The sequence below is a fragment of the Pseudoxanthomonas sp. genome (assembly GCF_002863005.1).
Lineage (GTDB): Bacteria > Pseudomonadota > Gammaproteobacteria > Xanthomonadales > Xanthomonadaceae > Pseudoxanthomonas_A.
Map to the genome: position 1 here is coordinate 56243 of NZ_PKDG01000018.1, position 110397 is coordinate 166639.

The window sequence follows — 110397 nt, forward strand, 5'->3', positions numbered from 1 at the left end:
AGCGCGATGCTCGCCAGGTAGACCAGGGCGATGCCGCCGGTCGCGGCCACCACGCCCAGCTTGAAGTTTTCGGTGGCCTTGATCAGGCCGCTGCGGTAGGCGAACAGCAGCGCGAACAGGATGCCGAACGTCAGCATCACCGCCTGCATCACGATGCCGCCGAACTGCGCGTTATAGACCGCGGAGATCGCACCCAGGAAGAACCCTTCGACCAGCGCGTACAGCGGCGCGGTGACGGGCGCCCAGGTCTTCTTGAAGACGGTGATCAGCGCCAGCACCAGGCCGCCGATGGCGCCGCCCCACATGTACACCGCGAAACCGGGGGCGGGCAGGCCGTCCGTACCGAGCGCCTGGTTCCAGGAGAACGCCGCCGTCAGCACGGTCAGCAACAGCAGGATGCCCGTCTTGTTGATAGTGCCGTTGAGCGTCATCGCCTCGCCGTCGCGCGAGACGACCGCACCACTGCCGAGATCGAGGAAGGTGGATTCCTTCAAAGCCGGATTGCCGCTGCGCATCGTCGTTCCCTCTATGGTTGCCGGACATCTGTCCCCAGCGGCCGAGCATATCGCAAGCGGAAGACCTTCAGGTTTCGTTTGACAGCAAGGCCACAGGTTCCGACAATACGCGACCTCGTTGGCGTCCAGGCGCCATGCCGGGACCCTCGTCGGGGTATAGCGCAGTCTGGTAGCGCATCTGCTTTGGGAGCAGAGGGTCGGGGGTTCGAATCCCTCTACCCCGACCAGCCCGACGCGGTGTCGTTGTGTTCCGGCAGGGTGAGGGATGCGACAATCCGGACAGAGCGCCCGTAGCTCAACCGGATAGAGCACCGGCCTTCTAAGCCGGCGGTTACAGGTTCGAGTCCTGTCGGGCGCGCCATGGCGGTGCGAACCGTCAGGGTGCAGGTTTCAGTGGTGGCTGTAGCTCAGCTGGTTAGAGTACTGGATTGTGATTCCAGATGTCGGGGGTTCGAGTCCCCTCAGCCACCCCACTGATTGCAGGACGTCCGCGTCGCGGGGGTTCACAGAAAAAAACGATGCGGTTACACTACGCGTCTGATGTTTCGGGGCCGTTAGCTCAGTTGGTAGAGCAGTTGACTCTTAATCAATAGGTCCAAGGTTCGAATCCTTGACGGCCCACCAAACCCGAAACGCCCGGCCGCAAGCCGGGCGTTTTTTTATTGCCGGTCGCGCCATGCCGGCCGCTACAATGCGACGCGTACTGCGAAAGTGGCGGAATTGGTAGACGCACTGGATTTAGGTTCCAGCGGGTAACCCCCGTGAGGGTTCGAGTCCCTCCTTTCGCACCACGCTCCATCCGTTGAAGGCAGGGCGACCCGACGGCCGGTCCCCCGAGCCTTCTTCCGACCTCCCGGGTGCGCGCCCGGGTTGCGTCTCCTGCCGCGCGGCGCCCGTCACCGCTGGCAGCCTGTCCCGGAATCGGCGAAACTAGCAAGTTCCGCCGGGAAGGGCTTCGTGCCCTGGGCCCAGGCGTCCCGGATTATCAACATCGCCCCGGCTTAGTCGTGGCTGCAGGAGTCAGTGAGTATGCAAGTTTCGGTCGAATCGGTCGGCAACCTCGAGCGCCGCATGAGCTTCAGCCTGCCGGCGGAGCGCCTGGACACCCATATCGGTGGCCGCCTGCGCGAGCTGTCGCGCACGGCGCGCATCAAGGGTTTCCGCCCAGGCAAGGTGCCGGCCAAGGTCATCGAGCAGCGTTACGGCGACCAGGTGCGTGCAGAAGCCCTCGACGGTCTGCTGCGCGAGACCTTCAACAATGCCGTGCGCGAGCAGGACCTGCAGCTCGCCGGCAACCCGCGCATCGAAAAGCAGGGGGACGGTGAGCTGGATTTCGTCGCCACGTTCGAAGTGGTGCCGGAGTTCGGCGACATCGACGTCACCACCCTCAAGGTCGTGCGCAATACGGCCGAAGTGACCGATGCCGACATCGACCAGATGGTGGACAACCTGCGCATGCAGCGTCGCACCTTCCAGGCCGTAGAGCGCGGCGCGAAAGAGGGCGACCGCGTGGCACTGGAAACTTGGTCCCAGGCAGGCGACGAGCGCATGCCGGCGGAAGGCGCTGAAAAGGGCGCCACCCTGATCGGTTCGGGCGTGATGTTCGGCGAGATCGAGCAGGCGCTGGTGGGACTCACGAAGGGTGAGGAAAAGACCGTGTCCGTGACGTTCCCGGCCGACTGGCGCGTGCCGCAGCTGGCCGGCCGTCAGGTCGATGTGCACGTCAAGGTCACCGACGTGGCCGAGTCGGTGCTGCCTGAAGTCGACCGCGAGTTCATCCGCAGCTTCGGCGTGAAGGGTGGGGACGTGGAGCAGTTCCGCGCCGACATCCGCAGCAACCTGGAGCGCGAGCTGAAGGGCGCCCTGATGACCCGCCTGCGTCGCGAGGTCGGCGAGCAGCTGATCGCCGCCTATTCGCACGTCGAGATGCCGCCGCGCCTGGTCGAGAACGAAGCGCGCGTGATGGTCCAGCAGGCCGCCGAGCAGGCGCGCCGCCAGGGCCAGCAGGTGCAGATTCCCGAGAATGCCCATGAGGGCTTCACGGACGCCGCCCGCAAGCGCGTCCTGGTCGGCCTGCTGGTGGGCGAGGTGGCACGCCGCAACCAGCTGCGCCTGGATCCGAAGCGCCTGAACGAAACGCTGCGCCTGATCGCCTCGACCTACGAGGAGCCGGAGCAGGTCATTGAGTTGTACCGCAACGATCCCCAACTGATGAACAGTCTGCAGGGTCGTGTGATGGAAGAGCAGGTGATCGACTGGATCGCCGAGCGCGCCCAGCACACCGAGCAGGCGCTTTCCTTCCAGGAAGCCATCCGCAACTGATCCGGGCGCCCGCCCGGCCAGGAGGTCCGGCTATCCTAGGCCGGACCTTCCCTTGAACGACAGGCGCGAGAACCGATGAGCATTCAAACCCAAGCCCTCAACCTGGTGCCGATGGTGGTCGAGCAGACCAGCCGCGGCGAGCGCGCCTACGACATCTATTCCCGCCTGCTCAAGGAGCGCGTGATTTTCCTGGTCGGCGGCGTGGACGACCACGTGGCGAACGTCATCGTGGCGCAGATGCTGTTCCTCGAGGCCGAAAACCCCGAGAAGGACATCAGCCTGTACATCAATTCGCCCGGTGGCGTGGTCACGGCGGGCATGGCGATCTACGACACCATGCAGTACATCAAGCCCGACGTGAGCACCATCTGCGTGGGCCAGGCAGCCAGCATGGGCGCGCTGTTGCTGGCGGCCGGCGCGAAGGGCAAGCGTTATGCCCTGCCGAACTCCCGCGTGATGATCCACCAGCCGCTGGGCGGCTTCCAGGGCCAGGCGACGGATATCGACATCCACGCCCGTGAAATCCTGACGTTGCGCGCGAAGCTGAACGCCATCCTGTCCCATCACACGGGTCAGTCGCTGGAAACCATCGAGCGCGATACCGAGCGCGACAATTTCAAGAGCGCGGCGGATTCGCAGGCTTATGGCCTCGTCGACCAGGTGCTCGAGCGTCGCCCGGAAGATTCCATCCAGTCGGCCTGATCGACGAATTGCGGGTTTTCAGGCGTAAATACCCCTGTTCACGGTCCCGGCTGACAAGCCGGGACCGTGTGCTATTCTCCGACCGCAAGCCCCTCCGGGCAGGTTGAGCGACCGAGTAATACCAGCATGAGCGAAGATCGTCAGGGCCGTTCCGGCGACAGCACCAAAATCCTGTACTGCTCGTTCTGCGGCAAGAGCCAGCACGAGGTCCGCAAGCTGATCGCGGGCCCGAGCGTGTTCATCTGCGATGAATGCGTGGAACTCTGCAACGACATCATCCGCGAAGAGCTGGAAGAGAAGGCGCAGTCCGCGCGCAGCCACCTGCCCAAGCCCCGCGAGATCCTCGAGGTCCTCGATCAGTACGTGATCGGCCAGAACCGCGCCAAGCGCACGCTGGCCGTGGCCGTCTACAACCATTACAAGCGCATCGAGAGCCGCAGCAAGAACGACGACGTCGAACTGGCCAAGTCCAACATCCTGCTTGCCGGTCCGACCGGCTCCGGCAAGACCCTGCTGGCCGAGACGCTGGCGCGCCTGCTCAATGTGCCGTTCACGATTGCCGACGCCACAACGCTGACCGAAGCCGGTTACGTGGGCGAGGATGTGGAGAACATCATCCAGAAGCTGCTGCAGAAGTGCGACTACGACGTCGACAAGGCGCAGCAGGGCATCGTCTACATCGACGAGATCGACAAGATCTCGCGCAAGAGCGAAAACCCGTCGATCACCCGTGACGTGTCCGGCGAAGGCGTGCAGCAGGCGCTGCTGAAGCTGATCGAGGGCACCGTCGCCAGCGTGCCGCCGCAGGGCGGCCGCAAGCATCCCCAGCAGGAATTCCTGCAGGTCGACACCAAGAACATCCTCTTCATCTGCGGCGGTGCGTTCGCCGGCCTGGACAAGATCATCCAGCAGCGCAGCACCGAGGCCGGCGGCATCGGCTTCGGCGCCAAGGTCAAGAGCTCGGAGAAGAAGTCCGAGGTGGGCAAGGTTCTGTCGGAAGTCGAGCCGGAAGACCTGATCAAGTTCGGCCTGATTCCCGAGTTCGTCGGCCGCCTGCCGGTCGTCGCCACGCTGGAAGAACTGGACGAGGCGGCGCTGGTCAAGATCCTCACCGAGCCGAAGAACGCCATCACCAAGCAGTTCAAGAAGCTGTTCGAGATGGAAGGCGTGGAGATCGAGTTCCGCCCGGATGCGCTGTCGGCGATCGCCCGCAAGGCGCTCAAGCGCAAGACCGGCGCGCGAGGCCTGCGCACCATCGTCGAGTCGGTGCTTCTGGATACGATGTACGAGTTGCCCTCGCTGGAGAACGTCAGCAAGGTGGTGGTGGACGAGTCGGTGATCGAACACAAGTCCGAGCCGTACCTCATCTACCAGAATCCCCCGGCGCAGAAGGTCGCATCCGCGGAGTGATCCGGCGTTCGTGCAAGCCCTGACAGGCGCCCTTGTGGCGCCTGTTCAGTTTTTGGCCTCGCTCTCCAAGCCGCTGGTTTCCCTCGGGTTTTGGCGACGCTCTTGCATCCCTCAGGCGATGGCCCCATAACGGGCCCATTGGTGCCTTCGCACCCCTGCATTCCGCACCTCGCTGGAGCCCCCATGCCCCGTCGTTCCCCCTCCGAAATCCTCGACCTGCCGGTCCTGCCATTACGCGACGTCGTGGTGTTTCCGCATATGGTCATCCCGCTGTTCGTCGGTCGCGACAAGTCCATGCGTGCGCTCGAGCAGGCCATGGAAGCCGACAAGCGGATCATCCTGCTGGCGCAGAAGTCCGCCGAAACCGATGACCCGGCCGCCGCTGACCTCTACACGGTCGGCACGCTCGCGCAGGTGCTCCAACTGTTGAAGCTGCCGGATGGCACCATCAAGGTGCTGGTCGAGGGCACCGCGCGCGTCAGCGTGTCGAACGTCGTCGAGCGCGATGGTTCGTTGTACGGACAGGGCGAAGAGATCGATTCCACCGACGCCCGTGAGCCGCGCGAGATCGAGGCCGTGGCGCGATCACTGATGGGCCTGTTCGAGCAGTACGTCAAGACCAACCGCAAGCTGCCGCCCGAACTGCTGCAGACGCTGGCGGGCATCGATGAGCCCAGTCGCCTGGCCGATACCATCTCGGCGCACCTCGGTGTGCGCTTGAGCGACAAGCAGCGCCTGCTCGAAACGGTCGAGGTGGGCGAGCGGCTGGAGCTGCTGGTCGGGTTCGTCGATGGCGAGATCGATGTTCAGCAGCTGGAGAAGCGCATCCGCGGCCGCGTGAAGTCGCAGATGGAGAAGAGCCAGCGCGAGTACTACCTCAACGAGCAGATGAAGGCCATCCAGAAGGAATTGGGCGAGCTCGACGAGGCGCCCAACGAGCTGGAGGAACTGGCTCGCAAGATCGCGGAAGCGGGCATGCCCAAGCCCGTCGAGACGAAGGCGCGCAACGAGCTCAACAAGCTCAAGCAGATGTCGCCGATGTCGGCCGAAGCCGCCGTGGTCCGCAACTACCTGGACTGGCTGCTTGGCGTGCCGTGGAACAAGCGCACCAAGGTCCGCAAGGACCTCAAGGTCGCGCAGGATACGCTGGACGCCGATCACTACGGCTTGGAGAAGGTCAAGGAACGCATCCTCGAGTACCTCGCGGTGCAGTCGCGCGTGAAGAAGCTGCGCGGTCCGATCCTGTGCCTGGTTGGACCGCCCGGCGTCGGCAAGACGTCGCTGGGCCAGAGCATCGCCAAGGCGACGAACCGCAAATTCGTCCGCATGTCGCTGGGCGGCGTGCGCGACGAAGCCGAAATCCGGGGCCATCGTCGTACCTATGTCGGCTCGATGCCGGGCCGCATCGTGCAGAACCTCAACAAGACCGGCAGCAAGAACCCGCTGTTCGTGCTCGACGAAATCGACAAGATGTCGATGGACTTCCGCGGCGATCCGTCTTCCGCCCTGCTCGAGGTACTGGATCCGGAGCAGAACAACGCCTTCAACGACCACTATCTCGAAGTGGACCTGGACCTGTCCGAAGTGATGTTCGTCGCGACGTCGAATTCGCTGAACATCCCGGGGCCGTTGCTGGATCGCATGGAGGTTATCCGCATCCCCGGTTACACCGAGGACGAAAAGGTCAACATCGCACAGCGTTACCTGGTGCCCAAGCAGCTGAAGGCGAACGGGCTGAAGGCCGAGGAACTGAAGATCGCCGAGGGCGCGATCCGCGACCTGGTGCGTTACTACACGCGCGAGTCCGGCGTGCGCAACCTCGAGCGCGAAGTCGCGAAGATCTGCCGCAAGGTCGTCAAGGAGCTCGCGCTTGCGGGCCCCAGGCCGGCCACGTCCAAGAAGAAGCCTGCCGCGATGCAGGTCACTGCGAAGAACCTGGACAAGTACGCCGGCGTGCGCCGCTACGACTTCGGGCGCGCCGAGGAGCAGAACGAGATCGGCCTGGTGACGGGCCTCGCGTGGACCGAAGTCGGTGGCGATCTGCTGCAGATCGAAGTCGCGCTGGTTCCGGGCAAGGGCGGCATGTTGCTGACCGGCCAGCTGGGGGACGTCATGAAGGAATCCGGTTCCGCCGCGATGTCCGTGGTGCGCGGGCGCGCGGTGAGCCTGGGCGTGGATGCGGAATTCCTGCAGAAGCACGACGTGCACCTGCACGTACCGGACGGTGCGACACCCAAGGACGGTCCGAGCGCGGGCATCGCGATGGTGACCGCACTGGTGTCCGCGTTGACGCGCAATCCCGTTCGCGCCGACGTGGCGATGACCGGTGAGATCACGCTGCGCGGACGCGTCACCGCGATCGGCGGGTTGAAGGAAAAGCTGCTCGCGGCCCTGCGTGGCGGCATCACCACCGTCATCATTCCCGACGAGAACAAGAAGGACCTGGCCGACATCCCCGCGAACGTCACCGACGGCCTGAAGATCGTGCCGGTGAAGTGGATCGACGAAGTGCTCGATCTGGCGCTCGAGCGACCGTTGGCACCCGTGCCCGCCACCGGCAACGACGGTGGAGGAAGGGCGGTGGCGACAACGGGCAAGGGCAAGGGCAAAGGCTCGCCGCAACCCGGCGTGAAGCATTGACCAAGGCGACGGGCGGTGCGTGTCATCGCCCCGAAACCCGCGTCATTGCTGGGTTTTCGGCTTGCGTGCCATTTTTCGCGCTGGTATAACGACGACACCCGCATGCACGAGGCGACGCCTCGATGCGCGTGGACATCACGACCGGCTCCCGCGAGACAAGCGAAGGCCCACGTTCCGGGTTCCGGTCACTCATTCCGCGGTTGTGCCGCACAGGGAGTTACTCAATGAACAAAACCGAATTGATCGATGCCGTCGCCGACGAAGCCGAAGTGTCCAAGGCCGAAGCCGGCCGTGCCGTCGACGCCGTCATCTCCAGCATCACCAAGGCCCTGAAGAAGGGCGACAGCGTGACGCTGGTCGGCTTCGGCACCTTCCAGGTCCGCAAGCGCGCCGCTCGTACGGGCCGCAACCCGAAGACGGGCGACACCATCAAGATCAAGGCGTCCAAGAACCCCGCGTTCAAGGCTGGCAAAGCCCTGAAGGATGCCGTAAACTAATCGACTCGCTGCCGATGGCAGGGTGCGATCACCCGGGTGCTTAGCTCAGCGGTAGAGCGTCTCCCTTACACGGAGAGGGTCGGGGGTTCGAAACCCTCAGCACCCACCACATCGGGGCGATGCAGGATCAAAAAAATTGTCGGACGGTCTAGCGGAAGTCGCGCAAATCGTCTTACAATGTTCGTCTCAGCGCGGAGTGGTAGTTCAGTCGGTTAGAATGCTGGCCTGTCACGCCGGAGGTCGCGGGTTCGAGTCCCGTCCACTCCGCCATTTCACCCAAAAAGCCCGCGAAAGCGGGCTTTTTGCTTTCCGGCTGTCGCACTGTGTTCCCCCCGTGCGATTCGATGCCCTGAGAGCGCGGCGAGTCCGCCGGACGGCGAGACGCGCGTGCGACGGCACGGTAAACTGCGCGGCTGAACGAATTCGGATCCCGTGCGCACATGCTGCAGAAACTCCGCGACAAAACCTCTGGCTGGGTCGCCAGCCTGATCCTGGGGCTGCTGATCATTCCGTTCGCCTTCGTGGGCGTGAACGAGTACATGACGGGCGGGACCGCCAGCGACGTGGCCCTCGTCGAGGCGCCGCCGACATGGTGGGAGTCCGCGCCGCAGTGGTGGCCTGTGTCGATGGTCTGGCAGCGCGAGGAAGTGACCCAGGACGATTTCCGCGAGGCGTTCGAGCAGGCACGCCAGCAGCAGCGCCAGACGCAGGGCGAGGCCTTCGATCCGCGCGAGTTCGAAAGCGCGGACAACAAGCGCAAGGTGCTCGAGCAGCTGATCGACCAGAAAGTGCTTGCACTGGGCGCCAAGCGCGCCGGCATCGTCGTGGGCGACGCGGCGGTGCAGAAGATGATCATGAGCGAGCCGGCGTTCCAGGTCGACGGCAAGTTCAGTCCCGAGCAGTACCAGATGTTGCTGTCGTCGCAGGTGCCTGCGATCTCGCCGGTGCAGTTCCAGGAACAGCAGCGCGAGCGGCTGCGCATGATGTTGTTGCCGCAGGCCATCGGCGAGTCCGACTTCACCACCGAAGGCGAGCAGGCGCGCATGTGGAAGTTGCTGGGCGAGACCCGCGATATCGGCATCGCGCTGCTGCCGCCGGTGGCGGAGGACAGCGCCGAGGTGACCGACGCACAGATCAAGGCGTGGTACGACGGCCACAAGAGCGATTTCAAGCAGCCTGAGCAGGTGTCGCTCGAGTACGTGGAGATCAACGGCGCGACGCTGCCTGTCGCCGCGACCGCCGACGAAGCCGCGCTGCGCAAGCGCTACGAGGCGGAGAAATCGCGCTTCATGTCGCCGGAGCAGCGCGTGGTCGCCCATATCCTGATCGCGGTCGATGCGGGCGCCGACGCCGCCACGCAGAAGAAGGCCGAAGAGAAGGCTGCGGCGCTGGCCAAGCAGGCCCGCGAGGGCGCGGATTTCGCGGCCTTGGCGCGCGCCAATTCGGACGATCCGGGGTCGAAGGACGCGGGCGGCGAACTACCGCCGTTCGCGAAGGACGGCTCGATGGTCAAGCCGTTCGAGGATGCGGCGTTCGCCATGCAGGCCGGCGAGATCCGCGGCCCGGTGAAGAGCGATTTCGGTTACCACGTGCTGCAGCTGAAGCAGGTCAATCCCGGCGCAGGCCGTAGCTTCGAAGACGTGCGTGGCGAGCTGGCCGCGGAAGAAGCCAGCGGTGAACGCGACCGTGCCTACAACGACCTCGCGGGTCGCGTGGTCAACGAAACGTTGAAGAATCCGACGGCGCTGGCGCCCGCAGCTGCGGCGACCGGGCTGCCGCTGCAGAAGGTGGGTCCGTTCTCCCGCAACGACCCCCAGGGCATCGCGACGGTGCCTGCCGTGCTGCGCGCCGCGTTCTCCGACACGCTGGTGCAGGACGGCACCATCAGCGATCCGATCGAGATCGCCCCCAACCACAGTGTCATCATCCGCGTCGCCCAGCACACGCCCGAGCAGGCGCTGCCGCTGGACAAGGCGCGCGATGCGGTGGTGTTCGCCATCCGCCAGGACCGTCGCGAGAAAGCCGCGCGCGCCGCCGCCGATGCCCTGCTCGCACGCGTGAAGAAGGGCGAGTCGCTCGCCACCATCGCCGCTGCGGAAGGCCTGCGCTTCAACGAACTGCCGGGCCTGCGTCGCGGCATGCCGATGCCGACGGCCGAAGCCAACGAGGCGATCTTCGCCGCCGGACGGCCGGCGGAGGGGAAGGTGGTCGCCGGCCAGGTGGCCCTGGGCCAGGGCGCCTATGCCGTCTTCACCGTGAACAAGGTTACTGATGGCGCCATCGCGGACATGCCGGCGGAAGAGCGCGCGACCATGCAGCAGCAACTGATGCAGCTCAATGGCGGCATCGCGACGCAGGCGTACGTGGACGCGTTGCGCAAGCGTTTCAAGGTCAAGGTCTTCGAAGAGCGGCTCTGAGCCCGACCGATGTTGGATCCGAATCCCGCCGACCGGCGGGATTCTTCTTTGTGGCGAGCCTCGTCGCTACTCTGCGGCGCTGTCCAGCTTCAGCACCATGCCAGGACGCAGCACGGCATTTGCCTTCAGGTCATTCAGCTGTAGAAGCCGCTCGGGCGTAAGTCCGTGGCGACGTGCGATGGTCCACGCCGAGTCGCCACGCTGTACCGTGTGCGTGCGTGCGCCCGTGGCGACGCTTCCGGTGGCGCGCGCGTCGTCGGTGGCGAGGGCCAATGGCGCCGGCGCGGCGGTCTCGTCCGCGCTCGCGTACGTCGGGGCCAGCAGCCGGATCGGCTTGGTGCCACGGCTGAATCGACCGGAGAGCGCGGGATTGAGGCGCGTCAGCAAGGCGAGTGGTTGATGGTGCCGGGTGGCCCAGGCCTCGAGCGTGGCGTCGCCTGGCAGCACATGGACCGCCAGGCGCGGCACCGGGCGATCCATCTGTTTGAGCCACGCATCGCGATCGTCGGCCTGCTGGAAGATGCAGGCCAGCGCGTGCAGCTTCTCCACGTAGGCGTAGGTGATGCCGGACAGGCCGGGCAACTCCGCGGGACGCGCATTGCGGGCGTTCATGCCGGCACGGCGCATGGATTGCAGGACGCGGTATTCGCCGGCGTTGTAGGCCATCACGGCCAATCGCCAGTCGCCGCCGAACATGCCGTGCAGGGTCTTGAGATAACGGACGGCGGCCTGGGTGGAATCCACGGGCGACAGCCGGCCGTCGTAACCCTCGCGCATCGGGACTCCATGGTTGCGCGCGGTGATGCCGATGAACTGCCACAACCCCGCCGGGCCTTGGGGATTGCGCGCGCCGGGCTTGTACCCGCTTTCCACGAACGGAATGAGCGCGAACTCGGTCGGCAGCTGCGCTTCGCGCAATGCGTCGACCACGTAGCCGAACAGCGGCAGCACGTCGTCTTCCGCGCGCGCGAGTTGTCCGGGCGCATGGCTGAAATGCTTCTTCCAGCGCCCCTGGGTCGCCGCGCTGTCGCACGTCGGATCGGCCAGCCCGTCGCGGAAGCGCTGGTAGATGTCCAGGCCGCTGCGTTGATCGCCGGCGGCGAGCGGGGAGGGGTCGACGGGAAGTACGTCGAGCGTCGCCGGTGCGTTCTCCGCCGTCGCTGGATCCGCGGCAACGACGGTCTGAGATGCCATCGCGAGGCCGGTCGCCAGCAGTCCGGCAAGGGGCAGGGCACGGGGATGTTTCATGCGCGGAAGTCGTTCTTCCACTGCCGCAGGGTCGCGAAGGTCTCGACCCGATCGACCGGCGGCCGGCCGAGGCGGTGGGAGATGGCGGCCTGGACCGCGGCGCTGTCCACGCGCAGGAAGGGATTGGTCGCGCATTCGCTGGCCAGCGTCACCGGCAGGCTGGGACGGCCCGCCTGGCGCATGGTGCGGACGTCTTCGATGCGTTGCCGCAGGGCCGGGTTGAGCGGGTCCACGGCAATCGCGAACGCGCCGTTGGCCAGGGTGTATTCGTGGCCGCAACAGACCAGCGATGTACCGGGCAGGGCGGACAGGCGATCCAGCGATGCGAGCATCTGCGACGGCGTGCCCTCGAACAGGCGACCGCAGCCCAAGCTGAACAACGTATCCCCGCAGAACAGGTGCGGCGGACCGTCGCCGCCGCCGCCATGGAAGGCGATGTGGGTGCGCGTGTGTCCCGGCACGGCGAGCACCGACAGCACCCAGTGCTTCACCCGTACGACATCGCCTTCGCCGACGCGTTCGGTAGCGTCGGGAATGCGGTCGTCGGCGGGCGCGAACACGGGCAGCGTCGGCCATCGGGCGCGCAACGCGGCGACGCCCCCGGCATGGTCGGCGTGATGGTGGGTGATCAGCACCGCCGCCGGCCACAACCCGTTGCCGGTCGCGGCCAGGACGGGCGCGGCATCGCCGGGATCGATCACCAGCGCGTCGCCCTCGTCGTCGACCAGCGCCCAGATGTAGTTGTCCTCGAAAGCAGGCAGGGCAAGCAGGCGCATCGTGGAACGGCTCCGGGCGGGACGGACGCCCAGGGGCGGCGTCCTCTACAATCCGAACATGCCTGCGTTCGCGTTTACCCGTCAACCCGATCCCCTGGCGTGGTTCGGGACCGGCCACGGCGGACCCTTGCTGGCGTCGGAACATGCGCGGGTGAGCCAGGCGCTCACCAGCCGGACGCCGCAGCCCTGGCTCTGGATAGCCCCAGACGGGAGCGACCCGTCGCCGGTCGCCGCGCCGGCCACCCGAGGGCTCCGTCTGCGGGCCCGTGCCGGCTCCCATCGGCTGGCGGGGCAGGTCCAGTGCGGCCTGCCGCTGCCGCTGCCGACCGAGGCGATGGGGGTGATCGTGCTGCAACACGTGCTGGATGCGGGCGACCCGCAGCCGCTCCTGCAGGAGTGCTCCCGGATCCTCGAGCCGGGCGGTCGCCTCTGGCTCTTCGTGCTGAACCCCTGGAGCCCATACCGATTGCGCTGGCGCGGCGCCGGCCTCGTGCCGCGCGCGCTGGGCCAGTGGCGCCTGCAACTGGCGGCGGCCGGCCTGGTCGTGTCGGAGCATGTGCTGCACTACGGTCCAGTCTGGAAAGGCCTCGCCGATGCCCCCGGACACGGACCTGCGCCGTTCCGCGCCGCGCGCCTGCTGCAGGCTGAAAAGCGCGTGGCCGGCCTTATTCCCCCTGCGCCCGTAGCACGCGCGTGGCGTGCCGCGCCCGCCGCCTGACCCCTTACCCCGAGAACCCATGAAACACGTCAGCATCCATACCGATGGCTCCTGCCTGGGCAATCCCGGTCCCGGTGGCTGGGCGGCGCTCCTGCGCTACGGCGAAAAGGAGCGCGAGGTCGTGGGGGGCGAGGCCCAGACCACCAACAACCGCATGGAACTGATGGCCGCCATCGCGGCACTGGAGGTGCTGACGGAGGGCTGCCAGGTCACGCTGCACATCGATTCGCAGTACGTCCGGCAAGGCATCACCGAATGGATGCCGGGCTGGGTGCGGCGCGGGTGGAAGACTGCCGGCGGCGATCCGGTGAAGAACCGCGACCTCTGGGAACGCCTGCATGCCGCCACGGCCCGCCACCGGATCGACTGGAAATGGGTCAAGGGCCACAACGGCGACCCCGACAACGAACGTGTCGATGCGCTGGCCCGCACCGCCGCCGAGCGTTTCCGCCGGGGAGCCGTGGCGTGAGCCCGACGTTGCATCCCGGGCAGGTCGTCGTGGAGACGGCGCGCCTGCGCCTGCATGCGATGTCGGACGCGGACGATGACGACGCGGCGCTCATGCTCGCGTTGCTCAACGATGCCGCTTTCATACGCCACATCGCCGATCGCGGCGTAAGGACCCTTGACCAGGCGCGTGCGTACCTGCGTACCGGCGCACTGCGCAGTTATTCGGAAAACGGCTTCGGCATGTATGCGGTCCGCCGCAAGGACACCGGCGCACTGATCGGCAACTGTGGCCTGGTCCTCCGCGAGGGGCTGGAAGGCCCCGATCTCGGTTACGCACTTCTGCCCTCGCACGCAGGCCAGGGGTTCGCGCGGGAGGCCGCGAACGCCGTCATCGCCGACGCCGCCCGCCGCCTCGGCCTCGTCCGCCTGCATGCCATCGTCAATCCCGACAACGTGGCCTCGATCGGCCTGTTGCAGAAACTGGGATTCGCATTCGACAGAATGATCGTGCTGCCCCCGATCGAACATCCGGTGGACCTGTTCCACCTGTCCCTCTCCAAGGAAGCCGCCTGATGCGCCAGATCATCCTCGACACCGAAACCACCGGCCTGGAGTGGAAGAAAGGCAACCGCGTCGTCGAGATCGGCTGCGTGGAGCTGCTGGAGCGCCGGCCGACCGGACGCACCTACCACCAGTACATCAATCCGCAGCGCGAGTTCGAGCAGGGCGCGGCCGAAGTCACCGGCCTGAGCCTCGAATTCCTGTCCGACAAACCGGTGTTCGCGGCGATCGCCGACGAGTTCCTGGCCTTCATCGACGGGGCCGAGCTTGTGATCCACAACGCAGCCTTCGACGTCGGCTTCCTGGACTACGAACTTTCCCGGCTCGGCGAACAGTACGGGCGCCTGTCCGACCGCGTCACCGTCGAAGACTCGCTGCTGCTGGCGCGCCAACGCTTCCCCGGCCAGCGCAATTCGCTGGATGCGCTCTGCAAGCGGCTCGGCGTGGACAACACGCACCGGCAATTGCACGGCGCCCTGCTCGATGCCCAGCTGCTGTGCGATGTCTACCTCAACCTGACGGCCGGCCAGCGCGAGATCGGCTTCGGCGGCGCGGAAGAGACGGCGTCGGCCGCGACCGCGGCGGTGGTCCAGTTCGACCCCGCGATCGCGGGCGCCCGCCCGCGGGTAGCGGTCTCGGCCGAGGAACTCGCCGCACACGATGCCCGGCTGGCGACGTTGAGGAAGAAGGCCGGCGGCCGCTGCCTGTGGGATCCTCCGGTGCTGGACGCCACTGCCTGAGTCGCGGCCGCCGCACCCCTTCACCCTGCGCCGGCCTTGCGGTAGCGTGCCTGCGGGGACATCGACAGGGGACGTGCATGGCGGGCAGGCAGGGAGGACGCAGGCGCTCTTGCGCCTTTGTGGTGGCGATGTTCGGGATCGTGGCGGGGATGGCCGAGGGCGGGGCGACGCCTGCGCCGCCCTTCCCCATGGAGGCGCCCGTGGCCTACACGGCCGCGCTGCAGGAAGCGATCGTGGCGCGCTGGGACGTGCCGGCGAGCGTACGCGCCGGGCAGATGTGTCCCGTACGGCTCACGCTGCTGCCCGGCGGCGAGGTCCTCACCGCCACTGCGGAGCCGGCATGCCGGTTCGATGCGAAGGGACGCGACTCGCTGCTGGCTGCCGTGCGGCAGGCGTCGCCGCTGCCTTATCGCGGCCACGAACGCGTGTTCCAGCGGACCACGGTGGTGCGGTTCGTACGGCCGGAGTCGGACGTGGCGAAGGCGCCTCCCGCGCCACCTGCCGCATTCCAGGACCATCTGGCCCGGGTGCGCGCGGTCGAGGCGCAGGCGCTCGACCCTGAAGCGCGTTGCCTCGCCTACCCGGACCTGCCCGGCAATGCCTGGCCGGCGAATGCGGGGGCGTCGCGTTGCCTCCTGTTGCGGGCGCCAATCCTGTCGCTGGACGAGATCGACCGGCAACTCGATCAACCGCAGGGAGCCCGCGCCCTGGACCGTCGTTTCGATGCGTTGCTGCGGGCGCACTACGCGGACGCGACCCAGCGCGATCAGATCTTCATCGCTTACTCGATCTTCGATGCCGATCCCGAGGCCGAGCGTGTTGCCCGACGCTGGCTGGAACAGTCGCCGGACAGCGCCTTCGCGAAAATGGCGCTGGGGGATGTTTACGCGCGCCAGGGTTGGCGGGCACGCGGCACCCAGTGGGCGTCGGAAACGCCGGGCCAGCAGCTGGAGCGGATGGGCGCGTTGTTCCAGCGTGCGGTGCCGCTGCTGGCCGAGGCGTTCCAGGAGGAGAAGCGGCTGTCTCCGGCGTGCGAACAACTGGCGGCGATCGGCCGGATGAGTTCCAACGAGTTGCAGCGCTGGGCGACCGCGGAGTGCCTCAGGATCGATCCGCAGTCCTACTTTGTTCTGGAAGAGGTCATCACGCAGGCCGAACCGCGCTGGGGCGGTTCGGAGGAGGCGATGCGCGCGGCTGCGGGGCTGATCGCCGCGCGTGTCGCGCAGAACCCTGCGCTGCTGACGCTGACGGCCATACCGATCGGCTATGAGGCGGATCTCGCCGACGCCTGGCCCGAGATCATGCCGGGTACGGTTGCCGCGTCGCTGCAGGCCCCCAATGCTGGCTACATGGCGCGTGCGGGACGCGGCATGTATGCGCAAGGCGATCGCTGGCGCGCGCTGAGCTGGGTGTCGCAGTCGCTGCGCTTCCAGCCGCGGGACGACAGCCACCTCGCGTTGCGTGCGGAGATCCTGATGGAACTGGACGATGGCGAGTGGGCATTGCGCGATGCGCGCCGTGCGGTCGAGGCGGCGCCCGCCAGCGCACGACGCCAGTACCTGCTGGCCCGTGCCACCCGGCGCGCGCTCGGCGAGCATGCGGCCCGCGGCCCGTTGTTGAAGACCATGGAGGACGCGGACATGCGGGAGCAAGCGTACGAGTTGTACTGCCAGACCTACGCGATGAGCGGTGAACTGGCGGCCGGCGAGGCATGCGTCGGGGCACTGGTCAGGGAGTTTCCGCGCAATGGCGAAGGCTGGCGCATGTTGGCCTGGCTCCGTGGCGTGCAGGACGATCCGGCCCAGGTGGAGGCGATCAACCAGTTCGTCAAATACCACGACCTCGAGCGCTGGCCGCACCATGCCGCGACGATCGAACGCATCCGTCGGGCGAGGGCGCAGCGATGAGGCCGGTGTTCCCGGGTCTTGTCGTGCCATGGGTGCTGTTGTTGGCCATCGCAGGCACCCGCGCCGAGGACCGCGCCGCGCCCGTCGTGCCATTGCCGCTCGATGCCAAGGTCGACGGCAAGGGGTATCCGGAATGGACGGCGGCGTGGTGGCAGTGGGCGGAAGCGCTGGATGGCCTGCCGTATCGCGACCGGGATGGCCGTGCCTGCGCCGTGGCACAGGATGGACCGGTCTGGTTTCTCGCGGGGACAACCGGCGGATTCAATGCGCGCCGCGAATGCACGGTTCCCGTTGGCAAGCACCTGCTCATGCCGGTGATCAACATGATCCACTACACGCCGGGCGACGCGTTGCGTGGCGATCGTGTCCCCAGCTGCCGCCAGTTGCAGGCCTGGGCTGCGGTCAACAACGACCGGCTGTCGAGTGCGGTGGTCCTGCTGGACGGCGTACCGGTCGCGGAGGTCGCGCGCTATCGCGTACGCAGCAACGGCTGCTTTCCGCTGTATCCCGATGTTCCACCTCCCCCGGGCCACCTGGCGCAGGTGGCGGCGAGCGACGGGTATTGGCTGTTGCTGCCGCCGCTGTCGCCGGGGCGGCATACCGTGAGCGTCGGCGCCAACTACGACGCCGATGGCAGTGGCTATGGGCGCATGGTGCAGAGCTTCGAGTACGTGCTCTGGATCGGGGGCGAAGGCGTCGCGGCCCGCTGACCCGCCCGTCCGTGCTCAGTGGCAGCGGACCAGGATCGCGGTCACGTTGTCCGAGCCGCCGCCGTCCAAAGCCGCCGCGATCAGCGTGTCGACGCATTCCTGTGCGCTGCAGTCGTCGTGCTTGAGGGTGGCGGCGATGCTGGGATCGTCGACCTCTTCGGTCAGCCCATCGCTGCACAACAACAGTTGCATGCCCGGGCGAAGTTCGCCGGTCATGGTTTCGACGTTGAGGTGGTTGGGGTCGGTGACCCCCAGCGCCTGGGTGACGACGTTGCGATGCGGGTGGGTGCGCGCCTGTTCGCTGGTCAGGGCACCCTGGGCGATCAGTTCCTGCACGTAGCTGTGGTCCTGGCTCAGCTGGGCCAGCTGCCCCTCGCGCCACAGGTAGGCCCGGCTGTCGCCGACCCAGGCCACTTCGAAGCAGTTGCCCTGGATGCGGGCCGCCACCACGGTGGTGCCCATCGGCAAGGTGTCGTTGCGGCGGCGGGAGGTACGGATGATCTCCTCGTCGGCGATCCGGATCGCCTGCGCCAGCGGCGTGCCATCGCGGATCTCGCGCACGATGGTCTCCCGCGCCAGGGCACTGGCCACTTCGCCGCAGGCGTGGCCGCCCATGCCATCGGCCACCAGCCACAGGCCCAGCTCGCTGTCGCCGTAGTAGGTGTCTTCGTTCAGCTCGCGACGGAGGCCGACGTGGGAGATGTGGCCGAATTCGATCATGGTGCCCTGGTCTGTGCGGACGGCGTTTTCCTATCCGCTCATACGCAATGATCCGTGCGGACAGGACATCGGACAAGATTCGGGGCTTTCCAAACCCAACCGGGGTTCACCGAGGTGCAGGTCGGGTGATGCGCCCCGCCGTCTTCGGGATCGGTCGGCTTGTCCCGATGCGGCGCGCCACGTATGATTCACGCCCCCGGGACAGCCCGGGCCACCGGAGAGGTGGCAGAGTGGTTGAATGTACCTGACTCGAAATCAGGCATACGTTAATAGCGTATCGAGGGTTCGAATCCCTCCCTCTCCGCCAGTTTCAAGAAAGCCCCCGCAAGGGGGCTTTTGCGTTTCCGTCACCGTGATGGGCGCGGATCGCCGTTGGGGACGGGCGTAGAATGGCCTTTTGCGCCGGAGCCCTCCATGTCCGAGATCCTCGTCCCCGTGTCCTTCGGTGAGCTGTTGGACAAGATCGCCATCCTGCAGATCAAGTCGGAACGCATGAGCGACCCGGCCAAACTGGCGCACGTGCGCGACGAACTGGCGGCGCTGGAGAAGACCTGGATGGCCCATCCCGTGGCCGGCCACGACATCGTCGAACTGCGCGCCCAGCTGAAAGCCGTGAACGAGCGCCTCTGGGTGGTCGAGGACGAGGTACGGCTGAAGGAAAAGGCGCAGGCCTTCGACGACGACTTCGTCCGCCTCGCCCGCAGCGTCTATTTCGAGAACGACGAGCGCGCCCGCATCAAGAAGGCGATCAACCTGGCCCTGGGCTCGAGCTACGTGGAAGAGAAGTCCTACCAGGACTACCGGACCGCGGGCGCGCCCTGACGGCGATCAGCCTGCGAGATCGTGCCGGCGTCGCTCGAAGGCGGCGATGCCATCGTCCACGGTGATCAGGGCCATGACGCCGTCGTGCTCGATCTTCGTGCCCCACGCGAGTTCGGCGGCTGGCCTGCCCTTGTAGCGGCGTGCGGCGTCATCGTAGCGGTCCACGCAGTAACGCACCGTGGAGTATGGGCCGCTGCGGCGGGGATTGCTGGCCGCGTGCAGGCCCAGCACGGCGGCGCCCATGGCGTTGGCGATGTGCATGGGGCCGGAGTCGGGCGTCATCACTAGGTCCGCGCGCGCCAGCAGGGCCGGCAACTGCTTCAGGGTGTCCTTGCCGACCAGGTCCAGCGCAGGTGACCGCATCGCGGCGATGATGCCGTCCGCTGTCCGCCGTTCCAATTCGCTGCGCCCCCCGCACACCACCACGCGCCATCCCTGCGAGGCAGCGTGGTCGGCGACGGCGGCGTAGCGGTCCGCATACCAGTTGCGACGTTCGTGGCTGGAACACGGCGAGATCACCAGCGTCCGCCGGCCGTCCTCGGGCCACTGCGCACGCGCCCATGCGTGCGCGTCGGCCGGTACCGGCAGGTCCCAGCGCACCTCGGTCTGGTGCAGGCCCAGCGGTTCGCAGAAACTGCCGATCGCATCGAGCACGTGGATGCCGGGCCTGTCGGGAATGCGTTCGTTGATCACCAGGCCATGCAGGTCCTTGGAACGACGGCGGTCGTAGCCGATCCTTCGCCGGGCCCGGATGAAGGCCGACAGCAGGTTCGCGCGCAACGCCACCTGCATCTGCAGCAGCGCGTCGAAGCGTTCCTCCGGCAGTTCCCGGCGCAAGGCGCGCATGCCGGCCAGTCCTGTCTTCTTGTCGTAGGTGTGGAAGGTCACGCCTTCCAGCCCTTCGAGCAGCTTGAATCCGCCCTTGTCGATTACCCAGTGCAGCGGCAGTTGCGGCCACTGCCGCTGCAGCGTGCGCACGAGGGGCACGACGTGGGTCACGTCGCCGAGTGCGGAGAGTCGGAGCAGGCAGAGCGATGAGGGAATCATGGGATAACTATTGTTAGACTCGCTGGATGGTCGGATTTGACGCCTCGGAATCCCTGACGCCGTTCCGCGAAGGCAGCGGATATGGCGCGATTCTGTTCGACCGCAAACACCTGCGGCAAGCGGATCCCGACTGGTTCCAGCCCGAGAAGTGGGGCGAACGCGCCCGCCCGGTGGACAGTGGAGGGCGCGGCAGCGCCTGGTTCATCGATGCCCCGTCCAGCCAGTGCGTGCTGCGTCATTATCGCCGGGGCGGCCTGGCGGCGCGTTTCAGCCGGGACCGCTATCTCTGGCATGGGCCGGACAAGACCCGCAGTTTCGCCGAGTTCCGGCTGACGCGTGCCCTGCTGGCGCGCGGCCTGCCGGTGCCAAGGCCGGTGGCGGCCAGCTACGTGCGCGACGGGATGTTCTACCGTGCGTCGATCCTGCTGGAGCGCCTGATGGAGGTGCGCACGCTGGCCGACATCGCCGACCAGACCGAGGGCCATGCGCCATGGGAGAGCACGGGCCGCCTGGTGGCGCGCTTCCATCGTGCGGGCCTGGACCATGCCGACCTCAATGCGCAGAACATCCTGTTCGATGCGGGCGGTCATGGCTGGCTGATCGATTTCGACCGGGGCCGGCTGCGCATTCCCGCCACCGCGTGGCGCGAACAGAACCTCGCACGGCTCAAGCGTTCCCTGCTCAAGTTGCGCGGTGCGCGCAGCGAGGATGAAGTAGGCGTCGACTTCGCGCACCTCCGCCGCGCCTACGACCATGCCTGGTCGCGGGGGTACTGACGTGGCGTGGATGCTGCGGTTCCTGGGCGTGGGCAACGCCGGTGCCGTCGAGCTCGGCTCGGCGATGGCGACGCTGGAGCGCGACGGCCGACCATGGCTGACGATCGACTGCGGCGGCGAAGGGTTGACCGCATACCAGTCGCGCCATGGAGGCATGCCCGAGGCGCTCTTCATCACCCATGTGCACCTCGATCACGTCGCGGGCATGGAAAGGTTGTTCGTCGCCAGCTATTTCGACGCTGCACGGCGCGGGAAGGTCCGCCTGTACGTGCCGGCGCCCCTGGTGCCGCTGCTCCACCAGCGCATCGCCAGCTATCCCAACGTCCTGGCAGAGGGCGGCGCGAACTTCTGGGACGCGTTCCAGCTGATCCCGGTCGGTGACGCGTTCTGGCATGACGGCTTGCGACTGGACGTGTTCCCGGTGCGCCACCATTGGCCGGAAACGGCGTTCGGCCTGCGCCTGCGGGGCAGCGTGGTGTGGACCGGCGATACGCGGCCCATCCCCGAAATGCTGGCGCGCCATGCGAACGCGGGCGAACTGATCGCCCATGATTGCGCATTGCACGGCAACCCGTCGCACAGCGGCATCGACGATCTGGAACGCGAGTATCCGTCCGCGCTGCTGGCCCGCTGCGTGCTGTACCACTATGCGAGCGAAGCGGACGCGCACGCCCTTCGCGCACGCGGCCACCGTGTCGCCGTGGCGGGCGAGGGATTCGCGCTGGCGGACCCGCTGCCGACCGTGCTGCCTTGAACGCCATCCCGCTCCCGCGCGATCTGCTGGGCCGTCCCCTGCATGACCTGCGGCTTTCCGTCATCGATGCCTGCAATTTCCGCTGCGGCTACTGCATGCCGGCCGATCGCGTGCCCGAGGACTACGGGACCGATGCCTCGCAACGCCTGTCTTTCGACGAGATCGACACGCTGGTCCGCGCCTTCGTGCGGCTGGGCATGCGCAAGCTGCGATTGACCGGGGGCGAGCCGCTGCTGCGCAAGCGCCTGCCCGATCTCGTCCACCGCCTTTCGGCCATTCCGGGATTGGAGGACATCGCCCTCACGACGAACGGCATGTTGCTGGCGCACCAGGCGCAGGCGCTGCACGACGCCGGCTTGCGGCGCATCACCGTCAGCCTGGACGCGCTGGATGCCGATCTCTTCGCCGAGATGTCGGGGCGGCGGGGGAAGGTAAGCGACGTGCTTGCGGGTATCGACGCCGCCGTGAGAGCCGGATTCTCGCGGCTCAAGATCAATGCCGTCGTGCAGCGCGGGCTCAACGAGAATCAGGTGGTGCCGTTGGTCGAGCATTTCCGCGGCACGGGCCATGTCGTGCGGTTCATCGAATTCATGGATGTGGGAGACAGCAACGACTGGCGGCTCGACCGGATGGTGCCGTCGGCCGCGTTGCGCGACCGCATCGCCGAGCGCTGGCCGCTGCATCCGCTGCAGGCGGACTATCGGGGCGAGGTGGCGGAGCGGTACGGGTTCGACGACGGCGGTGGCGAAGTCGGTTTCGTCAGCTCGGTCAGTACGCCGTTCTGCGGCGACTGCCACCGTGCGCGCGTGTCGGCCGACGGGCGCCTTTTCACCTGCCTGTTCGCGTCGGAGGGCGCCGACCTGCGTGCGGTCCTTGCGCAAGGCGAAGATGCGCTGGCGACGCACGTGGCAGGCCTGTGGTCGGCGCGCGGCGACCGCTACAGCGAGTTGCGTGGCCGTCCCGAAGTGCGGGATCGGCGACGCGTCGAGATGTATCTTATCGGTGGTTGAACCACGCAGGATCCTCATGCCACGTAACGCCCTGACCCATCTCGACGCCGACGGTCGCCCGGCCATGGTCGACGTTTCCGGCAAGGCGGCGACGGCGCGCGAAGCGCTCGCCACCTGCCGCGTGCGGTTTCCGGCGGAGATCGCGCGGCAGCTGAAGCGCAACGGCTTGCGCAGTGCGAAGGGCGGCATCGTCGATACGGCGATCATCGCCGGGACGATGGCGGTCAAGCGCACGCATGAACTGATCCCTTTCTGCCATCCGCTGCCGATCGACGGATGCCGCGTGGCGGTGGACTGGGATGGCGAAGCCACGCTGCGCATCGATTGCCAGGTACGCACCGTGCATCGCACGGGGGTGGAAATGGAGGCGCTCACCGGAGCCACGGTGGCCGCCCTTACGGTCTACGACATGTGCAAGGCGCTGTCGCACGCGATCGTGCTCGGACCGGCGAAACTCGTCGGCAAGCGCGGCGGCAAGCGCGACGTGGGGCAGCTCTGATGCCCACGGTGACGCTGCTCTATTTCGCCAGCCTGCGCGAGCGTGCCGGCATCGCCAGCGAAACCCTCTCCACCCAGGCCCCGGACCTGGCGAGGGTCTACGACGACGTACAGGCGCGGCATGGATTCACCTGGCCGCGCGAGCACCTGCGCGTCGCGGTGAACGGCGAGTTCGCGCGCTGGGGAGACGCGCCGTCTGCGGACAGCGAGATCGCCTTTATTCCGCCCGTCAGCGGGGGTTGAGCCATGGCCGACTTCGCCCTCTCGGAGACGCCGCCCGACCTGGACGCATGGCGCGCACGCGTGCTCGATCCGCGCGCGGGCGGCTACGCCAGCTTCGAAGGCTGGGTACGCGACCATCACGCGGGTCGCTCCGTGGGTGGCTTGGATTACGAAGCGTATGCAGCGCTCGCCGAGCGCGAAGGCGAACGCATCCTTGCGGAAGCGAAGGCGCGCTTCGACATCATCGCTGCGTGCTGCGTGCATCGCGTGGGAACGCTGGCCATCGGCGACCTGGCGGTGTGGGTGGGCGTAAGCGCCGCGCACCGCGGTGCGGCGTTCGATGCCTGCCGCTACATCATCGATGAGGTGAAGCGTCGCGTGCCGATCTGGAAGCGCGAGCATTACCGCGAAGGCGATGCCGACTGGCTGCACCCGATGGCGGAGGGTGCATGACGCCGAGGACAGTGCGTCCCCTCGTGCTGGCTTTGGCGGTCGGGCTGCTCGCTGCGCCGGCGGCAACGCGTGCGGCAGAGCTGCTGGTGGGCAACAAGTCGGCGGATACGGTCTGGCGCCTGTCGTTGCGCGACGGCCGAAGGATCGGCGAGTTCCGCACCGGCGAAGCACCGCACGAGATCGCGGTTGCGCCCGACGGGCGCATCGCCGTGGTGACGAACTACGGCGATGCGAAATCCGGCAGCTCGCTTTCGGTCCTGGACTTGGTGGGCGGCACGCCGACACGGACCATCGACCTGGGCCAGCACGGTGCGCCGCACGGTTTGCGCTTCCTGCCCGATGGCCGTCGCGTACTGGTGACGACGGAAGCCTCGGCCAGCCTGCTGGTCGTGGAGGTGGCCTCGGGCAGCATCGAGCGCGTGATCGATGTCGGTGGGGGCACGGGCCACATGGTCGCCGTGTCGACCGACGGAAAGGTCGCGTACCTGACCAAGATCCAGTCCGGTACGCTGAGCCGCATCGATCTGCAGTCCGGCATGAAGACGATGGAGCGCGCCGCCGGCAAGGGTGCGGAAGGCGTGGCGGTGCGACCGGATGGCCAGGAGGTGTGGGTGACCAATCGCGAGGACGGCACCGTCACCGTGCACGACCCGCGCACGCTGGCGGTCAAGCGTCGCATGAGCAGCAAGGGGTTTCCGATCCGGGTGGTGTTTTCCGCGGACGGCTCGCGGGCGTTCGTGACCAATGCGCGCGCCGCGACGCTCTCCGTCTTCAATGCCCGCACCAAGGTGCCAGTGGCTACCGTCTCGCTGTCGCGCGAAGACATGACCTACCAGCCCACGATGCTCGGCAACGCTGCATTGCCGATCGGCGTAGCGTTGGCAGCCGATCGGCCGCGCGCGTACGTGGCCATCAGTGGAGGCGACAGGATCGCCGTGATCGACACCGAACGCTGGCAGGTGATCGATTACTGGGTCACCGGACGCGAACCGGACGCGCTGGGGATCGTGGCCGAATGAACGACGCTCAAGAGGCGTCCGCCGCGATGGCGATGATGCCGTCGCGACGGCAGGAGACAGTGACGAGACGATGCCTCGAAAGGCGGTAGCCCCGCCGGCTGACCTCGGCGCCCGCATCGATCGATACCGTTGCTGCCTTCCGGCCCTGGCGGGATTTTCGACCTAGCGTCGCGAGGGGCCGACGGAGCCACCATAGACACGAAACCGCGCCTGGGCGCGGTCCGTCGTCAACCCGCCGAAGCGGGTTGCGATGAAACTGGCGGAGAGAGGGGGATTCGAACCCCCGAAGCGCGGTTTAGACGCTTACACACTTTCCAGGCGTGCTCCTTCAACCACTCGGACACCTCTCCGGGACCTGAATGCAGCCATAGGCTGCTTTCAGGGGCGTGAATTCTAGCCTTGGCAGGGGGGGCGCCACAAGCGAAGCCGTGGAATCGTCGCGGGGGCGGAGGGGCGGCTGGCGGAGCGTGGCACAATGTCGGCATGTCCTACCTCGTCCTCGCCCGCAAGTGGCGTCCCAAGCGTTTCGCCGAGTTGGTGGGCCAGGAGCACGTGGTCCGCGCGTTGACCAATGCACTGGACAGCGGCCGCGTCCACCACGCGTTCCTGTTCACCGGTACGCGCGGCGTGGGCAAGACCACCATTGCCCGCATCTTCGCCAAATCGCTGAACTGCGAGAAGGGCACCAGCGCCGATCCGTGCGGCCAGTGCCCGGCCTGCCTGGACATCGACGCCGGCCGCTACATCGACCTGCTGGAGATCGACGCCGCGTCCAACACCGGCGTGGACGACGTGCGCGAAGTGATCGAGAACGCGCAGTACATGCCGTCGCGTGGCAAGTTCAAGGTGTACCTGATCGACGAAGTCCACATGCTTTCGAAGGCCGCGTTCAATGCGCTGCTGAAGACGCTGGAGGAGCCGCCCGGGCATGTGAAGTTCCTGCTGGCCACCACGGATCCGCAGAAACTGCCGGTCACCGTGCTGTCGCGCTGCCTGCAGTTCAACCTCAAGCGCCTGGACGAGGAGCAGATCCGCGGGCAGATGACCAGGATCCTCAGCGCCGAGGCGATCGACGCCGATGCGAGCGCCATCGCCCAACTCGCGCGCGCAGCCGATGGCTCGCTGCGCGATGGTCTGTCGCTGCTGGACCAGGCCATCGCCTATGCCGGCGGTGCCCTGCGCGACGACGGCGTGCGCACCATGCTGGGCACGGTGGATCGCACCCAGGTGAATGCCATGCTGGCGGCACTCGCGCAGGGCGATGGCGAAACCCTGTTGCAGGTGGTGGCGCGGCTGGCGGAATTTTCGCCGGATTGGGCCGGCGTGCTGGATGCGGTGGCGGAAGCCTTGCACCGCATCCAGGTGAGGCAGTTGGTGCCCTCGGCCAGTGTGGAGGCGGAAGGGATCGACGTCGATGCCTTCGCAGGCCAGCTGCGTCCGGAGGTCGTGCAGTTGTGGTACCAGATGGCCATCAACGGTCGCCGCGACCTGCATGTGGCACCCAGCGGTCGGGCCGGATTCGAAATGAGCCTCCTGCGCATGCTGGCGTTCCGCCCGGCGCAGGCGGGCGAAATGCGAGGTGAGGCGCGCGCACCGGTGGTGCAGGCGCCCATCCCGAATGCGCCGCCGCCCGCCGCCAGTCCTTCGCCCGCGATGCGCACGGCGCCCGCGACGCCGGAGCCGGTCATGCCACCGCAGCAGATGGCCCGTGAAGAGCGTCCCGCGCCTCCCAGCCCGAGCCCGGCACGCGCCATGGTGGACGACGCGCCGCCCTGGCGTGTCGCCGACGAACCTGCGGCAGCAGCACCTGTCGCATCGACGATGCCGGCCGGCATCGGCATCACCGACGCGGAGACCTGGCTGCATTTCGCCAGCACCTGCGGCCTGAAGGGCGTGGGCAAGCAACTGGTCGACAATGTCGCCTTCGCCGGATATGCGGACGGTACGCTGACCCTCGCGCTCGACAGCGGCTTCGACTACCTGCGATCGGAACGCACACTCGGCGAACTCGGTGAGGCCATCGCCAGCCGCTATGGGGTGGCGCCGCGGCTGGCATTCGCGGCGGCCGCGCCGGCAGGCGAGACGCTGAAGCAGCGCAGCCACCGGCAGCGCGACGAACGCCAGAACGTCGCCGAATCGACCTTCATGAACCATCCGGACGTGCGCCAGCTGATGCAGCAGCATGGCGCCCGGCTCGTTCCGGACTCCATCCGACCTTACGAAGAGTGATCACGACATGCGTGGAAACATCGCCCAACTGATGCAGCAGGCGCAGAAGATGCAGGAGAACCTGCAGCGCGCCCAGGAAGAACTCGCCAAGCTGGAAGTCACCGGCAATGCCGGGGGCGGCATGGTCAGCGTGACGCTGACCGGCGCCAAGGAATGCCGCAAGGTCCGCATCGATCCGTCGCTGATGTCGGACGCGGAAATGCTGGAGGACCTGATCGCCGCCGCCTTCAACGATGCGTCCAACAAGGTCGACGCGGAATCGAAGTCGCGCATGGGCGCCGCCACGGCCGGCATGCCGCTGCCGCCCGGCATGAAGATGCCGTTCTGACCGCGATCCCGATCGGTTGACGGCGGCGCGCCTGCGCTGCCCCGGAACGACATGTCCAGCCCGCTGCTCGAACAGCTCATCGAAGCGTTGCGCGTCCTGCCCGGTGTCGGGCAGAAGACCGCGCAGCGCATGGCGTACCACCTGCTCGACCGGGAGCGGGACGGTGGCCGGCGCCTGGCCGGCGTGCTGGCCGAAGCGCTCGACCAGATCGGCCATTGCGAGCAGTGCCGCGATTTCACCGAGGGTGCGATCTGCACGCTCTGCGCGAGCGGCAGCCGCGACCGCCACCAGCTATGCATCGTGGAATCGCCATCCGATCGCCTCGCCATCGAGCAGGCCACCGGCTATCGCGGGGTGTACTTCGTCCTGCACGGGCGTCTGTCGCCGCTGGATGGTGTCGGACCGCGCGAGCTTGGGCTGGATGCGCTGTCCGCGCGCCTCGCAGCAGGGGAGGTGAGCGAACTGATCATCGCCACCAACCCGACCGTCGAAGGCGAAGCGACCGCCCACTACCTTGCGCAGCTGGCGCGGCAGCAGGGCGTGCGTCCCAGTCGCCTGGCCCATGGCGTGCCGCTGGGGGGGGAACTGGAGTACGTCGACCGCGGCACGCTGGCTCATGCGTTCGGCGGCCGCAGCGAGATGACCTGATTTCACGCACGGAGATCCGTACCGCCATGACCGACACCATCTTCGCCAAGATCATCCGCCGCGAGATTCCGGCCACCATCGTCTATGAAGACGACGAGGTGCTGGGTTTCAAGGACATCGGGCCGCAGGCGCCGGTGCACGTGCTTTTCATTCCGAAGAACGAAGCGATACCCACGCTGGACGACCTGCGCCCGGAACAGGCGCACCTGATGGGCAAGCTCGCGATGGCTGCCGCGGATTACGCGCGCAGCGAGGGATTTGCGCAGGATGGCTACCGCATCGTGATGAACTGCCGCGAAAACGCCGGACAGACCGTGTTCCACATCCATCTGCACCTGCTGGCGGGAGCGCCGCTGGGACGATTCGGAACGCCCGCCTGAGCGCTTGCGCATACAGGCCCCATGAAAAAAGCCGCTCGATGAGCGGCTTTTTTGCGTGGATCGCGCCAGGTCTCGCTTACCACCAACCCCAGCGGCCCCAGCGTGGGCCCCAGAACGGATCGTAGTAGGGATAGGGGCGGACAACCTCGACTTCGCGCACTTCCGGCCACAGGTAGACCACGTCGGCGGCCACGCGGGGCAACTGGTAGTCGTAGTCGCCGATGCGGGTGCTTTCGTAGCCCTCGATCTTGCCGACGAAGGTCACTTCGCGGCCTTCGGCAAACACAGCGGGGTCGTAGAACCCGGCACGGCAGGCGATGAAGCGGCCATCGGTGGCGTCGGGCGCCGTCGACATCGGGCGGCCCGTGGCGTTGAGCGGCCTGGAGACGAGCTGGAAGCAGGTCGAATTCTGTCCGGGCGTCGTGCTGATGATCCGGCCGCCCCATCGGACCGGGGCGCCGACCTGCGGCGCGCCCACGGAATCGCGCGGATTGACCGGGGTGAAGCTGCCCTGCAGCGGCTTGGGTGCGGTGGCGCACGCGGAAAGCAGCGCGGTGGCTGCGACGACGACGGCGAAACGAAGGTTCATGGCCAGTCTCCAGCGGGTTATGGGCGGTGCCGGCGCAGGTCTTCGATCAATGCCCGGTGGTCTCCCTGCTCCGGAGCGTAGCGCGCTGCAGCGAAACGCTGGCTGAGTGAAAGCAGCCGATTCGCCGTGCGGGGGCGACCGGCGGCCGCACGGCGGGCCCACGCCGCAGGACTTTCATGAGGCTCTCGTCCCAGCCCAAGGCGCGCGTAGCGTCGGCTGAGCGCATGCCAGGCGCGCAACAAGGGATCCCGTTGCCGCTCGCCCCGGGCCAGCAGCCAGCCCATCCAGGCCATGGCCGCCATTGCGAAAACCCCGAAAAGCGCCGTCAACTCACTGCTGCCCAGTTGCTTGGCGCCGAGACGCTCAAGCAGGCGTGATTGCCGCTTGGCGTCGAAACCCAGCACCAGGTCGTTCCAGCCCCGGCGCAACCAGTCGCCGACCTGGCCGAGGTCCTCGATGCCGATCAGGTTGCCCATGGCGCCGCCGGCCCCCAGTCGGTCTTCGATCGTGTCATAGATGCGCTCGGGCGCAACGGCGGCGGTGGGATCTACCCTCACCCAGCCTCGCCCGGGCATCCACACTTCTGCCCACGCGTGGGCATCCAGGTTGCGGACGATCCAGTACTTTCCCAATGCGTTGTACTTGCCGCCCGCATAGCCGGTGACTACGCGCGCTGGGATGCCCGCCGACCGCATCAGGAACACGAACGACGAACTGAAGTGCTCGCAGAACCCTTGCTGTTGGTCGAAGAGGAATTCGTCGACGGTGTCGCGGCCGGGAAATGGCGTGTCCAGCGTGTAGGCGAAGTCGGACCGTATCCACTGGAGCGCGCGCGCGACGATCGCTGCATCGTTGGCGCCCGCATCGCGGCGCCATTGCGCACCCAGTGCGCGGGTGCGCGGATTGAAGCCCGGCGGCAGCTGCAGGGCCTGGGCGCGTCGCGATACCGACAGGTCGGCTTCGAACCGCGTCGGAAGTGATGACTGCAGGCGCCACCGTGTCAGCGAGCTGAGCGGCGTGCGCGTCGCCATGCTGTAGTCGCGGGCCATCCACGCGCCATCGGGTGTCGCGTTCGGAAGGTCGAGCGCCACCAGGTCGCGACGGTCGCTGGGCTCCACGTCCATCTGGTAATCCCAGTTGAGTGCGGCGCGCGCCGTATCGGCCGGCGGCAGGGCAGGGGGCGCATCGCGACGCGTCCAGGTGCGGCCATCGAAGTCCGTCAGCACCGGGCCACGCCAGTACATCTGGCTCGTGGGAGGCGTGGCGCCGAAGAACTGCACGCGCAGCGCGGGCGCCTCGTCGGCGATGAGGTCCAGGTAGCTGCCGGGCGACATGTCGTCGCTGAGGCCCGGCTTCGACAGGGCCCGCTCAGGTACGCCCCACAATGGCGACGGAAAGCGCGGGAACAACCAGAAGGCCGCCATCACCAGCGGCACGCCGATGGCGACCAGTTTTCCGATTTCGCGAACCTGGTGCAGCGGGCGCGACAAACCGGCCAGCGATACGGCCTCGGCATCGGCGAGTCGATGCAGCGCGACCAGGGCACCCAACACGCTGGCCAGGCCCAGCGCCATGCTCAATGGTCCCTGGTCGAGGAGGAACGCGGCGAACGGTGCGAACAGCGCAAAGCCCAGCAGGCTGCGGTTGTCGCGCAGCGTGCGGGTCTCGGTAGGCTTGAGCGCCAGCATGCCGGCGAGCAGGGCGCACCCGGTATCGCGTCCGAACTGCATGCCGGTCACCGACATCACCGCCGCGAACAACGCCAGCGCCATCAATGCCCTCAACAGGCCATGCAGGGGGCGACGCCATGACGCCAGCGCCAGCACGACACCCGTGGCCCCGATACCGAACGCCAGCGTCGTCGGCAGCTGGACAAGCAATGGCAGCAGGCAGGCACCCGCGGCGGCCAGCGTCCACTGGCGACTGAGTGCATCCAGCGTGGGGGCGTCAGCGGGCTTCATGCGGAAGCAGCGCCAGGGCGCGCAGGCAGGCGTGGCGGTGCGCGGGACCGTCCGCCGGGCCCAGCGCAGGTTGGCCGGGCAGCCGCAGGCGGTAGCGGAGGCCCTCGCGTTCGGCGCATTCGACCCAGTGCGCGAGTCGCTGGATGCGCATTTCGTGTCCAAGCATCGTCAACGCGTCCCAGTCGAGTTCCACGGCGCGCCCCAGTGGCCGTTCGTAGTCGCGAACGAGCAACTGGTCGCGGCGCGCGGAGGGCTTCCACGCAATGGCACGCCGGGCATCGCCCGCGCGATAGTTGCGCAACTGGTGCACGTCCTCACCCGCCAGATCCAGCCTGGCCTTGGTGCCGCCCTTGTCCGCAGGCGGTAGCGGCGGCCCTTGTACTTCCGCGGCGGGATACACCAGCAACGGCGAGTCGGGCCATACCCATGCCCACGCCCTGGCGAGACCCAGCGGCTGCGTGGTGGAGATGCGCACGCGGTCGACATCGAACCAGCCGCGTCGTTCCGTCGGAAGTACCACTTCGACCACGGTGCCGTCGGACGCTGGCAACGACGTGAACGCAGGGATGCCGCACGCATCGATGCGTAACCCGTGGCGCACACGCGCGTCGCGTGATGCGAGCGCGACGTGCAGGCGCAGGGGCGTGCCGACCGGGACAGGATCCGCCGACAAGGCATCGATGTGCAGGCCGGCGAGTTGAAGGTGGGCGAAGATCAGGCTGGCCATCGCGGTGGCAGCGAGCAGCAATGCGAGCAGCAGTGCCGGGTTGTTGTTGTAATTCAGCGCACCCAGGATCATCGCGCTCACCAGGGTGGCGAAGAACAGTCCGAACGGCGTGGGAAGCACGTAGATGCGCCTGCGCTCGAGCACGACGGGCAACGACTCCGGTCGCCGTGGCCGCGCCAGACGCGCGAATCGACGGATCAGGGAGAGCGCCATGCTCAATCCACCGGCACCGCGTGCAGGATCGCCTTGGCCAGTGCACCCGCCGATGCCGCTTCCGCCTCGGGTACCAGGCGATGCGCTGCGACCGCGGCGAACAGGGCCTGCACATCGTCCGGCAACACGTGCATGCGTCCGAGCAGCAGCGCGTACGCGCGCGCCGCGCGCAGCAGCGCGATGCCGGCGCGGGGCGACAGGCCTACGCGTACCCCCGGATGCTGGCGGCTGCGCGTGAGCAGCGCCTGCACGTAGTCGATCAGGGCGTCACTGGCATGTACGTCCGCAACGGCCCGGCGCAGCGCCATCACGTCGTCCGAGGACAGCAGGGGCATCGCCTGTGCGATCAGCATGCGGCGGTCGCTGCCGGCCAGCAGCGCGCGTTCCGACTCTGCGCTGGGATAGCCCAGCGCCAGCCGCAGCAGGAAACGGTCCAGCTGCGAATCCGGCAAGGGATACGTGCCGGAGAGGTCGACCGGGTTCTGCGTGGCGATCACGAAAAAGGGTGCAGGCAGCGCATGCGTCACGCCGTCCAGCGTGACCTGATGCTCGGCCATCGCCTCGAGCAGGGCGCTCTGCGTGCGGGGCGGTGCGCGATTGATCTCGTCCGCCAGCAGCACGTTGGTGAAGACGGGCCCCGGATGGAAGCTGAAGGCGCGTGCCTGCGCGTCGTACACCGACACGCCCAGTACATCGGCCGGCAACAGATCCGACGTGAACTGCACCCGCTGGAAAGCCAGCCCGAGCGTGGCCGCCAGTGCATGGGCCAGCGTGGTCTTGCCTAGGCCCGGCAGGTCTTCGATCAGCAGGTGGCCGTCCGACAGCAAGGCCACGAAGGCGAGCCGTACTTCGTGCGACTTGCCGAGCACCAGCGAGTTGACCTGGGCCTGCGCGCGGGTGAGGGCGTCGGCGAGGCCTTCGGATAGCATAGGGCGGGTGCTGGGGATGGCGGACATCGCGCTCTCGGTTTCCGATCGTGGGTTGAGGGCAGTGTAGCGAGATGGACGAAGAACAACGCGCGCGCCGATGGTTCCTTGCCGTGTGGGCAATCGTGACGGTCGTCAAGGTCGCGATCGCCGCGCGCCTGCCGCTGTTCGTCGATGAGGCGTTCTACTGGCAGGAAGGGCGGCACCTCGCGGCGGCCTATTCCGATCTGCCCGGGTTGACGGCATGGCTGACGCGACTGGGTACGGAACTGGGAGGCCACCACGTGCTCGCCGTGCGCGCCCCCTTCCTGCTGATCGCAGCCTTGGTCCCCTGGTGGGTGGCCCGCACTGCGGCGCCCTGGTTCGGGCCGGCCATCGGCTGGCAGGCGGCAACCCTGACGGTGCTGATGCCGCTCTCCGCCACGCTGGGGCTGCTCGCGTTGCCGGATGTGCCGATGGCGCTCGCAACGGTGCTTTGCGCGGATGCCGGCGCGCGCCTGCTGCGCCAGGTCGATGCGATGTCGGCGACCGAGCTGGCGCTCGGCCTGATGCTGGGGGCGCTCAGTCATTACCGGTTCGTCGGCGTGATAGGCGTGGGTCTGCTCGCGCTGCTCTGGTTGCCGGAAGGACGCAAGGTACTGCGCGATGCACGGGTGTGGGTTGCGCTTGCGGCGGGCGTGATCGCTTGGGCGCCACTGCTGGCCTGGAATCTCGAGTATGCCGACGCCGGCCTGCGCTTCCAGTTGCTCGACCGTCATCCATGGCGCTTCCACGGCGACGGGTTCCGTTTCCTCCTCGTGCAGGCCGCGATGGCCACGCCGTTGCTGTTCTGCGCCATGCTCGTGGTTTGCCTGCGGGGCGTCCGCGGTGGGGCAGGCGCCGGCACGGCGTGGCGCTACTTCGCGCTGCTGGGTGCGGTGTCGACGCTGGGATTCTTCGTGCTGGGTTTCTTCGCCGACAACGAGCGGGTCAGCTTCCATTGGCCGTTGCCGGGCTACCTGGCGCTGCTTGTCGTGGTGCCGCTGTTATTGCAGGAGTGGACGCCGGCGTGGCGGCGTGCGACGTGGAGCATCACGGCGCTCGGCACCCTGTCGATGATGGCTTACTACCTCGCAGTCTCGTTGCCCGGGGTGCGCGTAGAGTCCGCCGGCAGCAAGTACTACCCGGAGAACTTCGCGGGTTGGGACCGCCTGGCCGCGGAGGTGCGCGCCACGCGCGCAAGGATGCCCGAGGGCACCGTGCTGCTCGCCGACAATTTCAAGACCGGGGCAGCGCTGGGTTTCGCGCTGGACGACGCGGACATCCCGGTGCTCGACCATCCGTTGAACCGCAAGCATGGTCGAGCGCCGCAACTCCAGCTCTGGGGCCTGCAGCATGACGGGTCACGCGAAGCGCCGACTCTGCTGGTCGTCGGCGCGACGGACGTCAAGTTCAGCGCCCTGCTCGCGCATTACCAGTATCTCTGCGGGGTCGTCGGTCCCTTGCCGGCGCCGCAGGGGGTGAACATCGACCACGGCGCACGCCGGTTCCTGTTGTTCGCGCTGCCTGCGGTACGTAAGCAGGGCGAATGCATCACGCCCGTGGTCGCCAACATCGATGTCCCTTCGGCCGGCGAGCGTGTCGGGCGTCGATTCGCCGTGGGTGGCTGGGCGGTGAAGGATGTGGTCGGTGTCGCGAAGGTGGAAGTGCTGCTGGATGGTCGCGCGGTCGCCGAGACCACGCAGGCGGGCGCGAATGATTGGTTGCGCACGTTCCTCAAGGGGGCGTCGCGTGACCCGAGAATGCCGGTGGTCCAGTTCAGGGCCGATGTCGATGCCGGCGACATGCCGGCGGGCCGGCATTGGTTGGGGTTGCGGGTGACCGGCGGCGACGGCAGCGTCGAAACCTGGGCAGAGCAACCGCTCGATATCCGCTGACGGTCGGCCGGATCAGGGCAGGTCGAAGCCGGCCTCGCGCAGCATCCGTGAAAGGGCGATCAGCGGCAGGCCGACCAGCGCCGTGGGATCGGTCGATTCGATGGCCTCGAACAGGGTGATCCCCAGCCCCTCCGACTTGAAGCTGCCGGCGCAGTCGAACGGCTGCTCGACATCCACGTACCGCTCGATTTCCGATTCGGCGAGGTCGCGGAAGCGGACCGTGGTGATGTCCTGGGCCTCCAGGACGTGGTCGTCGCGCACCAGGCAGACGGCGGTGTGAAAGCGCACCTGACGCCCCGACATGGCCGTCAGCTGGGCGATGGCGGCCTCCCGGTGGCCCGGCTTTCCCAGGGGGTGTCCATCCAGCTCCGCCGCCTGGTCGGCGCCGATGACCCAGCTGCCGGGGTGCTGTCGGGCGATGGCATCCGCCTTGGCGCGGGCCAGGCGGGCGGCCATCGCGGGCACGGATTCCGTCGCCCCGGGCGTCTCGTCCACCTCCGGCCGCGCGATGTGCAGGGGCAGGCGCAGTCGTTCCAGCAGTTCGCGCCGGTAGCGGGAGGTGGAGGCGAGCAGCAGTGGCATGGGGCACCGGCAGGGGGACGGGGCGGGGAGTCTGCCCGCCGGCATGGCCGGCGGCAAGCCATCCTCGCCACCAGGGGTGGTTTGACAGTTCGGTATTCGATCCTTAACATTCAGCGGCTTATGTCCGCGAATATGCCCGAGCTGCTCGATGCGTGGCGCATGGTCGCGAACCGGCGCAGCTTCGAAGGCCGCCTGCCGTTGTCCGCCATGACGCGCCTGCAAGGCCTGTTGGCCGACACCGAGGGCGACGTTCGCTACACGGTGGAATTCGACCACGACGCATTGCGGGTCCCGTACCTGGAATTGCAGATCGAGGCCGGCCTTCCGCTGGTGTGCCAGCGTAGCCTGCAGCGCTTCGTGCTGCCGGTGTCGCTGAAGCAGCGGTTGGGTCTGGTGCGCAGCGAAGAGGAAGAAGCCGCGCTGCCGCCCGACTACGAAGCGCTGCTGGTGCCCGAAGACGGCATGCTGCGCCCCGCCGACCTGGTGGAGGACGAACTGGTCCTCGCCGTGCCGGTGGTGGCGGTGGATCCTGCGTCCGACGCGGTGGAGCGTGAGTGGGCGGCGGACGAAGAAGAGGTGGCGAGGGTCAGCCCGTTCGCGGCGCTGGCCTCGCTGAAGAAAGACTAGCCGCTACCGCGGTCTGGCGACACGAACCATACGGTTCACCAACAGATACAAGAGCTGGAGCAATCCCATGGCTGTGCAGAAATCCCGCGTCACCCCGTCCCGTCGTGGCCAGCGTCGTTCGCACGACGCGCTGACCGCCAAGCAGCTGTCGACCGACCCGACCACGGGCGAGATCCACCTGCGCCACCACGTGACCGCCGACGGCTACTACCGCGGCAAGAAGGTCATCGCCACCAAGACCTCGGCGGTCGAGGAAGATTGATCCGTGCGGCGCGCCCTCACGCAGGGCGCGCGTTCCGCATGATCGATGACTACCAGGGCCCGCATCCGGGCCGGCAATGGGGGCGTGCATGAGCGAGCCGGGCAACAAGGGGCGCATTTACGCGCGCATCGCCGGAACGGGCAGCTATCTGCCTGAAAAGGTGCTGACCAACGAGGACCTCTCGAAACTGGTCGATACCAGCGACGAGTGGATCCAGTCCCGCACCGGCATCCGCGAGCGGCACATCGCCGCCGAAGGCGAGACGGCCGGCGACCTGGGTTACCAGGCTGCGCTGCGCGCGCTCGAAGCCGCGGGCGTGGATGCCTCCGAGGTCGACCTGATCGTCGTCGGCACCACCACCCCCGACCTCATATTCCCGTCCACCGCCTGCCTGATCCAGGCGCGCCTTGGCGCGACCGGCTGCGCCGCGATGGATGTCAATGCCGCGTGCTCCGGCTTCATCTACGCGTTGAGCGTGGCGGAGAAGTTCATCCGCTGCGGCGATGCGAAGACCGCGCTCGTCATCGGCACCGAAACACTCAGCCGCATCGTCGACTGGACCGAGCGCACCACCTGCGTGCTGTTCGGCGACGGCGCCGGTGCGGCCGTGCTCAAGGCCGATGGCGAAACCGGCATCCTCAGCACCCACCTGCATGCGGATGGCAGCAAGAAGGAATTGCTGTGGAATCCGGTCGGTGTGTCGACCGGTTTCAAGGCCGACGAGCCGAACAACGGCGTCCGCATCGAGATGAAGGGCAACGACGTGTTCAAGTACGCCGTCAAGGCGCTGGACAGCGTGGTCGACGAAACGCTCGATGCCAATGGGCTGGACAAGCACGACCTAGACTGGCTTATTCCCCACCAGGCCAATCTGCGCATCATCGAAGCCACGGCCAAGCGCCTGGACATGTCGATGGACCAGGTGATCGTGACCGTCGACAAGCATGGCAACACGTCCTCCGGGTCGGTGCCGCTGGCGCTGGATACGGCAGTGCGTTCCGGTCGCGTGCAGCGCGGACAACTGCTGTTGCTGGAGGCCTTCGGCGGCGGTTTCACCTGGGGTTCGGTGCTGTTGCGCTACTGACGCGCACACCCTGGCCGCAGGCGAAGGCGACGCCGCAGGGCATCGCCTTCTTCGTTTCCGGCATCGCGTTTCCTGCTGCATGCGATGTTCATGCATGCGTCACGTCGTCGCATGCGCATACGCCCCGGTACAGACAATCCGAAGCGTTCGCCCGTATCATCGCGGCCTGATTTTCATGCAGGATGTCCGAGTGACTTCCCCCCAACTCGCTTTCGTATTCCCGGGCCAGGGCTCGCAGTCGGTCGGCATGCTGGCGGAGTTGTCCGAGCTGCATCCGATCGTGCGCGAGACGTTCGCCGAAGCGTCGGAAGGTGCGGGCGTGGACCTCTGGGCGTTGTCCCAGGGCGGTCCCGAGGAAATGCTCAATCGCACCGAATACACGCAGCCCGCGCTGCTCGCCGCCGGCATCGCGGTGTGGCGTGCGTGGCAGCAACAGGGTGGCGCGCAGCCCGCGCACCTGGCGGGCCACAGCCTGGGCGAATACACGGCGCTGGTCGCCGCAGGCGCACTGTCGTTGAAGGATGGCGCCCATTTGGTCCGCCTTCGTGGCCAGCTGATGCAGGACGCCGCGCCGGCGGGCGTCGGCGCGATGGCGGCGGTGCTGGGCGCGGAAGATACCCTGGTGGCCGAAGTCTGCGCGTTGGCATCGGACAGCAAAGTGGTCGTGCCCGCGAACTACAACTCGCCCGGCCAGATCGTGATCGGCGGCGACAGCGATGCGGTGGAGCGTGCGATCGCGCTGCTCACCGAGCGCGGCATCCGCAAGGTCGTGAAGCTGGCCGTCAGCGTGCCCTCGCATACGCCGCTGATGCGCGAAGCCGCGAATCGCCTGGCCGAGGTGATGGCGGGCCTGTCGTGGCATGCGCCGTCGCTGCCGGTGGTGCAGAACGTGGACGCGACGGTGCACGACGGGGTTGATGCGATCCGCGACGCACTGGTGCGCCAGCTCTACCTACCGGTGCGCTGGACCGACTGCGTGCAGGCGCTGGCATCCGAGGGTGTCACGCGCATCGCCGAATGCGGCCCGGGCAAAGTGCTGGCCGGCCTGGTCAAGCGCGTCGACAAGAGCCTCGACGCGCGCGCCATCGGTGGCGTCGGCGATTTCCAGGGTGCGTTGGCCGACTGGCAATCCTGATACGCAGCGACACGCGTTCCCTTATCCTGTCCGCCGCTATCGCGCGGACCCGTCCCGAGGACCTCCATCATGAGCAAACCCCTGCAGGGTGAAATCGCGCTGGTCACCGGCGCCAGCCGCGGCATCGGCGCGGCCATCGCAGACGCGCTGGCTGCGCAGGGCGCGACCGTCATCGGTACCGCCACCAGTACAGCGGGCGCGCAGGCCATCGGTGAGCGCTTGGCAAACGCAGGCGGCCATGGCCGCGAGCTCAACGTGACCGATGCCGGCGCCGTGGATGCGCTGATCGACGCCATCGCCAAGGAATTCGGCGGCATCTCCATCCTCGTCAACAACGCCGGCATCACGCGCGACAACCTGCTGATGCGGATGAAGGACGAGGACTGGCAGGCCATCCTCGACACCAACCTCACCAGCGTCTATCGCACATCGAAGGCGGTGATGCGCGGCATGATGAAGGCACGCAAGGGCCGCATCATCAACATCGCCTCGGTAATCGGCGTGACGGGCAATGCGGGCCAGGCGAACTATGCGGCGGCCAAGGCCGGCATCATCGCGTTCTCGAAGTCGCTGGCGAAGGAGATCGGCAGCCGCGGCGTGACCGTGAACGTGGTCGCTCCCGGCTTCATCGCCACCGACATGACCAAGGATCTGCCCGAAGAGACCAAGACCGCGCTCGCCGGCCAGATCGCGCTGGGTCGCCTGGGCGAGCCGGCCGACATCGCCAATGCGGTCGCGTTCCTCGCAGGGCCGGCCGCGGGCTACATCACGGGCGAGACCCTGCACGTCAACGGCGGCATGTACATGCCGTAAGAATTAGCTGTAAGTGGTTGATTCGGGTGCGTTTGGCGATACCTGCCCGGCGTCCCCGGTTTCCACTACACTATCCCCGGTTTGCCTTCGCCCCGCGTCGGCAGAATCCAACAAGTCACCCATCTCCGTCTGGAGCGAATCCATGAGCAGCATCGAAGAACGCGTCAAGAAAATCGTCGTCGAACAACTCGGCGTGAAGGAAGAAGAAGTCACCACCAGCGCATCGTTCGTCGATGACCTGGGCGCCGACTCGCTGGACACCGTTGAACTGGTGATGGCGCTGGAAGAAGAGTTCGAATGCGAGATTCCGGACGAGGAAGCCGAGAAGATCACTTCGGTGCAGCAGGCCATCGACTACGTCAAGGCGCACGTCAAGGCGTAAGTCGGGCGATCGCAGCAAACCGTGTCGGGGCCGCGCATGCGGCCCCGCGCGTATCCGGCCCCCCATGCGCCCGCGTAGGGCGCGGCCGCCAAGAGTCATGAGGAATCCGATATGAGCCAGCGTCGTCGCGTCGTCGTCACCGGCATGGGCCTGGTGTCCCCCCTGGGCAATGACATGGCCACCAGCTGGGACGGCATCGTCAACGGGCGTTCGGGCCTGGGCCCGATCACCACCTTCGATACCGAGGGCTACAGTACGAAGATCGCGGGCGAGATCCGCGGTTTCGATCCCACGTCCTTCGTTCCGCCGAAGGATGTGAAGAAGATGGACTCGTTCATCCACTACGGCCTGGCCGCATCGCTGATGGCGATGGACGACGCCGGGCTGGAAGTGACCGAAGCCAATGCCGAGCGCATCGGCGCGATCATCGGCGCCGGCATCGGCGGCATCCTCGGCATCGAGGAAACCGCGGTGAAGCTGCACGAAGGCGGCCCGCGCAAGATTTCCCCGTTCTACATCCCCAGCACCATCATCAACATGCTGCCGGGCCACCTCAGCATCATGAAGGGGTTGAAGGGCCCGGGCTATTCGGCGGTCTCCGCCTGCGCCACCTCCAACCATTCCATCGGCATCGCCATGCGCACCATCCAGTACGGCGATGCCGACGTGATGGTCGCCGGCGGTGCCGAGCGCGGCTCGTCCCCGACCTCGGTGGGCGGCTTCTGCGCGATGAAGGCCATGTCCACCCGCAACGACGATCCGACCCGGGCGTCGCGTCCGTGGGACAAGGATCGCGATGGCTTCGTGCTGGGCGACGGTGCCGGCATCCTGGTGCTGGAGGAGTACGAACACGCCAGGGCACGCGGTGCGCGCATCTACTGCGAGCTGGCCGGCTTCGGTGCCTCGCAGGATGCGTTCCACATGACCGCGCCCAGCGAGAACGGCGAAGGTCCGTCGCGCTGCATGCTGTCGGCGTTGAAGGACGCCGGACTGAATGCGGACCAGGTCGAATACCTCAACGCGCACGGCACCTCCACGCCGCTGGGCGACCTGGCCGAGACGCTGGCGATGAAGCGCGCGCTGGGCGACCACGCGTACAAGATCATGGTCAGCTCCACGAAGTCGATGACCGGCCACCTGCTGGGTGCGGCGGGCGGCGCGGAAGCCATCTTCTCCGTGCTGGCCATCCATCACGGCATCATCCCGCCGACCATCAACCTGGACGAGCCGGGCGAAGGCTGCGATCTCGACTACGTGCCCAACACCGCCCGCGATAAGAAGATCGATGTCGCGGTGTCGAACGGTTTCGGTTTCGGCGGCACCAACGGCACGCTGGTGTTCAAGCGGATCTGATGACTCTCGCTTCTCCCTTCGGGAGAAGGTGGCGCGTAGCGCCGGATGAGGGTACGGCGGAACCATCGACCGTTGAACCGTCGCCTTTTCTCCGTACCCTCACCCCAACCCCCCTCCCGATGGGAGAGGGGCCAGGACCACGATGATCGAAACCCGCGCACTTCCCGCCACCATCGACCTGCTGGCCCTGCATCGCCTCGATCCGCAGCGCTATCCGGTCCTGCTGGAATCAGTGGCGTCCGGCACCGCGCAGGGGCGGTGGGATTTCCTGCTGGTCGCGGATGGCAACGGGTTGCAACTGGCGGCCGATGGCATCACCCGCACCCTGCAGGGCGAGGTGGAAGCCGGCGATTTCCTCACCGTGCTCGACCGCCATTGGCAGGCGCAGCGCACGCCGCGCGAGGAGCCGCGCTGGCCGTTCCGTGGCGGCTGGGCGTTGCTGCTGGCATACGAACTGGCGCAGCAGGTCGAACCCGTCCTCCACCTGCCGCAGGCACCTGCGAAGCAGCCTGTCGCGCTCGCGTTGCGCTGTCCCGCCGCCGTCCTGCGCGACCGCAGTGCCGGCGACTGCGTGGTGGTGGCCGAAGCGGGGCAGGGCACGTTGATCGCCCGCACGCTGGAGGACATCGTCGCGGCCACCGGCTTGCCCGCGCTACCCGCGTGGCAGCCGCCGTCCCGCATCGACGAAGACGCGCCCTCGGCCTTCACCGACGGCGTGCAGCGCATCCTCGAGTACCTGCGCGCCGGCGACATCTTCCAGGTCAACCTCTCGCGGGCGTGGCAGGCGCGTTTCGATGCGCCGCTGGATCCGGCAACGCTTTACGCCCGGCTGCGCACCGCCAATCCCGCGCCGTTCGCCGGCCTGTTCGCCACGCCGCACTGGACGGTCGTCAGCTCCTCGCCGGAACGCCTCGTGTCGGTGCGTGGCGACGTGGTCGAAACCCGGCCCATCGCGGGCACGCGCCCGCGTTTCGAAGGCGACGATGATGCGGCACGCATCCGCGAACTCGTCGGCCACCCGAAGGAACGCGCCGAGCACGTGATGCTGATCGACCTCGAGCGCAACGACCTGGGCCGCGTCTGCACGCCCGGCAGCGTGCAGGTGGACGAACTGATGACGGTGGAAAGCTACGCGCACGTGCACCACATCGTCAGCAACGTGCGCGGCCACCTCCGCGACGACGCCACGCCCGGCGACGTCATCCGCGCCACGTTCCCCGGCGGCACCATCACCGGCTGCCCCAAGGTGCGCTGCATGCAGATCATCGCCGAGCTGGAACAGGTGCCGCGCGGCGCCTACACCGGCGCGTTCGGCTGGCTCAACCGCGATGGCGACCTGGACCTGAACATCCTGATCCGCAGCGCCGAAGTCGTCGCCGATGGCAGCGGCAGCGTGGCCCGGTTCCGCACCGGCGCCGGCATCGTGGCCGATTCGGTCCCGGACAGGGAGCTGGACGAAACCCGCGCCAAGGCCCGCGGGGTGCTGCGGGCGCTGGAAGGCTGACCGCGCGCCTACAGCCTGAGACGGCGACCGGGTATCCTGCACGGCCTGCTTCATACCCCGAGGATTGCGTGGCGTCAGCACTCAAGCGCGGTTGCCGCTTCATCGTCATTGCCTTCGCCCTGCTGCTGCTCCTGGCGGCGGGGGCGGCGTTCTGGCTGTGGCAGGGCCATCGCGGTTTCGCGGACGCGCCGATCGGCGGCGTGGCGGCCGACACCACCGTCGAGGTGGCGCGTGGCGATGCCTTCCCGACCGTCTTGCGCAAGTTGCGCGAAAAAGGGGTTTCCCACGGCACCGACCTGCAGTGGCGGTTGCTGGCCCGCCGGACCGATACGGCCAGCCAGCTCAAGGTGGGCGAGTACGCGCTGGATCCGTCCCTGACTCCGCGCGAACTGCTGCAGCGCATGCGCGAAGGCCGCACGCTGCAATACCGTTTCACCATCGTCGAAGGCTGGAACATCCGCCAGCTCCGCGCCGCGCTGCGCAACGCCACGCCGCTGCAGCAGAAGACGGCGCAGATGAGCGATGCCGAACTGATGGCGGCGCTCGGCCATGCCGGACAGCATCCGGAAGGCCGCTTCCTGCCCGAGACCTATGTCTACACCCGCAGCGAATCCGACCTCGAAGTGCTCAAGCGCGCCTATGCCGCGATGGAGAAGGCGCTGGCCGCGGCATGGGACGCCCGTGCGCAGGACATCCCCCTGCAGTCGGCGGAAGAGGCACTGATCCTGGCGTCGATCATCGAGAAGGAAACCGGCATCGCCGAAGAGCGTCCGGCCATCGCCGGCGTCTTCGCGCGCCGGTTGAAGATCGGCATGCCGTTGCAGACCGATCCCACCGTCATCTACGGCATCGGCAGCAGTTACGACGGCAACATCCGCCGCCGCGACCTGACCACCGATACGCCGTACAACACGTACACGCGTCGCGGCCTGACGCCGACGCCCATCGCCATGCCGGGTGTCGACGCATTGAAGGCGGCGGTGAATCCTGCCGAGGGCACCACGCTGTACTTCGTCGCGGTCGGCGATGGCAGCGGACGCCACATCTTTTCGACCACGCTCGCCGAGCACAACGCGGCGGTGGCGCGCTACCTGGTGACGCGCCGCGAAACCCTCCGCAAGGCGGAAGCGCCATGAGCGAGGCCCTGCTGTCGCAGCCGCGGCTGATCACGCTGGAAGGCGGCGAGGGTGCAGGCAAGACCAGCGCCATCGCCGCGATCCGCGACCGACTGCAGGCCGCCGGCCATGACGTGGTGCTGACGCGCGAACCGGGTGGAACGCCACTGGCCGAGCGGATCCGCGAGCTGCTGCTGGGAGCGCAGGACGAGCCGCTTGCGGCTGAGACCGAACTGCTGCTGATGTTCGCCTCGCGCGCGCAACACGTGCGCCAGATCGTGCGTCCGGCGCTGCGGCGCGGTGCGTTCGTCATCAGCGACCGCTTCACCGATTCGAGCTACGCCTACCAGGGCGCTGGACGAGGCCTGGATCCGGAGTGGATCGCTGCGCTGGAACGTCGTGCCGTCGGCCTGAAGCCGGGCCTGACCCTGCTGCTCGACCTCGACGTGCGCGAAGGTCGCGCGCGGACGGCGGGCCGCGACCTGTGGCCGGACCGCATCGAAAGCGAGCAGGATGATTTCTTCGAACGGGTGCGCGCCGGCTTCCGGGCGCGCGCAGTGGCCGAACCGCACCGTTTCCGCGTGATCGATGCCGCACAGCCGCCCGCCGGCGTCGGCGCTGCCGTCGAGGCCGCCATCGGTGCCTACCTGCGCACGCTGACCGACAGCGATCTGGCATGAGCGTCGCGTTCTCGCCCTGGCAGCAGCGCGCCTACGACCACGCCGTCGCGGCGTTGGCGTCCGGTCGCCTTGGCCATGGGTTGCTGGTGTGCGGCCCGGCGGGTCTGGGCAAGCGCGCCGTGCTGGACCGCCTGGCGCGACGCGTCCTGGCCCAGCAGCGGGACGCGGACGGCGAGCCCGCGCCGGGCGACCGCAGCACCCGCCTGATCGACGCGGGCACGCATCCCGACCTGCACATCGTCTCGTTCGTCGCCACGAAGGATGGCAGCAAGCTGCGCACCGAGATCGTCATCGACCAGATCCGCGAGGTGTCGCAGAAGCTGGCGCTCACGCCCCAGTACGGCGGTGCGCAGGTAGCGCTTATCGATCCGGCCGATGCCATCAACCGGTCGGCGTGCAACGCGCTGCTGAAGACGCTGGAAGAGCCCGCCCCGAACCGCTACCTCTGGCTGGTCAGCGCACAGCCCGCACGCCTGCCGGCGACCATCCGCAGCCGCTGCCAGCGCATCGAGTTCCGCCTGCCGCCCCGCGACGAGGCATTGGCCTGGCTGCAGGCACAGGGCCATGCGCCTGCAGACGTCGTTCGCGCCCTGGACGCGGCACGCGGCCACCCCGGTCTTGCCGACGATTGGCTGCGCCACGATGGCCTGGCGCTGCGCGAAGCGGTGGCACGTGATTTGCAGCGGCTGGAGAGGGGCGAGATCGGCGTGGTGGAGACCGCGCAGCGCTGGGCCAACGACGAGCTGGCCGATGCGCGACTGCGCCATGCGGCGGATCTCGCGCTGGAACAGGCGGGCACCGTCGGCTTGACCGATCCTGCCCGATTGAACAAGCTGGCCACCTGGTTCGACGCCGCCAACCGCACCCGTGATCTCCTGCGGACCACGGTGCGCGGCGATCTTGCCATGGTGGAACTGCTGCTGGCCTGGGCCGGTGGCGATCGCGGACGCGCTGTCGGGGCGCGCCGCTGACCGAAACACGGAGACGTCGATGAATGCAGCAGGTGGACGGCAGGGCATCCTGTCACTGGCAGTGAAGGACAAGGCCGCGCTGTACAACGCCTACATGCCGTTCGTGAAGGGCGGCGGGATCTTCGTGCCCACGCCCAAGCGCTACTTCCTCGGTGACGAGGTGTTCCTGCTGCTGACCCTGCCCGAATCCAGTGATCGCCTGCCGGTGGCCGGCAAGGTGGTCTGGGTGACGCCCGTCGGCGCGCAGGGCAACCGCGCTTCCGGCATCGGCGTGCAATTCGCCGAGAACAGCGAAGGCGAAGCCATCAAGAACCGCATCGAAACGATGCTGGCCGGCAGCCTTAACGGCGAGAAGCCCACCCATACGATGTGATGCGCAGGCGGGCTGCATGCTCGCCCTTCCTGTGCACTCTCTCCTGCGTCAGGCCCGCGCGCGCCGCAGGTAGCGGATCGCGGCCCGTTCCCATTGCCGGGGTCCGCTCGCATGGCGGGCGGCGCGCTGGAGTGCGCCGTCCTCCCAGCCCGCGAATACGCGCGGATCCACGTAGTTCTTCTCGCAGATGCGCGGCGTGTTCCCCAGCAGGTCGGCGGCGCCACGCAGCACGGCCATCCTGACCTGTGCGCGCTGCACATCGTCGCCGGGCGTGGGCGGGTCCTGCATCGCCAACGCGCGGAATGCGAACAGCGTCGCGCCCAGGGTACGGAAGTCCTTGGCGGTGTAGTGGCCCTGCAACTGCGCCTGCAGATAGTCGTTCACATCCCCGGAGGTGATGCGATGGACACGGCCTTCCTCGCGGTATTGGAACAGCGCCTGTCCCGGCAGTTGCCGGCACTGCCGTACGAGCCTCACCAGCCGCGCATCGGACACGCGTGATTCGAGGGGCTTACCGCCTTTGCCACGGAACGCGAACCGCACATGGCCTGCGGCGATGAACTGCGCATGCGCATTGCGCAGCGTGGTAAGTCCATACGAACCGTTTTCCCGTGCATAGCTCGCGTTGCCGACGCGGAGCAGCGTGTGGCCGAGCAGGGCGACCACCAGCGCGACCACTTTCCGCCGCGGCAGCCCAGGCAGGGACAGGTCGGCACGGACCTGACGGCGCAGGCGAGGCAGGGCGTCGGCGAATGCGATCAGTCGGTCGTACTTGCGGGCGCCGCGTTCGGCCTGCCATGCCGTGTGGTAGCGGTACTGCTTGCGTCCGCGCGCGTCACGACCGGTCGCCTGCAGGTGGCCTCGCGCATCCGGGCAGATCCACACGTCGGTATAGGCAGGTGGAATGGCCAGTTGGCGGATGCGCGCGAGTGTGGCGTCGTCGCTCACGGGACGCCCACGCGGATCCACGTACGCGAACCCGCGCCCGCGGCGTTGCCGGCGCAGGCCGGGCATGGCATCCGAGGTATAGCGCAGTCCGGCCAAGCGGGGTCAGAACTCGTCCACGTACTCGAGTACCAGCCCATACTGCTCGCCGATGTCGTCCGCAGTGGCGCGTACGCGGTCGGCATGCGACGACGTGGCTTCCACTTCGACGGCATGCACGTCGTCGCCGGGCATGCCGTCCGAAAGGCCGGCGGAACTGGAATCATCGTCGTCCATGTGCGGCATCAGGTCGGCGAGTTCCTCCACCCGCTCGACACCGTCCACGCCATGCAAGGCGGCCAGCAGGGCATCGAAGCCGGTGCGCGGGCCCGTCGCCCGCAATCTGATCATGGTCATGGTGGTCCTCGTTGCGGGGCGCATGTGTGTTGCCGGCGAACTTAGGGGCGGCGAAGTCACGTCTCCGTGAAGTCCGGCGAGGCAGCGCATGATGCGTTCAGGATGCGGTGGCGCGAGCGAACCCGCGCAGGGTCTCGCCTGATCCGCGCTCCCGTCGCACGGCATGCTCAGCGGCCGTGCGGCCCGGATGTCGTCGTCGAGACCGCGGACAGTGTGGTACCGCCATTGAGCCACCTGGCGATCACCGTGTGCCGCACGAGCAGTTGGTAGCTCGCGAACGACAGCAGGAACGTGGCGGCCAGCGACGCCGCGAACTCGAGCGTCCAGTGCCACGGCACGTCCAGTAGCCGGTACTGGATGGCCAGAAGCACGGGCAGATGGATCAGGTAGACCCAGTACGCGCTGTCGGCGAGCCAGCGCAGGGCGGTGCTGCGCGAATCCAGCCATCGCTTGGACGCCAGCAGGCACCAGAGCGTCATCCAGCTTCCCACACATGCTTCCAGCAGCGCGCGCACGCCGTGTACCCAGGCAGAGGCGTGTTCGGTCTCGAAGCCGTCGGTCCATCGAAAAAGCCAGGCGTAGGCGGCGAGCGCGCCGGCCAACAGGAACGACGAAAGGGGACGAAGGCGATCGAGCAGCCCGTCATGGCGGCACAGTTGGTAGCCGAACGCGAAATACAGCCCGAAGAACACCAGCGCCCACAGCGCGGGCACGAAAAATTCCGGCGCCGGCCATGGTGCGCCGACCATCATCAGTGCCGGTGCCGTCAGCACAGGGCCCGCCACGACCCAGGAGAGTGCAGGCATCCCGAAAAGCCGGGTGCCGATGCGTCCAAGGCCAAGGGCCGAGGCGACCCAGACCAGCAGCGTGAACAGCATCAGATAGAACAGGAACCACAGGTGCGCCCACCCCGGCATCGCGGGCATGGCGCCGTGCTGATCGATGAAGGCACGGATCCATGCCAGTGCCGGCGGTGGATTCGACGCCGTTTCAGCGGCGTGTTGCGTCAGCCGGGTCATGCCGGCGAGGAGGGGAGGCGTCAGCACGAGCAACGGCAGCAGGATGCGCCTGCATCGATGGCGGAACAACGCCGCCATCGAGCCGCGTGTCACCAGCCGTGCCGAAAAGTAGCCTGCGATGGCGAAGAACAGCGGCATGCGGAACAGGTGCACGAACCACGCGACTGCGTCGACGACCGACGAATTCCCCCGATCCGCGGCCGGCCATACCGGATGCATGAGCGGGCTGTAGGCCAGCGCTGCATGGAAGACCACGCCGGCCAGCATCGCCAGCGCGCGCAGGTTGTCCATGGCGTGGAGGCGATCCCCGGGCGGCATGGTGGCGCTGCTCAGAGGAACGAGGTCTTGCGCGCGTGCACCCAGCCGGCGATGAGGATGGCGATGCCGATCGCCGCCAGTTCGGCGCCGATCAGTCCCAGCACCTGCGCACTCCAGACGATGGCATCGCCGCGCAGGTGCTCGCGAATTCCGGGCATCGAGGTGACCCAGTAGAGAAAGGGGCCGATCAGCGTCATCAGTGCCAGCATCGCGAAGACGTTCCAGCCTTCGGAATCCACCGCGATCACCATGCACAGCGAGAGGCAGAAATTGGCCAGCATGAACAACGCCACGACGACCAGCCACGGCACCATGCCGTCCGGGCGGGGCGTGGTCAGTACCAGCGCCAGCAGGCCGCCGCCGACCAGCAGGAACGGCACCAGGTAGATGACCAGGTTGGCCAGCAACTTGCCCCAGAACACGTCCATGGGCGTCACGGGCAGGCTCATGACGAAGGGTTGGGTCTGCTGCTTGCGTTCGAGCATCACCGAAGACTGGATGGCGTAGGAACCCACCACGAGCAGTAGCACCAGCAACAGCAGCGCGCCCGCCGAGGCCAGCAGCGGCGTGCCCATGCCCACCAGCCCCAGCGCCAGCAACAGGCCGGCGACGAAACCGGCGAGTTGCTTCTGGTAGACCTGCCAGTCCTTGACGATCAGCTTGCGGACCATCGCGCCATCGGATGCGAGCCAGTTCATGCTTTGTTCCCTCCGCGGACGGTGGTGACGAAAATGTCTTCCAGCGCCATCGGCTCGACTGATTCGATGTGGAGACCGATGGCCTGCAGTGCGGGCAGCGTGGTGGCGTCGAAGGCGCCGGTCTTCACTTCCAGCAGGGGCGCGCTGTCGCGGATCGAGGCGATGCCGGGCAGCCGCCTGAGCGCGTCGGTCGAAGCGCCACGGCAAAGGATCCGCCGCCAGCCGTCGAGGAAGGACTCCTTGTCGCGCGACGCGACCACGCGGCCGCCATGCAGGAAGGTGATCGAATCGGCGATCTGTTCGATGTCGGCAGTGTTGTGCGACGAAAACAGGATCGAGCGTTCCTCGTCGCGCAACACATCGGCCAGTGCGTCCAGCACCTCGCCGCGCGCGACCGGGTCCAGTCCCGTGGTCGGTTCGTCCAGCAACAGCAGGCGTGGATGGCGGGCGAAGAGCAGCATCAGCAATGCCTTCACGCGCTGTCCGTGCGAGAACCCGGCGAGCGCCTGGTGCGGCCGCAGGTCGAAGCGCTTCAGCAGATCCTGCGCATAGGCTTCGTCCCACGCGGGATAGACGCTGCGGACGAAGTCCATGTGCCAGCGCAGGCTTTGCCCGCGGTAAAGGCGCATGTCGTCGGAGGCGTAGCCGACTTCCTGCTTCACCGCGACTTGGGCGTGTGGCATGGGCTGGCCGAGCACGTCGACCTTGCCGCCATCGGCCCGCACGAGGCCCATCAACAACCGCAACAGCGTCGACTTGCCGGCGCCGTTGACGCCGACCAGGCCCATGACCTGGCCCGTGGGAAGCGCGAGGTCGATATCGCGCAGCGCGAAGTCGTCGTACCGCTTGTGCACGCCTTCGAGTGCGATGGCGAGTGTCATCGTGGCTTCCTTCCGTCGGGATCGATGAGGGGTTTGTCGGGTTCGTCGGACAGGGCCTGTTCGACGCGATCGAGGACCTGCCGGCGGTCGAGGCCGAGTTTCCTGGCCGCCTCGAGCAGGCCGGCGAGTTGCGACTGGAATTCCTGGGCGGCGAGCATCTGCGTGGCGTCGAGACTCTCGGCCACGAACGAGCCTTTGCCCTGCCGCGTCACGATGACGCCAGACCGTTCCAGTTCCAGGTAGGCCCGCTTGACCGTGATCACGCTGACCCTGCTGCCCGCTGCCAGCTCGCGGATGGACGGAAGCGGCGCGCCGGCCTTCCATTCGCCGGCCATGACCTTGGCGACCACCTGCGCGATGATCTGCTCGTACATCGGCGTGATCGAATGGGGAGACAACAGCAGGTCCGTATCCATTCAACCCCCGTGCGCGTGAGGCACGCTGCGTGGCGATGCAGCGGTGGCGAGGGAAGCACCCCTATCGGTTTCGCGAGCCAAGCGTAGAAGTCCCAAGTCGGCATCTGTGTATAGTGAGTATACACAGTAGTTCATTGCCGTCAATGCATCGCTCGCCGGCGGATCGCTGCCCGCGGCCGACGTGCTGCGGCGTGGACCGGGTGGGGTGGGTGCGACCCGGCTGATGCACAATGCGACCCCCTGCCGGACCCGGACGCACCATGGACCTCGAGACCCTCCTGACCGCTGCATTGCGTGAAGCCGGCTATGGTCAGGACGCCATCGGTTCGGCCATGCCGAGGATCCTGCGCATCCTGGAAGCCGAAGACGTGCGCATCGAGGTCGGTCGCGCGCTGTCGCGGAAGGAGCGCGAGTACGTGCGTCTCCAGCTCGAACTCGGACTCAGCGTGCGGGAAGTGGCTGCCGGGCTGAAGAAGTAAAGCGGCGCCATGCCTGGCCCTGCGCCGCGCTCCGGGCGGCGTGTTCGCCCCCCCGACATCGACGGACTGTCGCCCGGCACGCTGCAGTTGCCGCCCGGCGCATGGCCGACGGTACTGGATTGCCTGTGCGAACGTTTTCCCGCCATTCCACGCGTGCAATGGATCGAGCGGATGGCGCGCGGACGCGTGGTGGATGGCGACGGGAACCCGGTGACCCCATCCCGCTCCTATCGTGTGGGGCTGGACATCCACTACTACCGCGAAGTCGCCGAGGAGCCCGTCATTCCGTTCGAGGAAGTCATCCTGCACCTGGATGACGACCTGCTCGTCGCGGACAAGCCGCACTTCCTCCCCGTCGTGCCCGCGGGCCGGCACGCCCGCGAAACGCTGCTGGCGCGCCTGGTCCGCCGCACCGGCAATCCCGCACTGGTGCCACTGCATCGGATCGATCGCGAGACCGCGGGGGTGGTGATGTTCTCCACCCGGCCGGAAAGCCGCGCGCGTTACCAGGCGCTGTTCCGCGAGCGAAGGATCGAGAAGCGCTATCAGGCGATCGCGCCGGCGCTACCGCACCTCGTGTTCCCCTGCATCCGCACCAGCCGGATCGTCGCCGGCGAACCGTTCTTCCGCGTGCAGGAAGTCCAAGGGGTGGCTAACAGCGAAACACGCATCGATGTCATCGCGCGCGGCGGCAATCGCTGGCGCTACGCGCTGACGCCGGTCACTGGCCGCAAGCATCAGCTGCGCGTGCACATGGCCGCACTCGGCGCGCCGATCGCTGGCGATACGTTATATCCCTCAGTGCGCCATCGCGCTGTCGGCGACCATGCGGCGCCCTTGCAACTGCTGGCCGAGCGGCTTGCGTTCATGGATCCGCTCCTCGGGATCGAGCGCTGTTTCACCAGCGGCTTTGCGCTTGACGCGTGAGCACCATCGTCACGGGCCCGCGGCGCTTGCGCGCTTGCTGCCCAGCCAAGGCAGGGCGAACAGCCAAAGCCCGGTGATCAACTGCAGGAACAACGGCGGCAGGGGCGAGTACGTCACCCACGCCGGTGGTTCGCCCATCATCGCCGCCCGCCAGGCGAAGTTGAGCACGACAGTCAGGGTGAACACGATGGATAGCCCGCGATGGCTCTGGCGGGAAAGACGCGCGATGCTCACGGCATCTCCTTGTGCTGGCGTTCAATCATCTTCCAGCCGTTGCCGGAAGGATCGCGGAAGCCCGCATCGACCTGGCCGTAGCGGCTGATGGGCGCCTGGATGAACTCTACGCCGTTCGCGCTCAGGGCTTCGTAGGTGGCCTTGCAGTCCTTCACTGTCAGCACCAGCGGCGGCATCGCGCCCTTGGCGACCAGGCTGTCCAGCGCGGCGGTGGTGACGGCGTCGTGCAGGGGCGGGCCTGGCATGAACAGACCGAGTTGCACCGAGGGCTGTTCGGGATGCTGCACCGTCAGCCAGCGATAGTCGCCGTTGCGTACGTCCGCCTGCACGCGGAAGCCGAGCTTTTCCACGTAAAACGCGAGCGCCTCGTCCTGGTCGCGGACGTACACGCCGATCACATCGATGCCCTGGATCATGGGACCTCCTTCGTTGGGGGCGCCACCGTAGCTGCGACGGCCTGCCTGCGCTTCTCCAAAACTGCGGTCTTCAGGTCAGGACGTTCGGCCGCACGCAGCACGCACTCGGGGATGGCGCCGGCCAGGGTCGCGGATGCGCGTGCGCGCTGGCGACACTCGCGCGGGCTTTCACCGGTGATGTCGCGGAAGATGCGGCCGAAGGTGCCGATGCTGGTCCAGCCGGTCTTCAGGGCGATGTCTATGACCGGTGCGTCGGTATCGCGCAGCAGGGATGCCGCGCGTTCGATGCGCCGCGTCAGCAGGTAGCGGTGCGGCGGCAGGCCGAAGGCCTGCTTGAACGAACGCGCGAAGTGCGCGGGCGAAATGGCGCTGACCTCCGCCAGCCGCTCGACCGCCCACGCCTGGTCGGGGAAGGCATCCATCCGGTCCTTGGCGCGCAACAGCCGGCGCAGCAGTTCTGGGCTCTGGGTGATGGGCAATAGGCTACTGGAGGTGATCACGAGGAGAGGGTGGCCGGGCGTGATGGCTGCGCATAGTCTGCCCCCTCGTTGTCGCTTGGAGCGGTCGCTGGTCGCCATAATGGGCACCGCCGCAGGGCGCGGCCGTGATGGAGATTCTGCATGATCCGCTGCACGATCCTCTTGTTCGCAGGGCTGCTGACGATGGCGGTGTCGACGGCCCGCGCAGCGCCGCCCGCGGCCGCGTCTCATCCTCCGGCGACTCCGCTGGAACACCTCCCCGCCCTGAAGGGCGACTACTTCCCGCTGACCGATCCGGGTTCCGGTCGCGTGCACCACGTCTACGTCCGCTATCCCGAGAGCTATGACGCCCGATCGGCCACGCGCTACCCGGTGGTGTACGTGCTGGACGGCGACAGCCTGTTTCCGCTGCTGGCGCCGACGCATCTGTTCCTGCATTACGACGAGCGATTGCCCGAAGCGATCATCGTCGGCATCGCCTACGGTGGCTTCGACCCGGCTATCAACAAGCGCCACGTCGATTTCACGGCGCCGGGCAGCGATCCCACCGCAGAGCAGGGCGGAGCGCCGGGCTATCTCGCGTTCCTGCGCGCGCACCTGGTGCCCGAAGTCGAGCGTCGCTATGCCGCCGACCCGGCGCGGCGCGTGCTGGTGGGACAGTCGCGCGCCGGTTACTTCGTGCTGTGGTCCGCATTACAGGATCCGGACCTGTTCTGGGGACGAATCGCCAGCAATCCCTCACCCGGGCCGGCGCGTGAAGCGCTGTTTGTCGCAGCGCGCCCGCACACGCGCGCTGACCTGCGCGTGGCAGTCGCCAGCGGCACGCGCGATACGGCCGAGCGCCAGCGCATCGCGCGCGACTGGACCACGCACTGGTCCATAGCGTCGATGGGTGCACCATGGCGGGTGACCCTGCTGACGATCCAGGACGGCACCCATGCGGCGACGATCGGCGAAACCTACCGGCGCGCGATGCTGTGGCTGTTCCGCGAAGACATCCCCACGTCGTGACCGCGGTGCCCCGGCGTGGCGCAGCGCGTCATTCCTGCGCACAGCGGTCGCGATTCGGATGCATCGCCGGGGCGCGATCCGTAACCGGCTTCACAGAACCGCGCCGATCGTCGGAAATCGACGTCTCGTGTCACACGATGGGCATCCAGGCGGCTTAGTCTCGAGGCATGGAGACCTTGGCGGACATTCGGGCCATCCTGGCCGCGGCGGGTCAGCGCATCGAGCGCGGGGCGCTGCGCGAGGATCCGCGCGCGTTCATGGATGCGCTGTGGCGGCAGGTCTACGACCGCGCGCCGGATGATCTGCGACCCTATGTCTGGTCGCGGCTGGCGGATTTCTCGGCGCAGCTGGGCGTCATCGAGGATGTCGTGGCCGAACGCAGCCCGGTACGCACGCCGCCCGAGGTGTTCGCGCGACGCTAGCCATGCTCTGGTGAGCCCCTGGCATCGGCTGGTGAAGGTGCGCTGACCTCTCCGTGTGCGTGCCTGCGTTGTCTTGCGGATGGAAACAGGCAAGACTTACGGCATGAAAGCCGGTATCACCGTTCGCCCCGCACGCCCTTCCGAAGCCGCCGCCCTGTCCACGATGATGCGGCGCACGTTCCTTGCCACCCACGGCCACTGCAGCACGCCCGAGAATGTGGCGGCGCACGTGGCGGCGATGTATTCGCCCGAGCGCCAGGCCGAGGAGATCCGAGACCCCGACACGCTGACCCTGATCGTCGAGCAGGACGGCGTGTGGGCCGGCTATGCGCAGCTGCGCTGGGGCACGGTGCCGCCGACCGAGGTGGTGCTGCGGCCCACAGTGGAACTGGCGCGCATCTACCTTGACGAGGCCTTCCACGGCAAGGGCATTGCCGCCGTGCTGGTCTCGCACCTGCTGGCGGCGGCCAAGCTGCGAGGCTCGCGTTCGGCATGGCTTACCGTCTGGCAGGAGGCGCCGCAGGCAATCCGCTTCTGGCGCAAGCACGGCTTCCAGAGCGTCGGCCGGTCCATCTTCTACATCGGCGACGACCCGAAGGAAGACTGGGTGATGACGCAAGCGTTGCCTGAGGGCTGACATCTTCGCCCCACGCTGGGCGCGGGAAGAGAAAGGCCGCTCGGGAGCGGCCTTTTCCATGCGCGGATCAGACCGTTGGCTGACGGAGTGCCGGATTGTCCCAGCCCGGGCGCGGCGCGAAGCGGTCGCCGTGGCGCGCCTGCAGTGCCTTGAGCTTTTCCCGCAATGCGTCGGGGCCGACCGCTTTCACGTGCTCGATGGGGCCGCCGCGGAACGGAGCGAAGCCGGTGCCGAAGATCACGCCGGCATCGAGCAGGTCGGCATCGGCGACAACGCCGTCGTGCAGGCAGGCGACCGCTTCGTTGAGCAGTGGGAGGATCAGGCGGTCTTCCAGATCGTCAGGCGCCTTGTACTCCTGCGGCACCTGCGGCTTGACGGCCTTGCCGTTCTCCCACTTGTACAGGCCCTGGCCGTCCTTCTTGCCGCGCTTCCCGGGTTCCACCGTGGCCAGTGCCGCGGGCAGTTGCAGGCCGAGGAAGGGCGACAGTTCCGCACCCACGCCCTGCGCCACGTCCAGGCCCACGGTGTCGATCAGTTCGATCGGTCCCATCGGCATGCCGAACTTCACCGCGGCCTTGTCGATCACCGGGCCGGGAATGCCTTCGGCATACGCGGTCGCGGCTTCCAGCATGTACGGGAACAGCACGCGGTTGACCAGGAAGCCCGGCGTGCCGGCGACCGGCACCGGGAACTTGTCCAACGCCTTGCAGAACGCGGCAAGGCGTTTGACGTTCGCTTCGTCCAGCCCATCGTGCTGCACGATCTCCACCAGCGGCATCAGCGCCACCGGGTTGAAGTAATGCAGGCCGGCGAACTGCGCCGGACGCTGGATGTGCTCGCGCAGTTCGGTCAGCGGAATCGACGAGGTATTCGTGGTCAGCAGCGCATCGGCTTTCAGGCGCGGCTCGACGGTCTGGTAGAGATCGCGCTTGGCCTCGGGGTTCTCGATGATCGCCTCGATCACCAGATCGGCCTGCGGCACGCCATCGCCGGCCAGGTCGCCCTTCAGGCGCGCGGCCACGGCGGGGCGCTTGCTCTCGTCCTTCACCTTCTTGGCGAACAATTCCTGAGCACGCGAGAGCGCGCCATCGATGAAGCGCTGCTCACGGTCCTGCAGGGTGACGTTGAAGCCCTTGTAGGCGGACCACGCCGCGATGTCGCCGCCCATCACGCCGGCACCGACGACATGCACATTCGCGATGCCGTGGTCCCTTCCACCGAGGCCCTTGAGCCGTTCGGTGAGGAAGAAGATGCGGATCAGGTTGCGCGCGGTCGGCGTGCCGGCCAGCTTCACCACCGCCTTGCGCTCGGCATCCAGGCGCGCCTGGATGCCCTTGCCGCCGGCGGTCTTCCAGACGTTGATCAGTGCGTAGGGCGCAGGGTAGTGTGCCTTCGGCGCCTTGCGAGCGACCTGCTTGAGCATCTGCGGCGCCAGCAGTTGGCGCGCGAGCCAGCTGTTGCTGATCCAGCCGGTGAAGCGCTGCTTGAAGGGGCGTTGCGGGCGCGACGCGATCAATGCGACGGCGGCGTCGACCAGCACGGCCGGTTCGGCGATCTTGTCGACCAGGCCCATCGCCTTGGCCGAGCTCGCCGACAGGGTGCGGCCGGTGAGCATCATGTCCATCGCCTTCGGCGCACCCACCAGGCGCGGAAGGCGCGCGCTGCCACCCCAGCCGGGGAAGATGCCCAGCTTCACTTCGGGCAGGCCGATGCGGGTGGACGGATCGCTGCTGGCCACACGGTAGTCGCACGCCAGCGAAATCTCGGTGCCGCCGCCCATGCAGAAGCCGTGGATCGCTGCCACCGTTGGGCAGGGCAGGTCGGCCAGTTTCTGGAAGACGGCCTGGCCGCGGCGGATCGCATCGTTGACGGTGCCCTTGCGGTCGAACTCCTGGAATTCCTTCAGATCCGCGCCGGCGATGAAGCCCGACGCCTTCGCCGAACGCAACACCACGCCCTTGGGCGGATCGATGGCCAGGCGTTCGATGATGTCGGCCAGTTCGATCAGGACATCCTGCGAGAACGCATTGACGCTGGCGCCCTGGCGGTCGAACGCGAGCACGACGATGCCGTCGGCGCGCAGCTCGGTCTGCCAGTGACTGAATCGCAGCCCATCGAAGTTCGCGGCCATGCAGGGGACCATCCGTTCACGTATGGAGAAGGCCGCTATCATCCCGAGGTTGTTTCGTCCCCGTCAAATCCACATATGGAAAGGGAACGCCGTCACGGGCGTGACCACGGCACCGGGGATGTTCCCGTTGCGCCGGTTAAATTCTTGATAGGGCAACGGTTTGGACAAGGCGTTGAACTTTCCCCCGCTAGCGCGGTCACAGGGCCCGGCCACCGCCGAGCCGACAGGAGTGGGGCCCGGCATGGCCGAAGTTGATCCAACCCAGGAGCTGGACCTCGAGCTGGTCAGGCGCGTGCAACGCGGCGACAGCGCGGCCTTCGACCTGCTGGTGCGCAAGTACCAGCATCGCGTGGTGGCGCTGATCGGGCGTTACATCCATGACTGGAGCGAGTGCCAGGACGTGGCCCAGGAGACGTTCCTGCGTGCTTATCGCGCGCTGGGCAGTTTCCGGGGCGATTCCCAGTTCTATACGTGGCTGCACCGCATCGCCGTGAATACCGCCAAGAACCACCTGGTCGCGCACAATCGACGCCCGCCCACCGCGGACGTGGATGCCGCCGACGCCGAGCAGTACGACATCGGCTCAAGGCTGCGCGACACCGACACCCCAGAGCGCGAACTGATGCGCCAGGAGATGGAGGCGACGGTGATGAAAGCGGTCGATGGCCTGCCGGAGGAACTGCGGACCGCGATCACCCTGCGCGAGGTCGAAGGCCTCAGCTACGAGGAGATCGCGCAGAAGATGGACTGCCCGATCGGCACCGTGCGTTCCCGCATCTTCCGCGCGCGCGAGGCGATCGACGAACAACTGCGTCCCTTGCTGGACGTGGACAGCACAACCCGGGAGCGTGCCCGCTCATGACCGCCCGCAACGAGACACCGATCATCGACAAGCTCGACATCCACCATCGCCAGCAGCTCTCCGCCCTCATGGACGGCGAGCTGATCGCCGACGAGGCGCGCTTCCTGCTGCGCCGCCTGCAGCACGACCACGAACTGGTAGGCTGCTGGGAGCGCTGGCAGCTGTGCGGCGATGTACTGCGCGGGCAAGGCCGCGCACCGGCGCCAGCCGGTTTCGCCGGGCGCGTGGCGCAGGCGATCGCGGCGGAAACCGCGCCTGCGGCCGCGAGCTCGCCCCAATCCATACCGACGCGTCCGCGCAGCCTGCTCGCGCGCTGGGGCGGCGGCGCCCTGGCGGCGTCCGTCGCGCTGGTTGCGCTGTTCATGGCGCGCCAGCAGTCCCCGCAAGAGGTTCCCGTCAGCAGCGGCACGTCGATGGCGTCGGCCCAGGCCACATCGCCAGCCGCCATGCCCGAAGCCCCGTCCGCGCCTGCGCCTGCGCCGGATGCCGAAGCCTATGCGGCGGCGGCCGTCGCGGTGGCGGCCAGCGTGCCGCGCCGGCAGGAAGCGGCGCGTCGCAGCGCGACCCGCAACCAGCAGGCCGCGCGAAGTGCCCAGAGCGTGGCGCGTGCCGACGCCCCGGTTCGTGCAAGCGCCACATCGCGTAGCGTGTCTTCCGACCCTGTCGCCGCCCTGGCGTCCGCCTCGCCGCTGCCGTCGACAATCAATCCGTTCTCCCATCGCAGCCAGGAGACCGCGTCCGTCGCCTCGCGTCCCTGGCCGCGATCCGCCCTGTCCGCCTATCCGTCTGCAACCGGTGGCGTGACGACGGGTTACGCCTCGGATTCGGCCATGCGGACGTTCTACCCCTTCGAGCCCCGCCTGCCTTCCGCGCCGCCGGTCTCCGCCCCGGTCGACGTGCCGCGCGACTGACACGCGCGCATGCGGCGATCTGCCGGATGCGCGTTCTCCCGTACTTCCCACTTATCGAGGCATGCGTTCGATGACCCCTCACGCCCGTAACGGCCTGCTGGCCATGCTGATACTCACCGCGCCACTCGCTGCCTGCGCGCAACAAGCGGAGGCGCCTGCGTCCGTGGCGGCGGCCCCGGCGGTCGCGCAGTCGGTGGCGCCGCAACTCGTGACCGGGCTGCCCGATTTCACTCAACTGGTCGAGCAGGTGGGCCCGGGGGTGGTCAACGTCGAAGCCAGGATCGGCACGCGGCGCAGCGCGGGCACGGACGAGGAGGCCGATATCCCCGAAATCTTCCGCCGCATGCTGCCGCCCGGCTTCCAGATGCCGGGTCCGGGCCCTCAGGGGCCGCAGCGTAGGGGCACCTCGATGGGGTCGGGCTTCATCATCTCGGCCGACGGTTACGTGCTGACGAACCACCACGTGGTCGATGGCGCGGACGAGGTGAAGGTGACCCTGCCGGATCGCCGCGAGCTGACCGCCAAGGTGGTGGGCAGCGACCAGCAGTACGACGTTGCCCTGCTGAAAGTGGATGCCAAGGGCCTGCCGACCGTACGCATCGGCAACTCGACCACGCTCAAGCCCGGTCAATGGGTGGTGGCGATCGGCTCGCCGCTGGGGCTCGACCATTCCGTCACCGCAGGCATCGTCAGTGCCGTCGGCCGCAGCGCGTCCCCCGAACAGCGCTACGTGCCGTTCATCCAGACCGACGTGGCGATCAACCAGGGCAATTCCGGCGGTCCGCTGCTCAATACGCGCGGTGAAGTGGTCGGCATCAATTCGCAGATCTTCTCGGTGTCCGGCGGCTACATGGGCATCAGCTTCGCGATCCCGATCGACCTGGCGATGAGCGCGGTGGAGCAGCTGAAGGCAACTGGCAAGGTCAGCCGCGCTATGCTTGGCGTCAGCATGCAGAACATCGGTGCCGACGAGGTCAAGGCGTTCGGCCTGCCCGATGCCAACGGTGCACTGGTGGTCACGGTGGAGCCGACCAGCGGCGCCGCGAAAGCCGGCATCGTGCCGGGTGACGTGATCACCGCATTCAACGGACGCAAGATCGGAACCCGCGAAGAGCTCCCGCCGCTGGTGGGACCGCTGGGTGCGGGCAGCAAGGCGGTCGTCACCGTTTTCCGGGATGGCAAGGCGCGCGACATCGATGTAATCCTCAGTGCGCTGGAAGAGTCGACGGAAACGGCCGGAACGCCGCAGACCCTCCCGGACCAGCCGGCGGCGCCCTCGGGCACCAATGCGCTGGGCATCCAGACCCAGCCGCTGGACGCGGCGACCCGCAAACGCATGGGGCTGGAGGGGCAGGGAGGCGTCATCGTCAGTCGGGTCGATGGTGCGGCTGCGCGCGAGGCGGGCCTGTCTCCCGGCATGGCGATCCTGCAGGTGGGCCGCACGAAGGTGGAGACGCCCGCTGAGCTGGACCGCGAACTTGCCCGGGCGAGGGCCGGCGATACCGTCATGTTGCTGGTCCAGCACCCGAACTACGGGACGCGGTTCCTCGCCATCACGCTCGACAAGCGCTGAGGCCCTGCGCAGGCGGTCGCCCCGCCCCACGGCGGGGCGTCGCCATTTCGGTCTGTCTGCCCCTTGGATCGGGAAGCCGGGCCGCCGTCCGTGCGATAATCGCCCGTTATTCCTGACGACGGCACAGGCCGCCGCCCCCCATGTCCTCCGATTCCATGCGGAATATCCGCAACTTCTCCATCATCGCGCACGTCGACCACGGCAAGTCGACCCTGGCCGACCGCATCATCCAGCTCTGCGGCGGCCTCGAGGCCCGCGAGATGGAAGCGCAGGTGCTCGACTCCAATCCGATCGAGCGCGAGCGCGGCATCACCATCAAGGCCCAGTCCGTGTCCCTGCCGTACAAGGCGAAGGACGGGCAGGTCTACCAGCTCAATTTCATCGACACTCCCGGCCACGTCGACTTCTCGTACGAAGTCAGCCGTTCGCTGGCCGCCTGCGAAGGCGCGCTGCTGGTGGTGGACGCCGCCCAGGGCGTGGAAGCCCAGTCGGTCGCCAACTGCTACACCGCGGTGGAGCAGGGGCTGGAAGTGGTGCCGGTGCTCAACAAGATCGACCTGCCGACCGCCGACATCGAGCGTGCCAAGCGGGAAATCGAGGCGGTCATCGGCATCGACGCGGACGATGCCGTCGCCGTCAGCGCCAAGACCGGCCTCAATGTCGACCTGGTGCTGGAAGCCATCGTCCAGCGCATCCCGCCGCCTCAGCCGCGCGACACCGACAAGCTGCAGGCGCTGATCATCGACTCGTGGTTCGACAACTACCTGGGCGTGGTCTCGCTGGTGCGGGTGATGCAGGGCGAGATCGGGCCGAAGAGCAAGATCCTGGTGATGTCCACCGGCCGCACCCACGAGGTGGACAAGGTCGGCGTGTTCACGCCCAAGCGCAAGGAGCTGAAGAAGCTCGGCGCGGGCGAGGTGGGCTGGATCACCGCGTCGATCAAGGACGTCCACGGTGCGCCGGTCGGCGACACCCTGACGCTGGCGGGCGACCCCGCGCCGGGCCCGCTGCCCGGTTTCCAGGAAATGCAGCCGCGCGTGTTCGCCGGCCTGTTCCCGGTCAATGCCGAGGACTACCCGGCGCTGCGCGAGGCGCTGGAGAAGCTGCGCCTGAACGATGCCGCGCTGCGCTTCGAACCGGAAAGCTCCGAGGCCATGGGCTTCGGTTTCCGCTGCGGTTTCCTCGGCATGCTGCACATGGAGATCGTGCAGGAGCGGCTGGAGCGCGAGTACGACCTGGACCTGATCAGCACCGCCCCGACCGTGGTGTATGAAGTCCTCAGGACCGATGGCACGGTGCTGTCGCTGGACAATCCGGCGAAACTGCCGCAGTCCAACCTGATCGACGAGGTGCGCGAGCCCATCATCCGCGCCAACATCCTGACGCCCGAAGCCTACATCGGCGCGATCATCAAGCTGTGCGAAGAAAAGCGCGGGGCGCAGATCGGTATCCAGTACCTCGCCAGCCAGGTGCAGATCAGCTACGAGCTGCCGATGGCCGAAGTGGTGCTGGACTTCTTCGACAAGCTGAAATCGGTCAGTCGTGGCTATGCATCGCTGGACTACTCGTTCCTGCGCTTCCAGCCTGGCCCGTTCGTGCGCCTGGACACGCTGATCAACGGCGACAAGGTAGATGCGCTCAGCCTGATCGTACACCGCAGCCACGCCGACCGGCGCGGTCGCGAGCTGTGCGAGAAGATGAAGGACCTGATCCCGCGGCAGATGTTCGACGTGGCCATCCAGGCCGCCGTCGGCTCGCAGATCATCGCGCGCAGCACGGTCAAGGCGATGCGCAAGAACGTGCTGGCCAAGTGCTATGGTGGCGACATCACCCGCAAGAAGAAGCTCCTCGAGAAGCAGAAAGAGGGCAAGAAGCGGATGAAGCAGGTGGGCCGCGTGGAGATTCCGCAGGAAGCCTTCCTGGCGGTGCTGCAGGTGGATAGCAAGTAGCGTCTTCCTTCTCCCGCGGGAGAAGGTGGCGCGTAGCGCCGGATGAGGGTACGGCGAAGTCCGCGAAGCTGTGAGCGCGAGGACTTCGACTTAGCCTCACCCCAACCCCTCTCCCGGCGGGAGAGGGGCCATTCAACGGAGTGTGTATGGTCTGGTTCGAAACGATCCTCGTGGTATTGACGCTGCTGACTGGCGTGGTGTGGCTGGCCGACAAGCTGTTCCTGGCCAAGCGGCGCCAGGCAAGGGGAGGGCTGCTGGACGAGGAGCCCGTGCTGGTCGACTACTCGCGCGCGTTCTTCCCCGTGCTGGCCGTGGTGCTGGTGCTGCGCAGCTTCATCGCCGAGCCGTACAAGATTCCGTCCAGCTCGATGATGCCGAACCTGCTGATCGGCGATTTCATCCTGGTCAACAAGTTTTCCTACGGCCTGCGCCTGCCGATCACCAACCAGAAGGTCGTGGCCCTCGGCGAGCCGGCGCGCGGCGACGTGGTGGTCTTCAAGCCGCCGCACGACCCCAAGAACAACTGGATCAAGCGCGTCATCGGCCTGCCGGGCGACAGGATCGGGTTCCATGGCGATACCGTCTCGGTCAACGGCCAGCCCCTCGCGTACCAGAAGCTGGGCGACTACGTGGGCAAGGGCAGCGGTGCAGGAGAAACGGGGGCTTCGCTGCTGAAGGAGGAGCTGCCGGGGCGTCCGCACACCGTGCTGGAATGGCTGGGCAGCGCCCGTCCCGAAGGCCAGGGCGAGTGGGTGGTCCCGCCGGGGCACTACTTTGTCATGGGCGACAATCGTGATAATAGCGAGGACAGCCGGTTCTGGACCCAGACCCATTTCCTGCCGGAAGAGAACCTGCGGGGCAAGGCGTTCCTGGTCTGGCTGAACTGCGAGGGCTGGGTCTGCAAGAATGGCTTCGATGCCTCGCGCATCGGCAATGGCATCGAATAAGCAACCAACGCTAACGGGGATCGACGGGGGAATGACGATGAAGCGCAATCAGAATGGCATGACGTTGTTGAGCTTTGTGATGGTGTTGGCCGTGGTGGGCTTCGCCGCTTACATCACCATGCGCCTGTTCCCGATGTACCAGGAGTTCTACGCGGTCAAATCGTCCCTGAAAGGGTTGGCCAACGAGCAGGGTGTCGCCGACATGGACCCTGCGCGCATCCAGGAACTTTTCTTCAGGCGCTTGAACATCAATTACTCCGACAACGTCAAACCGTCGCAGGTGAAGATCGAGCGTATGGAAGGCGGCTGGAACGTGAAAGTGAGCTACGAGGTACGCCGGCCGCTGGTGGGCAACCTCGACGTGGTTGGCAACTTCAACGCCGAGCAGGCCATGACGCGGCGCGGCGCGGACTAAGGGCTTGGCGGTTGATCGCATCGGTCATGCCTTCACCGATCAGGGCCTGCTTGCGCAGGCCCTGACGCATCGAAGTGCGGGGGCGCCGCACAACGAACGCCTGGAATTCCTGGGCGACAGCATCGTCAATTTCCTCGTCGCCGAAACGCTTTTCCAGCGTTGGCCCAAGGCGGACGAGGGCGCGCTGACGCGCGCACGCGCCGAACTGGTGCGCGAAGCCGCGCTGGCGGCCATCGCGCGCGAACTCCAGCTGGGCGAGCGCCTGACGATGGGGCCCGGCGAAATGAAGTCGGGTGGCCATCGCCGGGATTCGATCCTGGCCGATGCGCTGGAAGCCGTCGTCGCGGCCATTTACCTGGACAGCAGTTTCGAAACCTGCCGCACCGTGGTGCTGCCGTGGTTCGAGGCGTCGCTGGCCGCACTCCCTGTCGGTCGCCCGGAAAAGGATGCCAAGACCCGCCTGCAGGAATGGCTGCAGGGCCGCCAGCGTCCGCTGCCGGTGTACGAACTGGTGTCCGAAAGCGGCGACGATCACGCCAAACTCTTCCTCGCGCGCTGTACCACGCTCGACCCGCCGCTTGCCGCGGACGGCGAGGGTACCTCGCGCCGCAATGCAGAACAGGTCGCCGCGGCGGCGCTGCTCGATAAGCTCGACATTTCGAAATGAGTACGTCAGGTGAGTAAATCCTCCTCTTACCGCAGCGGCAGCGTCGCCGTCATCGGTCGCCCCAACGTGGGCAAGTCCACCCTGACGAATGCGCTGGTGGGCGCCAAGGTCAGCATCACGTCCAACCGGCCACAGACAACGCGGCACCGCCTGCTGGGCATCGCGACCTTCGCTGCGGGCAAGGACCGTCCCGCTGGCCAGATCGTGCTGGTGGATACGCCCGGCCTGCACAGGCAGCAGGGCAAGTTCTCGGCGTCGGCGATGAGCCGGGTGATGAACCGCGCCGCGCGAGGTGCGCTGGAAGAGGTCGATGCCGCCCTGATGGTGGTCGAGGCCGGCCGGTGGGACGAGGAAGATACGCTGGCCTACAACGTCCTGCGCGACGCCGGCATTCCCGTGGTGCTGGTGGTCAACAAGGTGGACCGGATCAAGGAGAAGGCGGCGCTGCTGCCCTTCCTCGCTGAGGTCGGGCAGGGCCGCGAATTCGCGGCGCTGCATCCGGTGTCGGCGTTGAAGCGGAATGGCCTGGACGCCTTGGTGAAGGATGTGCTGGCACTGCTGCCGGAGCAGCCGCCGATGTTCGGCGAGGACGAGATCACCGACCGCAGCGAACGCTTCCTCGCCGCCGAACTCGTACGCGAGCAGCTGATGCGCCAGCTCGGCGCCGAACTGCCGTATGCCACCACCGTCGAGATCGAGAATTTCACAACCGAGGCGTCGCCGAAGGGCGACCTGGCGCGCATCGGCGCGGTGATCTGGGTGGAACGCGAAAGCCAGAAGGCCATCGTGATCGGCAAGGGTGGGGCGCGCCTTAAGGACATCGGCAGCAAGGCGCGCCAGCAGATGGAGCACCTGTTCGGCCGCAAGGTCTTCCTGGAAACCTGGGTGCGCGTGCGCGAAGGCTGGTCCGACGACGAGACCGCGCTGAAGGCCTTCGGGTACGAGTGAACCTCCGGCGACACCCGGCTCCATGCGCCTGAGCGACACCGCCTTCGTCCTGCACGCGCGTCCCTGGCGCGAAACCAGCCTGCTGGTCGAGGTCTTCGGTCGCGACCACGGGCGCCTGGGCCTGATCGCTCGTGGAGTACAGGGCCCGAAGAAGCACGTGGTGCGCGCGGCACTGCAGCCCCTGCAATTGATCCGTCTGGAGGGCGATCAGCGTGGCGAACTGGCCAGGCTGGTCAGTGCGGAAGCGCTCGATGCCGCCCCGCAGCCTGCCGGCGACGCGATGCTGGCCGCGTTCTACCTCAATGAAGTGGTGCTGCGCCTCGCGCCTCGCCATGATCCCTTGCCCGACCTGTTCGACGCCTACGCCCGCACGCGCGAGCAGTTGCGCCAGCGCGACGGGCTGGCGTGGTCGCTGCGGCGCTTCGAGCGCGACCTGATCGAAGCGCTGGGCTTCGGCTTCGCCCTGGATTGCGATGGCGATGGCGAACCGGTCGACCCCGCCGCACGCTACCGGCTTGATCCGGAGCATGGCCCGCGCCGCCTGCACAGCGATCGCGGGCACCACGAGCGAAGCCAGACGGCCACCGGTCGGGCGTTGCTGGCGCTGGCCGATGATGTCGCGCCGCCCCCCGACGACCTGGCCAGCCTGCGGCTGCCGATGCGATCGGTACTGGCGCACCACCTGGGGCCGCGCGGGCTGAAGTCGTGGGAGATGATCGGCGATCTGGGGCGGCTGAAGCGCGCCGAGCGCACGAGCGACTGACGCCGTCAGGACCCGGTCGCCAACAGGCGATCGGTGGCGGCGACGAACGCGTCGCGCAGGCCTTCGTCGCCGGGGGCCGCATGCCAGCGCGATGCGACGCCCGACAGCGCCGTGGCGCCGGCGAAGCCGCAACTGGCCTGCAGCCTGTGCAAGTGCGCGCACAACGCGGCGCGGTCGCCACGTCCGAAGGCATCCAGGCAGGACGACCGGGTGGCGGGCAGTTCGGACAGGAACAGCTGCCTCAGCAGGGCCACATGGGCATGGTTGCCACCGAGCGCGCCGAGCGCCGCGGTATCGTCCCAGTCCGGCGATGCAGCGCCACCTCGCGGATCCAGCGCAGCGCGAACGGCGTCCCGCAGCACCTGCGCGGCCAACGGCTTCGTCAGGACGTCGGCGAAGCCTGCCTGAAGCAACCGGTCGCGCATGGCGGGCGTCGTATCGGCCGTATGCGACAGCGCGACCGCGGACGCGTCGCGCATGCGCAGGTGCTGCAGCAATACCGTGCCGGTACCGTCCGGCAGGTTGGCATCGATGAGCCAGACATGGAACGCGCCTTCGAAGGCCAGCGCCTCCGCGCAGCTGCCGGCGACACGCACGCGGGCGGGCAGCGCCTCGAGTGCAGCCGACAGGAAGAGGGCGCTGACGGGGTCGTCTTCCACCAGCAGTATCGACGGCATCGTGCCGGGAAGGGCGGGCATGGTCGGGCTTCCTGCGGGACTGGCCCATCTTAGCGTCGGCGGACGCTGCCGGTGGCCATGCGACAATGCGGCCCCGCCAAACGCACGCAGCCTGACGCCACGTGGCACGACCCCGCTCCCCTCGCATCGACAAGACCCCTTTCGAAGCCCTCATCACCGACCTTACCCACGACGGCCGCGGTGTCGCGCGTCGCGAGGGGAAGGCCGTCTTCGTGTCGGGCGCCCTGCCCGGCGAGCGCGTGATGGCCGAGCAGACCGCCAAGAACCGCCATTTCGACGAGGCGAAGGCGCTCCAGGTGCTCGACGCCTCGCCCGACCGCGTGACGCCGCGCTGCCCGCACTTCGGCACGTGCGGCGGCTGCGTATTGCAGCACCTGGATGAAGCGCGCCAGATCGAAGCCAAGCAGCGCGTGCTGCTGGAGAACCTGGAACGCATCGGGCACGTGGCACCCAAGACCGTGCTGCCGCCCCTGACTGGCGCCAGCTGGGGTTACCGGCGCAAGGGGCGTTTCTCGGTACGCCGGGTCAACAAGAAGGACAAGACACTGGTCGGTTTTCGCGAACAGGATCCGCGCTTTGTCGCCGACCTGCGCGAGTGCCACACCGTCATTCCCGAGATCGGGGGCAAGGTCGCCGATCTCGCCACGCTGGTCGAAAGCCTGGACGCGCGCGAACACATCCCGCAGATCGAGTTCATCGCCGGCGATGCCAGCGAAGACGCCAGTGGCGTCGCCCTCGTGTTCCGCCACCTGCAGCCCTTGAGCGACGGCGACCGCGAGAAACTCGTCGCCTTCGCACGCGCGCACCGCTTCGCCATTTTCCTGCAGCCCGGCGGGCTGGAGAGCGTGCATGCGCTGTGGCCCGAGGCGCCGCAGCTGGCGTTCGTGCTGGCGCCGTGGGACGTGTCGCTGGCATTCCGTCCGCTGGACTTCATCCAGGTCAACGCGGCGCTCAACGAGAAGATGATCGCGCGCACGTTCGACCTGCTCGATCCGCAGCCGCAGGACCGCGTGCTGGACCTGTTCTGCGGCCTCGGCAACTTCACGCTGCCGATGGCGCGCCGGGTGGGCGAAGCGGTCGGCGTCGAAGGCGATGCCGGGCTGGTGGCGCGTGCGCGCGAGAATGCACAGCGCAATGGCCTGGCGAATGCGCAGTTCCATGCCGCCGACCTGACCCAGGACCAGCGCGGCACGGCCTGGATGCGGCAGGGCTTCGACAAGCTGCTGCTGGACCCTCCGCGTTCCGGCGCCATCGAGGTGCTGCAGCAGCTGCCGCTGAAGCAGTTCGACCGTATCGTGTACGTCAGCTGCCATCCGGGCTCGCTGGCGCGCGATGCCGGCTACCTGGTCAACGAGCAGGGTTATGCGCTGGTGTCGGCGGGTGCCATGGACATGTTCCCCCACACGGCGCACGTCGAGTCGATCGCCTTGTTCGAGCGGCGCTGATGGGCACCGAGATCGAGCGCAAGTTCCTGGTCGCGAGCGATGCCTGGCGCGAGGCCGCGCATGACGTCGTGCCGATGGCGCAGGGCTATCTCAACGACAGCGGCGCGATCGAACGCGGCGAACAGAAGGCGTCGGTGCGGGTGCGCATCCAGGGCAGCGGAGCCTACCTCAACCTCAAGTCGCGCGAACTCGGTCCAACCCGGCAGGAGTTCGATTACGCCATTCCGGTGGAAGATGCCCGTGCGCTGCTCGCATTGTGCGTGGGCGGACGGATCGAGAAGCATCGACACCTGGTGCGGCATGCCGGACATCTCTGGGAAGTGGATGAATTCCTCGGCGACAACGCCGGCCTGGTGGTGGCGGAGATCGAGCTGGGCCACTCCGACGAGGCCTTCGAGCGGCCCGGCTGGCTGGGCGCCGAGGTCACCGACGATCCGCGCTATTACAACCTCGCGCTGGCCAGCCACCCGTATGGGCGCTGGCCGCGCGAGTGAGTCCGCCGTTGCCGCATCCATCGGCGGCGCGCCCACGTACGAGCGGTGACACGCCACCGTCCCGACCATGCGCCGCAAATCCGACCTGCCCAGCAAGCCCTGCCGCACGTGCGGTCGTCCCTTCACCTGGCGGCGCAAGTGGCGTGAAATCTGGGACGAAGTCGCCCACTGTTCTGAGCGCTGCCGGCGACAGCGCAAGGCGCGTGCATGATGCCGCCCGGGCAGGACACGTCGCCGGCCCATACGCTGAGGCTGGTGCTCGGCGACCAGTTGGATCCGCAGCATCCCTGGTTTTCCCGCCTCGATCCGGGCGTGGTCCATGTGCTGATGGAGATCCGGCAGGAAACCGACTACGTGCTGCATCACGCGCAGAAGATCCTCGCGATCTTCGCCGCTATGCGCGCATTCGCCGCGCGCCTGCGCGCCGCTGGCCACCGCGTGCACTACGTGGCGATCGACGATCCCGGCAATCACCAGCACCTGACCCGCAACCTGGATGCGCTGCTCGCGCGCCATGGTGCCAGCACCTTCGCCTATCAGCCTGCGGACGAGTGGCGTCTCGATGCCCAGCTCCTGGCGTGGACGGCGTCGCTCGATCTGGCCGTCGAACGCGCACCCGATGTCCACTTCCTGGCCGCCCGCGACCAGGCCGCCCGGCAGTTCGGAGCGCGACGGCAGTGGCGCATGGAGACCTTCTATCGCGCCATGCGGCGACAGCATCACGTGCTGCTGGAGCCCGACGGCACACCTGCCGGAGGACGCTGGAATTTCGACCACGACAACCGCGCGGCCTGGCCGGGCACGCCTGCCGAACCCGCGGACTGGCGCCGGCCGCACGACCATCGCGGGCTGTGGGCGACCATCGAGGCGGCCGGCATCGCCAGCTTCGGCGAACCGCAGGCCCATGCGTTGAGGTGGCCCCTCGGTCGCGACGAGGCGCTGGCCGACCTGGAGGCATTCGTCGTCCACGCGCTGCCGTGGTTCGGCCAGTACCAGGATGCCATGAGCACGCGAGCGCCGCGGCTGTTCCATTCGCTGCTGTCCTTTGCGCTGAATACCAAGATGCTGCGGCCGGCCGAGGTGATCGCGCGTGCGGAAGAGGCCTGGCGCGAGGGGCACGCACCGCTGGCGTCCGTCGAGGGCTTCATCCGCCAGATCCTGGGATGGCGCGAGTACGTGCGCGGCGTCTACTGGGCCAAGATGCCGGACTATGCGGCACTGAACCACTTCGGCCATGACACGCCACTGCCGGACTGGTTCTGGACCGGGCGCGTGCGCATGCGATGCCTGGCCGAGGCTGTGGGCCAGTCGCTGTCGCAGGCGCATGCGCACCATATCCAGCGATTGATGGTGATCGGCAATTTCTCGCTGCTGGCAGGGCTGGACCCGCAGGCGTTGCACCGCTGGTACCTGGGCGTCTACATCGATGCCTTCGAATGGGTGGAGCTGCCCAATACGCTGGGCATGAGCCAGTTCGGCGATGGCGGCCTGCTGGCCAGCAAGCCGTACGTCAGCGGCAGCGCGTACCTGGATCGCATGAGCGACTATTGCCGGGGTTGCCCGTACGACCGCCGGCAGCGTACCGGCGCACGTGCCTGTCCGTTCAATGCGCTGTACTGGGATTTCCTGGAGCGCAACCGCGCCTCGCTGGAACGCAACCCGCGCATGGCGTTGCCCTATCGCCAGTGGGCGCGGATGGACACGGTGACCCGTGAAGCACTGTCTGCGCACGCACGCCACGTGCGCGGCGCGCTGGCATCGCTCTGAGGCGATGCGGCCGCCGTGTGAACGGCGCGGTCTGACGGCTGCACGGGCATCTGCGACAATGCAGGCCCCGCGCCCCCGGGCGCCGCCCATGAGGCTTCCACCGCAATGCTCGTCATCGGCATCGCCGGCACCGAACTCACCGCGCAGGAGCGCGACTGGCTGCAGCACGACGCCGTCGCCGGCGTCATCCTGTTCACCCGCAACTTCGCCTCGCGCGCACAGGTGGCGGAACTGTCGCAGGCCATCCGCGCCGCCGCGCCGCGTCCGCAACTGGTCTGCGTGGACCAGGAAGGCGGCCGCGTGCAGCGCTTCCGCGAGGGTTACAGCGACCTGCCCGCGCTGGAAGGCTTCGGCAAGCTCTACGCGCAGGATCCGTCGCTCGCCCTGCAGCGGGCGGAGGAACACGCCTGGCTGATGGCCAGCGAGATCATCGCCAGCGGCGTCGACCTGAGCTTCGCGCCGGTCGTGGACCTGGCGCGCGGCAATCGCGCCATCGGCAACCGCGCGTTCGATGCCGATCCGCAGGTCGTGGCCGAGTTCACCCGCGCCTACGTGCGCGGCATGCACAGCGCCGGCATGGCCGCCACGCTGAAGCATTTCCCGGGCCATGGCACGGTGCTGGAAGACACCCACTTCGACGATGCCGTCGATCCGCGCCCGCTGGACGTGCTGCGGGCCGAGGACCTCGTGCCCTTCGTCGCCGGCATCGAGGCCAAGGCTGATGCGGTGATGATGGGGCACGTGAAGTATCCCGCCGTCGCCCCGGAGCCGGCCGGCTATTCGCCGTTCTGGATCCAGCAGGTGCTGCGCGAAGAGATGGGTTTCCGGGGCGTGGTGTTCTCCGACGACATCGGCATGGCCGCGGCGTTCTCCGCCGGCGGCGTGAAGCAGCGCATCCACGACCACCTGGACGCGGGATGCGACGTGGTGCTGGTCTGCTCGCCGAAGCTGGTCGACGAATCGCTGAAGGCGGTGGAAGGCCGCGCGCTGAACACCGCCGCCGTCCTCGGCGTGCTGGGGCGCGGTGCGCTGGGATGGGACGGGCTGATCGCGGATGACCGCTACGGCCAGACGCAATCGCGCGTCATCGACAGTCTGAAGGGAGTGGCTTGATGGAAACGCTGGGCAATCCGCGGCCGAAGCTGGTCGACGCGCTGGCCAACGCCGACCTGTTGGTCGACCGCGCGACGATCGACCGCGCCATCGCGCAGATGGCCGCGCCGATCGCGCGCGACTACGCCGGCGAAGTGCCGGTCTACCTGACCATCATGCATGGTGCGCTGCCGTTCGCCGGCCAGCTGTCGCTGGAACTGGGTGCGTTGGGGCTGGACCTGGAATTCGATTACCTGCATGCCACCCGCTACCGCGGCGAGACCACCGGTGGCGAACTGGTGTGGAAGCACCGCCCGGCGACGGCGCTGTATGGCCGCCGCGTGCTGCTGGTCGACGACATCCTCGACGAGGGCCACACGCTGCTTGCCGTGAAGCAGTGGTGCCTGGAGCAGGGCGCCACCGACGTGCGCATCGCCGCGCTGACCACCAAGCAGCACGACCGCTGCGTGGCGGGCATCTGCGCGGACTACGTGGGCCTGGAGGTGGCGGACCGGTATGTGTTCGGGTTCGGCATGGACTACCACGAGCAGGGCCGCAACCTGCCGGGCATCTACGCGTTGAAGGACTGAGCCATGGGCGACATCGCGCTCGCCGTCATCGGCGGTACCGGCGTCTACAAGCTGGCGGACCTGCAGGACGTGCAGGCCCATGACCTCGACACGCGCTTCGGCGCGCCGTCCGGTCCGGTCCGTGTCGGGCTGCTGGACGGCCAGCGTGTGGCCTTCCTCGCGCGCCATGGCGAGGGTCATTCGGTGCCGCCGCACAAGATCAACTACCGCGCGAACCTGCAGGCGCTGAAGGACCTCGGCGCGACGCGCGTGCTGGCGTTGAACACCGTGGGCGGCATCACCGATGCCTGCGGTCCGCGCGTGCTGGCATGCCCGGACCAGCTGATCGACTACACCTGGGGTCGTGTCTCGACCGTTTGCGAGGAGCCCGGGACGGACGTGCTGCATGTGGACTTCGGTGATCCATACACGCATTTACTTCGTCAGCAGATCCTGGCGGCCGCGCATGAGGCGGGTGTCGCCCTGGTCGATGGCGGTTGCTACGGCGCTACCCAGGGGCCGCGCCTGGAGACGCGTGCGGAGATCCGTCGGATGCGTCGCGACGGATGCGACCTGGTCGGCATGACGGGCATGCCGGAAGCAGGCCTGGCACGGGAAATGGGCCTGGAATACGCCTGCCTCGCGATCGTCGCGAACTGGGCCGCCGGCTGCGGCACCGATGAAGAGATCACGATGGAGGAGGTGCTGGCGAACGTCGCCGCCGCCTCTGCCGGCATCCCCGCCTTGGTGGCCGCGTTGGCGCGAGGGTGATTGTCAACGCGCGCCGGGCTTTGCATACTCGGCGGGTGTGACGTCATGCCACACATTCCACCCGCATCCAGAAAAGGAAATACAAGCGCTATGCCGTACGGTACCGTGAAATGGTTCAACGATGCCAAGGGCTTCGGATTCATCGCGCCAGAAGATGGCAGCGCCGATGTCTTTGCGCACCACACCGCCATCAACAGCAAGGGCTTCCGCAGCCTGCAGGAAGGCCAGCGCGTCAGTTACGAGCTGACCCAGGGCCCGAAGGGCGCACAGGCATCCAACATCACGCCGGCAGCCTGATCCAAGACGATTTTCTTGAACCCCGCTCCGGCGGGGTTTTTTAACGCCTGTCGTTTCCGCTGCACCGGTTCGCCGCACGACCAAGGGACGCTCCGCGCCATGGATGCACAGCACATCGCGATCATCGGCTACGGCACTGCGGGCCAGGCCGCAGCGGTGCTGCTGTCGCGTGACGGACACCGGGTGGAGGTGTTCGAGCGAGCACCGGAACTGGGGCCGGTCGGCGCCGGTTTCCTGCTGCAGCCCACCGGACTGCAGGTGCTGTGGGAACTGGGGTTGCTGCAGGACGTGATGGCGCACGGCCGACGAGTGAACCGCCTGTACGGTGAGACGCCCTGCGGTCGTGCGGTGATGGACATGCGCTACGCCGGGCTGGATGCCCGGCTGTTCGGCCTGGGCATGCAACGTGGCGCGTTGTTCTCGCTACTGTCGGAGGCCTGGGCGGCGCACGGTGAGGTGCATCGGGGCCACGCCATCGAAACGGTCGGTGACGATACACGCCGCATCCGCGACCAGCACGGCCGCTGGCATGGTCCGTTCGATCTGGTGATCGCGGCGGACGGATCGGCGTCGAAGCTGCGCGGCGCCACCGGTGCGGTGAAGCGCGAAGCGGTCTACCCCTGGGGCGCACTGTGGCGGCTGGTGCCGCAAGGCGACTGGGCCTGGGGCGATGAGCTTCGGCAGCGTTACGTGGCGGCACGCAAGATGATCGGCCTGCTGCCGGTAGGCACGCGGCCCGGTGACGACACGCCGCGGCTGAGCTTCTTCTGGAGCCTGCCCATCGCCGATTTCGATGACTGGCGCACGCGTGGACTGCCCGCCTGGCGCGACGAGATCGCTCAGCTGTGGCCCGAGGCGGACGCGCGCCTCGCCGACACCCTCGATCCCGACCAGTTGGCGCGCGCCAGCTATCGCGACATCACCCTGGGCCGGTGGCACCGCGACCGGCTCGTCGTCGTGGGCGATGCGGCCCACGGGATGAGTCCGCAGCTCGGGCAGGGCGTCAACATGGCCTTGATGGATGCGATGGCGTTGCGCGACGCGCTGCGCACGCACACCGGTGTTCCCGCCGCGCTGCACGCCTACCAGCGGCAGCGGCAGGCGCATGTCGGGGTCTATCAGTTCTGGAGCCGCTGGCTGACCCCGATCTTCCAGTCCGACCGCGACTGGGTGGCGCACGCGCGTGACGTCGCCTTCCTGCCGGCCGGTCGACTGCCTGGCGGGCGGGGACACATGCTGCGGGTGTTGAGCGGCACGCAGCACGGATTCTTCGGCACGTTGAAGCTGAAGGCGGACTTCCTGCGCGCACTCGGCGACGTGGCACCATCGGCCTAGGCAGGACGGCGGCGACCCGCCTGCCGGCCGCGCCACGCGGTGATTTGCGCGAGAATCGGACGCGTCAGCAGGAGCCGGTGATGGACGAGTCCCCCTTCGAAACGCATCGTGTCGAAAACCAGCCGCCGCCGTTCGAGCCGCGCGACCTGTGGAAGGACGACGGGGTGCTGCGTGAGGCCGTGGTAGGCGAAGGAGGCGGGGCGTTCGCTGCGCGGCTTGCCGGCTACGGCGCACTCGCGGGCGACGAGCTGTATCGGCTCGGGTTCGACGCGAACCGCGACCGGCCGCGCCTGCGCACGCATGACCGTTCGGGCCGTCGCATCGACCTGGTCGAGTTCCATCCCGCCTATCACCGGTTGATGGACGTGGCGAAGACGCACGGTGTCGCCGGGCTGTCGTGGCACGCGCCGGCGCCCGGCGCGCATGTCGCGCGCGCTGCACTCAGCTATCTGCACCATCAGGCGGAGGCGGGCACCAGCTGTCCCCTGACGATGACCCACGCCGCCGTGCCCGTGCTGGCGCGCGAAAGCCGCCTTAGCGAATGGGCAACGAAGGCCGCCGCACCCCATTACGACCCGCGCGATGTGCCCATCGTCGACAAGGCCGGCATCACCCTCGGCATGGGAATGACGGAGAAGCAGGGCGGCTCGGACGTGCGCACGAACGCCACCGTCGCCACCCCGCAGCGGGACGACACGTATGCGCTGGTAGGCCACAAGTGGTTCTTCTCGGCTCCGATGTCCGACGGTTTCCTGGTGCTTGCGCAGGCGCCGGGGGGCTTGACCTGTTTCCTGATGCCTCGCCGCCGCGACGACGGCAGCAAGAACGGCTTCAGGCTGATGCGCCTGAAGGACAAGCTGGGCGACTGGGCCAACGCGTCCAGCGAGGTGGAATTCACGGGTGCGCGAGCGTGGCGTGTGGGCGAGGAGGGGCGAGGTGTCGCCACGATCATCGAGATGGTGATGCTGACGCGCCTGGATTGCATGGTGGGGTCGGCCGCGGAAATGCGCATGGCGCTGGCGCAAGCCCTGCACCATGCGCGCCATCGCGTCGCATTCGGCCGGCCGCTGGTCGACCATGCCGTGATGAGCAACGTGTTGGCCGACCTCGCGCTGGAATCCGAGGCTGCCACGGCATTCTCGCTGCGCGTCGCCCGTGCGGTGGATGCCGCTGCGCGCGACGCGCACGAAGCGGCCTTTGCGCGCCTCGCTACCGCGGTGGGCAAGTACTGGGTATGCAAACGCGCGCCCGGCGTAGTCAACGAGGCGCAGGAGTGCCTGGGCGGTGCAGGGTACGTGGAGGAGTCGATGCTGCCGCGGCTATACCGACAGGCGCCGCTCAACTCGATCTGGGAGGGTAGCGGCAACATCCAGTGCCTGGACGTGTTGCGTGCCTTGGCACGTGATGCCGGCGTGTCCGATGCGGTCACCCGCGAACTGGCGTCCGCCGGCGGCATCGACCCGGCCTACGACGTCTTCGTCGAGCGACTGCGCACCGGTCTGGCGTCCATGCAGGAGGCCGGCGCACGGATGCTCGTCGAGCGGCTGGCGCTCGCGCTGCAGGCCGCCGTGCTGCTGCGGACCGGCAGCCCTGCGGCACCGCTGTTCGTCCGCAGCCGCCTCGGTGGCGAGCATGGCGCGGTATTCGGCACGCTGCCCGCCGACGTCGATGCGGCCGCACTCCTCGCACGGGCATTGCCGGCATGAGTCGCTGGCTGCTCATCCTGCTGTCGTCGTTCGGGATGACAGCGCAGGCGCATGAAGCCGGGACATCACCGCCCGCCCTGGTGCCCGCCGCGCAGCGGGCAGACGCGATCCGTGTCTACAAGGCGCAGCGGCGCCTCGACCTGCTGCGCGCCGGCCACGTCATCGCCCGCTATCGGATCGTGCTGGGCGGCGCGCCGGTCGGGCACAAGCGGCAGCAAGGGGACCAGCGGACGCCCGAAGGCGATTACCGCATCACCTACCGCAACGAGCGCAGCCGCTTCCACCTGTCGCTGCGCATCTCCTATCCGGACCACGCCGACCGACAGCAGGCAGAGGCCCGCGGCGTCGATCCCGGCGGCGACATCATGATCCACGGCGCGACGCCACCCGGTTCGCGAGTGGACTGGACGGAAGGCTGCATCGCCGTGACCGATGAAGAGATGGACGCCATCTGGCAGCGGGTGCCGGTCGGCACGCCGATCCGCATCCTGCCCTGAGATGGTGGCGGATCAGCGGGCGCCGCCGCGCGCAGCGAGGGCGCGCGATCCTGTGATGATCAGGCGGACCATTTCCGAGAGCTGCTCGATCAGCTCCGGATCCTTCTCGGGGGGCAGGTCCATCGCGGTGGCGCCCATCGCGAACACGAGGCGGGTGATCGCCTTGGAGACCAGCGCGGGTTCGTGCAGCGGGGCGTTGTCGCGCGCGGCGAGCCGCACCAGGTCCATGCACAGTTCTTCCTCGAAGAACTGCAGTTCGCGCTCCACCGCATGCTTGAACGCATCGGAACCGACGTTGCCCTCCCTCAGCAGCACGTGCAGCAGCTTGTCGTCGGCGCGCAGCTGCTCCATGAACGCCTCCACCGAGCCGCGCACCACGCTGCGGTCGCTGCTGGTGGCCCGGTGGCGCGCCTCGCCGATGATCTTGCGCAGCGAACGGCCGGCCAGGTCGATCAGCGCCACCGCCAGTTCGTCCATGTCGCGGAACTGGCGGTAGAAACTGTTGGGCGCGATGCCGGCCTCGCGGGCCACCTCCCGCAGGCTCAGGGTGGAGACACTGCGGTGCGGGCCGACCAGTTTCAGGGCGGCCGCCATCAGGTCCTCGCGCGAGATGGACGCCTTGCGGCCGGGGCCGTGGTCGTCCTGGAGCTGCGGTTGCGGGTTCGGGATCACGCGAGGGCGCCGGGCATACGGAAGGGTAGGGGCATCATAGCCCCGTAAATTAATATACAAGTGTATACACATGCGTCTTCACAGCGGTATAGTGAGGCCATGAATGCTCAGATCCGTCCGCCCCCCCGCCGGCCCGGTCCCCTGAAACGCCTGCTCCGCCCGTTGGTGAAGCCGGATATCTTCGATTTCTGGGCCAGCCGCTTCCACCGCACCTGGACATGGGAGCGCCCGCTGGCCCGGCTGGTGACGCGCGAGGTCGAATCGGCCGATGCCGTGACGCTGCTGTTCAAGCCCAACCGTCACTGGGCCGGCCACCGCGCCGGGCAACACGTGAACCTGGGTATCGAAATCGACGGCATCCGCGTGACCCGCAGCTACAGCCTGACCTCACCGCCGCGCGCGGACGGCCTGTTGCCGATCACCGTGAAGGCCATCGAAGGCGGCCGCGTCAGCCAGTACCTGAGCCGCGACGCCCGCATCGGCGACATCGTCGATCTGGGACCGGCCTTCGGCGAGATGACGCTGCCAGCCTCGCCCCGCGGGTCGTTCCTGTTGCTGGCGGCGGGCAGTGGCATCACGCCGCTGATGGCGCTCGTGCGCGAGCTGGCCGGGCAGGGCATGCCGGTCGACCTGACCCTGTTGTACTGGGTGCGCCGACGTGAGGAAGCCTGCTTCCTCGACGAGCTGCGTGCACTGGCGTCGGCGCATCCGGCGTTCCGCTTCCGCCTGCTGCTGACGCGGGATGCCGCAGCGGCCGGCGACGAAGCGGAAGGCCGCATCGACGACGCGCTGCTCACCGCGCAGGCCGGCGACCTGTCCGCGCAGCAGGTCATGGCCTGCGGCCCCGGCGGGTTCGTCGACGCCGCTCGCCACCTGCTGGCCTCCCGCGTGGCCAGCTTCCAGGCCGAAGCCTTCACGGCGGCGCCGGTGACGGTGGTGGATGAAGGCGAGGTCGACATCCGCCTGCAACGCAGCGGTCGCACACTGCGCGTGCCGCGCGGCGAATCCCTGCTGGTCGCTCTGGAGCAACAGGGCCTGAAACCGCCGTCGGGCTGCCGCATGGGCATCTGCAACACCTGCGCCTGCGGCAAGTCCGCCGGCAGCACGCGCCACCTGCCCAGCGGCGCGCTGATCCACGAACCCACCCAGGCATTGAAGCTGTGCATCCACAGCGCCGCCACCGACCTCGAGCTGGATCTCTGATGGCCACGTCCTCCTTTCCCCGCAACCGCAAGCTCAGCGCCGACGAACTGGATCGGTTCGGCGAGGAGCTCGACGCCCTGCGTGCGCAGACCGTCGCCACGCTCGGCGCACGTGACGCGCGCTACATCCGCAACGTCGTCAAGGCGGTGCGTTTCGCCAACCTGGGCGGCCGCGTGCTGTTGTTCGCAGCGGCGGTGGCGGGTGGTCTGTGGCTGGCCGACAGCGCGGTGGGCTGGCTGTTCTGGGTGCTGTGGGCATTGGGCGCCCTGTCGCTGGGCCTGGGCAAGATCCTGGAAAACATGGAGCTGGGCCACAACGTCATCCATGGCCAGTACGACTGGCTCGGCGACCCGCAGCTCGACGGCAAGACCTACGATTGGGACATCGTCGGTACGGCCGACAACTGGCGGCACACCCACAACTTCCGCCACCACACCTATACCAACGTGCGCGGGCTGGACGACGACATCGGCTACGGCCTGCTGCGCATCTTCCCCGAGCAGAAATGGCGCCCGTTCTACCTGATGCAGCCGGCGATCGCGGTCGTGTTCGCGCTGCTGTTCCAGTGGGGTATCGCCATCCAGGACCTGAAGCTGGGCCGCTGGTGGAGCGGCAAGATGACCAACACGCAGCTGCGCCGCAAATCGGCGCCGGTCGTGCGCAAGATGGGCAAGCAGTTGGCGAAGGATTACGTGATCTATCCCGCGCTGGCCGGTCCGTTCTTCCTGCCGGTGCTGCTGGGGAACATGGTCGCCAACGGCCTGCGCAACGTGTGGACGTACGTGATCATCTTCTGCGGGCATTTCACCGCCAATGCGGAGACGTTCCCGAAGGAATGCATCAAGAACGAGTCGCGCGGCCACTGGTACCTGCGCCAGCTGCGGGGGTCGTCCAACCTGCGCGGCGGCTTCCTGATGAATGTGCTGTCGGGCAACCTGAGCCACCAGATCGAGCACCATTTCTTCCCCGACATCCCGGCCAACCGGTATGCGGAGATGGCCAAGGAAGTGCGCGCCATCTGCGCGCGATACGGCCAGCACTACAACACCGGTACGCTGCTCACGCAGTTCGGCCAGGTGTGCTGGCGCATCGTGCGGCACGCGTTCCCCAGCCGGCCGCCGAAGTTCGTGCCGCTCGTTCAGGCCGACGCGGCAGCGTAAGCAGGAATCTTTTTTCGAAGGGCATCGCGGGCATCGCCCGCTTCGGCACGGCGACAACACCGCCTCGGCAGGCGCGGGCCATGCCCGCGTACCGGCTCAGTCGAGGAACTGCAGCCGCGCCAGCTCCGCGTACAGGCCATCCTCCGCCAGCAGGGCTTCGTGCGTGCCCTGCGCCACGATGCGGCCACGGTCCATCACCACGATCCGGTCGGCCTTCAGCACCGTCGCCAGGCGGTGGGCGATGACCAGCGTGGTGCGCCCGTCCATCAGCCTTTCCAGGGCGTGCTGCACGGCGCGCTCGCTCTGCGCGTCCAGCGCGCTCGTCGCTTCGTCCAGCAGCAGGATGGGAGCATCCTTCAGCAGCGCGCGCGCGATGGCGATGCGCTGCTGTTGGCCGCCGGACAGGCGTGCGCCACGTTCGCCGAGCTGGCTCTCGAAGCCGCCCGGCAGTTCGCGGATGAAGTCGTCGGCTTCGGCGGCTTCGGCGGCGGCCTGCAGTTCCGCGTCGGTCGCGTCGAGCTTGCCGTAGCGGATATTCTCGGCGGCGCTGGCCGCGAAGATGGTGGGCTGCTGCGGCACCAGGGCGATCTGTTCGCGCAACTGCGCCGGGTCAAGCTCGCGCAGGTCGACGCCATCGATCCGTACGCAGCCGGCCTGCGCATCGTGGAAGCGCAGCAGCATCGAGAACACCGTGCTCTTGCCGGCACCGGAGGGACCGACCAGTGCGACGGTTTCGCCCGGGTTGACGGTCAGGTCGAAATCGTCGAGCGCGGGCAGGTCGGGACGCGAGGGATAGTGGAACGCGACGCGGTCGAACCGGATCTCGCCCTTGACCGGCGCCGACAGGGCGCGGGGCGCTGCCGGCGCGCGGATGGCCGGGGTTTCATCGAGCAGTTCGGCGATCCGGCCCATGCCGCCAGCGGCGCGTTGAAGTTCGTTCCAGACTTCGGCCAAGGCGCCGACCGAGCCGCCGCCGATCAGGGCGTACAGCACGAACTGCCCCAGCGTGCCTGCGCTCATCGTGCCGTCGATGACATCATGCGCCCCGGACCACAGCACCAGCGTGATCGCGCCGAAGATCAGCGTGATGGCCGCAGCAGTCACCCACGCCTGCGCGCGGATACGGCGGCGCGCCGTGTCGACCGCGGTCGCGATGGCGTCGCCGAAGCGGCCGCGCTCGTACGGCTCGCGGGCGTGCGCCTGCACCGTGCGGACCGCACCGAGCGTTTCGCTGGCCAGCGTATTGGCGTCTGCGACACGGTCCTGGCTGGCGCGGGAGGCCTTCTCCAGTCGGCGTGCGCCCAGCACGATGGGCAGCACCGCCAGCGGAATGCCGATCAGCGCGAATGCGGCCAGCCGAGGGCTGGTGAAGAAGAGCATCGCCAGGCTGCCAATCACGGTGACGCTGCTGCGCAACGCGACCGACATGCTGGTGGCAACGACCGTGCGCAGCAGTTCGCTGTCCGCGGAAAGGCGGGACACCAGCTCGCCGCTGCGCGTGCGGTCATGGAACTCGGCATCGAGGCCGATCAGGTGGCCATACAGCTGCCCGCGCAAGTCCGCGACCACTTTTTCGCCCAGCAGCGACACGAAATAGAAACGCGCCGCGCTCGCCAGGGCCAGCACCACCGCCACTACGAACAGGAAGAGGAAGGCCCGATTGATGTTCGCGCCATCGGTGAATCCGTTGTCGATCATCTGGCGGAATGCGACCGGCAGGCTCAGCGTCGCCGCCGACGCCAGAGCCAGAGCCAGCAGCCAGGCAGTGAACAGCCCGGCATGCCGGCGCACGAACGGCCACAGCGCGCGCAGCGTGCCCAGCTTGGCTTTCGGTCCGGCAGAGGCGCTGTCGGGGGTCTCGCTCGGTGTGCTCATCGGGGATCCGTCTTCAAAGCGGTTGTGGGAGAGGCTTCAGCCCCAGCTAGGCCGCCCTGCCTCCGCCGTACCGGAAGCCCCTTCCACAAACACCTGATGCGCACCGCCGGGTTCAGGCGGACTCCACCACGCGCACCCGGTTACGGGTGGCGTCGCGCAGCTGGGTTTTCAAGGCTTCCACACGATCCACGGGCAACTGCACCCTCAGACGGGCGCCTGTCTCGTCGAAACTTTCGTCCTGCTTCGTCGCCTGATGGGCGATCAGGGCCGCGTGCACATGCCCGAGATCGTCGAACGGGCAGGTCAGCGCCAACGTCGCCAGTGCGACCAAAGGCTCGCGCGGCGCAAGCCGCAGGCACTCGGCCGCCGCCCCGCCATAAGCGCGCACCAGGCCGCCCGCGCCCAGGTTGATGCCGCCGTACCAGCGCGTCACGACCACCATCACGCGATCGAAGCCCTGGCCATCGATCGCGGCGAGGATCGGCCGGCCCGCCGTTCCGGCCGGCTCGCCGTCGTCGCTGGAACGGTAATCCTGGCCGATGCGGTAGGCCCAGCAATTATGGGTGGCGGCCGGATCGGCGACGTCGCGCAGGAAGTCGAGGGCGGCCTCGGCCGACGCGACCGGCGCACCCTGTGCGAGAAAACGGCTGTGCTTCACCTCGAGCCAGTGCGAGGCGCGTGCGGCGAGGGTATCGCTCACGGATTGCCGAGCAGGGGGCGAAGGTCGTCCGGCACGCGCTGGAACGGATGCTCCTGTACGAACAATTGCAGGCTGCGCAGCGCATTCGCGTCGTCGCCCAGATCGCGGCGCAGGCGGATGCGGTCCAGCCACTCCTCCGGCGGCAGCCGCGTATCCGCGTCGACCGGCACCTGCAGGTCGGTGCGGCGCAGGGCGTTGCGCGCGGCACTGGGCTGGACGCTGCCGGCGCTCGCGGCCGGGGGGGGCGGGGGCGGGGGGGCGGCAGCGACCGGCGCCTGGACGGTGCCCATGTCGCGGGTCTTCGTTTGGTTCTCGCGCCGTTTCACCCGACTGCCGGTGACTGAGATGGTGTCGAGGGTGGCGCCATCGTCAACCTTGGTGGTGGCCTCGCGCCGTTCCTCGTTGTCTCGGGCACGAAGCTCCTGCTGTTGCTTCACGGCGATGCGCTGCTCGCGCTCCTGCTCACGCGCCACGGTCTCGGCGATCGCCTCGTTGCTGTCGGCGGCGGACGTGCGCGCATAAGCATCCGCTGTTTCGGCCGGAAACGCCTGGGGGGGCGCGGCTGGCGCGGGTGGGCTGGGGGGCATGGGGGTGGGAAGCAGCGCACGCGGGGTACGCTTGGGCGCGGCCTCCTGGCGCGCGGCCGCTTCCGCATTCTGGCGTGCGGGCCCGCTGGCCGGGCGTCCGGCAGGCGGGGTGAGTACCTTCGCCGGCGGCGGGGGCAGGAGTCCTTCGGCGACCCGGGCAGGTTCCGCCGCTGCGGCATCGGCAGCCGGGTTAGCTCCCGCGTCCGCTGCCGCAACCTCCTGATCCGCGGATGCGCCGCCGCTCGGATAGTCGGGGGTGGAAGGCATCTCGCTGGCGACCGGAACCTCGTGCGTGGGACGGAGCTGCCACGCGATGCCGGCGGCAAGCAGGACCGACGCCGCCACGCCAATGCCCAGCGGCCAGCGCCGGCGTGCCGTCGGTACGCGGTCGCCGCGGGTGCGTGCAGGCTGCACGGCGGCGCGCGCGGCCCCCAGGATGCGTGCGTCCAGGTCGGCCGAGGGGCCACCCTGCGGTCCCACGCGGGACAGCGATTGCGCGAGGGCGCGCTCTTCCGGGGTCAGGGGCTCGGGGGGCATGCTCATTCGTTCAACCTCGTGCGCAGCCGGTCCATCGCATACCGCAGGCGCGACTTCACGGTTTCCCGGCCTACGCCGGTGATCTCGCCGATCTCCTCCAGGGTCAATTCCTGTTCCAGGCGCAGCAGCAGCACTTCGCGCTGCTCCGGCGGCAATTCATCCATGGCCAGCTGCAACCGCCGCCGTTGCTCGAATTCGGACAGCTGGCGCTCCGGCGTATCGGGATCGGGTACGCGCGCCGTCCGTTCGTCCGCATCGTGGGGCGCGGCAGGGCGGTGCTTCGATGCCCGCCAATGGTCGTTCAGGCGATTGTGCGCGATCCGGTACAGCCAGGTCCCGAACGGAGCGTCCGGTTTCCAGCCCTCGCGCGCGCTGATCACGCGCTGCCAGGTGTCCTGGAAGAACTCGTCGGCCAGCGCGGCATCGCGAAGATGCCGCAGCAGGAACCGATACAGCGGGCCACGGTGCCGCGCGTACAGCTGTTCGAACGCCGACGCTTCGCCAGCGGCGTAGGCCAGCATCAGGGTCTCGTCGGCGGGTTCTGCGAGGTCGTTCACTGCCGCCAGCGTAAGCGGTCCACGTACGCGCGTGAAGTCGGCGCGACGCGCGACGGTCGCCGCGTTCATCCCTGCGTGCCCGCATGGTGCCGGGCGCGGGGTGGCCATGGCAGCGGGGGCAGGGACGGCGCGCATGCGGGAAGAGAACGGCCCATCGCGCTGCACGGGGTTGTGTCGCCCGTTTCCGTTCAGGGGGCGGCAGGCGGTATGCTCGGCACGGGGGACTTCCAGACACTACGCACCGACTCGATCGGGACCAAGGCATGCTCACGCCATCGATCAGCGCCGACAACACGGCAAGCGCGGACGCTTCGCCGGCGGAACGCATCGCGCTGATCCTGCGTGGGCTGTTGCCGGCCGGCGCCGAGCTGGCGGTCTGCTGGCGCGACTGGGCGCTGGGGAACGGCAACGGCGCGACGCCTGGCGCCTCGGCTGCGTTGAAGCGGCGGGCGGAACACGCGCTGGTGGACGCCACGGGCGATGGCGACGACGCGGACCTGCGCGTGCACGCCTGGGACAACGCGGATGGCAATGCGCGCGTCGCCCTGGCCTTCTCGTTGCCGCAGCCGCTGGCGGCGGCCGACGAGGCGTCCTGGGTGCTGCTGGCGCGCACGCTGCTGGTGACTTCGCTGGACGCGTTGCGCGCACAGGCCCGCGTGGTGTCGCTCGAGAAATCCAAGCGCCTGCAGCAGGCGCTGTACGAGATCGCCGACCTGGCCGGTGCCGACCTGGAGATGCCGGAGATGCTCCGGCGCATCCATGCGGTGGTGAACTCGCTGATGTATGCGGAGAACTGCTACATCGTGCTCTACGACGACCAGCGCCGCACGGTGCGGTTCCTGTATTTCGCCGACCAGCGCGACCCGTACATCGCCGAGCCCGAGCGCGAGTTCGGCGAAGAGGAAATGGCCAACAGCATGACGTTCGCGATGCTGCGCCACGGTCAGCCGTTGCGCGGCCCGTCGGCGGTGATCCGGCAGAAGCTGGGCGTGGTGCGCGATCCCTCGCACGGGCCGGACAGCCTGGACTGGCTGGGCGTGCCGATGCGGCGCGACGACCGCGTCTGCGGCGCCATCGTGGTGCAGAGCTACGACACGCCGGCCAGTTACGCCGACGAGGACCGAGCGCTGCTGGGGTATGTCGCGCAGCACATCCTCACCGCGCTGGACCGCAAGCACGCGCACGTCGAGCTGGAGCACCGGGTGGCGGTGCGCACGCATGAACTGCAGCGCGCCAACCGCGAACTCCAGGCGGAGATCATGGAGCGCAAGCGCGCCGAGAAGCTGCAGCGCGCACTGTTCCGCATCACCGAGCTGGCGATCACCTCCGAAAGCCTCGAGCGCTTCTACGCCGACGTGCACGTGGTGGTGGACGAGCTGATCGACGCGCGCAATTTCTACATCGCGCTGGTCTCGGACGACGGCGGCCAGTTGAACTTCCCGTACTCGATCGACGAACGCGACCCGATGCGCAAGGCGCGTCGCATGACCAACGGCCTGACCGAGTACGTCATCGCCACGGGCCGCCCGTTGCTGGCCGATCGCGAGGTGATCGGCGAACTGGCGAACGCCGGCAAGCTGCAGCAACATGGCCCGCCGGCATACAGCTGGCTGGGCGTGCCGCTGTTCCGGGGCGAGGACGTCGTGGGTACGGTGGTCGTGCAGAGCTACTCCCAGGAAGCCAAGTTCACGTCCCACGACCAGAACCTGTTGACGTTCGTGGCGCACCATATCGGCAACGGACTCGATCGCCAGCGCACGCAGGAGCGGTTGCGCAGCGCGCATGCCGAGCTCGAGCGCCGCGTCGACGAGCGTACCCGCGAACTCAACGAAGCCAACCACCAGTTGCGTGCGCAGATCGGCGAGCGCCTCCGCATCGAGCAGCAGCTGACCCACCAGGCCACGCACGACGCGCTGACCGGCCTGCCCAACCGACCGCAGTTGCTGGACCGGCTCGCCGCTGCCATCGAGCGAGCCCGCCATGGCGACGGGCAGGCGTTCGCGGTGCTCTTCCTCGACCTGGACCGCTTCAAGCTGGTCAACGACAGCATGGGCCACGCCGCCGGCGATGAGCTGCTGGTGGAAGTCGCGCGCCGGATCACCATGAGCGTGCGCGAAGAGGACATGGTGGCGCGCCTGGGCGGCGACGAATTCGCGTTGCTCGTCGAGTACGCCGAGGGCGTGGAGAACGTGCGCGATTTCGCCCAGCGCCTGCTGGCGGTGCTCGGCCTGCCGATGTGGGTGGCGGGGCGCGAACTGTTCCCCTCCGCCAGCCTGGGTATCGCGGTCTGGCACCCGCGCTATCGCAATGGCGAAGAACTTCTGCGCGACGCCGACGCCGCGATGTACCGCGCGAAAGAACAGGGGCGCGACCGCTGCGCCATGTTCGACGAGGCGATGCGCGAAGCCGCGATGCAGAGCCTGGACCTGGAAGCCGACCTGCGCCGGGCGATCAACCATCGCGATTTCCTGCCGTTCTACCAGCCGATCCGCCGCATGGACGACGGGCGCGTGATCGGCCATGAGGCATTGCTGCGTTGGCAGCATGAGCGACGCGGCCTGTTGTTGCCGGCCGAGTTCATCGGCCTGGGCGAGGACAGCGGGCTGATCGAGCAGGTCGACTGGTTGCTCTACGAGCAGGTGGTGCGCCAGATCGCGCGCGGCGTGGAAGGCTACATCTCGGTCAACGTGTCGCCGCGGCACTTCCGCTCGCCGGACTTCGGGGACCGCCTGCTGGCCATGTTCGAAGCGCAGGGCGCCGATCCGTCGCGGTTGCGGCTGGAGATCACCGAGGTCGCCCTGCTCGACGACGCGCCACGCACGCTGCGTATCCTCCGTACGTTGCGCCAGCACGGCATCCTCGCGCAGCTGGATGACTTCGGCACCGGGTTCTCGGCGTTGTCCTACCTGCACCGGTTCCCCATTTCCGTGCTGAAGATCGACCGCAGTTTCGTGTCGGGGCTGGGCAGCGAGGCGCGACCGGAGAGCCTGGCGCTGGTGCGTGCGATCCTGGCGCTGGCCAGCACGCTGGGGATCGAGACGATCGCCGAGGGCGTGGAAACCGAAGAGCAGCGCCAGTCGCTGATCGAACTGGGCTGCCACCTCGGGCAGGGCTACCTGCTCGGCCGGCCGGCGGCGAGCCTCGAGCAGACCCACGTGACCGACCCCGCGTGATGCCGCGGGGGAGGGCGGGATGGTTCCGCCCTCCCTGCCCGCTCACTCGCCCGCGATGGCCGGCCTGCCGGTTTCCGCCCTGACCAGCCGGTGGGCCTGGTCGATCATGTCGACGAACTCTCCCTTCAGCCCATATGGGTCGCGGCCTTTCGCTGCACGCGCCGCGCGCGCGACGTCACCCCAATTCCAGCCATCGATGCGCTGGCCACCGCGCAACAGGTCGGCATAGGCCGCCACGGCGCTGGCAAACCGGAAGGCGTCGCTCGGTTGCGTGGTCAGCGCGTTGCGTGCGATCGGTGTTTCGATCAGGCGGCTGCTGTCCTGGCCGGGCAGCTTGTAGCGCAGGCGCACGTGCGCGACCTCGGTGGCGGACGCCCGTTCGCCTGCCTGCTTGCCGCCATAGCGCAATGCGGGAAGCCGTTCGGCACCGCTGCCCACCGGGGTGATCTCGTACAGCGCGGTGACTTCATGGCCTGCGCCGATGTCGCCGGCATCCACCTTGTCGTTGGCGAAATCCTCATTGGCCAGCACGCGGTTCTCGTAGCCGATCAGCCGGTACTCGGACACGACGGCGGGGTTGAACTCCACCTGGATCTTCACGTCGCGGGCGATGGTCAACAGCGTGGACTGCATTTCGTCCACCAGCACCTTGCGTCCCTCCTGCAACGTGTCGATGTAGGCGTGATTGCCGTCGCCGACATCGGCCAGCTTCTCGGCGAGCGCGTCGTTGTAGTTGCCGGTACCGAAGCCGAGCGTCGTCAACGCGATGCCGGACGCGCGCTGGTCGGCGACCATCGTCTCCAGCGCATCCTGGCTGACCGTGCCTACGTTGAAATCGCCGTCGGTGGCGAGGATCACGCGGTTCACGCCGTCCCTCACGAAGGCCTGCTTCGCCATCGCATAGGCCAGGCGGATGCCGTCGCCTCCGTTGGTGCTGCCGCCGGCCTGGAGGCGATCCAGCGCGCCGAGGATCTCATCGTGCCGGTTGCCGGGGGTCGGTGGCAGCACCAGGCCCGCCGATCCCGCGTAGACCACGATGCTGACACGGTCCTGCGCACGCAGTTGCGGGACCAGTTGGGCGAAGGACTGCTTCAGCAACGGCAACTTGTCCGGCGACTCCATGGAACCGGACGTGTCCAGCAGGAACACGAGGTTGGCCGGCGGCAAGGTCGCCTTCGGCACGTCGTAGCCCTTGATGCCGACCATGAGCAACTGCCGCTGCGCGTTCCAGGGCGCGGGCGCTAGTTCGGTGGTCACGTTGAACGGGCGGCTGCGGTCGGTCGGCGCGGCGTGGCCATAGCGGAAGTAGTTGATGAATTCCTCCGCGCGCACCGCATCGGCCGGGGGTCGTTGGCCCTCGCGCAGCATGCGGCGCACATTGCTGTAGCTGCCGGTGTCCACGTCCACCGAGAAGGTGGACACGGGTTCGTCCACGGTGCGGCGCACCGGATTGTCGTTGCGTTCCGCGTAATTCTCGGTGTTGGCCGCGTCGGCCTGCGGCGCCAGGACGGCGGCAGCGTGCGCGTACTGCACCGCCATCGGCGGGGCTGGCGGGGGAGGCGGCGATGCAGGCGCATAGGCCTGCACGCCGGCGATGGCGGTCTTGGCCTGTTCACGGCGCAGGCGCTCCCCGGTGACCACCACGCTGTCCAGCGTGGCCTGTTCGTTCGAAGCCGCCTCCGCTGCCTGGCGGGCGAAACGCGCCTTATCCGAAGCTGCGGCCGCGGCCGCCTCGGCGTCGGACGTGGAGTGCGCGGTGGGGCTGGACTGGCACGCGGCCAACAGGGCGACGGCCAGCAGGGTGAGGGTCAGACGGTGCGACATGGCGTGACTCCGTGAGTGGGACGGGGAGTCGAACGCATGGGATACGGAAACGGGGTTGAAGGGTGGCGCTCGGCGATGCTGCGACATCGGCCACAACACCGCGATGTCAGTCGATCGCGCCCACGTCCATGCCGTCATACGCATCCAGGCCATGCTCGCTGGCGAACCGGTAGAGCGCCTGGTTGCGCTCGTGGAGGCTGTCGGGCGTGTGGACTTCGGTCTTCTCGACGTGCAGCCACCACAGGTCCGGATCCTTGCGGCTGTCCTTGTCTTCCAAGTAGAGCGCAATGACACGGTAACCCTGTCCTTGCAGCACCGGCACCACCGCCTCCAGCGCAGGCCGCGCATGGTGGGTGAAGAAGTAACCCCACACCAGCGGCTTGCGCAGGTCCCAGGGCGTCTCCCTCGCCATGTTGTCGAACATCTCGACCAGTTGCTCGTGGGTGATCATGGTGAAGCTCCTGTAGATGGGGGCAGCCCGTCGTCGGGACGACGGGAAAAGAATCCGCAGTGACGTCGAGGGCGAGCGAAGGCGCTAGTCGGCGCGCAGCGTCAATCGGCCATCGCTGACCTGCGCTTCGAGCCGGTCGCCTGGCCGCACCTGCGCCACCGAGCGCACCAGCGTGCCGTCCTCCTTCGTCACCAGTGCGTAGCCGCGGGCGACGGTGGCCAAGGGGCTGATGGCTTCCAGGGAGCGGGCGAGTGCACGCAGGCGCAAGGTGTCCCGCTGCAGTGCGCGCACCGCGGCGGCCTGCGGACGCGGGGCCAACGCGAGCAGGCGGGCGCGCAGTTGCTCGAGGCGGCGCTGCGGCGCATGCGCACGCAGCACCGCATCGGCATGGCGCAACGCGGCCAGGCGGCGCGCGTGGCGGTCACGCCAGAGGGCGTGGAGGCGACGGACGGCATCCTGCTGGCGCCGCCCGAGCATCTGCAGCCGCGCTTGCGGGCGCTGCGCGTGGAGCCGCAGGGCGGCGCGGTCCGCGCGCTGCATGGCATTGCGCATGCGATGTGCCTGGGTGGTCGCGAGCCGGTGCTGCAACGTGCGAACGCGCGACAGCAGGTCGCGCCGGTCCGGCACCAGCAGCTCGGCCGCGACCGAGGGCGTGGGCGCGCGCAGGTCGGCAGCGAAGTCGGAGAGGGTGAAGTCCGTCTCGTGTCCGATGGCGGACACCACGGGGACCGGCGAGGCCGCGATGGCGCGCGCGAGGCGTTCATCGTTGAAGGCCCAGAGATCTTCCAGCGAGCCGCCGCCGCGGGCGACCAGCAACACGTCGTAGCGCCCGCTGCGCGCGGCGCGCTGCAGCATGTCGACGATCTGCGCCGCCGCTGCCTCGCCCTGCACCTGCACGGGCAGTACATCGACCTCCACCAGTGGGTAGCGCCGTTGCAGCACGCTGAGCACGTCGCGCACGGCCGCGCCGGTGGGCGACGTCAGCACGGCGAGGCGTCGCACATGGGCGGGCAGGGCACGCTTGCGTGCGTCGTCGAACACGCCTTCCGCTGCGAGCCTGGCCCGCATCTCCTCGAAGGCGCGGCGCAGCGCGCCTTCGCCGGCCTCTTCCAGGCTGTCGATCACCAACTGGTAATCGCCGCGCGCTTCATAGAGCGTCAGCCGGCCGCGCGCGAGGACGCGCAGTCCTTCGCGGGGTGCGAACTTGAGCCACTGGCTCTTCGGCTTGAACATCGCGCAGCGCACCTGCGCACGCGCATCCTTCAGCGTGAAGTAGAGGTGGCCCGAGGCCGGACGGGTGACATTGCCCAGCTCGCCTTCCACCCACACGAGCGGAAACGCGCCTTCCAGCAGGTCGCGCGCCAGCGTGTTGAGCTGGGTGGGCGTGAGGATGTCGCGGGCGGTGTCGGTCATGGTGCAAGGATAAACGCTCGCGACGAAGCGCACCGCGAATGCCTGCGACAGACGGTCGCACCCAGTGAGGCGGCTTCCGTGCTGGAATGGCGCGGTCCCGTCGGCCGGAATCGTCCCTCATGCTGAAGTCCCGCTGGTCCCGTCCGTGGTTGCCGGTGTTGCTCGCCTCGCTGGCCGCTTGTTCGCCCCCGGGCGAACCTGTGCCCGTGGCCGTTGTGCCGTCACCGGTCGTGGACGTGGCGGACCTTCCTTCGCCGCCGGGCGCCGCGCAGCCCGACCTGGTCTCCACGCCGGACGGCGCGCTGCTGTTGAGCTGGGTCGAACCGATGGATGGCGCAGGCCATCGCCTGCGTTTCAGCCGCCGGCCTGCCGGGACGCAGGGCTGGGAGTCGCCGCGCACGATCGCCGAAGGCGACGCATGGTTCGTCAACTGGGCCGACACCCCGCATGTGTATGCCCTGCCGGACGGTTCGCTGTGGGCGCACTGGCTGCGCAGTACCGGGCCGTCGCGGATGGACTACGGCATCGACCTGGTGCGCTCCGGCGATGGCGGCATGACGTGGAGCGCGCCGCAGCTGGTGCATCCGTCCGGTACGCCGGGAGACCATGGTTTCGTGACGTTCTGGCCGCAGGCGCGCGACCGGCTGGGTATCGCATGGCTCGACAGCCGGCAGAAGGCGGCGTCCGCACATGCGGGGCACGACGGTGGAGGACACGACCACGCAGGCGGTGCCGCGATGATGCTGCGTGCCGCGACCTACGATCCGCAGGCGAAGCAGGTGGGAGAGTGGCCACTGGACGCATCCACCTGCGATTGTTGCACCACCTCGTCCGCGGTGACGGATCGTGGCGTCGTAGTCGTCTATCGCGGACGCGGCGATGGCGAGATCCGCGATACACGCATCGTTCGCTTCGACGGTCAGCGCTGGACGTCGCCTCGCGATGTGCATGCGGATGGCTGGAAGATCGCCGGTTGCCCCGTCAACGGCCCGATGGCGGTGGCGGACGGTGCCACGGTCTGGGTCGCGTGGTACACGGAAGCAGGTGGCGTGCCGGAACTGCGTGCGGCACGTTCGGACGACGCCGGCGATACGTTCGGTGCGCCGGTGACGCTGGCGAAGGGCATGCAGGTGCTGGGTCGCCTGGGCCTGGTCCATGGCGATGGCCATCTGCTGGTGAGCTGGCTGGAGCAGGCGCCGGACGAACGCCAGACGCTGGTACTGGCGCGCTACGACGACGCCTGGGCCGGCGCGCGGCGCGTCGATGTCGCCACCCTGTCCGCACGTGGACGCGCGAGTGGCATCCCGCGATTGCAATGGCACGACGATGCCGCGTGGCTGGCGTGGACCGATGTGGCCGGCGAAAAGCCACGGTTGCTGGGTGCGCGCGTCGTATTCCCCTGACGCGCCAAGGTGCGGCACTTCGTCGCACCTGACTCCGATGATCTGTCCCGCATAAAATCGCGCGGTGATCCGTTCGTCCGCCTTCCTCCGACCGATGCTGCAGCTGGCCTTGCTGGCGGCGCTGCTGATGGCGTTCGCGCCGTCGGTAACGCGGTGGGTGACCGCCACGGGATCGCAGATGCTGGCAGGCTGGACCGAGTTGTGTACGACCGATGGCATCAAGTGGGTCGATACGCGGGCCGAATCGCCGGTCGCCAAGGCGCCGTTTGGCAAGGCGCCGTCGCCCGCCGGCATGGCGATGGGTGCCGACTGCGCGTACTGCACCCTCGCGGCGGTGTTGCCGTTGCTGCTGCTCTGCATCGCGCTGCTGTTTCCCCGTCTTTCGGGCGGCATCCTCTCCAGCGTCCCTGCGCTACCGCCCGCGCGTCGCCTGCGGCTGCGCGGCCTCGGCGGACAAGGACCGCCGATCCTCCTCTGAACCACAAGACCCTTCGTTGATCGTGCGGCCCGTGCGCCGTGTCCTTGTGCTTTGGAGTTTCCATGTTCCTGATATCCCGGGCGACGCCGCGCGCGTCGTGCCTGTCCGTGGCCATTGCCGCGACCCTCTCGCTTTCCCCCTCCGCGCGTGCCGCCGACGCTGTCGTGCTGCCCGATGGCTCCCGCGTCACCCAGCTCGACACGGTCGAGGTCAAAGGCCACCAGGCCGGCCTCGAGCAGGTCTCCGGCACCGGCACGCGCCTGTCGCTGACGCTGCTGGAAACCCCGGCGTCGGTCACCGTCATCGACCGTGATGCGCTCGATGCCCGTGGCGTGCGCACCACGCAGGAAGCGCTGGCCGGCATTCCCGGCCTCACCGTCGCGTCGCCGCCGGGCAATGGCAATGCGGTGACGTACCGCGGTTTCTCCGGCAGCCAGATCACGCAGTTATTCAATGGCATCGACGTGCAGTACGCCAGCATCGCCGCTCGACCGGTGGATGCGTGGCAATACGAGAGGGTGGAAGCCATCGGCGGTCCGTCGAGCTTCCTGTACGGCGCGGGCGCGGTCGGTGGCACGATCAACTACGTCACCCGGCTGGCGCGACTGGACCGCGACGAAGCCGCCGTGCAGGCGTCGTGGGGCTCGTTCCGCGATGGCACGCTGGCGATGGGGGCCAACCTTCGCATCGGCGGCGACGATGCGCGCCAGGCGATCCGTGTCGATGCCAGCACGCGTGATGGCGAGAGCTGGATCGACGGTCAGGAGCGCGAGGCATCGACACTCGCCGCTTCGTGGCTGGCGCAACTGGCGCCGACCCTGCGACACACCCTGGCGGTGGAGGTCCAGCAGGAGGACAGCCATCGTCCATACTGGGGCACGCCGGTGCGTCAGCCCGCCACCAGTCGCCTGTCGGTGCTGCCGCAGACCATCGGCCGCAACTACAACGTCGCCGACGGCTACTACGGACAGGACGTGCGCTGGGCGCGTTCGCTGCTGGAGTGGACGCCTGGCGAGCACGACACCGTGCGCAACACCCTCTATCACTACGACGCGCTGCGAGACTATCGGAACGTCGAGAGCTACCGCCTGACCGCCGGCAACGACGGCGTGATCCGTTCCGGCACGCTGCTGCAGCGGCACGACCAGCAGGTCTACGGCAACCGGCTGGAATGGAGCCACGAAGGCGAACTGTTCGGCCTGCCGACGCAATGGGCGACCGGCCTGGACGTCAGCTACAACCGGCAGACGCGCTTCCCGCTTTCGCTCTCGGCCACGGTGGATACGGTGCCGCTCGATGCGGTCACGCCGGGACGCTTCCTCGATGTATCCGGCACGGCGATCGTCTACACGCCCGACCGCACCAACCGGCTGCACACGCAGGCGGTTTACACGGAGAACCTGACCGAACTGACGCCGTCGCTGTCGCTGCTGGCCGGCCTGCGCCATGACCGCATCGTGCTGGACGTGGTGAACCATCGCGCGGTCAGTGCGACCAATCCCGCCCGATTCGAGCGCGAATACTCGCCCACCACCGGACGTGTCGCGCTGAACTGGGCCATCACGCCGCAGGCGAGCGTCTACGCGCAGTACAGCACCGCGGCCGATCCGCCGGCAGGCATCCTCAGCACCGCGAACTTCGCGACGCTACGCGACTTCGACCTGACCACGGGTCGCCAGGGCGAGATCGGCGCGAAGTTCCAGTCGCGCGATGCGCGGAACTTCGCGACGCTGGCGGCATACCGCATCGTGCGCCGCAACCTCGCCATCACCGATCCCTCCAATCCGGGGCAGACGCTGCCGGTCGGCCAGCAGTCGTCCCGCGGCATCGAAGCGACCTTCGGCTGGCGGCCGACGGAGGCGCTGAAGGTCGAGGGCAACCTGGCCTGGGTGGATGCCACGCTGGATGATTTCTACGAGAACGTTGGCGGCGTACCGGTATCGCGCGCCGGCAATCGCCCCACCAACACGCCCTCGCGAGTGGGCAACGTGTGGCTGGACTACCGCTTCACGCCACGCTGGTCTGCCGGCGTGGACATGCGTGGCGTGTCGTCGCGCTTTGCCAATGCCGCCAACACGCTGTCGACCGCAGGCTACGCGACATGGGGTGCGCACGTGGGCTTCCGCTGGAACGACAGTACGGAACTGACCGTGCGTGGCCGCAACCTCGGCGACCGCACCCATGTGGTGTACGCGCTGGGCAGCACGATGGCCTACCTGGGCGATCCGCGCAGCTGGGAAGTGGTGCTGCGGAAAACGTTCTGAGTGCCATGCACGGCGGCAACACGGAGTTGGGTAAGGTAGCGGCCGGACACTCGGAGGATGCCTGCCATGCGCGGTCTCGACTTCAGTTCATGGCAGGGCCTGCTGACTACCCTGGCGGGGCTGGCGCTGATCACGGTGATCGGCGTCGGCATCCGCCTGCTGGTGATGCAGACGGTGCAGGAGCGGCGGGCGCGCGAGAATCGGCAGATCAACGAACGGTTGCGCACGCTGATCGCGGCCTACAAGGTGCTCGGCGGTTCGTTCACCGGGTCGCTGGACGTCGATCCGCGCCACTTGCGCGACCTGCGTGCGCAGGCGCGCGACGCGGGCGTCGAGCTGGTCGACGACGGCAGCGACCGGTCACGGCGCATCCGTGATGCCGTCGAAGCGGCGCTGTCGGACATCATCCTGCTGGGCACCGACGAACAGGTGCGGCTGGCCGTGCAGGCGGCCACCGATCTGGCGGCGGGCCGGCCGATCCGCACCGATGCGCTGGTGGTGTCGCTGCGCGACTTCATCCGCGGCGTGCTGGACCTGGAACCCATCCCGCCCTCGTTGGCGATACCGCGGCAAGGTCCGGCGCGGCCGGTCGCCTCCAAGGGCAAGGGCGAGGGCGCGAAAGGCGAGGGACGGCAGGGCGGAGGGGGCGGTGCAGGCGGCGCCGGGATGGGCATGGCCGGCATGGGCGCTGGCGCGGGGATGGGCGTGGGGATGGGCGCGGGCAGCGAACCTGATCGCGAGCTGGCGCCCTGACGGTCATTCGTCGATCCAGCGGCGCTCGGGGCCGGGACGCTTGGCCAGCTTGCGCTGCAGCGATCGGCGGTGCATGCCCAGCAGCCGTGCGGCGGCGGAGATGTTGCCTTCGGTTTCGGCGAGCGCCTGCTGGATGTGCTCCCACTCCAGCCGACTCAGCGGGGTCATGGTGTCTTCTGCCGCATCCGCCTCGTCGCCCGGCACGGCGGGGGTCTCCAGCCCCAGCGCACGCAGGATGGTCGGCACGGTGGCCGGCTTGGGCAGGTAGTCGTCGGCACCGCGCTTGATGGACTCCACCGCGGTGGCGACGCTGGCATAGCCGGTGACGAGCAGGATCTGCATGTCGGCGCGCAGCGCACGCAAGGGTTCGATCAGGGACAGGCCGGAGTCGGCGCCCAGCTTCAGGTCGACCAGCGCGAAATCCGGCGGACAATCGCGCGCCTTCGCCAGTGCGCTGGCGGCGTCCAGCGCGATCTCGGTCTCGATGCCCTTGCGCGCCAGGCTGCGTTGCAGGGTGCGCGCATAGAGTTCGTCGTCGTCGACCAGCAGGCCTTTCATCGGATGCCTCTCATCAGGGAGATTCGTCATTGCCCGCCACCGGCAGGCGGAACTGCACCTGCACGCCTTTAGGCGGCACCGCGCGCATGGTCATGCGTCCACCCAGTCGCTCGATGGTGGCGTGCGACAGGGCCAGGCCCACGCCCATGCCCTCCGGCTTGCTAGTGCGGAAGAGTTGCTCGGACTGGAACGGCAACGCTTCGTGGAACCCGTTGCCATAGTCGCGCACGGTGCCGACCAGCTCGTCGCCTTCGCAGCGCAGGTCCAGGTCCACGCGTTGCGAGCCGGCCTGGCGGCTGGCGTCGGCGGCATTGTTCAATAGCGCCTGCAGCAGGTGACCGGTGGAGGCGTCGGTCGCCAGCCACGGCGGCAGGGCGCCGGTGCGCTGCAGTTCCACCGTCGGGCGGATCAGTTGCCAGCGCTGCACCACATCGTCCAGGTCGACGCGCTGGCGCACGCCCATGTCGGCCGAGGCGGCGAGTGCGCGCACGCGGTCGCGGCAGAGGTCGATCAGCTGGCGCATGGTGCCGGCATCCTCGCGGATGTCGGGCTCGCTCGCGTGTTCGCGGATGTCCTCGGTCAGCAGCGTCATCGTCGCCAGCGGGGTGTTGAGCTCGTGCGCGACGGCGGCGGCGTGTGTGGCCAGCGCGACGATGCCCTCGTTGCGCGCGAAGCGCTCGCGCAGGCGGGCCAGTTCCTGTTCGCGCAGGCGCAGCGCGGCGACCAGGCGCGTGGAGAAGTACAGCACCACGCCGGCGGAAAGCACGAAGTTCACCGCCATGCCCCAGAGGTGCACGTTGAAGTTGTTGCCGTGCAGGTGCGGCAGCGGCCGGCCGAAGACCGCGGTCAGGATGTAGCCCAGCAGGCAGGCCACGCCCGTGGCCAGCACCCAGCGCAACGGCAGGGCCAGCGCGGAGACCGCGATCAGCAGCAGGAACATCGAGCTGAACGGATTGCCGATGCCGCCGCTCCACGCCACCAGCCAGGACAATACGGCCACGTCGACCAGCATGTGGGCGAAGGCTTCGGCGGCGCGCTCCTCGCCGGGCCGGCGGCTGCGCCAGGTCGCGTAGACGTTGAACAGTCCCAGCGCACCGATCCCGGCCCACAGCGGCCAGCGCGGCAGATCGATGCCGAGCGGACCGAGCGCCACCAGCACGGTCACCGCCTGGCCCACGATCGCCACCCAGCGCAGGTTGCAGAGCGTGCGCAGGAACGAGGGCGACAGGGTCAGCAGCGTATTCGGCATGGTCACATGCTAGTGCAAGCGCGCGGGCCGGGCCTGCGGCATGGCGTCGCAGGGGCGTGTACGAGACCCCCGGGCGGCCCACGCTACAATGCCGCCATGCACGACGCCGTCACCCGCCCCACGCCTCCCACCGACGCCGCGCCCTGGCCGCGCCGCATCACCCAGGCCGTCCAGATCGGCAATGCCGTCGTCGGCGGTGGCCGCCCGGTGGTGGTGCAGTCGATGACCAACACCGATACGGCCGATGTCGCCGGCAGCGTGAAGCAGGTCGCCGAACTCTGGCGGGCCGGCTCGGAAATGGTCCGGCTGACCGTCAACAACCCCGAATCCGCCGCCGCCATCCCGCGCATCCGCGAAAAGCTCGAGATGATGGGCATCTCGGTTCCGCTGATCGGCGACTTCCACTACAACGGCCACCAGCTGCTGGCGGGCGAGCCGGCCTGTGCGGAAGCGTTGGCCAAGTACCGCATCAACCCGGGCAATGTCGGCTTCGGCAAGAAGAAGGACACCCAGTTCGCCCAGCTGATCGAGTTCGCGATCCGCTACGGCAAGCCGGTGCGCATCGGCGCCAACTGGGGTTCGCTGGACCAGGCGCTCGCGGCGCAGCTGATGGACGAGAACCACACGCGCGACATCCCGTGGGACGCCGGCCGCGTACTGCGCGAGGCGCTGATCCGCTCGGCGGTGGATTCGGCCGAACGCGCCGTCGAGATCGGCCTGCCGCGTGATCGCATCGTGCTGTCTGCCAAGGTCAGCGGCGTGCAGGAGCTGATCGCGGTGTACCGCGACATGGCGGCCCGCACCGATTTCGCGCTGCACCTGGGCCTGACCGAGGCCGGCATCGGCAGCAAGGGCATCGTGGCGTCGAGCGCCGCGCTGGCCGTGCTGCTCCAGGAAGGCATCGGCGACACCATCCGCATTTCGCTGACGCCGGAACCCGGCCAGTCGCGCACGCAGGAAGTGATCGTCGCGCAGGAACTGCTGCAGACCACCGGCCTGCGCGCGTTCACGCCCATGGTTACTGCGTGTCCGGGTTGCGGGCGGACCACGTCCGAATTCTTCCAGGAGCTGGCCAAGGTCGTGCAGGAACATGTGCGCGGCAAGATGCCGGAGTGGAAGGTCACCCATCCCGGCGCCGAGAACATGACCCTCGCCGTGATGGGCTGCGTGGTGAACGGGCCAGGCGAATCGCGCCACGCCAACATCGGCATTTCTTTGCCAGGCACGGGCGAGGCGCCGGCCGCGCCGGTGTTCGTCGACGGCGAGAAGAAGGTCACGCTGCGTGGCGAGAACATCGCCCACGAATTCGTCGCCCTGATCGACGATTACGTCGAGGCAAAGTACGCGCGTGCTGCCGGCTGACACGCTGGCGAACGGCCGGCGCTTCATCGCCGGGCTGTTTCGCGAACATGGCGGGCGCTTCGTCCTCCTCTTCCTCTGCCTGCTGGCCCCGTTGTGGCTGTTCGTCGAACTGGCGGACGAAGTCCACGAACTGGAAGCCTTCTACTTCGACGATCCGCTGCTGTGGCGCGCACACGCGATGGCAGGGCCGGCGCTGGACCGGTTCTTCATTTTCATCTCGGCGATCGGCTACCAGTGGGGCGTGGTGCCGGTCGACATCGCACTGACGGCCGGTCTGCTGATCGCGCGACGCTGGCGTGAGGCCACCTTCGCCGGCGTGTCGTTCGCAGGTTCGGCGCTGTTGAACATGGCCACGAAGCAGTTCTTCCAGCGCGACCGGCCCACCTTGTGGGAATCCATCGCGCCCGAGCACACCTTCAGCTTTCCCAGTGGCCACGCGATGGGTTCGGCCACCTTGGCCATGGTGGTCGTGCTGCTGTGCTGGCACACGCGCTGGCGCTGGGTGGCGGTCGCCCTGGCGGGCAGCTTCGCGGTGCTGGTCGGCGTCTCGCGCATCTACCTGGGCGTGCATTATCCGTCCGACATCCTCGGCGGATTCGCCGCCGGCATCGCCTGGGTGTCGGGTGTCTACCTGGTGCTGTACCGCATCCGCGAGCGGCCGTGGCAGGTAAAAGGCTAGGGCTCCTGTGGGAGCGACGTAAGTCGCGATGAAGCGATGCCGGTGGTCTCTCGCGACTTACGTCGCTCCCTCATCCTTCTTCATGCTTTTCAAGGCGCGTACGCGCGCTGGCGCTTATCCTGCAGTCGCTGGTGCAGATTGCTGGTCGCGGATAAGACCGGCGGGGATGGTGGTGCTGGCCATCACTAGCCGTTAGACATCCTTGGCGGCTGGGACGCCGGCATCGCGTGGGTGTCGGGGGCTATATGGCGCTGTACCGCATTCGCGAGCGGCCGTGGCAGGTCAAAAGGCCAGATTAAAGGCTAGGGCTCCTGTGGGAGCGACGTAAGTCGCGATGAAACGATGCCGGTGGTCTCTCGCGACTTACGTCGCTCCCACATCCTTCTTCATGCTTTTCAAGGCGCGTACGCGCGCTCGCGCTCTTCCTGCAGCCGCTGGCGCAGGTACTGGTCGCGGGTGAGGCCGGCGGGAATCGTGGTGGCGGCCATGACCTCGGCAACGACCTGCGCCTCGCGTGCCTTGTAGGACTGGAAGCGTGGGTCGTTGGCTTGCTGCGCGGCGAAAGCGGCCATGCGCTGGTCAGCGTGTGAGCGATAGCGGTCGGCGATCACGGCCACCTCTGCCGCCTGCTGCGCGGGGTCGTCCACGGTCGCCTTGACCAGCGCGGTCCGCAACAGCAGGGCTTCGCCCGCGGACAATCCGGCGGCGGCCTCGTAGCGGTCGATCTGCCGCTTCAGCGCGTCCGCCCGCTCGCTGCGCTCCACGGCGCGCAGGGAGGCGGCGCGCGCGAAGAAGTCCTTCGCCTCGGCCTCGAAGCGCTGGCGCTCGCGATAGGCCTGCGCTTGCGGCGTGGCCTGCAGGGTGCCGAGCGCCGGGGAGCGGGCACCTGCGGAACCCGCAGGGGCAGGGGGCGTCGTCGGCACTCCCCGGGACGCGGCGTGCGTCCACCAGAGCGCGGCGGCGGTGAACACCAGCAGCGGCACCAGCAGTGTCAGCAGTTTCCTCATGCGTACTCCTCGTGCGCCGGGGCCGTCGCCTCACGACGGCCCTCGGGCGCGGACCTCAGCCCATCAGCTGGTCGACCAGCCAGTACAGCAGGTTGAACGGCTTGGCCTTGTCGTCCTTGTCGTCCTGTTCGCTCGCATCGAGCACCTTGCCCTGGCCGTCGAGCACGCTGTCGATGAACTGCTTCAATTCCAGGTTCTGCGCCTGAACGTCGGCGTTCTTGAAATCGACGATGGTGGTGCAGTGGCTTTCGTTGAGCGCGCGGTACTGCGGGAAGTAGCCGCCGACATTGTTCAAGCCGTTGAGGCGGTCGCGAAGGCGTGCCGTATCCGTGTTCCAGCGCGCATGGATGCGTGCTTCCTTGGTGGCCTGGTCCGGTGCGTTGGCGATGTCGGGATAGAAGCGTTCGTACGAGTACGACGAGTAATTGAGGTCTTTCCAGAAGTGCGTATGGCCCATGCGGTCGCTGGCGTACTTGCTGGACAGGGCGGGATACAGGGTGCCGAGTTCGTTGAGGTCGAACTGCGGCAGGCCGCTGGCGAGATAGGGCAGCGGGCCGTTCGGCTGGTCGAGGCCCCACGCGCTGCGGATCAGCGCCATCAGCGGCTGCGAGGGGTAGTCGACCGGATTGCCGTTCTTCGGCGTGGGGAAAATCGGGCCGGAATCGTCGATCAGGAAGCTGCGCGTGGGCGCCAAGTCGCGCCGCAACGGGTGGTAGCTGGTCAGGCTGCCGGCGCCGCCGGCGCTGCAGCCGGTGGACAGCATCTGCGTCGGGCGGGGCAGGTTGTCCTTCAGCCAGCCGACCACCGCGCGCACGTTGCGTGTGCCGTTGTGGTGCCACACCAGGGGGGCATTCTGCCCGCTCGGGTCGTCGTAGACGGCCACCTTGTCGCCGCTGTAGATGTCGCCGGTGCAGTAGGGCACGTAGACCATGTTCCAGCCCTGCGTCTTCACCGACTCGAACGGGCTGACCCGGGTGACGAACGGACTGACCAGGCTCGCGCCGGGATTCAGCAGGCTCATGTAGTCGTCGGGGATGCCGTTCGGATTGCGTGCACCGCGGATGCCGCCCTGGCCGCTGCAACTGGCGTAGTCCCAGCACGCGCCACCGCCCTCCATGTAGATGATGGTGTTGCGCGTATCGGCGACGCGGTTGACGAAGAACTTGAACGGTGAACCGTCGCCGCACACGGCGCCCGTCGACGGCGCCAGCTGGATGGTCTGCCACGCGTCGTAGCGGCCCGGCTGGAAGCCGTCGTTGAAGCCGGAGGGATTGGACAGCAGCGGATAGTGGCCGGTGCGCTGGGCGGCGGTGACCTTGTTGTCCGCCTTCGGCGGCGAGACCAGGTTCACCAGGGTCTGCCAGAAGCTGTAGTCGCCTTCCTCCGCTTTCAGGGGGGCGGCGACCGCCAGCGTCAGCGTGGCGGCCGCAAGGACGAGCGGCAGGCGGGCGGGTCGTACGGGTGCAACCATGATCGGATCCTCCGGCGAGAGTCAGGCGGGACGTTCAACGGGATGGACTGCCTTGGCGTGCGGCACGCGTGGGGGCGGCGACCGTACAGGGGCGGATGGTGGTGCGTCGCGACGCGGGCGGCATTAAGCCGGCGTGATGGCGCCGGGTTTGGCTGCCGATACCCCCGACATTGGCCGCGATGCCCCCCTTCCTCGGCGCCGTCGCCGCTGAGGTAAATGCAGCGATCTCGCGTCGCAGCACGTGGCACGTCCGGCATCGGCGGTCATCGCGGCCCGGCAACGCATCGTTGCGGGCCGGTGCCTTGCCGCCGCGCGGGCGTGGATCGAACATGGCCGCCCGCCGACACGCGCGGCGATGATGAGGGGGACGGGGAGCGCGATGCAGGACGTGGTGGACAAGTACGGCGTGGCCCTGGTCTTCGTCAACGTGCTGGCGTTGTCGCTGGGCCTGCCCGTGCCCGCGATGCCCACGCTCATCCTCGTCGGCGCCGGACTGGCGCTGCAGCCGGACACGATGTGGCTGCCGCTGCTCGGCGTACTGGCCGTCTCGGTGGCCGCCAGCCTGATCGGCGACAGCGCGTGGTTCTACGCGGGTCGCCGTTATGGCAACCGTACACTGCAGTCGCTGTGCCGGCTGTCGCTGTCGCGCGACACCTGCATGAAGCGCACCGAGCGCTTTTACGGCCGTTTCGGCATCCGCGTGCTGTCGGTGGCCAAGTTCATTCCCGGCCTGTCGATGGTGTCGGTGCCGCTGGCCGGCGCCATGCAGGCGCGACTGCCGTCTTTCCTGCGCTACGACGGGCTCGGCGCCACGCTGTGGGCCGCGCTGGGGCTGGGGTTGGGCGTGGTGTTCTCGCGGCAGGTCGAAACGGTGATCGACACGCTGTCGCAACTGGGCGCCGGCGCCGGCGTGCTGGTCGGGACCGTGCTGGCGGTCTATGTCGCGTGGCGCTGGTGGCGTCGACGCAGCCTGCTGAAGTCGCTGGACGCCGCGCGCATCGAACCGTCGGACCTGAATGCGCTGATGCGGTCGGCAAATGCCCCGGCGCTGTTCGACATCCGTGCGCCAGGCTTCCGCGCGGTGGATCCCTACATCATCCCGGGGGCGATCTTCGCCGACGAGCGCCGGCTCGACGGCATCCTCGCCGGCTATCCGCGCGACGGAAAGGTTGTCATCTACTGCGCGTGCCCCGATGAAGTGTCCGCGGCGTGGATGGCCGGCAAGCTGCGCGCGGCCGGCTTCCACGACGTGCTGCCGCTGCGTGGCGGCATCGACGCATGGCGCGCAGGCGGCTTCGGCGTGGATCCGCTGGCCCGCTGAGCCGCGCCCCGGTCAGTGCTCGATGCAGACGCGGTTGCGGCCTTCGCTCTTGGCGCGGTACAGGGCGGCATCGGCCGCGGCCATCATGCGGCTCACCGTGTCGCGGTCGGGCGTCAGCGCGGCAATGCCGATGCTGACGGTGATCGTCTGCGCGTGGCCCCCGGGACGGAACACCACCGCTTCCACCGCCTCGCGCAGGCGCTCGGCGAATCCATAGGCGGCGTCCGGTCCGCACTCGGGCAGGAGCACCGCGAATTCTTCGCCGCCGATGCGTGCGGCGGCATCGTCGTTGCGCACGTGCCGGCGCACCAGCGCCGCGATCTGCTTGAGTACGTGGTCGCCGGAGATATGGCCGTAACGGTCGTTGATCGGCTTGAACAGGTCGACGTCGATGATGCACATGGTCAGTTCGCGCTGGTGCCGCATGGCGCGGGCGATCTCCTTCTCGACGGTCTCGATGAAATGCCGGCGGTTGTACATCTCCGTCAGCGCATCGTGGGTGGCGAGCTGGTAGATCTCCTCGTGGTAGTGCGCTTCCACGCTGCTGTGGCTGATGAACTTCAGGATGCTTTCGCCCAGCGTGATGTGGTCGCCGTCGGCGAGCACCGCCTCGCCAACCGGGTCGTCGTTGACCCGCGTGGTGTTGGTGGCGCCGAGGTCGCGCACGCGGTAACTGTCGCCCTCGCGCCAGATTTCGCAGTGCAGGCGCGAGACGCTGTTGTGCGGAATGTGCAGGTCGGCTTCCTGGGAGCGGCCCACCCGCACGCGCGCGGTGTCGATGTCGGCCCGCCGGCCCAGGCCTTCGCCATGGATGACCACCACGCACGCGGACCGGTGCGACGCCGGGCGCGGGCCGTCGCTCAGGATGGTCCGCTGCGTGGTCGGTGGATCGTGGGAATCCCGGGACATGCGAAGACGGCTGACAGGTGCGGGCCCGAGTGTAACGGATAGGTCGGTCAACTCACGCTTCCGCTACCATGGCCGGGCGCACCGGGGAAAGTGGCATGACATCGCAACCTTACGACGACCTCGCACCCACCGAGAGCCTGGCCACGCGCCTGAAGGACGCCCCGACGGCGCCCGACGGCACGCTGGCGCCGGGCGCGCGGCTGGGGAGGTACCGCATCGAGGACCTGCTGGGGCGGGGCGGCATGGGCGAGGTCTACCGGGCTGCGCAGCTGGAGCCGGTGCGCCGCGACGTCGCCCTGAAGCTGATGCGCTCCCAGCGACTGCAGGCGCGCCATCTGGCCTGGTTCGAGGTCGAGCGGCAGGTGCTGGCGCAGATGCGCCATCCCGCCATCGCCCAGATCTACGACGCCGGCACCACGGAGGAGGGCTACCCGTTCTTCGCCATGGAGCTGATCGACGGCAGCCCCATCACGCGCCACTGCCGCGACCATCAGCTGTCGCTGGACGAGCGCGTGGCCTTGTTCATCCGTGTCTGCGAGGGCGTGCAGCATGCGCACCACAAGGGCGTGGTGCACCGCGACCTCAAGCCCGGCAACCTGCTGGTGGATACGGTCGACGGGCGGCCGGCGCCGAAGATCATCGATTTCGGCATCGCCATGGCCGCGTCGCTGGCCGGCGACGCCGCGCTGGAGCGTGCAGGCACTCCCGAGTACATGAGCCCCGAACAGGCGCAGGGCGACGCCGCCCAGGTCGACACCCGCAGCGATGTCTATTCGCTCGGCGTAGTGCTGTGCGAACTGGTGACCGGCGTACGCCCGGAGGCCGTGGGCGAAACCTGGGCGGCGGACACGCCGACCGCGGTGGCGCCGTCGTCGCGGCTGGCGGCGCTGCCCGCCGACCAGGCCCGGCAGATGGCACAGGAACGCGGCCTGTCGCTGGCGCGGATGCGCGCGCGGCTGCGGAGCGACCTGGACTGGATCGTGCTGAAGGCCATGCAGCACGACCGTGACGCGCGCTACGACGCGGTCGCGGCGCTGGCCGACGACCTGCAGCGCTATCTGGATGGCCGCGTGGTGGCGGCGGTACCGCCGAGCCGGCGCTATGCGTGGCGGAAGTTCCTGCGCCGCCATCGCACGGCAGCCGTGGCGGCGGGCTTCGGCCTGCTGGCGCTGCTGGGGGGACTGGCGCTGTCGCTGTATGGACTGCAACAGGCGCGGACGCAGCGCAGCGTCGCCGAGGCGCGCAGCGCGGAGCTGGAGAAGGTCGCCGCTTTCCAGCAGTCGATGCTGGAGGGCATCGACATCGAGACCATGGGTGTCGGTCTGTCCGAAGGCCTGGTGCGCCAGGTGGCGAGCGTGGATCCCGGCGCCTCCTCGGCGTTCGGTGCGACGCTGGCGAAGGCGAGCACCGGCGACCTGGCGCGCGACCTGGTGGATCGCCAGTTGCTCGCCAACGCGGAAGAGGCCATCGCCCGCGATTTCGCCGACCAGCCCGACGTGGCGGCCAGCCTGCGTGAATCGGTCGCCCGCGTGTACGCCGCCATCGGACGTTACGACAAGGCGGCCGAGCATTTCGGCCGCGTCGCCGAGCATCGCGCGGCCGCGCTGGGCGAGGGTGCGCCCGAGACGCTGCGTGCGCGCAACGAACAGGTGCAGGCGCTGCTCGAAGGCGCGCACATCGACCAGGCCGAGACCGTGTTGCAGAAGGCGCTGCCGCGCGCGTTCGCGCTGCCCGTGAACGACCGCGTGCGGGTCAAGCTGGAACTGGCGCAGGCGCAGGTCATCTCCGCACGCGGCGATCGCCCGCGCGCCAAGGGCGTCGTGCAGGCCGTGCAGGAGCGCCTGCTCGCCAGCGTCGGCGAGCGCGATCCGGCCACGCTGGAGGCCACCAACAACCTCGCCGCCGTGCAGCGCAACCTGGGCGAACTGCCCGAGGCGCGCGCCAACATGGAGAATGTGGTGGCGCTGCGCACCGCGACGCTGGGTCCGGATGACGACGAAACCTTGTCCGCCATGGGCAACCTGGCCGTCCTGCGCATCATGAATCGCGAGAAGGACGCGGCGATCGCCATGCAGCGCGACCTCACCGCGCGCTACATCACCAAGCTGGGCAGCGAACATCCCACCACCCTGCAGGCGCGCAGCACGCTGGCCACGATGATGATCGACGGCGGCGACAAGCAGGCGGTGAAAGCCGCGGTTCCGGCGCTGCGCGAGGTACTCGCCGCGCGGGAACGCGTGCTCGGCCGCGACCACCCGCAGACGGTACGCACGCGCCTGAACCTGGCGACCGCGTATGCCAGGCTCGGCGATTTCGCCGCCGCACTGCCGCTGGAAGAGCAGGTCATCACCGCGCGCAGCCGGACCCAGGGTGCCGCGCACCCGGACACGCTGTCGATCCTGGTCAATCATGCCGGCACGTTGCTCAATGCCGGCCAGGCGGAAGCGGCACTGCGCCTGCTGGGCGATGTGCAGCCGCTGGCGTTGAAGACGCTCGGCGAAAAGCACCCGCAAGCGCAGGTCACCATGGTCATCCGTGCCGAAGCCTTGCGCGTGCTCGGTCGGACCGCGGACGCCGTGCCGGAGTACGAGCGCCTGTTCGCACTGCGCCGGCGCGTGCTGGGCGAGACGGACCTGGAAACCCGTATCGCGGCCTGGAACCTGATCGACACGTACAACGAGCTGGGACGCAAGGCCGAGGCCCAGGCCCTGTACCGGCAATACGTCGCCCCCCTGCTGGCGGCGGACCCGAACACGCTGGATGACGACGACGCGGATTTCGTGCAGCGCTATCGCGCCGGCGACCGGCCCGGCAAGCAGCCCGCCAGGCAGGGCTGAGTCGCCGGAACGGTCACTCGCCGGGTTTGGCGGCCGCGCTGGCGGCCTCCGAGGCCGAGCGCCGCGACAGCACCGCCTCGCGATGGGCGATGTACGCGTTGGCGCCGAAGATGATGCCGGCGCCAAGCAGCGTCCACCGGTCCAGCGACTCGTCGAACAACAGCCACCCGAACACCGCCACCACCGGCAGCTGCATGAAGCTGATCGGCGTGAGCGCCGACACTTCGCCCAACTTGAGCGCACGCGTCCACAGCATGTGGCCGCCGGTGCCGAGCACGCCGGCGGCGACGACCCAGGCCCAGGTGATGCCCTGCGGCCATTCCCACACGGCCAGCGCCGGCACCAGCGACATCGGCACCCACAGCAGGGTGGTGTAGATGACGATGCGGTCGGCCGGTTCGGTGTTCGAGAGTTGCTTGATCTGGATCGCGACCAGCGCGCTCATCACCGCGGCGAGTACCGCGATCATCGCGTCGGCGGTGAACTGCGAGGTGCCCGGGCGCACGATGATCAACACCCCGACGAACCCCAGTGCCACCGCAGTCCAGCGGCGTGCGCGAACCTGTTCGTTGAGCAGGGCGGCGGCGGCCAGGGTGACGAACAGCGGCGTGGAATACGACAGCGACACCGCCTGCGCCAGCGGCAGGTGGCCGATGGCCCAGAAGCCGGCCAGCATCGAACAGATGCCGATGACGCAGCGGAACAGGTACCGCGGGAACTGCGTGGTCTTCAGGAAGCCGGGGCCGTGCCGCAGGATCAGCGGGGCCGCCGCCAGCAGGCCGAAGAAGTTGCGGAAGAACGCGATCTCGAACGTGTGCAGGGTCGCCGACGCCAGTCGGATCGCCACCACCATCAGCGCGAAGAACACCGTGCTGCCCAGCATCAGCACGGCGGCGCGATAGTGGGCGGGCAGGGCGGGCATGCGGTCCGGTGATCTACCAGCGGGCGCCGATGATCTTCGGTTCGGGCTCGATGCGCACACCGAAGCGCGCATGCACCGCGTCTGCGATGCGTCGTGCCAACGCCAACAGCTGCGCACCGGTGGCTTCGCCGTGGTTGACCAGCACCAGCGCGTGCGCTGCGGATACGCCTGCATCGCCATCGCGGTGGCCCTTCCAGCCGCAGGCTTCGATCATCCAGGCCGCCGACAGCTTTCGGTTGTGCGTGGCATCGCCACGGAACACGGGCAAGGTCGGGTAATCGACCAGCAACGCATCCGCCTGCGCCTGCGAGACGATGGGATTCTTGAAGAAGCTGCCGGCGTTGCCGACCACGGCGGGGTCGGGCAGCTTGCGCCGGCGGATGCGGATGACCGCTTCGCCGACATCGCGGGCGGTCGGCGTGGCGATGCCCATCGCCGCCAGTTCGTCGCGGATGCCCGTGTAGTCCAGGCGCAGCGCGGGCGCGCGCGGCAGCAGGAACTCCACCGCGGTCACCAGATAGCGGTCGGGATCGTGCTTGAAGACGCTGTCGCGGTAAGCGAAGGCGCACGCGTCGCGGTCCAGGCGCACGCGCGTGCCGTCGCGGCGATCCATGGCCTCGACGACATGGATGAACTCGCCCACTTCGGTGCCATAAGCGCCGATGTTCTGGATCGGCGACGCGCCCGCGGTGCCCGGGATCAGCGCCAGGTTCTCCAGGCCGCACAGGCCCTGGTCCAGCGTCCACATCACCAGCGGATGCCAGTCGACCCCGGCATCCGCGCGCACGAGCGCATGGCCACCATCGTCGGACAGCATGCGCACCTCGCGCGTGGCCATGGCGATCACGGCGCCCGGTGCGTCACCGGCGAACAACAGGTTGCTGCCGCCGCCGATCACCAGCGATCCGCCTTCGATCACCTGGGGAAGCGCGAATACCTCGTCGAGCGCGGCTGCATCGTCGACCTCGATCAGCCACGGCGCCCGCGCCGGCACGCCGAAGGTGTTGCGCTCGCGCAGCGAGGCGTTCGGGGTAACGCGGTAGCCGGTGGTCATTCCGGCGCTACCGGCCCGCCGCTCGGGGCTTCGCGGCGGCGGCGGATCGCTTCCACGCATTCACGGACCAGTTCGGGGCCGCGGTAGACGAGGCCGGTGTAGCACTGCACCAGCGAGGCACCGGCCGACATCTTGGCCACGGCATCGGCGCCGGACAGGATGCCGCCGACGCCGATCAGCGGAATGCTGTGCGGCAGCCGCGTGCGCAACCGGCGCAGCACCAGCGTCGCCTGGCCCATCAGGGGCGCGCCCGACAGTCCCCCCGTCTCGCGCGCCTGCGGATGCTCCTGCACGCTCAGGCGCGAGACGGTGGTGTTGGTGGCGATGACGCCATCGACCTGCATGTCGCCTAGCACGCGGGCGACGGCGTCGATGTCGCTGTCCGACAGGTCCGGCGCGATCTTGACCAGCATCGGCACACGCTTGCCGTGTTGCGCGGCCAGCTCTTCCTGCGCCTCGCGCAACGCGCCGATCAGCTGGCGCAGCGCCTGCTCTTCCTGCAGTTCGCGCAGGCCGGCGGTATTGGGCGATGAAATGTTGACGGTGATGTAGTCCGCCAGCGGGTAGACACGTTCCAGGCAGTACAGGTAGTCGGAGGCGGCACGCTCGTTGGACGTGTCCTTGTTCTTGCCGATGTTGATGCCGAGCAGCCCGCGGTCGCGGCGCGCGGCTTCGACATTGCGCACCAGTGCATCGACGCCTTCGTTGTTGAAGCCGAGCCGGTTGATGACCGCCTGGTGTTCCGGCAGGCGGAACATCCTCGGTTTAGGATTGCCCGGCTGCGGCTTCGGCGTGACCGTGCCGATCTCGACGAAGCCGAAGCCCAGCGCGAACAGGGCGTCGATGTGCGCGCCGTTCTTGTCCATGCCGGCGGCCAGGCCGACGGGATTGGGGAAGGTCAGGCCCATGACCTTGGTGGGCATCGGCGTGATCGGCCGCGCCACCAGCGGGGTGGTGCCCGTGCGGTAGGCCAGGTCGAGCGCCTTCAGGCCCATGCCATGGGCGGTCTCGGCGTCGAGGCCGAACAGGAAGGGGCGGGCGAACGAATACATGGACGCGCGCGGAGTCAGTTCAACGTCGCCAGCCAGGCCATGCCGCCCAGGAAGAGGAAGATCACCGCGATGCCGATCA

General features: G+C 68.1%; 111 protein-coding genes, 9 tRNA genes and 1 other RNA gene (2 of these 121 only partly in view). 81 read left to right on the forward strand and 40 right to left on the reverse strand.

What is annotated here, in order from left to right; all coding sequences use genetic code 11:
- On the reverse strand, nucleotides 1–515 hold the 5' portion of the coding sequence (locus tag CYU89_RS07990) for a Bax inhibitor-1/YccA family protein (RefSeq protein WP_296280055.1). The gene continues 247 nt to the left of window position 1, outside the view; the window shows 515 of its 762 coding nt (coding positions 1–515); it begins with the start codon at nucleotides 513–515; its stop codon lies beyond the left edge, outside the window.
- Between the two features lie 150 nt (nucleotides 516–665).
- On the opposite strand from CYU89_RS07990, the gene CYU89_RS07995 reads away from it, so the two are divergent.
- From CYU89_RS07995 to CYU89_RS08055, 13 genes are all read left to right on the forward strand, one after another.
- A tRNA-Pro gene (locus CYU89_RS07995) sits at nucleotides 666–742 on the forward strand.
- A 57-nt stretch (nucleotides 743–799) separates the two neighbouring features.
- A tRNA-Arg gene (locus CYU89_RS08000) sits at nucleotides 800–876 on the forward strand.
- A 35-nt stretch (nucleotides 877–911) separates the two neighbouring features.
- Nucleotides 912–988: transfer RNA gene (locus CYU89_RS08005), tRNA-His, on the forward strand.
- A 75-nt stretch (nucleotides 989–1063) separates the two neighbouring features.
- Nucleotides 1064–1139 (forward strand) — tRNA-Lys (locus CYU89_RS08010).
- Between the two features lie 81 nt (nucleotides 1140–1220).
- Nucleotides 1221–1306 (forward strand) — tRNA-Leu (locus CYU89_RS08015).
- Between the two features lie 238 nt (nucleotides 1307–1544).
- Nucleotides 1545–2837: a trigger factor gene (gene tig, locus CYU89_RS08020; RefSeq protein ID WP_296280057.1), complete on the forward strand. Its 1293-nt coding sequence runs from the start codon at nucleotides 1545–1547 to the stop codon at nucleotides 2835–2837.
- A 75-nt stretch (nucleotides 2838–2912) separates the two neighbouring features.
- Nucleotides 2913–3539 (forward strand): ATP-dependent Clp endopeptidase proteolytic subunit ClpP, encoded by a 627-nt coding sequence (gene clpP / locus CYU89_RS08025; protein WP_162336364.1) that lies wholly within the window; start codon nucleotides 2913–2915, stop codon nucleotides 3537–3539.
- A 126-nt stretch (nucleotides 3540–3665) separates the two neighbouring features.
- Entirely contained in the window at nucleotides 3666–4949 is a 1284-nt protein-coding gene (clpX, locus tag CYU89_RS08030) for an ATP-dependent Clp protease ATP-binding subunit ClpX (RefSeq protein ID WP_296280061.1), read from the forward strand.
- Nucleotides 4950–5132: 183 nt separating this feature from the next.
- Nucleotides 5133–7589 carry an endopeptidase La gene (gene lon, locus CYU89_RS08035; protein ID WP_296280063.1) on the forward strand — a complete coding sequence of 819 codons (2457 nt, stop codon included), beginning with the start codon at nucleotides 5133–5135 and terminating at the stop codon, nucleotides 7587–7589.
- Between the two features lie 122 nt (nucleotides 7590–7711).
- On the forward strand, nucleotides 7712–8086 hold the full coding sequence (locus tag CYU89_RS08040) for an HU family DNA-binding protein (RefSeq protein WP_296280065.1): 375 nt from the start codon (nucleotides 7712–7714) through the stop codon (nucleotides 8084–8086).
- 34 nt (nucleotides 8087–8120) lie between these two features.
- Nucleotides 8121–8195, forward strand: a tRNA-Val gene (locus CYU89_RS08045).
- 84 nt (nucleotides 8196–8279) lie between these two features.
- Nucleotides 8280–8356, forward strand: a tRNA-Asp gene (locus CYU89_RS08050).
- A 170-nt stretch (nucleotides 8357–8526) separates the two neighbouring features.
- Nucleotides 8527–10503 carry a SurA N-terminal domain-containing protein gene (locus CYU89_RS08055; protein ID WP_296280066.1) on the forward strand — a complete coding sequence of 659 codons (1977 nt, stop codon included), beginning with the start codon at nucleotides 8527–8529 and terminating at the stop codon, nucleotides 10501–10503.
- A 66-nt stretch (nucleotides 10504–10569) separates the two neighbouring features.
- On the opposite strand, the gene CYU89_RS08060 is transcribed toward CYU89_RS08055, so the two are convergent.
- Nucleotides 10570–11751, reverse strand: coding sequence for a lytic transglycosylase domain-containing protein (locus CYU89_RS08060; protein ID WP_296280068.1), 1182 nt, complete (start codon nucleotides 11749–11751; stop codon nucleotides 10570–10572).
- Nucleotides 11748–12527 (reverse strand): hydroxyacylglutathione hydrolase, encoded by a 780-nt coding sequence (gene gloB / locus CYU89_RS08065; RefSeq protein WP_296280070.1) that lies wholly within the window; start codon nucleotides 12525–12527, stop codon nucleotides 11748–11750. The genes CYU89_RS08060 and gloB overlap by 4 nt, the downstream gene beginning before the upstream one ends.
- Nucleotides 12528–12585: 58 nt before the next feature.
- Between gloB and CYU89_RS08070 the strand changes: the two genes are divergently transcribed.
- From CYU89_RS08070 to CYU89_RS08095, 6 genes are all read left to right on the forward strand, one after another.
- Entirely contained in the window at nucleotides 12586–13245 is a 660-nt protein-coding gene (locus CYU89_RS08070; RefSeq protein ID WP_296280072.1) for a class I SAM-dependent methyltransferase, read from the forward strand.
- 19 nt (nucleotides 13246–13264) lie between these two features.
- A complete protein-coding gene (gene rnhA / locus CYU89_RS08075; protein WP_296280074.1) occupies nucleotides 13265–13714 on the forward strand; it encodes a ribonuclease HI in 450 nt (149 codons plus the stop codon).
- The gene (locus tag CYU89_RS08080; RefSeq protein ID WP_296280076.1) at nucleotides 13711–14268 is read left to right on the forward strand and encodes a GNAT family N-acetyltransferase; all 558 of its coding nucleotides are present in this window, start codon (nucleotides 13711–13713) and stop codon (nucleotides 14266–14268) included. The genes rnhA and CYU89_RS08080 overlap by 4 nt, the downstream gene beginning before the upstream one ends.
- Nucleotides 14268–14996 (forward strand): DNA polymerase III subunit epsilon, encoded by a 729-nt coding sequence (gene dnaQ / locus CYU89_RS08085; protein ID WP_296280077.1) that lies wholly within the window; start codon nucleotides 14268–14270, stop codon nucleotides 14994–14996. Before CYU89_RS08080 ends, dnaQ begins: the two co-directional genes overlap by 1 nt.
- 200 nt (nucleotides 14997–15196) lie before the next feature.
- Nucleotides 15197–16903, forward strand: coding sequence for a DUF4034 domain-containing protein (locus CYU89_RS08090; RefSeq protein ID WP_296280079.1), 1707 nt, complete (start codon nucleotides 15197–15199; stop codon nucleotides 16901–16903).
- A complete protein-coding gene (locus tag CYU89_RS08095; RefSeq protein WP_296280080.1) occupies nucleotides 16900–17613 on the forward strand; it encodes a hypothetical protein in 714 nt (237 codons plus the stop codon). The genes CYU89_RS08090 and CYU89_RS08095 overlap by 4 nt, the downstream gene beginning before the upstream one ends.
- 15 nt (nucleotides 17614–17628) lie before the next feature.
- On the opposite strand, the gene CYU89_RS08100 is transcribed toward CYU89_RS08095, so the two are convergent.
- Complete coding sequence (locus CYU89_RS08100; protein WP_296280082.1) at nucleotides 17629–18333, reverse strand: PP2C family serine/threonine-protein phosphatase; 705 nt, start codon at nucleotides 18331–18333, stop codon at nucleotides 17629–17631.
- A 216-nt stretch (nucleotides 18334–18549) separates the two neighbouring features.
- On the opposite strand from CYU89_RS08100, the gene CYU89_RS08105 reads away from it, so the two are divergent.
- Together CYU89_RS08105 and CYU89_RS08110 are read left to right on the forward strand one after the other, a co-directional pair.
- Nucleotides 18550–18640, forward strand: a tRNA-Ser gene (locus CYU89_RS08105).
- Nucleotides 18641–18747: 107 nt separating this feature from the next.
- A complete protein-coding gene (locus tag CYU89_RS08110; RefSeq protein ID WP_296280083.1) occupies nucleotides 18748–19155 on the forward strand; it encodes a DUF6165 family protein in 408 nt (135 codons plus the stop codon).
- 6 nt (nucleotides 19156–19161) lie between these two features.
- On the opposite strand, the gene CYU89_RS08115 is transcribed toward CYU89_RS08110, so the two are convergent.
- Nucleotides 19162–20202 (reverse strand): glycosyltransferase family 9 protein, encoded by a 1041-nt coding sequence (locus CYU89_RS08115; RefSeq protein ID WP_296280085.1) that lies wholly within the window; start codon nucleotides 20200–20202, stop codon nucleotides 19162–19164.
- A 26-nt stretch (nucleotides 20203–20228) separates the two neighbouring features.
- Between CYU89_RS08115 and CYU89_RS08120 the strand changes: the two genes are divergently transcribed.
- The 7 genes from CYU89_RS08120 to CYU89_RS08150 are packed head-to-tail and all read left to right on the forward strand — an operon-like array spanning nucleotide 20229 to nucleotide 24934.
- Nucleotides 20229–20978: a 3-deoxy-D-manno-octulosonic acid kinase gene (locus CYU89_RS08120; RefSeq protein WP_296280088.1), complete on the forward strand. Its 750-nt coding sequence runs from the start codon at nucleotides 20229–20231 to the stop codon at nucleotides 20976–20978.
- Nucleotide 20979: 1 nt separating this feature from the next.
- A complete protein-coding gene (locus CYU89_RS08125; protein WP_296280090.1) occupies nucleotides 20980–21732 on the forward strand; it encodes an MBL fold metallo-hydrolase in 753 nt (250 codons plus the stop codon).
- Nucleotides 21729–22742: a GTP 3',8-cyclase MoaA gene (gene moaA / locus CYU89_RS08130; RefSeq protein ID WP_296280092.1), complete on the forward strand. Its 1014-nt coding sequence runs from the start codon at nucleotides 21729–21731 to the stop codon at nucleotides 22740–22742. Before CYU89_RS08125 ends, moaA begins: the two co-directional genes overlap by 4 nt.
- 16 nt (nucleotides 22743–22758) lie before the next feature.
- A complete protein-coding gene (moaC, locus tag CYU89_RS08135; RefSeq protein WP_296280094.1) occupies nucleotides 22759–23241 on the forward strand; it encodes a cyclic pyranopterin monophosphate synthase MoaC in 483 nt (160 codons plus the stop codon).
- The gene (locus CYU89_RS08140; protein WP_296280251.1) at nucleotides 23238–23483 is read left to right on the forward strand and encodes a MoaD/ThiS family protein; all 246 of its coding nucleotides are present in this window, start codon (nucleotides 23238–23240) and stop codon (nucleotides 23481–23483) included. Before moaC ends, CYU89_RS08140 begins: the two co-directional genes overlap by 4 nt.
- A gap of 3 nt (nucleotides 23484–23486) precedes the next feature.
- Nucleotides 23487–23915 (forward strand): molybdenum cofactor biosynthesis protein MoaE, encoded by a 429-nt coding sequence (locus CYU89_RS08145; protein WP_296280096.1) that lies wholly within the window; start codon nucleotides 23487–23489, stop codon nucleotides 23913–23915.
- Nucleotides 23912–24934, forward strand: coding sequence for a cytochrome D1 domain-containing protein (locus CYU89_RS08150; RefSeq protein ID WP_296280098.1), 1023 nt, complete (start codon nucleotides 23912–23914; stop codon nucleotides 24932–24934). The genes CYU89_RS08145 and CYU89_RS08150 overlap by 4 nt, the downstream gene beginning before the upstream one ends.
- 88 nt (nucleotides 24935–25022) lie before the next feature.
- Here CYU89_RS08150 and ffs read toward each other — a convergent pair.
- Nucleotides 25023–25119, reverse strand: an RNA gene (ffs, locus tag CYU89_RS08155) — signal recognition particle sRNA small type.
- Between the two features lie 72 nt (nucleotides 25120–25191).
- Nucleotides 25192–25284 (reverse strand) — tRNA-Ser (locus CYU89_RS08160).
- A 133-nt stretch (nucleotides 25285–25417) separates the two neighbouring features.
- On the opposite strand from CYU89_RS08160, the gene dnaX reads away from it, so the two are divergent.
- The 4 genes from dnaX to CYU89_RS08180 are packed head-to-tail and all read left to right on the forward strand — an operon-like array spanning nucleotide 25418 to nucleotide 28519.
- Nucleotides 25418–27163: a DNA polymerase III subunit gamma/tau gene (gene dnaX / locus CYU89_RS08165; protein WP_296280099.1), complete on the forward strand. Its 1746-nt coding sequence runs from the start codon at nucleotides 25418–25420 to the stop codon at nucleotides 27161–27163.
- Between the two features lie 7 nt (nucleotides 27164–27170).
- Nucleotides 27171–27491: a YbaB/EbfC family nucleoid-associated protein gene (locus CYU89_RS08170; RefSeq protein WP_296280101.1), complete on the forward strand. Its 321-nt coding sequence runs from the start codon at nucleotides 27171–27173 to the stop codon at nucleotides 27489–27491.
- A 51-nt stretch (nucleotides 27492–27542) separates the two neighbouring features.
- Nucleotides 27543–28139, forward strand: a complete 597-nt coding sequence (gene recR / locus CYU89_RS08175) for a recombination mediator RecR (protein ID WP_296280103.1) — start codon at nucleotides 27543–27545, stop codon at nucleotides 28137–28139.
- A gap of 26 nt (nucleotides 28140–28165) precedes the next feature.
- Complete coding sequence (locus CYU89_RS08180; protein WP_296280105.1) at nucleotides 28166–28519, forward strand: histidine triad nucleotide-binding protein; 354 nt, start codon at nucleotides 28166–28168, stop codon at nucleotides 28517–28519.
- Nucleotides 28520–28595: 76 nt separating this feature from the next.
- Here the strand turns inward: CYU89_RS08180 and CYU89_RS08185 are convergent, their stop codons facing one another.
- The 4 genes from CYU89_RS08185 to CYU89_RS08200 are packed head-to-tail and all read right to left on the reverse strand — an operon-like array spanning nucleotide 28596 to nucleotide 32938.
- Nucleotides 28596–29108, reverse strand: a complete 513-nt coding sequence (locus CYU89_RS08185; protein ID WP_296280107.1) for a Slp family lipoprotein — start codon at nucleotides 29106–29108, stop codon at nucleotides 28596–28598.
- 17 nt (nucleotides 29109–29125) lie between these two features.
- Entirely contained in the window at nucleotides 29126–31069 is a 1944-nt protein-coding gene (locus CYU89_RS08190) for a DUF3488 and transglutaminase-like domain-containing protein (RefSeq protein ID WP_296280109.1), read from the reverse strand.
- Nucleotides 31056–32009 (reverse strand): DUF58 domain-containing protein, encoded by a 954-nt coding sequence (locus tag CYU89_RS08195; protein WP_296280111.1) that lies wholly within the window; start codon nucleotides 32007–32009, stop codon nucleotides 31056–31058. The genes CYU89_RS08190 and CYU89_RS08195 overlap by 14 nt, the downstream gene beginning before the upstream one ends.
- Nucleotides 32010–32011: 2 nt before the next feature.
- Nucleotides 32012–32938: an AAA family ATPase gene (locus CYU89_RS08200; RefSeq protein WP_296280113.1), complete on the reverse strand. Its 927-nt coding sequence runs from the start codon at nucleotides 32936–32938 to the stop codon at nucleotides 32012–32014.
- 71 nt (nucleotides 32939–33009) lie between these two features.
- Here CYU89_RS08200 and CYU89_RS08205 point away from each other — a divergent pair, with 71 nt between their 5' ends.
- Nucleotides 33010–34851: a glycosyltransferase family 39 protein gene (locus tag CYU89_RS08205; protein WP_296280115.1), complete on the forward strand. Its 1842-nt coding sequence runs from the start codon at nucleotides 33010–33012 to the stop codon at nucleotides 34849–34851.
- A gap of 12 nt (nucleotides 34852–34863) precedes the next feature.
- Here the strand turns inward: CYU89_RS08205 and CYU89_RS08210 are convergent, their stop codons facing one another.
- On the reverse strand, nucleotides 34864–35433 hold the full coding sequence (locus CYU89_RS08210; protein ID WP_296280116.1) for a Maf family nucleotide pyrophosphatase: 570 nt from the start codon (nucleotides 35431–35433) through the stop codon (nucleotides 34864–34866).
- 120 nt (nucleotides 35434–35553) lie between these two features.
- Here CYU89_RS08210 and CYU89_RS08215 point away from each other — a divergent pair, with 120 nt between their 5' ends.
- The 12 genes from CYU89_RS08215 to CYU89_RS08270 all read left to right on the forward strand — a co-directional run bounded on the left by CYU89_RS08215 (nucleotide 35554) and on the right by CYU89_RS08270 (nucleotide 45732).
- Complete coding sequence (locus CYU89_RS08215) at nucleotides 35554–36060, forward strand: YceD family protein (RefSeq protein ID WP_296280118.1); 507 nt, start codon at nucleotides 35554–35556, stop codon at nucleotides 36058–36060.
- A 67-nt stretch (nucleotides 36061–36127) separates the two neighbouring features.
- Nucleotides 36128–36322, forward strand: a complete 195-nt coding sequence (gene rpmF, locus CYU89_RS08220; protein WP_162336389.1) for a 50S ribosomal protein L32 — start codon at nucleotides 36128–36130, stop codon at nucleotides 36320–36322.
- An 88-nt stretch (nucleotides 36323–36410) separates the two neighbouring features.
- Entirely contained in the window at nucleotides 36411–37406 is a 996-nt protein-coding gene (locus CYU89_RS08225) for a beta-ketoacyl-ACP synthase III (RefSeq protein WP_296280122.1), read from the forward strand.
- Nucleotides 37407–37596: 190 nt separating this feature from the next.
- Nucleotides 37597–38541: an ACP S-malonyltransferase gene (fabD, locus tag CYU89_RS08230; RefSeq protein WP_296280123.1), complete on the forward strand. Its 945-nt coding sequence runs from the start codon at nucleotides 37597–37599 to the stop codon at nucleotides 38539–38541.
- A gap of 69 nt (nucleotides 38542–38610) precedes the next feature.
- The gene (fabG, locus tag CYU89_RS08235) at nucleotides 38611–39354 is read left to right on the forward strand and encodes a 3-oxoacyl-ACP reductase FabG (protein WP_296280125.1); all 744 of its coding nucleotides are present in this window, start codon (nucleotides 38611–38613) and stop codon (nucleotides 39352–39354) included.
- Between the two features lie 142 nt (nucleotides 39355–39496).
- Entirely contained in the window at nucleotides 39497–39736 is a 240-nt protein-coding gene (gene acpP / locus CYU89_RS08240) for an acyl carrier protein (RefSeq protein WP_014161144.1), read from the forward strand.
- 111 nt (nucleotides 39737–39847) lie between these two features.
- Nucleotides 39848–41089 carry a beta-ketoacyl-ACP synthase II gene (gene fabF / locus CYU89_RS08245; RefSeq protein WP_296280128.1) on the forward strand — a complete coding sequence of 414 codons (1242 nt, stop codon included), beginning with the start codon at nucleotides 39848–39850 and terminating at the stop codon, nucleotides 41087–41089.
- A gap of 142 nt (nucleotides 41090–41231) precedes the next feature.
- The gene (locus tag CYU89_RS08250) at nucleotides 41232–42593 is read left to right on the forward strand and encodes an aminodeoxychorismate synthase component I (protein WP_296280129.1); all 1362 of its coding nucleotides are present in this window, start codon (nucleotides 41232–41234) and stop codon (nucleotides 42591–42593) included.
- A gap of 101 nt (nucleotides 42594–42694) precedes the next feature.
- Nucleotides 42695–43729 (forward strand): endolytic transglycosylase MltG, encoded by a 1035-nt coding sequence (gene mltG, locus CYU89_RS08255; RefSeq protein WP_296280252.1) that lies wholly within the window; start codon nucleotides 42695–42697, stop codon nucleotides 43727–43729.
- The gene (gene tmk, locus CYU89_RS08260) at nucleotides 43726–44388 is read left to right on the forward strand and encodes a dTMP kinase (RefSeq protein WP_296280130.1); all 663 of its coding nucleotides are present in this window, start codon (nucleotides 43726–43728) and stop codon (nucleotides 44386–44388) included. Before mltG ends, tmk begins: the two co-directional genes overlap by 4 nt.
- Nucleotides 44385–45359 carry a DNA polymerase III subunit delta' gene (locus tag CYU89_RS08265; protein ID WP_296280131.1) on the forward strand — a complete coding sequence of 325 codons (975 nt, stop codon included), beginning with the start codon at nucleotides 44385–44387 and terminating at the stop codon, nucleotides 45357–45359. Before tmk ends, CYU89_RS08265 begins: the two co-directional genes overlap by 4 nt.
- A gap of 19 nt (nucleotides 45360–45378) precedes the next feature.
- A complete protein-coding gene (locus tag CYU89_RS08270; RefSeq protein ID WP_296280132.1) occupies nucleotides 45379–45732 on the forward strand; it encodes a PilZ domain-containing protein in 354 nt (117 codons plus the stop codon).
- Between the two features lie 48 nt (nucleotides 45733–45780).
- Here CYU89_RS08270 and CYU89_RS08275 read toward each other — a convergent pair whose 3' ends face one another.
- From CYU89_RS08275 to CYU89_RS08300, 6 genes are all read right to left on the reverse strand, one after another.
- Nucleotides 45781–46746, reverse strand: coding sequence for a DNA topoisomerase IB (locus CYU89_RS08275; protein WP_343125248.1), 966 nt, complete (start codon nucleotides 46744–46746; stop codon nucleotides 45781–45783).
- Between the two features lie 36 nt (nucleotides 46747–46782).
- Complete coding sequence (locus CYU89_RS08280) at nucleotides 46783–47073, reverse strand: hypothetical protein (RefSeq protein WP_296280134.1); 291 nt, start codon at nucleotides 47071–47073, stop codon at nucleotides 46783–46785.
- Between the two features lie 167 nt (nucleotides 47074–47240).
- Complete coding sequence (locus tag CYU89_RS08285; RefSeq protein ID WP_296280135.1) at nucleotides 47241–48383, reverse strand: acyltransferase family protein; 1143 nt, start codon at nucleotides 48381–48383, stop codon at nucleotides 47241–47243.
- A 38-nt stretch (nucleotides 48384–48421) separates the two neighbouring features.
- Nucleotides 48422–49108, reverse strand: coding sequence for an ABC-2 transporter permease (locus tag CYU89_RS08290; protein ID WP_296280136.1), 687 nt, complete (start codon nucleotides 49106–49108; stop codon nucleotides 48422–48424).
- Nucleotides 49105–49989, reverse strand: a complete 885-nt coding sequence (locus CYU89_RS08295; RefSeq protein ID WP_296280137.1) for an ABC transporter ATP-binding protein — start codon at nucleotides 49987–49989, stop codon at nucleotides 49105–49107. The genes CYU89_RS08290 and CYU89_RS08295 overlap by 4 nt, the downstream gene beginning before the upstream one ends.
- Nucleotides 49986–50405, reverse strand: coding sequence for a GntR family transcriptional regulator (locus tag CYU89_RS08300; protein ID WP_296280138.1), 420 nt, complete (start codon nucleotides 50403–50405; stop codon nucleotides 49986–49988). Before CYU89_RS08300 ends, CYU89_RS08295 begins: the two co-directional genes overlap by 4 nt.
- A 260-nt stretch (nucleotides 50406–50665) precedes the next feature.
- Here CYU89_RS08300 and CYU89_RS08305 point away from each other — a divergent pair, with 260 nt between their 5' ends.
- Nucleotides 50666–50884, forward strand: a complete 219-nt coding sequence (locus tag CYU89_RS08305; protein WP_296280139.1) for a polyprenyl synthetase — start codon at nucleotides 50666–50668, stop codon at nucleotides 50882–50884.
- Between the two features lie 66 nt (nucleotides 50885–50950).
- Nucleotides 50951–51811, forward strand: coding sequence for a pseudouridine synthase (locus CYU89_RS08310; protein ID WP_296280253.1), 861 nt, complete (start codon nucleotides 50951–50953; stop codon nucleotides 51809–51811).
- 9 nt (nucleotides 51812–51820) lie between these two features.
- On the opposite strand, the gene CYU89_RS08315 is transcribed toward CYU89_RS08310, so the two are convergent.
- From CYU89_RS08315 to CYU89_RS08325, 3 genes are read right to left on the reverse strand one after another with little or no spacing between them, the layout of a single operon-like run.
- Nucleotides 51821–52045 carry a hypothetical protein gene (locus tag CYU89_RS08315; protein WP_296280140.1) on the reverse strand — a complete coding sequence of 75 codons (225 nt, stop codon included), beginning with the start codon at nucleotides 52043–52045 and terminating at the stop codon, nucleotides 51821–51823.
- Nucleotides 52042–52461, reverse strand: coding sequence for a VOC family protein (locus tag CYU89_RS08320; protein WP_296280141.1), 420 nt, complete (start codon nucleotides 52459–52461; stop codon nucleotides 52042–52044). Before CYU89_RS08320 ends, CYU89_RS08315 begins: the two co-directional genes overlap by 4 nt.
- Nucleotides 52458–52934, reverse strand: coding sequence for an AraC family transcriptional regulator (locus CYU89_RS08325; protein WP_296280254.1), 477 nt, complete (start codon nucleotides 52932–52934; stop codon nucleotides 52458–52460). Before CYU89_RS08325 ends, CYU89_RS08320 begins: the two co-directional genes overlap by 4 nt.
- A gap of 147 nt (nucleotides 52935–53081) precedes the next feature.
- On the opposite strand from CYU89_RS08325, the gene CYU89_RS08330 reads away from it, so the two are divergent.
- From CYU89_RS08330 to CYU89_RS08340, 3 genes are all read left to right on the forward strand, one after another.
- The gene (locus tag CYU89_RS08330) at nucleotides 53082–53951 is read left to right on the forward strand and encodes an alpha/beta hydrolase-fold protein (RefSeq protein ID WP_296280142.1); all 870 of its coding nucleotides are present in this window, start codon (nucleotides 53082–53084) and stop codon (nucleotides 53949–53951) included.
- A 176-nt stretch (nucleotides 53952–54127) separates the two neighbouring features.
- Nucleotides 54128–54373: a hypothetical protein gene (locus tag CYU89_RS08335; protein WP_296280143.1), complete on the forward strand. Its 246-nt coding sequence runs from the start codon at nucleotides 54128–54130 to the stop codon at nucleotides 54371–54373.
- A 103-nt stretch (nucleotides 54374–54476) separates the two neighbouring features.
- Complete coding sequence (locus CYU89_RS08340) at nucleotides 54477–55010, forward strand: GNAT family N-acetyltransferase (RefSeq protein WP_296280144.1); 534 nt, start codon at nucleotides 54477–54479, stop codon at nucleotides 55008–55010.
- A gap of 67 nt (nucleotides 55011–55077) precedes the next feature.
- Here CYU89_RS08340 and CYU89_RS08345 read toward each other — a convergent pair whose 3' ends face one another.
- The gene (locus CYU89_RS08345; RefSeq protein ID WP_296280145.1) at nucleotides 55078–57141 is read right to left on the reverse strand and encodes a 3-hydroxyacyl-CoA dehydrogenase NAD-binding domain-containing protein; all 2064 of its coding nucleotides are present in this window, start codon (nucleotides 57139–57141) and stop codon (nucleotides 55078–55080) included.
- Between the two features lie 241 nt (nucleotides 57142–57382).
- On the opposite strand from CYU89_RS08345, the gene rpoE reads away from it, so the two are divergent.
- The 9 genes from rpoE (at nucleotide 57383) to recO (ending at nucleotide 66176) form a co-directional block, all read left to right on the forward strand.
- Complete coding sequence (rpoE, locus tag CYU89_RS08350) at nucleotides 57383–58003, forward strand: RNA polymerase sigma factor RpoE (protein WP_296280146.1); 621 nt, start codon at nucleotides 57383–57385, stop codon at nucleotides 58001–58003.
- Nucleotides 58000–58914, forward strand: coding sequence for a sigma-E factor negative regulatory protein (locus CYU89_RS08355; RefSeq protein ID WP_296280147.1), 915 nt, complete (start codon nucleotides 58000–58002; stop codon nucleotides 58912–58914). Before rpoE ends, CYU89_RS08355 begins: the two co-directional genes overlap by 4 nt.
- A 70-nt stretch (nucleotides 58915–58984) precedes the next feature.
- Complete coding sequence (locus tag CYU89_RS08360) at nucleotides 58985–60487, forward strand: DegQ family serine endoprotease (protein WP_296280148.1); 1503 nt, start codon at nucleotides 58985–58987, stop codon at nucleotides 60485–60487.
- 140 nt (nucleotides 60488–60627) lie between these two features.
- A complete protein-coding gene (lepA, locus tag CYU89_RS08365) occupies nucleotides 60628–62436 on the forward strand; it encodes a translation elongation factor 4 (protein ID WP_296280149.1) in 1809 nt (602 codons plus the stop codon).
- Nucleotides 62437–62582: 146 nt separating this feature from the next.
- Nucleotides 62583–63383, forward strand: a complete 801-nt coding sequence (gene lepB, locus CYU89_RS08370) for a signal peptidase I (RefSeq protein ID WP_296280150.1) — start codon at nucleotides 62583–62585, stop codon at nucleotides 63381–63383.
- A 37-nt stretch (nucleotides 63384–63420) separates the two neighbouring features.
- A complete protein-coding gene (locus CYU89_RS08375) occupies nucleotides 63421–63798 on the forward strand; it encodes a DUF4845 domain-containing protein (RefSeq protein WP_296280151.1) in 378 nt (125 codons plus the stop codon).
- A gap of 4 nt (nucleotides 63799–63802) precedes the next feature.
- Complete coding sequence (gene rnc / locus CYU89_RS08380) at nucleotides 63803–64465, forward strand: ribonuclease III (RefSeq protein ID WP_296280152.1); 663 nt, start codon at nucleotides 63803–63805, stop codon at nucleotides 64463–64465.
- A 9-nt stretch (nucleotides 64466–64474) separates the two neighbouring features.
- A complete protein-coding gene (gene era, locus CYU89_RS08385) occupies nucleotides 64475–65413 on the forward strand; it encodes a GTPase Era (RefSeq protein WP_296280153.1) in 939 nt (312 codons plus the stop codon).
- A gap of 22 nt (nucleotides 65414–65435) precedes the next feature.
- Entirely contained in the window at nucleotides 65436–66176 is a 741-nt protein-coding gene (gene recO / locus CYU89_RS08390) for a DNA repair protein RecO (protein WP_296280154.1), read from the forward strand.
- A gap of 5 nt (nucleotides 66177–66181) precedes the next feature.
- On the opposite strand, the gene CYU89_RS08395 is transcribed toward recO, so the two are convergent.
- Nucleotides 66182–66874: a response regulator gene (locus CYU89_RS08395; RefSeq protein ID WP_296280155.1), complete on the reverse strand. Its 693-nt coding sequence runs from the start codon at nucleotides 66872–66874 to the stop codon at nucleotides 66182–66184.
- A 101-nt stretch (nucleotides 66875–66975) separates the two neighbouring features.
- Here CYU89_RS08395 and rlmD point away from each other — a divergent pair, with 101 nt between their 5' ends.
- The 11 genes from rlmD to CYU89_RS08450 all read left to right on the forward strand — a co-directional run bounded on the left by rlmD (nucleotide 66976) and on the right by CYU89_RS08450 (nucleotide 76847).
- The gene (gene rlmD, locus CYU89_RS08400) at nucleotides 66976–68319 is read left to right on the forward strand and encodes a 23S rRNA (uracil(1939)-C(5))-methyltransferase RlmD (RefSeq protein ID WP_296280156.1); all 1344 of its coding nucleotides are present in this window, start codon (nucleotides 66976–66978) and stop codon (nucleotides 68317–68319) included.
- Nucleotides 68319–68813, forward strand: coding sequence for a CYTH domain-containing protein (locus tag CYU89_RS08405; RefSeq protein WP_296280157.1), 495 nt, complete (start codon nucleotides 68319–68321; stop codon nucleotides 68811–68813). The genes rlmD and CYU89_RS08405 overlap by 1 nt, the downstream gene beginning before the upstream one ends.
- 67 nt (nucleotides 68814–68880) lie before the next feature.
- On the forward strand, nucleotides 68881–69024 hold the full coding sequence (locus CYU89_RS08410) for a DUF2256 domain-containing protein (RefSeq protein ID WP_296280158.1): 144 nt from the start codon (nucleotides 68881–68883) through the stop codon (nucleotides 69022–69024).
- A complete protein-coding gene (locus CYU89_RS08415; protein ID WP_296280159.1) occupies nucleotides 69021–70580 on the forward strand; it encodes a cryptochrome/photolyase family protein in 1560 nt (519 codons plus the stop codon). The genes CYU89_RS08410 and CYU89_RS08415 overlap by 4 nt, the downstream gene beginning before the upstream one ends.
- Nucleotides 70581–70685: 105 nt before the next feature.
- Nucleotides 70686–71693 (forward strand): beta-N-acetylhexosaminidase, encoded by a 1008-nt coding sequence (gene nagZ / locus CYU89_RS08420; RefSeq protein WP_296280160.1) that lies wholly within the window; start codon nucleotides 70686–70688, stop codon nucleotides 71691–71693.
- On the forward strand, nucleotides 71693–72262 hold the full coding sequence (locus tag CYU89_RS08425; protein WP_296280161.1) for a hypoxanthine-guanine phosphoribosyltransferase: 570 nt from the start codon (nucleotides 71693–71695) through the stop codon (nucleotides 72260–72262). Before nagZ ends, CYU89_RS08425 begins: the two co-directional genes overlap by 1 nt.
- A gap of 3 nt (nucleotides 72263–72265) precedes the next feature.
- Nucleotides 72266–73012: an S-methyl-5'-thioinosine phosphorylase gene (locus CYU89_RS08430; protein WP_296280162.1), complete on the forward strand. Its 747-nt coding sequence runs from the start codon at nucleotides 72266–72268 to the stop codon at nucleotides 73010–73012.
- Between the two features lie 90 nt (nucleotides 73013–73102).
- A complete protein-coding gene (locus CYU89_RS08435; protein WP_055942196.1) occupies nucleotides 73103–73309 on the forward strand; it encodes a cold-shock protein in 207 nt (68 codons plus the stop codon).
- 99 nt (nucleotides 73310–73408) lie between these two features.
- A complete protein-coding gene (locus CYU89_RS08440) occupies nucleotides 73409–74644 on the forward strand; it encodes an NAD(P)/FAD-dependent oxidoreductase (RefSeq protein ID WP_296280163.1) in 1236 nt (411 codons plus the stop codon).
- 80 nt (nucleotides 74645–74724) lie between these two features.
- The gene (locus CYU89_RS08445) at nucleotides 74725–76350 is read left to right on the forward strand and encodes an acyl-CoA dehydrogenase family protein (RefSeq protein WP_296280164.1); all 1626 of its coding nucleotides are present in this window, start codon (nucleotides 74725–74727) and stop codon (nucleotides 76348–76350) included.
- Nucleotides 76347–76847: a L,D-transpeptidase family protein gene (locus CYU89_RS08450; protein WP_296280165.1), complete on the forward strand. Its 501-nt coding sequence runs from the start codon at nucleotides 76347–76349 to the stop codon at nucleotides 76845–76847. The genes CYU89_RS08445 and CYU89_RS08450 overlap by 4 nt, the downstream gene beginning before the upstream one ends.
- A 12-nt stretch (nucleotides 76848–76859) precedes the next feature.
- On the opposite strand, the gene fabR is transcribed toward CYU89_RS08450, so the two are convergent.
- On the reverse strand, nucleotides 76860–77516 hold the full coding sequence (gene fabR / locus CYU89_RS08455; RefSeq protein WP_296280255.1) for an HTH-type transcriptional repressor FabR: 657 nt from the start codon (nucleotides 77514–77516) through the stop codon (nucleotides 76860–76862).
- Between the two features lie 102 nt (nucleotides 77517–77618).
- Here fabR and CYU89_RS08460 point away from each other — a divergent pair, with 102 nt between their 5' ends.
- Both CYU89_RS08460 and CYU89_RS08465 read left to right on the forward strand, forming a co-directional pair.
- Nucleotides 77619–78722 (forward strand): ferredoxin reductase, encoded by a 1104-nt coding sequence (locus tag CYU89_RS08460; RefSeq protein WP_296280166.1) that lies wholly within the window; start codon nucleotides 77619–77621, stop codon nucleotides 78720–78722.
- Complete coding sequence (locus CYU89_RS08465; RefSeq protein ID WP_296280167.1) at nucleotides 78722–79882, forward strand: acyl-CoA desaturase; 1161 nt, start codon at nucleotides 78722–78724, stop codon at nucleotides 79880–79882. The genes CYU89_RS08460 and CYU89_RS08465 overlap by 1 nt, the downstream gene beginning before the upstream one ends.
- Nucleotides 79883–79978: 96 nt before the next feature.
- Here the strand turns inward: CYU89_RS08465 and CYU89_RS08470 are convergent, their stop codons facing one another.
- From CYU89_RS08470 to CYU89_RS08485, 4 genes are all read right to left on the reverse strand, one after another.
- Nucleotides 79979–81757: an ABC transporter transmembrane domain-containing protein gene (locus tag CYU89_RS08470; RefSeq protein WP_296280168.1), complete on the reverse strand. Its 1779-nt coding sequence runs from the start codon at nucleotides 81755–81757 to the stop codon at nucleotides 79979–79981.
- Nucleotides 81758–81869: 112 nt separating this feature from the next.
- On the reverse strand, nucleotides 81870–82457 hold the full coding sequence (locus tag CYU89_RS08475) for a YigZ family protein (protein WP_296280169.1): 588 nt from the start codon (nucleotides 82455–82457) through the stop codon (nucleotides 81870–81872).
- Nucleotides 82454–83581: a hypothetical protein gene (locus CYU89_RS08480; protein ID WP_296280170.1), complete on the reverse strand. Its 1128-nt coding sequence runs from the start codon at nucleotides 83579–83581 to the stop codon at nucleotides 82454–82456. The genes CYU89_RS08475 and CYU89_RS08480 overlap by 4 nt, the downstream gene beginning before the upstream one ends.
- A 2-nt stretch (nucleotides 83582–83583) precedes the next feature.
- Entirely contained in the window at nucleotides 83584–84138 is a 555-nt protein-coding gene (locus CYU89_RS08485) for an RNA polymerase sigma factor (RefSeq protein ID WP_296280171.1), read from the reverse strand.
- Nucleotides 84139–84401: 263 nt separating this feature from the next.
- Here CYU89_RS08485 and CYU89_RS08490 point away from each other — a divergent pair, with 263 nt between their 5' ends.
- Nucleotides 84402–87311, forward strand: coding sequence for an EAL domain-containing protein (locus CYU89_RS08490; RefSeq protein ID WP_296280172.1), 2910 nt, complete (start codon nucleotides 84402–84404; stop codon nucleotides 87309–87311).
- A 42-nt stretch (nucleotides 87312–87353) separates the two neighbouring features.
- Here CYU89_RS08490 and CYU89_RS08495 read toward each other — a convergent pair whose 3' ends face one another.
- The 3 genes from CYU89_RS08495 to xseA form a co-directional block, all read right to left on the reverse strand.
- On the reverse strand, nucleotides 87354–89135 hold the full coding sequence (locus CYU89_RS08495; protein ID WP_296280173.1) for a VWA domain-containing protein: 1782 nt from the start codon (nucleotides 89133–89135) through the stop codon (nucleotides 87354–87356).
- Between the two features lie 106 nt (nucleotides 89136–89241).
- Complete coding sequence (locus tag CYU89_RS08500) at nucleotides 89242–89586, reverse strand: ribonuclease E inhibitor RraB (RefSeq protein WP_296280174.1); 345 nt, start codon at nucleotides 89584–89586, stop codon at nucleotides 89242–89244.
- Nucleotides 89587–89670: 84 nt separating this feature from the next.
- On the reverse strand, nucleotides 89671–90999 hold the full coding sequence (gene xseA / locus CYU89_RS08505) for an exodeoxyribonuclease VII large subunit (protein WP_296280175.1): 1329 nt from the start codon (nucleotides 90997–90999) through the stop codon (nucleotides 89671–89673).
- A 119-nt stretch (nucleotides 91000–91118) separates the two neighbouring features.
- Here xseA and CYU89_RS08510 point away from each other — a divergent pair, with 119 nt between their 5' ends.
- The 4 genes from CYU89_RS08510 to CYU89_RS08525 all read left to right on the forward strand — a co-directional run bounded on the left by CYU89_RS08510 (nucleotide 91119) and on the right by CYU89_RS08525 (nucleotide 95897).
- The gene (locus CYU89_RS08510; protein WP_296280176.1) at nucleotides 91119–92402 is read left to right on the forward strand and encodes a sialidase family protein; all 1284 of its coding nucleotides are present in this window, start codon (nucleotides 91119–91121) and stop codon (nucleotides 92400–92402) included.
- A gap of 64 nt (nucleotides 92403–92466) precedes the next feature.
- Nucleotides 92467–92880, forward strand: coding sequence for a DUF2946 family protein (locus tag CYU89_RS08515; RefSeq protein ID WP_296280177.1), 414 nt, complete (start codon nucleotides 92467–92469; stop codon nucleotides 92878–92880).
- 62 nt (nucleotides 92881–92942) lie between these two features.
- Nucleotides 92943–95144, forward strand: coding sequence for a TonB-dependent receptor (locus CYU89_RS08520; protein ID WP_296280178.1), 2202 nt, complete (start codon nucleotides 92943–92945; stop codon nucleotides 95142–95144).
- Nucleotides 95145–95210: 66 nt separating this feature from the next.
- Entirely contained in the window at nucleotides 95211–95897 is a 687-nt protein-coding gene (locus tag CYU89_RS08525; protein WP_296280179.1) for a hypothetical protein, read from the forward strand.
- Nucleotides 95898–95900: 3 nt separating this feature from the next.
- On the opposite strand, the gene CYU89_RS08530 is transcribed toward CYU89_RS08525, so the two are convergent.
- Both CYU89_RS08530 and CYU89_RS08535 read right to left on the reverse strand, forming a co-directional pair.
- A complete protein-coding gene (locus CYU89_RS08530; RefSeq protein WP_296280180.1) occupies nucleotides 95901–96455 on the reverse strand; it encodes a response regulator transcription factor in 555 nt (184 codons plus the stop codon).
- A gap of 13 nt (nucleotides 96456–96468) precedes the next feature.
- Nucleotides 96469–97704 (reverse strand): ATP-binding protein, encoded by a 1236-nt coding sequence (locus CYU89_RS08535; protein WP_296280181.1) that lies wholly within the window; start codon nucleotides 97702–97704, stop codon nucleotides 96469–96471.
- A 96-nt stretch (nucleotides 97705–97800) separates the two neighbouring features.
- Here CYU89_RS08535 and ispG point away from each other — a divergent pair, with 96 nt between their 5' ends.
- Both ispG and CYU89_RS08545 read left to right on the forward strand, forming a co-directional pair.
- Complete coding sequence (gene ispG / locus CYU89_RS08540) at nucleotides 97801–99066, forward strand: flavodoxin-dependent (E)-4-hydroxy-3-methylbut-2-enyl-diphosphate synthase (RefSeq protein ID WP_296280182.1); 1266 nt, start codon at nucleotides 97801–97803, stop codon at nucleotides 99064–99066.
- A 4-nt stretch (nucleotides 99067–99070) separates the two neighbouring features.
- Nucleotides 99071–99745 (forward strand): phosphatase PAP2 family protein, encoded by a 675-nt coding sequence (locus CYU89_RS08545; RefSeq protein WP_296280256.1) that lies wholly within the window; start codon nucleotides 99071–99073, stop codon nucleotides 99743–99745.
- Nucleotides 99746–100140: 395 nt separating this feature from the next.
- On the opposite strand, the gene CYU89_RS08550 is transcribed toward CYU89_RS08545, so the two are convergent.
- On the reverse strand, nucleotides 100141–100752 hold the full coding sequence (locus tag CYU89_RS08550; protein WP_296280183.1) for a hypothetical protein: 612 nt from the start codon (nucleotides 100750–100752) through the stop codon (nucleotides 100141–100143).
- Nucleotides 100753–100807: 55 nt separating this feature from the next.
- Nucleotides 100808–102223 (reverse strand): pectin acetylesterase-family hydrolase, encoded by a 1416-nt coding sequence (locus CYU89_RS08555; RefSeq protein ID WP_296280184.1) that lies wholly within the window; start codon nucleotides 102221–102223, stop codon nucleotides 100808–100810.
- Nucleotides 102224–102602: 379 nt separating this feature from the next.
- On the opposite strand from CYU89_RS08555, the gene CYU89_RS08560 reads away from it, so the two are divergent.
- Nucleotides 102603–103544, forward strand: a complete 942-nt coding sequence (locus CYU89_RS08560; RefSeq protein WP_296280185.1) for a DedA family protein/thiosulfate sulfurtransferase GlpE — start codon at nucleotides 102603–102605, stop codon at nucleotides 103542–103544.
- Between the two features lie 12 nt (nucleotides 103545–103556).
- On the opposite strand, the gene CYU89_RS08565 is transcribed toward CYU89_RS08560, so the two are convergent.
- Nucleotides 103557–104453 carry a GGDEF domain-containing protein gene (locus tag CYU89_RS08565; RefSeq protein ID WP_296280186.1) on the reverse strand — a complete coding sequence of 299 codons (897 nt, stop codon included), beginning with the start codon at nucleotides 104451–104453 and terminating at the stop codon, nucleotides 103557–103559.
- Nucleotides 104454–104548: 95 nt separating this feature from the next.
- Here CYU89_RS08565 and CYU89_RS08570 point away from each other — a divergent pair, with 95 nt between their 5' ends.
- Nucleotides 104549–107290 carry a serine/threonine-protein kinase gene (locus CYU89_RS08570; RefSeq protein WP_296280187.1) on the forward strand — a complete coding sequence of 914 codons (2742 nt, stop codon included), beginning with the start codon at nucleotides 104549–104551 and terminating at the stop codon, nucleotides 107288–107290.
- A gap of 13 nt (nucleotides 107291–107303) precedes the next feature.
- On the opposite strand, the gene CYU89_RS08575 is transcribed toward CYU89_RS08570, so the two are convergent.
- The 4 genes in view from CYU89_RS08575 to CYU89_RS08590 are tightly spaced (at most 14 nt apart) and all read right to left on the reverse strand, a layout consistent with a single transcriptional unit that may run on beyond the window.
- Complete coding sequence (locus CYU89_RS08575) at nucleotides 107304–108212, reverse strand: DMT family transporter (protein ID WP_296280188.1); 909 nt, start codon at nucleotides 108210–108212, stop codon at nucleotides 107304–107306.
- 13 nt (nucleotides 108213–108225) lie between these two features.
- Nucleotides 108226–109266: a UDP-N-acetylmuramate dehydrogenase gene (gene murB / locus CYU89_RS08580; protein ID WP_296280189.1), complete on the reverse strand. Its 1041-nt coding sequence runs from the start codon at nucleotides 109264–109266 to the stop codon at nucleotides 108226–108228.
- Nucleotides 109263–110318, reverse strand: a complete 1056-nt coding sequence (locus CYU89_RS08585) for a quinone-dependent dihydroorotate dehydrogenase (protein ID WP_296280190.1) — start codon at nucleotides 110316–110318, stop codon at nucleotides 109263–109265. The genes murB and CYU89_RS08585 overlap by 4 nt, the downstream gene beginning before the upstream one ends.
- A 14-nt stretch (nucleotides 110319–110332) precedes the next feature.
- On the reverse strand, nucleotides 110333–110397 hold the 3' portion of the coding sequence (locus tag CYU89_RS08590) for a DUF4190 domain-containing protein (RefSeq protein WP_296280191.1). Its footprint extends 214 nt past the window's final position; 65 of the gene's 279 nt are visible here — the last part of the coding sequence; the start codon falls outside the window, past its right edge — the gene reads right to left on this strand; its stop codon occupies nucleotides 110333–110335.

Bases quoted from the DNA above. Each gene is read 5' to 3' on its own strand.
- tig (WP_296280057.1), top strand. From the start codon at position 1,545: ATGCAAGTTTCGGTCGAATCGGTCGGCAACCTCGAGCGCCGCATGAGC.
- clpP (WP_162336364.1), top strand. From the start codon at position 2,913: ATGAGCATTCAAACCCAAGCCCTCAACCTGGTGCCGATGGTGGTCGAG.
- clpX (WP_296280061.1), top strand. From the start codon at position 3,666: ATGAGCGAAGATCGTCAGGGCCGTTCCGGCGACAGCACCAAAATCCTG.
- lon (WP_296280063.1), top strand. From the start codon at position 5,133: ATGCCCCGTCGTTCCCCCTCCGAAATCCTCGACCTGCCGGTCCTGCCA.
- CYU89_RS08040 (WP_296280065.1), top strand. From the start codon at position 7,712: ATGCGCGTGGACATCACGACCGGCTCCCGCGAGACAAGCGAAGGCCCA.
- CYU89_RS08055 (WP_296280066.1), top strand. From the start codon at position 8,527: ATGCTGCAGAAACTCCGCGACAAAACCTCTGGCTGGGTCGCCAGCCTG.
- CYU89_RS08060 (WP_296280068.1), bottom strand. From the start codon at position 11,751: ATGAAACATCCCCGTGCCCTGCCCCTTGCCGGACTGCTGGCGACCGGC.
- gloB (WP_296280070.1), bottom strand. From the start codon at position 12,527: ATGCGCCTGCTTGCCCTGCCTGCTTTCGAGGACAACTACATCTGGGCG.
- CYU89_RS08070 (WP_296280072.1), top strand. From the start codon at position 12,586: ATGCCTGCGTTCGCGTTTACCCGTCAACCCGATCCCCTGGCGTGGTTC.
- rnhA (WP_296280074.1), top strand. From the start codon at position 13,265: ATGAAACACGTCAGCATCCATACCGATGGCTCCTGCCTGGGCAATCCC.
- dnaQ (WP_296280077.1), top strand. From the start codon at position 14,268: ATGCGCCAGATCATCCTCGACACCGAAACCACCGGCCTGGAGTGGAAG.
- CYU89_RS08095 (WP_296280080.1), top strand. From the start codon at position 16,900: ATGAGGCCGGTGTTCCCGGGTCTTGTCGTGCCATGGGTGCTGTTGTTG.
- CYU89_RS08100 (WP_296280082.1), bottom strand. From the start codon at position 18,333: ATGATCGAATTCGGCCACATCTCCCACGTCGGCCTCCGTCGCGAGCTG.
- CYU89_RS08110 (WP_296280083.1), top strand. From the start codon at position 18,748: ATGTCCGAGATCCTCGTCCCCGTGTCCTTCGGTGAGCTGTTGGACAAG.
- CYU89_RS08115 (WP_296280085.1), bottom strand. From the start codon at position 20,202: ATGATTCCCTCATCGCTCTGCCTGCTCCGACTCTCCGCACTCGGCGAC.
- CYU89_RS08120 (WP_296280088.1), top strand. From the start codon at position 20,229: ATGGTCGGATTTGACGCCTCGGAATCCCTGACGCCGTTCCGCGAAGGC.
- moaC (WP_296280094.1), top strand. From the start codon at position 22,759: ATGCCACGTAACGCCCTGACCCATCTCGACGCCGACGGTCGCCCGGCC.
- CYU89_RS08145 (WP_296280096.1), top strand. From the start codon at position 23,487: ATGGCCGACTTCGCCCTCTCGGAGACGCCGCCCGACCTGGACGCATGG.
- CYU89_RS08150 (WP_296280098.1), top strand. From the start codon at position 23,912: ATGACGCCGAGGACAGTGCGTCCCCTCGTGCTGGCTTTGGCGGTCGGG.
- dnaX (WP_296280099.1), top strand. From the start codon at position 25,418: ATGTCCTACCTCGTCCTCGCCCGCAAGTGGCGTCCCAAGCGTTTCGCC.
- CYU89_RS08170 (WP_296280101.1), top strand. From the start codon at position 27,171: ATGCGTGGAAACATCGCCCAACTGATGCAGCAGGCGCAGAAGATGCAG.
- recR (WP_296280103.1), top strand. From the start codon at position 27,543: ATGTCCAGCCCGCTGCTCGAACAGCTCATCGAAGCGTTGCGCGTCCTG.
- CYU89_RS08180 (WP_296280105.1), top strand. From the start codon at position 28,166: ATGACCGACACCATCTTCGCCAAGATCATCCGCCGCGAGATTCCGGCC.
- CYU89_RS08185 (WP_296280107.1), bottom strand. From the start codon at position 29,108: ATGAACCTTCGTTTCGCCGTCGTCGTCGCAGCCACCGCGCTGCTTTCC.
- CYU89_RS08190 (WP_296280109.1), bottom strand. From the start codon at position 31,069: ATGAAGCCCGCTGACGCCCCCACGCTGGATGCACTCAGTCGCCAGTGG.
- CYU89_RS08195 (WP_296280111.1), bottom strand. From the start codon at position 32,009: ATGGCGCTCTCCCTGATCCGTCGATTCGCGCGTCTGGCGCGGCCACGG.
- CYU89_RS08200 (WP_296280113.1), bottom strand. From the start codon at position 32,938: ATGCTATCCGAAGGCCTCGCCGACGCCCTCACCCGCGCGCAGGCCCAG.
- CYU89_RS08205 (WP_296280115.1), top strand. From the start codon at position 33,010: ATGGACGAAGAACAACGCGCGCGCCGATGGTTCCTTGCCGTGTGGGCA.
- CYU89_RS08210 (WP_296280116.1), bottom strand. From the start codon at position 35,433: ATGCCACTGCTGCTCGCCTCCACCTCCCGCTACCGGCGCGAACTGCTG.
- CYU89_RS08215 (WP_296280118.1), top strand. From the start codon at position 35,554: ATGTCCGCGAATATGCCCGAGCTGCTCGATGCGTGGCGCATGGTCGCG.
- rpmF (WP_162336389.1), top strand. From the start codon at position 36,128: ATGGCTGTGCAGAAATCCCGCGTCACCCCGTCCCGTCGTGGCCAGCGT.
- CYU89_RS08225 (WP_296280122.1), top strand. From the start codon at position 36,411: ATGAGCGAGCCGGGCAACAAGGGGCGCATTTACGCGCGCATCGCCGGA.
- fabG (WP_296280125.1), top strand. From the start codon at position 38,611: ATGAGCAAACCCCTGCAGGGTGAAATCGCGCTGGTCACCGGCGCCAGC.
- acpP (WP_014161144.1), top strand. From the start codon at position 39,497: ATGAGCAGCATCGAAGAACGCGTCAAGAAAATCGTCGTCGAACAACTC.
- fabF (WP_296280128.1), top strand. From the start codon at position 39,848: ATGAGCCAGCGTCGTCGCGTCGTCGTCACCGGCATGGGCCTGGTGTCC.
- CYU89_RS08250 (WP_296280129.1), top strand. From the start codon at position 41,232: ATGATCGAAACCCGCGCACTTCCCGCCACCATCGACCTGCTGGCCCTG.
- tmk (WP_296280130.1), top strand. From the start codon at position 43,726: ATGAGCGAGGCCCTGCTGTCGCAGCCGCGGCTGATCACGCTGGAAGGC.
- CYU89_RS08265 (WP_296280131.1), top strand. From the start codon at position 44,385: ATGAGCGTCGCGTTCTCGCCCTGGCAGCAGCGCGCCTACGACCACGCC.
- CYU89_RS08270 (WP_296280132.1), top strand. From the start codon at position 45,379: ATGAATGCAGCAGGTGGACGGCAGGGCATCCTGTCACTGGCAGTGAAG.
- CYU89_RS08275 (WP_343125248.1), bottom strand. From the start codon at position 46,746: ATGCCCGGCCTGCGCCGGCAACGCCGCGGGCGCGGGTTCGCGTACGTG.
- CYU89_RS08280 (WP_296280134.1), bottom strand. From the start codon at position 47,073: ATGACCATGATCAGATTGCGGGCGACGGGCCCGCGCACCGGCTTCGAT.
- CYU89_RS08285 (WP_296280135.1), bottom strand. From the start codon at position 48,383: ATGGACAACCTGCGCGCGCTGGCGATGCTGGCCGGCGTGGTCTTCCAT.
- CYU89_RS08290 (WP_296280136.1), bottom strand. From the start codon at position 49,108: ATGAACTGGCTCGCATCCGATGGCGCGATGGTCCGCAAGCTGATCGTC.
- CYU89_RS08295 (WP_296280137.1), bottom strand. From the start codon at position 49,989: ATGACACTCGCCATCGCACTCGAAGGCGTGCACAAGCGGTACGACGAC.
- CYU89_RS08300 (WP_296280138.1), bottom strand. From the start codon at position 50,405: ATGGATACGGACCTGCTGTTGTCTCCCCATTCGATCACGCCGATGTAC.
- CYU89_RS08305 (WP_296280139.1), top strand. From the start codon at position 50,666: ATGGACCTCGAGACCCTCCTGACCGCTGCATTGCGTGAAGCCGGCTAT.
- CYU89_RS08320 (WP_296280141.1), bottom strand. From the start codon at position 52,461: ATGATCCAGGGCATCGATGTGATCGGCGTGTACGTCCGCGACCAGGAC.
- CYU89_RS08330 (WP_296280142.1), top strand. From the start codon at position 53,082: ATGATCCGCTGCACGATCCTCTTGTTCGCAGGGCTGCTGACGATGGCG.
- CYU89_RS08340 (WP_296280144.1), top strand. From the start codon at position 54,477: ATGAAAGCCGGTATCACCGTTCGCCCCGCACGCCCTTCCGAAGCCGCC.
- CYU89_RS08345 (WP_296280145.1), bottom strand. From the start codon at position 57,141: ATGGCCGCGAACTTCGATGGGCTGCGATTCAGTCACTGGCAGACCGAG.
- rpoE (WP_296280146.1), top strand. From the start codon at position 57,383: ATGGCCGAAGTTGATCCAACCCAGGAGCTGGACCTCGAGCTGGTCAGG.
- CYU89_RS08355 (WP_296280147.1), top strand. From the start codon at position 58,000: ATGACCGCCCGCAACGAGACACCGATCATCGACAAGCTCGACATCCAC.
- CYU89_RS08360 (WP_296280148.1), top strand. From the start codon at position 58,985: ATGACCCCTCACGCCCGTAACGGCCTGCTGGCCATGCTGATACTCACC.
- lepA (WP_296280149.1), top strand. From the start codon at position 60,628: ATGTCCTCCGATTCCATGCGGAATATCCGCAACTTCTCCATCATCGCG.
- lepB (WP_296280150.1), top strand. From the start codon at position 62,583: ATGGTCTGGTTCGAAACGATCCTCGTGGTATTGACGCTGCTGACTGGC.
- CYU89_RS08375 (WP_296280151.1), top strand. From the start codon at position 63,421: ATGAAGCGCAATCAGAATGGCATGACGTTGTTGAGCTTTGTGATGGTG.
- recO (WP_296280154.1), top strand. From the start codon at position 65,436: ATGCGCCTGAGCGACACCGCCTTCGTCCTGCACGCGCGTCCCTGGCGC.
- CYU89_RS08395 (WP_296280155.1), bottom strand. From the start codon at position 66,874: ATGCCCGCCCTTCCCGGCACGATGCCGTCGATACTGCTGGTGGAAGAC.
- CYU89_RS08405 (WP_296280157.1), top strand. From the start codon at position 68,319: ATGGGCACCGAGATCGAGCGCAAGTTCCTGGTCGCGAGCGATGCCTGG.
- CYU89_RS08410 (WP_296280158.1), top strand. From the start codon at position 68,881: ATGCGCCGCAAATCCGACCTGCCCAGCAAGCCCTGCCGCACGTGCGGT.
- CYU89_RS08415 (WP_296280159.1), top strand. From the start codon at position 69,021: ATGATGCCGCCCGGGCAGGACACGTCGCCGGCCCATACGCTGAGGCTG.
- nagZ (WP_296280160.1), top strand. From the start codon at position 70,686: ATGCTCGTCATCGGCATCGCCGGCACCGAACTCACCGCGCAGGAGCGC.
- CYU89_RS08425 (WP_296280161.1), top strand. From the start codon at position 71,693: ATGGAAACGCTGGGCAATCCGCGGCCGAAGCTGGTCGACGCGCTGGCC.
- CYU89_RS08430 (WP_296280162.1), top strand. From the start codon at position 72,266: ATGGGCGACATCGCGCTCGCCGTCATCGGCGGTACCGGCGTCTACAAG.
- CYU89_RS08435 (WP_055942196.1), top strand. From the start codon at position 73,103: ATGCCGTACGGTACCGTGAAATGGTTCAACGATGCCAAGGGCTTCGGA.
- CYU89_RS08440 (WP_296280163.1), top strand. From the start codon at position 73,409: ATGGATGCACAGCACATCGCGATCATCGGCTACGGCACTGCGGGCCAG.
- CYU89_RS08445 (WP_296280164.1), top strand. From the start codon at position 74,725: ATGGACGAGTCCCCCTTCGAAACGCATCGTGTCGAAAACCAGCCGCCG.
- CYU89_RS08450 (WP_296280165.1), top strand. From the start codon at position 76,347: ATGAGTCGCTGGCTGCTCATCCTGCTGTCGTCGTTCGGGATGACAGCG.
- CYU89_RS08460 (WP_296280166.1), top strand. From the start codon at position 77,619: ATGAATGCTCAGATCCGTCCGCCCCCCCGCCGGCCCGGTCCCCTGAAA.
- CYU89_RS08465 (WP_296280167.1), top strand. From the start codon at position 78,722: ATGGCCACGTCCTCCTTTCCCCGCAACCGCAAGCTCAGCGCCGACGAA.
- CYU89_RS08470 (WP_296280168.1), bottom strand. From the start codon at position 81,757: ATGAGCACACCGAGCGAGACCCCCGACAGCGCCTCTGCCGGACCGAAA.
- CYU89_RS08480 (WP_296280170.1), bottom strand. From the start codon at position 83,581: ATGCCCCCCGAGCCCCTGACCCCGGAAGAGCGCGCCCTCGCGCAATCG.
- CYU89_RS08490 (WP_296280172.1), top strand. From the start codon at position 84,402: ATGCTCACGCCATCGATCAGCGCCGACAACACGGCAAGCGCGGACGCT.
- CYU89_RS08495 (WP_296280173.1), bottom strand. From the start codon at position 89,135: ATGTCGCACCGTCTGACCCTCACCCTGCTGGCCGTCGCCCTGTTGGCC.
- CYU89_RS08500 (WP_296280174.1), bottom strand. From the start codon at position 89,586: ATGATCACCCACGAGCAACTGGTCGAGATGTTCGACAACATGGCGAGG.
- xseA (WP_296280175.1), bottom strand. From the start codon at position 90,999: ATGACCGACACCGCCCGCGACATCCTCACGCCCACCCAGCTCAACACG.
- CYU89_RS08510 (WP_296280176.1), top strand. From the start codon at position 91,119: ATGCTGAAGTCCCGCTGGTCCCGTCCGTGGTTGCCGGTGTTGCTCGCC.
- CYU89_RS08520 (WP_296280178.1), top strand. From the start codon at position 92,943: ATGTTCCTGATATCCCGGGCGACGCCGCGCGCGTCGTGCCTGTCCGTG.
- CYU89_RS08525 (WP_296280179.1), top strand. From the start codon at position 95,211: ATGCGCGGTCTCGACTTCAGTTCATGGCAGGGCCTGCTGACTACCCTG.
- CYU89_RS08530 (WP_296280180.1), bottom strand. From the start codon at position 96,455: ATGAAAGGCCTGCTGGTCGACGACGACGAACTCTATGCGCGCACCCTG.
- CYU89_RS08535 (WP_296280181.1), bottom strand. From the start codon at position 97,704: ATGCCGAATACGCTGCTGACCCTGTCGCCCTCGTTCCTGCGCACGCTC.
- ispG (WP_296280182.1), top strand. From the start codon at position 97,801: ATGCACGACGCCGTCACCCGCCCCACGCCTCCCACCGACGCCGCGCCC.
- CYU89_RS08550 (WP_296280183.1), bottom strand. From the start codon at position 100,752: ATGAGGAAACTGCTGACACTGCTGGTGCCGCTGCTGGTGTTCACCGCC.
- CYU89_RS08555 (WP_296280184.1), bottom strand. From the start codon at position 102,223: ATGGTTGCACCCGTACGACCCGCCCGCCTGCCGCTCGTCCTTGCGGCC.
- CYU89_RS08560 (WP_296280185.1), top strand. From the start codon at position 102,603: ATGCAGGACGTGGTGGACAAGTACGGCGTGGCCCTGGTCTTCGTCAAC.
- CYU89_RS08565 (WP_296280186.1), bottom strand. From the start codon at position 104,453: ATGTCCCGGGATTCCCACGATCCACCGACCACGCAGCGGACCATCCTG.
- CYU89_RS08570 (WP_296280187.1), top strand. From the start codon at position 104,549: ATGACATCGCAACCTTACGACGACCTCGCACCCACCGAGAGCCTGGCC.
- CYU89_RS08575 (WP_296280188.1), bottom strand. From the start codon at position 108,212: ATGCCCGCCCTGCCCGCCCACTATCGCGCCGCCGTGCTGATGCTGGGC.
- murB (WP_296280189.1), bottom strand. From the start codon at position 109,266: ATGACCACCGGCTACCGCGTTACCCCGAACGCCTCGCTGCGCGAGCGC.
- CYU89_RS08585 (WP_296280190.1), bottom strand. From the start codon at position 110,318: ATGTATTCGTTCGCCCGCCCCTTCCTGTTCGGCCTCGACGCCGAGACC.